The sequence below is a fragment of the Actinoplanes sp. TFC3 genome (assembly GCF_001553785.1).
Classification (GTDB): domain Bacteria; phylum Actinomycetota; class Actinomycetes; order Mycobacteriales; family Micromonosporaceae; genus Actinoplanes.
This window is the reverse complement of sequence record NZ_LOJP01000001.1, coordinates 2,040,698-2,141,460: the sequence shown is the minus strand read 5'-3', so window position 1 is coordinate 2,141,460 and position 100,763 is coordinate 2,040,698. Positions and strand designations below refer to the sequence as shown.

Here is a 100,763-nt window from a genome sequence, read left to right as displayed (position 1 = left end):
GTGCGGGGCTGAGGGTTCGGGCGCGGGCTTGGGGGTGTCAGGGCGCGGCGGCGCGTGACAGTCCAGACCGGGCCCAGCCCACCCGGGCGGCCCCCTGGCCCCACGAGCCAATGAACGGGGCCGCCGGAAACCCGCAAGCTCCGCGAAATCGAGCTCACAACCGACCAGATCCCAGACTGGCCACAACGCCAGCTCAGCGTCGCTAGAAAGCCGCGCGGAGCCAGCTCACCTCAAGCTGCGAAGCCGGCCCCGTCAAGGCAGCCGGAACCTACTCCCCGCCGCGGCGGCGGCGGATCTTGGCCAGGGCTTCGGCGAGGATGGCTTCGCCGTCGGCGTCTGAGCGGCGTTCCTTCACGTAGGCCAGGTGGGACTTGTACGGCTCGGTGCGCGACTTGCCCGGGGGGTTGGCGCGGTCCAAGCCGGCCGGCTGGCCGCAGCGAATGCAGTCCCAGGTTTCCGGCGGGGCGGCGTCGGCTGCGAAGCGGACTTCCACCTCGTGGCCGGCGGCGCACCAGTATGTCACCTCCCGGCGGGGGGCGGGTTCGCTGCGCTCGTCGGGGCGCATCGGGCTGGAGCCGACGCGGCTGCCGCGGATTGCGCTGCCACTGGACACGGATGTCACTCCTGCCTGTCAGGGGCGTCGTCGCCGGGGGCACCGGCGGTGTCGTGCGATGCGGAAAACAACCGCGCGGCCCGGGTGGACCGGACCGCGCGGGGAAGTCTACGACTCGCGGAGCAAGTCAGGAAAGAGCTTATGGCGAGAAGACTCAGGAGGTTTGCGCCAGCTTGAGCCAGAGGCCGAGGCCGACGATGCAGGCGAACCAGACGACGCCCACCAGCACGGTGTAGCGGTCGAGGTTTTTCTCCGCGACCGAGGAGCCGGCCAGGCTGGAGGTGACACCGCCACCGAACATGCTGGACATGCCGCCGCCCTTGCCGCGGTGCAGCAGGATCAGCATGGTCAGCAGGATGCTGGTGATGATCAGCAACACGATCAACGTGTACGCGAACGCGATCGGCATGGTCGGGTCAATCCTCTCGAAGGGCACGGCAGCGAACCCACAATAGCGGGCCTGCGGGGAACCGGCCGCCCCAGGGCGGCCGGTTCCTCATCACGGTCTCAACGCTGAACGTGCTCGCGGAACCGGACGATCGAGGCGAACTCCTCCGCCTGCAGGCTGGCACCCCCGATGAGGGCACCGTCCACGTCCGGCTTCGCCATGATGGCGGCGATGTTGCTGGCCTTGACCGAGCCGCCGTACTGGATGCGGACCGCCTCGGCCGTTTCGGCGTCATACTTCTTGGCCAGCGCGGCTCGCAGGGCGCCACAGACTTCCTGGGCGTCCTCGGGCGTGGCGGTCTTGCCGGTGCCGATGGCCCAGACCGGCTCGTAGGCCAGGACGATCTTCTTGACGTCGTCGGCCTTGAGCCCGTCCAGGGCACCGTCGAGCTGGCTGGTGCAGTGCTCCACGTGGTCGCCGGACTCGCGGATGTCCAAGCCCTCGCCCACGCACAGGATCGGCGTGAGCTCGTTGACCAGCGCCGCCTTGACCTTGGCGTTGACCAGCGCGTCGTCCTCGTTGTGGTATTCGCGGCGCTCGGAGTGCCCGATCACCACGTATGAGCAGCCGAGCTTGGTGAGCATGGCACCGGAGATGTCACCGGTGTACGCGCCACCCTTGTGCGGCGACAGGTCCTGCGCGCCGTACTTGATCGCCAGCTTGTCGCCGTCGATGGCGGTCTGCACGCTGCGCAGGTCGGTGAAGGGCGGCAGGACGACCGTCTCCACGTCGGTGAGCTGCTGCTCGGTGAGGCTGGCGGCGAGCTTCTGCACCAGGAGGATGGCCTCGAGGTGGTTGAGGTTCATCTTCCAGTTGCCCGCCATGATCGGGGTGCGGGGGGTGGCCCCGGTCATCGCTCAGCTCTCCAGTGCGGCGAGACCCGGCAGGGTCTTGCCCTCGAGGTATTCCAGCGACGCGCCGCCGCCGGTGGAGATGTGCCCGAAGCCGGACTCATCGATGCCGAGCGTACGCACGGCCGCCGCGGAGTCGCCGCCGCCGACCACGGAGAAGCCGTCGATCTTGGTGATCGCCTCGGCCACGCCCCGGGTGCCGGCCGCGAACGGCGCGAGTTCGAACACGCCCATGGGCCCGTTCCAGAACACCGTCCTGGCCGAGCCGATCGCCTCGGCGAACAGCGCCACCGATTCGGGGCCGATGTCCAGGCCGAGCCGGTCGGCCGGGATCTCCGAGGCCTGAACCACGTCGTGGTCAGCGTCGGCGGCGAACGCCGAGGCGGCCACCACGTCGACCGGCAGCACGATGCGTCCGTCGGCCTCGGCCAGCAACGAAGCACACGTCTCGACCATCTCGTCCTCGAGCAGCGACTTGCCGACCTCGTGACCCTGGGCCTTGAGGAAGGTGAAGCACATGCCGCCGCCCACGAGCAGCTTGTCGACCTTCGGCAGCAGCGCCTTGATCACGGCGAGCTTGTCGGAGACCTTGGAACCGCCGAGCACCACCACGTACGGCTTCTCGGGGCTCTCGGTCACCTTCTTGAGCACCTCGACCTCGCGCCCGACCAGGCCGCCGGCATAGTGCGGGAGGCGGGCCGGCACGTCGTAGACCGAGGCGTGCTTGCGGTGCACCGCGCCGAACGCGTCGTCGACGTAGGAGTCGGCGAACGCGGCCAACTGGTCGGCGAACGCGCCGCGCTCGGCGTCGTCCTTCGACGTCTCGCCGGCGTTGAAGCGCAGGTTTTCCAGCAGCAGCACCTGACCGTCGAGCAGCGCCTGGGCCGCGGCCGTGGCCGACTCGCCCACGGTGTCCTCGCCGAACACGACCGGCGCGCTGAGCAGTTCACCGAGGCGCGTGGCGACCGGGGCCAGCGTGTACTTGGGGTCCGGAGCACCCTTGGGGCGCCCGAGGTGGGAGCAGACGATCACCTTCGCGCCGGCGTCGCGCAGCGCGACGATTGTCGGCAGCACCGCGCGGATGCGGCCGTCGTCGCTGATGATCGAGGGGTCGCTCTTGTCGAACGGGACGTTCAGGTCGGCGCGCACGAGCACGCGCCGACCCGAGACACCCTCGCCGAGCAGGTCGTCGAGAGTCTTCACGTCTGCTCAGCCAACCAGCTTGACCAGGTCGACGAGGCGGTTGGAGTAGCCCCACTCGTTGTCGTACCAGCCGACGACCTTCACCTGGTTGCCGATGACCTTGGTCAGGCCGGCGTCGAAGATGCAGGAAGCCGGGTCGGTGACGATGTCCGACGAGACGATCTGGTCCTCGGTGTAGGTGAGGATGCCCCTGAGCGCGCCGTCGGCGGCGGCCTTGATGCCGGCGTTGACCTCGTCGACCGAGGTCTCCTTGGCGGCCTGGAAGGTCAGGTCGGTGGCCGAGCCGGTCGGGATCGGCACGCGCATCGCGAAGCCGTCGAGCTTGCCCTTGAGCTCCGGCAGCACCAGGCTGACGGCCTTGGCGGCACCGGTGGAGGTCGGCACCACGTTGAGGGCGGCGGCGCGGGCGCGGCGCAGGTCCTTGTGCGGGCCGTCCTGCAGGTTCTGGTCCTGGGTGTAGGCGTGGATCGTGGTCATCAGGCCACGCTCGATGCCGATCGTGTCGTTGAGCACCTTGGCCATCGGCGCGAGGCAGTTGGTCGTGCAGGACGCGTTCGAGATGACCGTGTGCTGCGCGGCGTCGTACTTGTCATCGTTGACGCCGATGACGATGGTGATGTCCTCGTTCTTGGCCGGGGCCGAGATGATGACCTTCTTGGCGCCGTTGTCGACGTGCGCCTTGGCCTTGGTGGCGTCGGTGAAGAAGCCGGTCGACTCGATCACGACGTCCGCGCCCAGGTCACCCCAGTGCAGGTTGGCCGGGTCGCGCTCGGCGAACGCCTTGAAGGTCTTGCCCGCCACGGTGATCTCGTCGGCGGTGGCCTTCACCTCGTGCGGCAGACGGCCCAGGATGCTGTCGTACTTCAGCAGGTGGGCGAGCGTCTGGTTGTCCGTCAGGTCGTTGACACCGACGATCTCGATGTCGGCGCCGGACGCCTGGACCGCACGGAAGAAGTTGCGGCCGATGCGGCCGAAGCCGTTGATGCCAACCCGGATGGTCACAGGTGGATCTCCTCATTTCGGTCCGCCGGGATTGGGACCGGCGGAGGTCTTCTTGCCGACCCCGTACAAATCCGCGTCGGCCGTCGTGTTCGGCAGCGTCGCCGTCACCAAGACCCTAGCCGAGATGCCTGTGCCACCCGTTCCCGGGGCCGCGACCTTATCGTTACCTCAGGGTCTTTACGTCAAATTCGTTTTCCGGTACGTCCATACGGTTTTGATCCGCACCGCCGGGGCTCTCCAGCAGCGACTCGAGCAGAGCCAGCGATCCTTCGATGTCCACGCCCGGGTCGAGCAGCCACTGCGTCTGCAGACCGTCGGAGGCCGCGATGATCAGGGCAGCCGCCGCCTCGGGCGAGATGTCGGAGCGGATGCGCCCGCCGCGTTGCTCTTGTCGTACCCGTTCGCCTAAAAGATCGCGCAGACTGGCGAACCGTTCGGAAAAGAAGGTGCGTTCAGTGGTGTGCCCGTTTTCCAGCGCGCCGGCTACCAGCGTCGAATAGAGCTGCACCAGCCCCGGCACGCCATGGTTGCGCCGCGCGGCGTGGGTCATCAGGCCGACCACGGAGGTCTCCCCCGGCGGCGGATCGTCGGCCATCGAGCGCTCCTCGGCCGCCCGGTAGACCTCGACGAGCAGTTCCTCGCGCGAGTCGAAGTAGTGCTTGAGCGCCGCGTGCGACACGCCGATGGCCTCGCCGATCGCCCGCAGCGAGGTGCCCTGCGCGCCACGCTCGGCGAAGACCTCGATGGCCCGGTCCAGAATCTCCTGCCGGCGCCGGACTCCCTTCTCATACATCGGCACATCCTAGGATCGGGAGAAACTTCCGAGTGGAGGTTTTCAATGTTACCGTCGGGACATGGCCGCACTCGACATCCCCGCCCTGCTGGGTTCACTGACTCTGGAGGAGAAGGCGGCACTGCTCGACGGCGCGGACTTCTGGCGCACCCAAGCGATCGAACGCCTCGGCATCCCCTCGGTGATGGTCACCGACGGCCCGCACGGGCTGCGCAAACAGGCCGGCGAGGCGGACCACGCCGGGTTGCACGAGAGCGTCCCGGCCACCTGTTTCCCGCCCGCCGCCGGGCTGGCCTCGACGTGGAACCCGCAGTTGCTCGAGCGCATCGGCGCCGCGCTGGGCCGCGAGTGCCGCGCGGAGGAGGTCGCGGTGCTGCTCGGGCCGGGCATCAACATGAAGCGCTGGCCGCTGTGCGGCCGCAACTTCGAGTACTTCTCCGAGGACCCGTACCTGGCCGGTGAGCTGGGTGCCGCGCTGGTTCGGGGGATTCAGGGCGAGGGTGTGGGCACGTCGCTCAAGCACTTCGCCGCCAACAATCAGGAAACCGACCGGATGACGGTGTCGGCCGACATCGACGAGCGGACGCTGCGCGAGATCTACCTGCCAGCCTTCGAGCGCGTGGTCACCGGGGCTCAGCCGTGGACCGTGATGTGCTCGTACAACCGGATCAACGGCACGTACGCCAGTGAGGACCGCTGGCTGCTCACCGAGGTGCTGCGCGACGAGTGGGGTTTCCAGGGCCTGGTGGTCTCGGACTGGGGTGCGGTGAACCGGCGCGACGCGGCGGTGGCGGCCGGGCTGGACCTGGAGATGCCGTCGTCCGGGGGCAGCGGCACGCAGATCGTGCTCGACGCCGTCCGGGGCGGCACGCTGGCCGAGAAGGACGTCGACCTCGCTGTCACCCGGGTGCTGGAGCTGCTCAACCGGGCTCTGCCGGCCCTCGCCCCGGGGCAGAGCTTCGACGCCGACGCGCATCACGCACTTGCGCGCGAGGCGGCTGCGGCCAGTGCCGTGCTGCTCAAGAACGAGGGTGACATCCTGCCGCTGGCGGCCGGGGGGTCGGTGGCGGTGATCGGGGAGTTTGCTCGTACACCTCGGTTCCAAGGGGCCGGATCTTCGCAGGTCAACCCGACCAAGGTGGACACCGCGCTGGACGGGCTGCGGGAAGCAATGACGGTTACGTTCGCGCCGGGCTTCGACATCGAGAGCACGCAGGGGGACGCGGCGCTGGTCAAGGAGGCAGTGGCGGCAGCGCGCCAGGCCGACGTTGCGGTGCTGTTCCTGGGTCTGCCCCCGTCGTACGAGTCGGAGGGCTACGACCGCGACCACATGGACCTGCCGCAGCACCAGGTCGACCTGCTGCACGCGGTGGCCGACGTCAACGCCAACGTGGTGGTTGTGCTCTCCAACGGCTCGGTCGTCACGGTGGCACCGTGGCAGCAGCGGGCCAAGGCGATCCTGGAGGGCTGGCTGCTCGGCCAGGCCGGTGGTGCCGCGACGGCCGACCTGCTGCTGGGCCGCACCAACCCGGCCGGCAAGCTCGCCGAGACGATCCCGGTGCGCTACGAGGACAACCCGGCGATCGGCAACTTCCCCGGCGAGCACGGGCACGTCCGGTACGGCGAGGGCCTGCTGATCGGCTACCGCTGGTACGACGCGCACCGCCTCGACGTGGCGTACCCGTTCGGGCACGGGCTGTCGTACACCTCCTTCTCGTACGCCGATCTCGAGGTGGCCGCCGGTGAGCAGAGCGCGACCGTCTCTCTCACCGTGACCAACACCGGCAGCCGCAGCGGCACCGAGGTCGTGCAGGTCTACGTCAGCGACCCGCACGCCATCGTGTTCCGCCCGGAGCAGGAGCTGCGCGGATTCGCCACCGTCAGCCTCGAACCCGGCGGGAGCACCCGGGTGAGCATCGAGCTGAACCGTCGTGCCTTCGCGTTCTGGCACCCGGCGCTGCGCCGCTGGAGCGTCGAGGGCGGCGAGTTCGCCATCCGCGCCGGAGCGTCCTCGCGCGACATCCGCCTGCAGGAAACGATCACGCTCGCCGGGGATGACCTCGTTGTCCCGCTGACCGCCGACTCCACCGCCGAAGCCTGGCTGGCCCATCCGGCGGCCGGCGCCTGGCTCAAGGACCAGTTGAAAGGCCCGTTCCACGACATGCTGTTCGACCCGCGCAACGGCCAGATGATGCGGGCGATCCCGCTCGTGCGGCTTTCCCGCTTCCCCGGTTTCCCCGTTGGCGAGTCCCAGGTCGCCGACGCCGTCGCCCGCTACGCCGCGTGACGACGGCGACCGCCGAGCCGACGCTCGCTGTCCGCCGCGCCCGCGCGGCAGTGGGCGCGGTTTTCCTCACCAACGGTGCCCTGTTCGCCAACGTCGTACCCCGCTATCCGGAGGTCAAGGAGCACCTCGACCTCAGCAACGCGCTGCTGGGCACGGCGCTGGCGGCGGGCCCGCTGGGCGCGCTGACCGGTGGGCTGTTCGCCTCGGTGGCGCTGAGGCTGCTCGGCTCGGCCCGTACGGCATCCTTCGGCATTCCCCTGATCGGCGCCGGTTTCCTGCTCGTCGCGGTGTCGCCGGGCTGGTGGGCGCTGGCCGCCACCCTGTTCGCCGCCGGGGCCGCTGACGCCATTGTGGACGTCGCCCAGAACGCACACGGGTTGCGGGTTCAGCGCCTGTACGGCCGCTCGATCGTCAACTCGTTCCACGGCGTGTGGAGCATCGGCGCGGTGCTGGGCGGGCTCATGGGCTCGGCGGCGGCCGGGCTGCACGTGCCGTTGCTGCTGCATTTGAGCATCTCGGCGGTGCTGTTCAGCGCCGTGGCCCTGGTGGCGTACCGCTTCTTGTTGCGCGGTACCGACGATGCCGAGCGGGAAGCCCCGACGGAGAAAGCGCGGCCACGAGCGACGGCAGCGGTGTGGATGCTTGCCGCCCTCGGCCTGCTCGCCCTGTTCGGGGCGCTGGTGGAGGATGCCGGGGCGTCCTGGGGTGCGCTGTTCCTGACCGAGGACATCGGTGCGGCTGCGGCGACCGCGGGGCTGGCGTTCGTGGCGTTGCAGGTGGCGATGACCGCCGGGCGGCTGCTCGGTGACCGCATGGTGGATCGGTTCGGCCAGCGCACGGTGACCCGGGTCGGTGGTGCGGTGGCCGCGGCGGGGATGGGCTTCGCGCTGGCGTTCCCGTCGGTGGGTTCGGCGCTGACCGGGTTCGCCCTGGCCGGGCTGGGCACCGCGACGCTGGTCCCGGCGGCCATGCACACCGCCGACGAGCTGCCGGGGTTGCCCGCCGGGCTGGGTCTGACCGTGGTCAGCTGGGTGCTGCGCATCGGCTTCCTGGCCTCGCCGCCGCTGGTGGGGCTGGTTGCCGACCACAGCAGCCTGCGGGTGGGCCTGCTCAGCGTGGTCATCGCCGGCGTCGGCACGCTGCTGCTCGGCCGCGTGCTGCTGAACAGGCCACCCGCGCACGACAGCTAACTCAGGGCCGTGGCCAGCTGGTCGTTGAGCCGTTTGAGCACCTCGTCGAGCTGCTTCTCGAGCTGCTCGGCGTGGTAGCTGTCCACCGCCGTGATGCCGTAGTCGAGCACCCGGACCCGCAGCGCGGGCGCCTGCAGCCCGGCGAACATCAGACAGCCGACCAGGTCGTCCTTGGTGACCGGCGCGAAGCCGGGCGCCACCGGCCCGGTCAGCCCGTGCCGGCCGCGCTGGTCGGCGATGTCGGACCACGCCTGGGTGACGTGGCGGCGGGCGGCGGCCGCCGCTTCCTCGTTGGCGGCCTGCAGTTTCTGGCCCGCCGTGGTGATCGCACCGATCTCGCGCCGGGCCTTTATCTCCAGTTTCGCCAGCCGGTCGCGGGCCTGGCGCAACTGCTTGCTGGCCTCGGCCGAGCGGTCGGCGAACGGGTTGTGCGCGACCGCCTTGAACGTGATGGCCGACACCGTCAGGAGCAGCAGCAACGCCACCAGCGGCCACCGCATCGACGGGTCGAACATCGAACGCCCGCGCAGCCAGGCCCACACGCCCAGCACCGCAAGCACCAGCGCGACGAACGCCACCGGGAACGGCCAGCTCGGCCACGGCAGGTCCTGGTCCGCGCGCTGATCGGCGTTGCGCCGCCACACCAGGAACGTACGGCTGAGCACCACCCGCCAGTCGAGGCGCCCGCGCAACCGGCGGCGTTCGGCTCGCGCCCGATGCCGGAACAGCGGGACAGCCAGCATGCTGCCGGACAGGATCAGCGCCATGGCGATGCCGAAGCCGGGGATGTACGAGATCGCCTTCTCCCAGAGCGGGGCGTCATCGCGCAGGTCGATGGCGTTCTGGAAAATCGTTGCGAAGAACACCGTGTCGTAGATCGCGCTGACCATGATCAGCGTCCACACCAGCGGCGCCCGCAACCAGAACGGCCGGTGCCGGCGGTCCTCCGGCCCGTCGCCGGCGTGCCGGTCGCGTACCCGCCGGCAGGCCCGGCCGGCCTCGCGCAGCGCCTGCTCGGCCTCGAACTCGGCGAGCCGCTGCAGCGCCGCGGCCGCCCGGTGCCACGCCTGGGCCAGCCGGTCGGCGGCGTCCTGGATCCGCGGGTGCGCCTCGGCCAGGCTTTCGTCGGCGGCCAGCCCGGCCCGGGTGAGCAGCGCCGCCTCGGCGTACGACAGCTCGGTCCGGTCGTACTTCTCCGGCAGCGCAACCACGTCAATGATCGGCAGGTCACTTCCCCGCGGGCACGGCACGCTCGAATAGCGCCGGCCACCGGGCACGATGTCGGTCATCGCTCAGTCCACCTTCACCTTGAGCACGATCTTGCGGTCCCGGCTCAGGCACGGCTCGTTCCACGTACCGTCCGGCAGTTTTTGCTGCGAGCACTGGGCGTCGCGCTCGCCCACCCCACCGGCGCTGACCATGGCGAAGCCCGCCCGGTGCAGCACGTCGGCAACGTTGTCCGCGCGGTCCCGCGAAAGCGTCAGGTTGTGCGCGGCAGTGTCGCGGGCGTCGGCATGCCCGACGACTTCGATCTGCACGGCCGCGGGCAGCTCCTTGACGCGCCGCTCAATCAGCGCCGCGCCCTTCTCGTCGATCACGGCCGAGCCCGTGGCGAACAGGCTGTCAACCGGGAACACCAGCTCCAGCGGGGCCGGCGGCGGCGCGGTGCCACCATCGGCCACGAACGTCACCGCCGGATCTTTGGTGGCAGCGCGGGCGCCTTGAGAAAAGGCCAGAGGGTCGCTGGAGATCTCGCAGCTGGCCGCCTTGGCCACCACGCAGACGCTCTCCCAGAGCCGGCGCAGGAACTCGACGCCGCCGGTGGGCGGCACGCCGTCGGCAGGGTGCCCGATACCCAGCATCACCAGGTCGGTGCCGCCCAGCGCAACCGGCCAGTCCGACTGCCCCGGGCACCTGGCCACGATGGTGTCTATCCAGCGCAGCTTGCCGGCCGGACCGTCGGCCAGGTTGACGCAGCCGGTGGTGCTGAGCCCGTCGGTGGCCAGCACCACGGTCCGGCGGGTGGCCGCCTTCCCCGCTCCGGCGCGGACCTGCAGGGCACCCTCCACATCGGTGTTGTCCGTGGCCGGTGCGGTCGCCGCAGCCCGGTCCACGGCGTCACCCAGGCACGTCACGAATTGCTCGGTCTGGATGCCCTGGTTGACCGAGCGGCCAGCGGTCAGCGCGGCGAACTTGTCCTGCGCGGTCCAGCGCACCGACGCCGCGGACCCGTCGAACGAGCCGATGTTCACCACATCACCGCGGCCGATCGCGCCCACCACGTGTTCCTTGAGCGCCGCGCGGTAATCCGGCGCCTGGCTCGCCCCGCGCACCGACGCGCTGACGTCGACCAGCATCGTCGTCACCCCGGCGGCGGACCGCGCGTCGTCGATGCGGTCCAGCGGCGCGCAGGCCCGCGTGGCCGGCGGCTTCTCCTCTGACGAGCAGCTACCGGCAAAGGCGAGCAGCACTGCGCCGATCACCAGCGCCCTCATCGCGACGGCTCGCGCATCGGTGGGTCCATCATCTGCTCGACCAGCTCGCTCTCCTCGATGTCGAGCTGACGCTGCAACGCCACGATCGCGTTGGCGTACATCTCGGCGAACTCGAAGAGCCCGACCTGCTCGTGATCCTTCACCGAGCGGTCCAGCACCTCGACCAGCTCCAGCACGGACTGCCGGCGACGGTCGGCGAGCCGGCCGACGACCGTGGCGAACCCGGGGTCGCTGAGCTGGGCCGCGTGCACGGTGACCACGCCGGCGCGCAGGTCGAGCAGCACCCGCCGCCAGCGTTCCACCATTTCCTGGACGCTGCCGGCCCGCTGCAAGCTGAGGATCCGCTCGCTGTCCAGATCGATGGACCTGAGGGCGTACGGGGTCAAGTGCTCCTGAACCCGAGGATCCGGCCACACCCGTACGGTCGGAGTGCACTTGATCGTCCCGTAATCGGTCTCGTAGCACCAGCTACCCAGCGACCGCCGGATCGCATCCTCGGCCGCCGCCGCCTCATGCGGGCGATGCCGGCGAGCCTCCCGCCACACCCGCCGGCGCAGATCCTCGGCAACCGTGGCCGACCGCTCCCCGGCCTGGCGCACCAACTGGTCGTAGCTCATCGCCCGCGTCGACCACTCGATGTCCGCGTAGACCCGGAACTCGTAGACATCGCCGCAGGCCAGCGCGATCACCGGCTGGTCCGGGGCGGGCGTCTGATGCCGGGCCTCCTCGGTCGTGGAGCCGGTTGAGATCGGTTGGGGGCGGCCGGTGAAGAATTTCTTGACGCTCTGCCAGAAGCTCATCGCTCGTCTCCTCGTTGCCAGGGGGTGCTCAGCAGCCGGTCGGCGGTGGCGCAGTCGCGGGCCCAGCGCCGGATGGTGAACCGCCCGGCCCGGGCCAGCCGTTCGTCGCCGAGGACCCGCGCAGCCAGCCGCACCACCAGGTCCTGCAGCTCGGGGTCGGTGTCGGCGTACTGCAGCCAGGTGTGCAGGGCGGCCCAGGCCCGGAACTGGGTGGTCGGCCCGCCGAGCGCCGAACGCCACAACCGGACCAGCGACATCGGGTCGCCGGCGGCCAGGTCGGCCAGCAGCCGGGGCCACTGCTCGCGCGGCGCCCCCGCGGGCAGGTCGGCGAGCAGGATCAAGGAACGTGACGCGTGCACCCGCACCCGGGGTTTGTCGTCACCGCTCCACTGGATCAGCGCTTCCCGGGTCTCCTCGGGGAACCGGGGGTAGAGCAGCCGCATCGCCATGGCCACCGAGGCGCTGCCGGTGAGGTCGTCACGGGCGGCCAGCCTGCCCAGGTCGGCCAGGGCGTCGCCGAGGAACGCGGTGCCGTACCGGGTGCCGCAGGTGCGGGCCGCGGTGTCGTGAAGGTACGGGTTGGTGCTGCGAACCCAGTCGCGTACCCGCCCCCGCAGCCGGCCCAGCGACCGGTTGTCGGCCAGCGCGATGATGTCGATCGCCCACGCCGCAGCCTGCCGCTCGGCACCGTTCGCCGAGCGGGCCCACGGACCGATCAGCTTGCGCCACACCTCTTCGAAGTCCAAGGTGGCCAGCCAGCCGGCGATCTGGGCCGCCCGCACCCGGATGCCCAGCCGGTTGCCGGTGACAAGCTGGTCGAGCCAGAACTGCAGCGGCGTGCGGACCCCGTCGAAGTCGTTCCACACCACGTCGAGCACCTGCAGGGTCATCCGCGGATCGGTGAAGCGGACCCGGCGCGGATACTCGTCCGGGTCGCTCTGCACGACCGCCTCGCCGTCCGGCACGCTCAGCATCCGCTCGATCCCGGCGTCGAACACGATGCGCGAGGTCGCCTCGCCGCCGTTCTCCTCGATCCACAGGATCTGCAGCAGCAGCGACCCGACCTCGAAGACATCGGCCAGCGCGAACCCGTCGAACGCCGCGTAGGCGATCTGCACGGCCTGGCGCCGGGGTGCGGCCTGCGGGTCGTTGGCGTCGGCCTCCGATCCGGCCCGCACCAGACTGGCGGCGATCTGCCGCAACCGGATCCGGGCCCCGCCCAGCGCCCGGTCGAGGTCCTCCTCCGTGCGGTTCCAGCCGGCCAGCTGCCGGGCCAGGTCGGCCACCGAGGCGGGCAGCGGGTCGGCGTCGAGCTGCCGGATCACCTTCTCCTGGCGCAGGCAATCGTCGACGAACGTGCGCCAGCAGGACCGATCGCACGTCTCACAACCGTCCTTGCAAAGCTGACGCCGGTCGAGCTCGGCCATGAGATGACGCCGCAGCACGGCGGTGGGTCGCGGTGGATCAACCACTATCTCGTACGGCCGCAGCTCCGGATCCGCCGCCGGAGCCCGATCGCCGAGGATCACCAGGTGCGTCCGCGCCCGTTCGGCCAGACTGCGGAACGTGGCCAGCAGTGCCCCGCTCACCGTCCCGGGCGTGCTCAGCTCGAGGATCACGCCGTGCCCGGCCCGCAGCAGCCCCGGCTCGTTGACCAGCGCCGCCAGCGTCACATCGGGCTGCGGCACCTCCACCCCGGCCACCCGGTTGTCCCCGGCCACGCTCGCCAGCAGCATCTCGGCGAGCCGCTTGCGCCCAGTTCCCCGACCGCCGCGCAGAAAGAGCAAGGAACAGGCCGCAAGCGTTTCCCGGTACGCCCAAAACTCCGCCGGCTTGACAAACGTCTCCCGCGCTTCCTTGATCCATCGGGCATCCCGCTCGTACTTGAGCGCGATGACCTGCTTGCCGCCGGGCAGGTTGATCTGGATGGCGATGGCGTTCTCCCCGATCGCCGCGCTGCCCCCGCCGACCCAGGTCCGGTGCGTCTGCTCGGTCACCGGGTTGTCCCGCGAGTTCCAGCTCTCATCCTCCCCGGCCGCCGCCTCGCCGCCGCGTCCACCGCGGAAGTCCCTCAGCCCGCCGGCCAGATCCTTGTCATCGGCCGCCTCCTCGGCGGACTGCTCCCGCGCGCGGGCCTCCCGGCCGTTGCCCGCAGGCTCCTGCCGCTCCCCTTGCGGGCGCCCCTCCCCGGCCGGCTCCTGTTCTCCTGCGGCCTTCTCTTGTGCTGCCGGCCCTTGTGCTGCCGGCTCGGGCTGCTCGGGTGCGGCCGCGGTTGCGGGCCCGGTGTCCGGGCGGTCCGGCTCGACCGGCTCGGGGGCGGTCATGACGGCTCACTCCCCCAGCTCACCGCGGTGGGCCGGTCCCCGACGGCGTTCGTGCCGCCCTCGATCTCGGTGTGGTACTTCGCCCCCTCGCTCGGCTTCTTCTTGGCCGGTTTCTTCTTCACCGGTTCAGCCTTCGCCGGTTCCGGGGCCGGCTTCTGCGCGGCCGGGGCGTTGGGTTCGGCGCCGGTGACCACCGGAGGTTCGTGATGGGGTACGTGCAGCCAGCCGGTCGCCGGCCTGCCCTCGATGCGTGTGCGCACCCGGCGGAACCGGCGGCTCTCCAGGCCCATCGCGTGGTGGGGCACCGCTCGCTCGTACGCGGCGTCCGAAATCATCGCCACGACCTGCGCCGCCGGAACCGCGTCGAAGGCCTCGTACGCCGCATTGTCGTCGCGCAGCCGGGCGGCCATCACCAGCGCGTCACCGCCGCGGGGCATACCGTTGTCCACCAGCACGTCGCCGAAGGCCACCCCGACGCGCAGCAGCAGCCGGTGCTCGACGCTCTTGTTCGCGTTGTAGCCGACCAGCGCCGCGTGCAGTTCAGGCAGGAACCGGGCCAGAATCCAGGCCCCGGGTATGCCGGACAGCGCGACTGTCACCTCACCGTCACCGCGATTGCTGCGCACCCACTGACCCGGATAGGGCGACGCCTCGATGATGGCGGTCACCGCGTTCTCGGTGGCCGACAGGAGCTCGTTGTGCCGCGTGTAGCCGCCGGCGCTGGAGCCGACGATGTCGTACGAGATGGCTGTGGCAGGGTTGGGAAGCAGCTCGGTCATGACCTTCCACCTTGATCGCTGGGAGACCGGATTCCACTGTGGGGACGTGCCGGTTATCGATGCGAATTGATCTACGTCAGGTGATGCAAAGTTGTGCGCCCGGCCACCTCGGCCAGCGCGTCGAGGTCGCGGATCACCACGGCCCGGTGCCCGGTGGTGATGCAGTCGCGCCCGGCCAGCTTGCGCAGCGCCCGGTGCACCGAGACGGTCGCGGCGCCGATCATCTGACCCAGTTCGCGCTGGGTGCAGCGCACCACCACCGGGCCGGGCCGGCGTTCCCGTTCCGTCAGGGCCATCGAGAACAGCGCCGCCGCGAGCCGGGCTTCGACGTCGAGCGCCGACTCCATCTGCCGGGCGTCCGCGGCGCGCAGCCGTTCACTGAGCAGCCGGGCCACGTGCCAGAGCACGCCCGGGTGGTTGTCGAGGAACCGGCTGAACGCGTCGCGCGGCAGCCGCAGCCCGCTGACCAGGCCCACCGCCACGACCGAGGCCGAGCGCAAACGGTTGTCCAGGAAGCCGAGCTCGCCGAGCAGCTCACCGCTGGCCCGCACCGCGATGCGCTGGGCCGGCCGGTCGGCGCCGGCCATGACGATGCGCACCCGGCCGGTCAGCAGCACCAGGACGTCGCGGCTTTCGTCGCCCTGGCGCAGCAGGAAGCTGCCGTCGCGGAACTCCTCACGCCGGCCGAGCTGGAACAGCCCGGTGCGCTCCGGCTTGGACAGACGCCCGAGGAACGTGCCGGGCGCCCATTGATCGGTGGTCATCGGGGCCTCCTTCGGGTAGCCGCCAGCGCGGCCCGGCGAACGGTGCCGCCGGGCCGGCGGGGCGTGTGATCAGCGGTGAGTTAGAGCGAGGCCGCCATCATCAGGACGACGGCGAGCGGGGCGAAGATGGCGCCGAGCTTGGCGTAGCGGTACTTGAGCACGGCGATGCGGCTGAGCCAGCACAGTTCGGTGACCATGCCGGGCATCGCGTCCTGGGCGGCCTGCTCCACGAGCTCGCGGACCCGGTCCGGGTCGCCAATCCGGCTGACGTGGCCGAAGTAGGCGACATGACGAAGATCGCCACTTCCGGACGTACGGGGGAAAAGAACCAGGACCAAGGCGACCACCGCGACCACCGCAGCGGTTGTGCCGAAGCTCGCCGTCCAGGCGGGCAGCGCACCGCCCTGCCACGGCGTCGAACCGCGCGCGGCCCAGGAGGCCAGCATCGCGGTCATCGCCGCACCCAGCGCGGCCAGCCACTGCGCGGCCTTGGCATCGGCGCGGCGCAACTCGTCGCGGGTGTCGGTGACCAGCCGCTCGATCAGCCACAGCGGTCCCCGGGTGATGTCGGCGGGAAGAACTGACGGGATCATCTCGGCCTCCGGGTGTAGCAGCGGTGTACTTCCGATGGTGGGCGTCAGCGTCGGAGCTATCGACGTCACTCGTTACGGAGGATCTGTCGACAACGACACAGAAGCGGCCAGCGACCGCAGCAGATCGGGCTGGCGCACCACGATCTGGCGGCGCCGGGTGATGACGATGGCGCGCGAGCGCAGCAGCCGCATCGACCGGGCCACCACCTCGCGCGAGACCCCCACCGCCGCGGCCAGATCCTGCTGGGACAGCGGCAGCCCGATCAGCACCCCCTCATCGGTGGGCCGGCCATGGCGTTCGCAGAGTTCGTGGAGTATGGCGAAGAGCCGGCTGTCGCCGTTGCTGCCGCCGAACTGGATCCGGCGCTCATCGGATTCGCGCAGGTTGGCGGTCAGGTGCCGCAGCAGCGCCTCGGCCAGCGACCAGTCGGCGCGCAGGCAGGCCTTGAACCGCTCGTCGGCGATCAGCACAGCGGTCACCGGGGTGAGCGTGGTGACAGTGCCCAGCCGGGGCCGGGCGTCCAGCGCGGACAGCTCGCCGAGGATGTCACCGGCGCCGCGGATGGCGAGTACGGCTTCCCAGCCGCGCCGGGTCGTCGCGGTGACCTTCACCCAGCCGGATTCCAGCACCACGACGTGCCGCGACGGATCACCCTGATGCACCAGGGTCGCGCCGCTGCGGTAGCGGCGTTCGTCGCCACTGGACCGCAGTGCCGCGTAGGTCGGCGCGCTCAGGTGCGCCGCGAAGCTCCCGGGCTCCGGCTCGAATTCACTGCCAGCCATACCCGGGTCTGACGGACAGCTACGCTCAGCAGGCCATCATCTCCGGGGTCACGGCCGCCTCGGTGTCGGGGATGCCCAGGTCACGGGCCCGCTTGTCGGCCAGGGCGAGCAGCCGGCGGATGCGCCCGGCGATCGCGTCCTTGGTCAGCGGCGGGTCGGCCAGCGCGCCCAGCTCCTCCAGGCTGGCCTGCCGGTGCTCCAGGCGCAGCCGACCGGCCGAGGTCAGATGGTTGGGCGCCTCAGTCTCCAGAATTTCCAGCGCACGGGTGACCCGGGCGGCCGCGGCCACCGCGGCGCGGGCCGAGCGGCGCAGGTTGGCGTCGTCGAAGTTGGCGAGCCGGTTGGCGGTGGCGCGCACCTCGCGGCGGACCCGGCGCTCCTCCCAGGCCAGCACGCTGGAGTGCGCGCCGATGCGGGTCAGCAGCGCGGCGATCGCGTCACCGTCCTTGATCACCACCCGGTCGACCCCGCGTACCTCGCGCTCCTTGGCGGTGATGCCGATACGCCGGGCGGCACCGCGCAAGGCCAGCGCCGCCTCCGGGCCGGGGCAGGTGATCTCCAGGGCGCTCGACCGGCCCGGCTCGGTGAGCGAACCGTGCGCCATGAACGCGCCACGCCAGGCCGCAACCGCGCAACAGACGTTGGCCGAAACCACGTGCGGCGGCAGGCCCCGGACCGGACGGCCGCGGACGTCGAGCAGGCCGGTCTGACGGGCCAGCGCCTCGCCGTCCTTGACGATGCGCACGATGTAGTGGCTGCCCTTGCGCAGACCCCCCGAGGCGAGCACGTGCACCTCGCTGGGGTAGCCGTACACGTCGTGGATCTCGCGGCGCAGCCGACGGGCGACGGCCCCGGTGTCGAGTTCGGCCTCGACGACCACCCGGCCCGAGACGATGTGCAGGCCTCCCGCGAAACGCAAAAGGGCGGCCATCTCCGCACGGCGGCAGCACGGCTTGGGCACGTCGACCCGGCTCAGCTCGTCCTTGACCGCTGCCGTCATCGCCATCTCGAAGTCACCTCATGCTTGTTTCACGGTCTGGTTACGCTTTTTCTGGCCGCTTACGCTTTCGTGCCGGCCGCGACACGCCAGTTGCTTAACGATCGACGCCGAGGACCGGCACCAACGCTGTACCCAACGACTCAGGATCATGCCGGGGACTGCCGTCATCGCGGGCCAGCGGCGCGAGCACCAGCCGAGCCCCGAGCGCCTCGGCGGCCCGGTGCACCGGCTCCGGCTCCCCCACCCAGGCAGGGTCGGCGAGCACGGTGTCCACGCGCAGCTCGGCAAGGTACCAGTGCAGCGCAGCCAGATGGTCGGCCACGGACAGCCCCGCGGTTTCGTTGTCGGCGGCAAGGTTCAAGGTCACCAGCCGCCGCGCCGGGCTCGCCACGATGGCCGCGGCCAGCTCCGGCACCAGAAGATGCGGAAGAACGCTCGTGTACCAGCTCCCCGGCCCGAAGATCAGCCAGTCCGCCTCCGCGATGGCGGTCAGCGCCCGCGGGCACGCCGGTGGAGACTCAGGCACGATCCGTAACGCCTCGACATGACCGTTGGTGACGGCCACAGCGTGCTGACCGCGGACCGTGACGACATCCTGGGGACGCGCGGGATCTCCGCCGCGCACCTCGGCTTCGATCCCCACGGCGTGCGAGGCCATCGGGAGAACCCGGCCTTTGGCGCCGACCATCCAGGCGGCATGCTCCAGGGCTGCGACGGGGTCGCCGGTCAGCTCCATGAGGCCGAGGAGAAGAAGGTTGCCGACCGCGTGCCCGGCCAGCGGGTCGTAGCCGTCGAGGCGCCGCCCGTTCAGCTCGCCCGCCCCGGCTGCGGCGGCTGCCGTGGTGGCTGTCGCAATCGGGGCCGTGGTCCGGCGGTCGGGGTTGTTGACCGGGGCGAACCGGTGCTGCAGCAGCCGTACCGTCGTCTGATGGCCCGGCTCCTCATCGGCCAGCGCCGCCAGCGCCATCCGCAGATCGCCGGGCGGCAGCAGCGCATCCCGCTCGGCCCGCAGCCGCCCACTGGAGCCGCCGTTGTCACCCACGGTCACAACGGCGGTGATGTCGACGTCCAGCTTGGCCGAGCTCTTGCGCAGCGCCCGCAGCGACGCGGCCAGCCCGTGCCCCCCGCCGAACGCCACGACCTTGAGCTGCCTCCCTGCCGCCTCGGGCCGCTGGCGCGCCTCGTCCAGGGGGCGGCTCACTCGCGCCCCAGGTCCCGATGCGACGAGTGGGCGGAGAGCCGGATGTCGCGCAGGCGGGTGGTCAACTCCTCGGCGATAGCGACGCTTCGGTGCTTACCGCCGGTGCAGCCCACGGCCACGGTCAGGTAGCGCTTGCCCTCCCGCTCGAACCCCGGCGCGGTGGCAGCGATCAGGTCGGCGTAGGTGCCCACGAACGTACCGGCGCCCTCCTGCCCGAGGACGTAGTTGCTGACGCCCTCTTCCAGGCCGGTGTGGTCGCGCAGCTCCGGCACCCAGAACGGGTTGGGCAGGAACCGGGCGTCGAGCACGTAGTCGGCGTCCGGCGGCAGACCGTACTTGAAGCCGAAGGAAAGCACAGTGATCCGCAGCCGGCGCGCGTCCTCCCCGCCGAACAGCTCCTCGACCCGGCGGCGCAACTGGTTGACGTTGAGGTGACTGGTGTCAATGATCACGTCGGCCTGCTCGCGCGCCTCCTCGAGCAGCTTGCGCTCGGCCGCGATCCCGTCGGCCAGCCGCCCATCACCCTGCAGGGGATGCGAGCGCCGCACGGACTCGAACCGCCGGATGAGCACCTCGTCATCGGCGTCAACGAACACCACCCGCGGAGAAAACCCACGATCCTTGAGCGCCCGTACGGCCCCTGCCAGGTCGGTCGAGAAAGCGCGGCTGCGCACATCCAGCACCATGGCCGTCCGCCGCGCCGCACCGCCTGCCGCGAACGCGAGCTGAGCCATGTCCAGCATCAACGCCTGCGGCAGATTGTCGACGACGTAGAAGCCGACGTTTTCCAGGGCCCGGGCGACCGTACTGCGGCCACCACCGGACACCCCGGTCACCACCACGAGGTCGGTACTCTCCTCGTCCAGCGACGGCTCCGGAGCGAACTCCGGCATCGACTCGGTCACGCACTCCTCCTGCACCGCACCACGATTACTGACCTTGCCCCTCCACCCCGCCCAGCGCAGCTTTTCGCTGGCCGGAGCACCCCCACCCGCTGCCCGGACAGAGCCCGTTGCGCTGGGTGAAGCTCCCCCACCCGTGGCCCGGGCAACGGCCCGTTGCGCTGGGGTGAAGCTGCCCCGCCCGGCGCCCGCGGCCGGTAGGGACACTGCATCCTAGGCCGACTCAGCTACCCACGACCGCCGGACATGACGTCCGCTTCCCGATCACGCGTGCAGCAGCGCGGAGTTCACCCGCCCGTACGCGCCAACCGCACGACCGGGCATATCCCCCACCGCCGCAACGGCCAGCCGCCCCGCCCTATTCCAGCCCGTGCCCCACGCCATCAGCTGCGCGCCGGCTCCTCAGCCCTCGGCTCATCCACGCCCCAGCATCCGCCGACCAGCAGAAACGCCCCATCACCTGGCAGGGCGTCACCAACCAGCCCTCAGCCGCTTAGCGCTCTGCCACGTCTACGACCTCGACCAAAGCCGCCTCTTCCTGCAGCCCCTGAGCAGCGCTGCCGATCTCGCCAGCATTCGGCTCGGCAAAACGCGCCTCTCCTGATCCCGGCTCCGCAGCACCATCCGGCGCCTCCGCCACAGCCCGCCGCACCCGGTTCCGGTTGGCCCCAGCCTTCGTCCGCCCAGCCCCGCCCCCAGCCGAACCAGCAGCCGGCTCAGAGCCCCCAGCCGAATCCGAGCCACCACCAGGTTCGGAGCCGGCAAGCGCAGCCAGCACAGCCTCCGCCGTCCGCCGCCCCACCCCCGGCACCTCGGTGATCTCCTCCGGCGTGGCCTGCCCGAGCTTCTTGAGCGACCCGAAGTGCCGCAGCAGCGCCTTGCGCCGGGTCTCGCCCAGCCCCGGGATGTTGTCCAGTGCCGAGGCGGTCATCCGCTTGGAACGCCGTTGCCGGTGGAAGGTGATGGCGAACCGGTGGGCCTCGTCACGGAGGCGCTGCAGGAGGTAGAGGGCTTCGGACGTACGGGGAAGAATGACGGGGAAGTCCTCACCCGGCAGCCAGACCTCCTCCAGGCGTTTGGCCAGGCCGCAGAGTGCCACGTCCGTGATGCCCAGGTCGGACAGCACCGCGGCCACCGCGTTGACCTGCGGCTGGCCACCGTCCACGACCACCAGTTGGGGCGGGTACGCGAACCGGCGCGGCTTGCCGGTCAGCAGGTCGATGCCCGGCAGGTCGTTGGTGGCCACGTCGTCGCCATCGAGTTCGCCGGAAACCGGCACTGGCGGCGGGCCCGAGGACGGCTGCGCCTTGTAGCGAGCGAACCGGCGCCGCATCACCTCCGACATGGCCGCCAGGTCATCGGTGCCGCTGCCGTCCGGGTTACCCCGCACCGCGAAGCGACGATACTCACTTTTCCGGGCGAGCCCGTCCTCGAAGACCACCATGCTGGCAACCACGTCGGTGCCCTGGATCTGCGACACGTCGAAGCATTCGATGCGCAGCGGCGCGGAGTCGAGCCCGAGGGCCTCGGCGATCTCGTCGAGGGCCTTGCTGCGGGTGGTCAGGTCGCCGGCGCGGCGTAGCTTGTGGCGTTGCAGCGATTCGCCGGCGTTGCGGGCCACGGTTTCCAGCAGCGAACGCTTGTCACCGCGCTGTGGCACGCGCAACGACACCCGGCTGCCACGGTGCTCGGACAGCCAGTTCTCCAGGGCCGCGGAGTCCGGGGGGAGTTCCGGGACCAGCAGTTCTTTGGGTACGTCCCCCTCGCCGTGTTCGTCACCGTAGACCTGGCTGCAGAAGTGATGCACCAGGTCGCCGGTGGTCAGATCCTCCACTTTCTCCACGACCCAGCCACGCTGGCCACGCACCCGGCCGTCGCGGACGTGGAAGACCTGCACCGCGGCTTCGAGCGGATCCTCGGCGAAGGCCACCACGTCGGCGTCGGTGCCGTCGCCCAGCACCACTGTCTGCTTCTCCATCGCCTTGCGCAGCGCCGCGATGTCGTCGCGCAGCCGCGCCGCCTTCTCGAATTCGAGCTGCTCGGAGGCGTCGAGCATGTCGCGTTCGAGGCGCTTGACGAAGGCGTCGGTGCGCCCGGCCATGAAGTCGCAGAAGTCGTCGACGATCTCGCGGTGCTCGGCCGCGCTGACCCTTTCCACGCAGGGTGCTGAACATTTGCCGATGTAGCCGAGCAGGCAGGGACGCCCGATCTGCCCGGAGCGCTTGAACACCCCGGCGGAGCAGGTGCGCGCCGGGAACACCCGCAGCAGCAGGTCAAGGGTCTCGCGGATGGCCCAGGCATGACTGTAGGGCCCGAAGTAGCGCACTCCCTTGCGCTTCGCCCCGCGCATGACCTGCAGCCGGGGGAATTCCTCATTCAAGGTCACGGCGAGGAAGGGGTACGACTTGTCGTCGCGATATTTGACGTTGAAGCGCGGATCGAATTCCTTGATCCAGGAGAACTCCAGCTGCAAAGCCTCAACTTCGCTGCTGACGGTGACCCAGTCGACAGCCGCCGCGGTCGTCACCATCTGCTGGGTGCGCGCGTGCAGGGTCCACGTGTCGGCGAAGTAGGAATTCAGCCGGTTGCGCAGGCTCTTGGCCTTGCCCACGTAGATGACGCGGCCGGTGGGATCACGAAAACGGTAGACGCCGGGAGCGTCCGGGATGGTCCCCGGCGCCGGGCGGTAGCTGGACGGGTCAGGCACCACTCAACACTAGTTCCACCCTCTGACATGATTTCCGCAACCGGAGGCCCGTTGCCGCCGCCACGGCGTCGGGCCTCCGGCCTTGATCAGCTGCCCGCCAGGGCCTCCGTCGGGGGCAGGCCGGCCGCGCGCATCGATGGATAGACGCCTGCCACCACGCCGACCAGCAGCGCACCGCCCAGCCCGGCCATCGTCGCGGACAGGGGCAGCACCAGCGGCCAGTGATGGTAGGCGGCGTACCCGATCGTGGCGCAGCCGCCGAGGAAGGTGCCGGTGATCCCACCCAGAACGGCCAGCGCCACCGACTCGGTCAGGAACTGGCTGCGGATCTGACCCCGCGTGGCCCCCAGCGCCCGGCGCAGACCGATTTCGGTACGGCGTTCCAGCACCGAGACCACCATGGTGTTCGCCACCCCGATGCCGCCGACCAGCAACGCCACCGCGGCCAGGGCGAGCAGCAGCGACGAGTACGTGCTCTCGGTGGCCCGTTTCGCGGCAAGGGCCTCCGAGGGCCGGCTGACCCGCACGTCGGCGGGCTGGGCCGGATTCACCGTCGCGGGCAGCACCGCGCGCACCTGCTCCACAGCCGCTTCGTCGGAGCGCACGTACAGCGTGGTCGGACGGCCGTCGAAGCCGAGCTCGGTCTGGGCTGCGGGCCAGCCCACCAGCACCGACCGGTCGATCTCGGGGAACAGCGGGACGGCGGACAGGATCCCCACGACGGTGAACCACCGGTCGCCGATCATGACCTGCTGACCGGGTCCTTCACCACCGTCCACGCCGGTCACGCCGAGCCGGGTGGCGGCCACCGAGCCGAGGACCACCGCCGGGAAGCGGGCGGTCACCGGGGTGAGCCACTGTCCCTGGTGCAGGTGGGCGCCGACCGCGGGCAGCAGGTCGAGCCGGCTGGCCAGCACGGTCAGCCCGGAGCCGTCCTCGGGGTCCGTACGATCCGAGCGCCGCACCAGCGTATGGGTGTTCGCCACAGCGCCGACCCGGGTCACCGGCCCGATCCGCTGCACCATGCCGGCCGCCTGTTCGGGTAGCTGAGCCGGCGGCTGCTGATCCGGTGCCGCCGTCACTTGCAGCAGGTCGGTGCCCAGCCCGGACAACTCGCGCATGAGCTGGGCCTGGCTGGAGGCGGGAATGCCGGTGACCACGACGATCGTGGCGATGCCGATGGCGATGCCCAGCGCGGACAGGGCGGCCCGGACCTTGCGGGTACGGATTCCGAGCAGCCCCAGGCCCAGCAGGTCGAGCACGGCCAGCCGGACCGGGCGCGCGGCGGCCAGCGCGGCGCGGGAGGGTGCCGTCACCGGGTCATCACCGGACCGGAGTCGGCGACCAGCCGCCCGTCGAGCATCTCGACCCGGCGCGGCATCCGGGCGGCTATGGCGAACATGCCGGTTTCCACGGCGACAAGCCGGTTGCCCTCGGCCAATTGGACGGCGTACCCGCCTTCGCTGAGGGCGACCAGCGCGCCGACCGGCACGGCGAGCACGTCGCGGTGGGTCTCCCCGGCCAGGTCGACCTGCACGGCGGCCGCGTCGAGGCCGCTGAGACCGCGGTTGCCGGTGACCGTGACGGTGATCGCGCGCTGCGGCGTACCGGATGAGCCTTCCTCCTCGACCGTCGTGGCGATGGCGGTGACCTTGCCGGGCACCGAGGTGTCGCCGGGCAGCACGACGGTGACCGGATCGCCCTGCTCGATGGCGGCCGCGACGGCGGTGCCGGCCTTGGCGGTGATCACCTTCGCGGTCGGGGTGACGGTCAGCAGCGGCGCGGCCGCGGCATCGCCTCGCTGAGCGGTGAGCGAGTCGACCCGCACGGCCGCGGCTAGCACGACGACGTCGCCGATGCCGATGCGGCCGGTCACCGGAAGCCGGAGGTCGCGCTGCCAGCGCCGCAACGCCGCGATGAGCGACCTCGTCAGCACCCCGTCACCCTTGTGGACCTCGGTCCACGTCGTCACCGGTTGGGGCGTCGGGGACGCGGCCGGCGACGGGACCGGCGAGGGAGCCGGCGACGGGGTGGTCATCGGTACCCGCGAGCCGGCGGCGGGCTGGCGGCCGATGGAATAGCCCAGCGCTTGGAGGTTCGCGGCGAGCACGCGCACGTCGCGGCCCACCGTGCCGGGCCGGGCGAGCTCGCGGTAGAGCGGCAGGCTGCCGTAGAACAGCGGTACGGGCTGGTCGTCGACCCGGTAGAGCTGCTCACCGCGGGCGATGGGCGTGCCGGAGCGGGGCAGCCAGGTGATGATGCCGTCGCGGGCGCCCTTCACCGGCTGGGCCTGGCCGTAACCGAGGGCGCCGGTCAGCGAGGTGGTGACCGACAGGTCGGTTCTGACGATGACGGCGGACTGCACCGCGACCGGCGCCCCGGCGGTGACCTTCGGGGTGCTGCGCCGGCTGTTCCAGACGACGCCCGCCGCCACGGCCAGCAGCACCACGAGCAGCCCGGCCGTCCCGGCGATCCGGCGGCGTCTGCGGCGCGGTGCCGGTGGGTCAGTTGTCATGCTGGGAGATCATGCTGAGCGGTTGTCAGAAAGCGATCAGATCGATGGATCTTGACAGGATGCTGACACCGGTCGGTGATCGTGGTCGGCATGTCTCGAACCACTGCACGCCGTCCCACCATTGTGGCGCTCGCCGTCGCCTGCCTGCTCGGTGGCTGCTCCAGCCCGGACAACGACACCACCAGCGGCAGCCCGCAGATCGCCACCCTGCAGAGCACGCCCCCAAGGCCCAGCCCTCCGGTGACGGCGAGGACCGGCGCCCGCTGATCCGCCTCGACGCCAGCGACGAGGAACGGGACGCCCTGGTGGCGGCCTGGGACAAGTGCGTGACCGAAAAGGGCGGACCCGGTTACGAGCAGGCGAAGGTCGTCTACCTCAAGATCAAGCAGGGCGACAAGAAGGCCAAGGAGGTGCAGGCGGCCTGCCATCCCGTTGAGCCGGAGACGTACGAGGACCGGCAGCTACGCACCGATCTGCCGGCCTTCAAGGACAACCAGCGCGAGTTCTACAAGTGCGCCCAGCGGGCCGGCTACAAGCTCACCGCGCCCGACCCGGAGACCGGTCAGTTCGGTCTGACCGAGGTGGGCCCGCTGGGCGACTGGGGATCGGACAAGATGCAGGAGTGCCGCCGCGAGTCCTTCAAGGAGTGACCGGCAGGCGCAGCGTCATCGTGGTGCCCTCGCCCGGCCGGCTCAGCGCGGTCAGCGTGCCGCCGTGCGCCTCGGCAAGCTGGCGGGCGATGGGCAGTCCCAGACCGCTGCCCCCGGTGGCCCGGGCCCGGGAGGTGTCCGCGCGCCAGAACCGGTCGAAGATGCGCGGCAGGTCCTGCTCGGCGATGCCGATGCCGGAGTCCTGCACGGCGACGAGAAGCTCGGCACCGGCCACCGTGGCGCTCAGCGTCACGGCGCCGCCGGCGGGGGTGTAACGGATCGCGTTGGACACCAGGTTGCCGAGAAGCTGACGTAGCCGTACCGGATCCGCAGTGATCTCAGGGTCGCCCGCCACCTGTGCGGTCAGCGTGATCCGGCCGTCGGCCGCGGCGGTGAGGTGCGAATCGCGCACCTGGGTCACCAGGTCACGCAGACACACGCGTTCGGGGTGCACGCGCAGGTTGCCGGCGTCGGCGGCGGCCAGATCGCCGAGGTCGTCGATGATGTGGTGCAGCAACAGCGACTCGTCGTGCAGCAGTTCCAGCAGGGCCGGCCCGGACGGGACCACGCCGTCGCGGGCGGCCTCCAGCCAGCCGCGGATGTTGGTCAGCGGCGTGCGCAGTTCGTGGGCGACGTCGCTGACCATGAGCCGGCGCTGCGTCTCGGCTTGGTCGCGCCGCTCGGTGAGGTCGTTGAGGGCTCGGGCCAGGTAGCCGATCTCGTCGTCGCGGGCGACCGGCATGGGGGCCCGGTGCTCGTCGAGCGGGCGCATGGCCGCCTCGGTCAGTGCCCGCAACGGGCGGACCAGCCGGCGCCCGGTCAGCACGGTGAGCACGAGGGTGGCGAGCAGGACCGCGCCGGTGACCCAGGCGATGCGCAGCACGTTGGCGCGCGACAGGCTGAACACCGGCTCGTCCGCCGCAGCGGCCGGGCCGGTCACGAACAGCAGCGCGGGCGGCGGCACGTACGGACGCAGTTGCTGCACCCGGGCCTCGGCCAGGCAGGACTTGACCTTCGGCATCCCCCGGGCCCGGACCACGTCCGAAGCCTTGAACGAGTAGTCCGGGAAATGACCATCTCTTCCCTGCCGTTGAGACCGAGGCATCGCTGGGTCAGCCCGGCGAGAGCCCGCAGAGCGCGCTCCTCGGTGGGCGTCACGATCCGGCTCTGCCCGGTGCACTGAGCGGCGACCCCACCCGGGGACGGGGTCAGCACCTGCACCACGGGACGGCCGGCCGAGGTGTCCACCAGTTGGCCCTCGCCGCCGGTCCCGGTCAGGCACTGCAAGTCCTTCTCCGCGGCCAGGCGCAGCTTGGCGTGTTCTGCTTCCGGCAGCCGGTACGGCCCAGCGACGCGCGCATCGATGCGCTCGGCCCCGCCGGTGAGCCCCTGGTCGAGGTGCAGCGGGTCGACGGTCGCAGAGGCTCGCGCAGCGGTCGGCGGCTCGCCCTTCGCGGAATCGGCGATGACCTCGCGGTCATCGGTGAGCAGGGTGATCCGCCGGTCGATCTTGGCCGCCCGGGCGTCGATCAGTGGCTGCACGCCGGTCCAGTCGCGGTGCGTGGCGGCGTAGCCGATCAGCATGTCGTAGACGCTCTTGTCGTCGGCGAGCGAGCGGCCCTGCTCTTGCCGGATGGCCCGGCTGGTGGACTGCACGGCGAGCCAGGCTGTGGCGGCGATGGCGGCCAGCGCGATCAGCACCGAGGTGGCCAGCAGCCGGACCACCAGGCTGCGGCGCAGCGGGACCCGGGTCAATCGGAGCCGCCGGCCAGCTTGTAACCCACGCCGTAGACAGTCACCAGCCGGGCCGGTCGGCGCGGGTCAGGCTCGATCTTGCGGCGCAGGTTCATCACGTGCATGTCGATGGTGCGCACCGTGGAGTTGCGGTCGATGCCGCGGGTGTGATCGAGCAGTTGGGCGCGGGTGAAGACGCGGTCCGGCGCGCCGGCCATGGCGGCGAGGATGGCGAACTCCCCCGGTGTGCACTCCACCGGTTCCCCGGCGCAGGCGATGCGGTGCCGGGCCGGGTCGATGGTCAGCGGCCCGACCGTCAGCACCCCGTCCTGCGGCTGCGGGGCCGCTCGGCGCCGCCGCAGCAGGGTACGGACCCGCGCCGCCAGTTCCCGGGGGCTGTACGGTTTGGTCAGGTAGTCGTCGGCTCCCAGGTCCAGGCCGAGCAGCAGATCCTCCTCGCCCGAGCGGGCGGTGAGCATCAGCACCAGCACATCGCTGTCACGGCGCAGCGCCCGGCACACCTCGAGTCCGCTGAGCCCGGGCATCATGACATCCAGGATCAGCAGGTCCGGAGGCTGCAGGCGGGCCGTGCTGAGCGCCGAGTGACCGTCGTGCACCACGACCACCTCGTGGCCCTCGGCCCGCAGGTACTGGCGCAGCAGCTCGGCCTGCCGGCGATCATCTTCGGCAACGAGGACATGGGCGCACACGACGGCGACTATAGGTCGGTCGCGGGCTGCGGCGGAGTTCTACGGCAAAGCTGACAAGATCTTGAAGGTTGGCGACGGGCAAGGACCGGCCCCGCGCCCGGCAGGGTCAGCGAAGGGCCGGTCCCCAGCCCTCATGCGGAAACGACGTTGTCGCCGTCCACCTTGACCTTGGTCTCGGCCAGCGCCTTGGTCGCCGGGCCGCCGGTGGGCGAGCCGTCCTCGATGGAGAACGTACTGGCGTGGCACGGGCACTTGATCTGGCCGTTCTCGACCTTGTTGACCGGGCAGCCCTGATGCGTGCAGATCTTGCTGAACGCCTTGTACGTGCCGGCCTCGGGCTGGGTGATGACGTAGTCACCCTTGATCACGCCGCCGCCCTCGGGAACGTCGGCAACCGCGACAAGCGTTGCTCCGCCGCCGGAGGAGTCGCCGCCGCCCTTGGGGCCCGCGGTGGAGCTGCCAGCCGGGGCCGGGTCGTTGCTGAAGTCGCCGCCGTTGGCCCCGGTCGTGCTGGAGCTGGTGGAGGAGTCCGTACCGCAGGCGGCCAGAAGGCAGCCGGCGCCGAGCGCTCCGGCGCCCACGAGCACGACGCGCCGGGAGGTAGCCGCGGCGTTGCCGGCCGGCTGCTCGCCGGTGCCCGTGAGGTCGGTGTCGGGCCTCGTCTGCACGTCAGTCATCTGTTGCCAAACCCTTCGAAGTACCCGCTGTTCCGCGTGATGAGGTCACACGGCGTTGCTTGTATGTACGCGCGGCCACCCGGTGTGGTTCATGGCCGCAGCCGAAATTATCAGCCGTAACCCCTGGTTTCCGGCGCGTTCCGGTCCCACCGCAACCACGCGCGCCCCGTTTCCGCAGGTGGCGGGCGGGGCGCGCGTCGTCGCTGTGAGTTACCTGTGGCCTTAAAGTATTAGCCTCGAGGGGCGACCTCAGGCGGTGACCTTGGCCCGCGAGCGGGGGGCACGCGGCTTGGCCGTCTTCTTCGCCGGGGCGGGCGAGCCGTTCGCCTTGGCCGCCCGGGCCGTGGCATCGGCGTTGCCGCCCGGCTCGCCCTCGAGGCCGAGCATCGGGCGCAGGTAGCGCCCGGTGTGGCTCTCGGACACCTCGGCCAGCTCCTCGGGCGTGCCGGTGGCCAGCACCTGACCGCCCTTGTTGCCGCCCTCGGGACCCATGTCGATGAGCCAGTCGGCGTTTTTGATCACGTCGAGGTTGTGCTCGATGGTGATCACCGTGTTGCCCTTGTCGACCAGGCCGTTGAGCACCAGCAGCAGTTTGCGGATGTCCTCGAAGTGCAGCCCGGTGGTCGGCTCGTCGAGCACGTAGACCGTGCGCCCGGTGGAGCGCTTCTGCAGCTCAGAAGCGAGCTTGACGCGCTGCGCCTCACCACCGGACAGCGTGGGCGCGGGCTGGCCCAGCCGTACGTAGCCCAGGCCGACCTCGACCAGCGTCTTGAGGTGGCGGTGGATGCTCGTGATCGCCTGGAAGAAGTCCGCAGCCTCCTCGATCGGCATGTTGAGCACCTCGGAGATGGTCTTGCCCTTGTAGTGCACCTCGAGGGTCTCGCGGTTGTACCGGGCGCCCTTGCACACCTCGCAGGGCACGTACACGTCGGGCAGGAAGTTCATCTCGATCTTGATGGTGCCGTCGCCGGAGCAGTTCTCGCAGCGCCCGCCCTTGACGTTGAACGAGAACCGGCCGGGGCCGTAGCCGCGCACCTTGGCCTCGGGGGTCTCGGCGAACAGCTTGCGGATGTTGTCGAACACCCCGGTGTAGGTGGCCGGGTTGGAGCGCGGCGTGCGCCCGATCGGCGACTGGTCCACGCCGACAACCTTGTCGACGTTGTCGAGCCCGGTGATGCGGGTGTGCCGGCCCGGCACCATCCGCGCGCCGTTGATCTGGTTGGCCAGCACCGTGTAGAGGATGTCGTTGACCAGCGTCGACTTGCCCGAGCCGCTGACCCCGGTGACCGCGATGAACTGCCCCAGCGGGAACGGCACGGTGACGTTGCGCAGGTTGTGCTCGCGCGCACCCTGCACGACCAGTTCCCGGCCGGTCGTCTGCGGGCGGCGGATCGGCGGGGTCGGGATCTGCTTGCGACCCGACAGGTAGGCCCCGGTGGGTGACTGCTTGTTGGCCAGCAGCCCCTTCACCGAGCCGCTGTGCACGATGTTGCCGCCGTGCTCGCCGGCGCCGGGGCCGATGTCGACGATCCAGTCGGCGGTGCGGATCGTGTCCTCGTCGTGCTCGACCACGATGAGCGTGTTGCCCAGGTTCTTCAGGCGCACCAGCGTCTCGATGAGCCGGTGGTTGTCGCGCTGGTGCAGGCCGATCGACGGCTCGTCCAGCACGTAGAGCACGCCGACCAGCCCGGAGCCGATCTGGGTGGCGAGCCGGATGCGCTGTGCCTCGCCGCCGGACAGGGTGCCGGCGCCGCGGTCGAGCGACAGGTAGTCCAGCCCGACGTCGACCAGGAACTGCAGCCGGGCGTTGATCTCCTTGAGCACCCGCTCGGCGATCATCTTCTGCCGGTCGGTGAGCTCCATGCCGGCCAGCAGCTCGGCGCACTCGCCGATGGACAGGTTGCACACCTCGGCGATGCTCTTGCCGGCGATGGTCACGGCCAGCACCTCGGGCTTGAGCCGGGTGCCGCCGCAGGTCGGGCACGGGATGTCGCGCATGTAGCCCTCGTACTTGTCGCGCGACCAGTCGCTCTCGGTGTCGTTGTGCCGGCGTTCGATCCACTGGATCACGCCTTCGAAACCGGTGTAGTACGAGCGTTCGCGGCCGTACTTGTTGCGGTAGCGGACGTGGACCTGGTCCTCGGAGCCGTACAGGATCGTCTTCTGCGCGCGGCTGGGCAGCGCCCGCCACGGAGTGTCCAGACTGAAGCCCTCGGCCTTGCCCAGCGCCTCGAGCAGCCGCAGGAAGTATTCCAGCGTCGAGCCACCGGACCAGGGCTGGATCGCGCCCTCGCGCAGGCTGCGCTCCTCGTCCGGGATGATCAGCTCGGGGTCGACCTCCTTCTTGGTGCCCAGGCCGGTGCACTCCGGGCAGGCGCCGTAGGGCGCGTTGAAGGAGAAGACCCGCGGCTCGAGGTCCTCGATCGCCAGCGGGTGCTCGTTGGGGCAGGCCAGGTGCTCGGAGAACAGCCGCTCGCGGTTGGGGTCGTCCTCGCTCAGGTCGACGAAGTCGAGCAGCAGGATGCCCGCGGCCAGCCCGAGCGCGGACTCCACCGAGTCGGTCAGGCGCTGCTTGCTGGAGGCCTTGACGCTGAGCCGGTCGACCACCACCTCGATGGTGTGCTTCTCCTGCTTCTTCAGCTTCGGCGGGTCGGACAGCGGGTGCACGACGCCGTCGACGCGGGCGCGGGCGTACCCCTTGGCCTGCAGTTCGGCGAACAGGTCGACGTATTCGCCCTTGCGGCCGCGGATCACCGGGGCGAGCACCATGAACTTGGTGCCCTCCTTCATGGCGAGCACGCGGTCGACGATCTGCTGAGGGCTCTGCTTGCTGATCCGCTCGCCGCAGACCGGGCAGTGCGGGATGCCGGTGCGCGCGAACAGCAGGCGCAGGTAGTCGTACACCTCGGTGATGGTGCCGACAGTCGACCGCGGGTTGCGGGACGTCGACTTCTGGTCGATCGACACCGCCGGGGACAGGCCCTCGATGAAGTCGACGTCGGGCTTGTCCATCTGCCCGAGGAACTGCCGCGCGTACGAGGACAGCGACTCCACATAGCGCCGCTGTCCCTCGGCGAAGATGGTGTCGAACGCGAGGCTGGACTTGCCCGAGCCACTGAGCCCGGTGAACACGATCATCGCGTCGCGAGGCAGGTCAAGACTGACGTCACGCAAGTTGTGCTCGCGTGCGCCACGAATGATCAATCGGTCGGCCACAGCCAGCCACTCCGTAACGTCAAGACAATAGGCGCCAGCACCCTAGCGCCGGGGTACGACATGTTTTCGCCGTCGGAGTACAGCACCCAAACCTACCCGCCCATTCCCGTCACCCGGCGGGATGAATCAGCCCCTTGACGTCCCACAACTCAACGCCACCAACCTGTTGCGGAGCGCTGCCGATCAGGTACGTGAGGATGGTTCTGAGCAGATCATGGTTAGCGGTGGCCGGGTCGAGCACCACCACCGCGGCCCGCCAGTAGGTCAGGTCGGCCAGCGCGGCCCGCCGGTCGATCTCCGACAGCTCCGGCATCCGACCGTACGCCCCCGCGATGCGCAGCAGGTCGGCGGTGGCCCGGGGCGCCGCGTTCCACGATCCGGTGCGGTTGACCGGTGGGTTCGCCGGCCCCATGAAGTATCCCCGCGGCACGGCGAAGCCGAGACCCGACAGGGCGAACCACCGCATTCCGGTACGACCGGAAGTGACCTCCGGCACCGGCACGCTCACCAGCGTCCGGTCGTCGGGCACATACTGCTCCCACATCCGCTGGGCGATGAACGGCGGCAGCGGCGGCGCATCGACCACCGGCAGCGGCTTGGGCAGCACCGGCACCAGCGCCACCACCATGCCGGCCCAGAACGCGACCCGGCGCCGGTGCGGCAGCTCAGGTGCCCGGTCCCAGGCCAGCGCCAGCAGCACCCCGATGATCGTCGAGGGTACCATCGCGAACCGGGTCACGCTGACCAGGTCGATGATCGGCACGTGCTGGACCAGCGCGAACGGCATCGGGAAGCCGGTGTCGTGCCCGGCCACCCGCAACCGCGGGCCCAGCGAGGCCACCAGCAGCACCACCCCGGCAATGACCGCTGCGCGGGCCGCGATGGTGCGCCACAGCATGACGGCCGCCACCACGAGCATCACCAGCAGCGGCAGACCCCAGAACGAGTCGTCCTCGGTCGGGCTGACGCTCAGCGCCCGTGCGACCACCCCGTTGCCGGCCAGCGACTGCCGCGCGTACGCCCCGACGGCCAGCAGATCGGTAACGAACTTGCCCGGCTCGAACGGCTGCCCGGTGTAGCTCTGCGGACCGGCGAACTGCCACCACAGCGGGTACGCCAGCAGCACCAGCGCGGTGCCGGCGGCCACCCCCAGCCCCAGCACGAACCGGCGCCACGCCGCTTTGACGACCTCGCGGGCGAAAGCGCCGTAGGCCACGATGAACACGAGCAGCGTCAGGGCCGTGAACAGCAGCACTTCCTCGTTGAGAAAGACCTGCATCACGATCAGCAGCCCGAGGATCACCCCGCCGCGCACGATCCGTCCGGGCTCGCGCAGCCGCAAGACCTGCCAGACGATGAACGGCACCACGAACTGGGCGACGAAGTTCACATGGCCGTTGGCGTGCGAGACCATCGCCGGGGCGAACCCGCACCACAGGCCACCGATCCAGGCGGCGCGCTGGGTTCGTACCAGAAACTGCCGGAGAACCCACCACCAGGCCGCCGCGGTCCCGGCCAGACTGAGCGTGAGCAACAGCACGAGCGTGAGGCCCGGCCCGAAGAAGTGGGTGATCGGGGCGAACGGCACGCTCAGGGCCAGCACCGAGGTGTTGGCCATCAGGTTCACCCCGTCGGGCACGTTCATCCGGCCGGTGAAGAACGGGTTGTCGCCGTGGAAGACCACCCGCTCGCCGTGCGCCAGAACGAACAGGAAGAAGCCGTGGTCGTTGTCGTTGGCGGCCAGCACGCGCCCCGACGGGCTGATCCACAACTGGATCATCACAACCACGGCCAGCGCGAGATAGCTGAGCAGGCCCCACAGACTGCGCCGGGCGTAGAAGGGCCGCGAGGCGTCCGTCAGCGGCTCGGGACGCTTCGCGATGACCTCTTGCTCGACCGTGGGCACCGGTGCATTTTGCCAGAGGGGCGGGTCACCGCCGACTCGCCTGGGCGGCCGGCGCCGGGTCCCGCCCGGCGGTCAGGTCCAGCACGGCACCACCCCCGGCAAGCGGGATCAGACTTCCCGGTACGGTCGGAGCGCCAGCCCCCACCAACACGCTGACCAGCGCCGACTTGCCCGCGCCGGGGCGCCCCAGCAGGGCCAGCGTGCGGCCCGGTGGCACCAGGTCCCGCAGGTCGTCCAGGCCGGCCCGGGTCCGGGTGCTGGTGAGCTGGGTTCGTACCCCCGGAGCGGTTTCCCGGAGTTTTCGCAGGATGAGCTGGGGATCGCGAGCCAGGTCACATTTGGTGAGCACGATCACCGGCTGTGCCCCCGATTGCCGGGCCAGCGTGAGCAACCGCCCGATCAGCGCCTCATCTGGTCGCGGGTGCAGGGGCTCCACCACCGCGACCGTGTCCACATTGGCCGCGAGCGGCTGGTTCTCGGTCAGCGCGGTGCGCCGGGGCAGCACCAGCTCCACGGTCGTGCGGCGATCCGGCCAGCGCCGCACCACCACCCAGTCCCCCGCGCAGGGTAGGTCGGCGGGGTAACCGGCCGTGCTGAGCAGCAGGTTGCCGGCCAGACTGGCCCGGTCCACGCCGCCGGGGGTCAGCACGGTGCAGACGCCACGCTCGGCGCGCAGCACCCGGCCCGGACAGGTATCCGGGCGATCGAAGCAACGATAGGCGGACGCGACAGCCGCGTCCCAGCCCAGGGCGGGCAGGTCGGACATCAGACTCTCATTTTCTCAACGGGAACAGTTCGGGGGACGCGTCGGCACCGACGGTACGGTCGCGGTGACGCCGGGCGAAACCGATTTCCCGATAGGGTCGTGGTCGTGACGATGGATCCACTGGTCCTCCTGACCGATGTCGATCAGGCAACCGAGCGGCTGCTCAGCACCGCTGCGCAGCTCGACCCGACGGCGCCCTCGCGGCTGCCCGGCTGGACGGTGGGTCACGTGCTGACCCATGTGGCGCGCAACGCTGACTCGTTCACCACCCTGCTGACCGGGGCTCGCACCGGCGAGGACGTGCCGCAATATCCGTCGTCCACCGCGCGCGACGAGGACATCGAAGCCGGCCACACCCGCCCGCTGACCGAGCAGATCGCCGACCTGCGCGAGTCCCACGACCGCTTCGCCGACGCGGCCGCCGCGATGACGGCCGAGGCGTGGGCCTTCGTGCTGTCCGCGAACGGCCGGTCCGCGGCGTTCCTGCCGTGGGCGCGGCTGCGCGAGGTGGAGGTGCACCACGTCGACCTCGGCGGCGGCTACACCCCGGAGGACTGGTCGGATGCCTTCGCGGTGCGCCTGATCCGCGAGATCACCGGCGGGCACAACCTGGAGGCGGCTCCGCTGATCCTGCGCCCGCACGGCCTGGACCAAGCCATCACCATCGGCGTGCCCACCGAGTCGGCGCCTGCTGTCGGCGGCCCCACCCGCGAGATCGCCGCGTGGCTGGCCGGCCGCTCGGACGGCGCCGGGCTGACCGTGGCCCCCGACGGAGAACTGCCCGTACCCCCGAGATGGAAGTGACGCGATGACCTACACCGGAGATGTGAGCCGGGGCTCGGCTCCCGCCGTCCGCGAGCTCAACGGCCTGACCGTCACCAAGGTCTCGGTCGGCGAGACGGACAACAACGCCTATCTGCTGCGCTGCACCTCCGACGGCAGCCAGCTGCTGATCGACGCCGCGAACGACGCCCGGACCCTGCTGGACCTGATCGGGGACGCCGGCCTGAGCACCGTCGTGACCACCCACCGGCACTGGGACCACCACGGCGCCCTGGCCGAGATCGTGAAGGCCACCGGCGCCCGGTCCATCGCCGGCGCCGACGACGCAGCCGAAATCCCGGTCGTCACCGAAACCGTCACCGACGGCGACACCATCACGGTGGGCGACTGCACCCTCGAAGTGATCCACGTGGTCGGCCACACCCCGGGCTCGATCGTGCTGCTCTACCGCGAGCCCGACGGCATCGCCCACCTGTGGACCGGCGACAGCCTCTTCCCGGGCGGCGTCGGAAACACCCGCGGCGACAAGAAGAACTTCGCATCGCTGATCAACGACGTGCAGACAAAGCTGTTCGACCGCCTGCCCGACGACACCTGGTTCTACCCGGGCCACGGCAAGGACTCAACCCTGGGCACCGAACGCCCCAGCCTCCCCGAATGGCACGCCCGCGGCTGGTAGGACCCGAACGCACCGCGGCCAGATGACCATTGATCTTGCTGCGCGGGAGTCCTTCACGGCTAAGCCGTGGGCTTAATGGCTTCCGGAGCGACGGGGTCGTGACCGTAGAGTCGGACCATTGGAGGTACCGATGCATCTGCGCCACGACCCCATGCGCTGGCAACCGGCCCAGCCCTCCCCGGACTTCTGGCCGCATGCCAGCCCCGCCGCCGCTCCCGGCCCGAGCCTTCCCGGCTGGCTTGAGGAACGCCTTTTCGACCAGCGCATCGTCATGGTGCGAGGACCTCTGACGAGCCAATCCGCATCCGGTACGGCCGCAGCGCTGCTCACCCTCGACGCCGCAGGCCCCGATCCGGTGCAGCTCCACGTCGCCAGCAGCAACGGTGACCTGAACGCGGCGCACGCGGTCATCGACGTGATCGACGCCATGACCGCCCCGGTGCACGCCGTGGTGACCTCGGAAGCCGGCGGTGCCGTGCTCGCGATCCTGGCCGCGGCCCAGAAGCGCTCGGCCTACCGCCACGCCCGCTTCCGCCTGGCCGAACCCCGCGCCGCCGGAGTCATGGGCACCGCGGATGAGGTAGCCGCCGCGGCCGGGCAGCACCTACGCGAGCTCGAAGAGGTCATCCTGCGCCTGGTGGAGGTAACCGGCCAGACCCGCAGCCGCATCGAGGACGACCTGTCCGCCGGTCGCAGCCTGTCCGCCGAGGAAGCCCGCGACTACGGCCTCATCGACGAGATCGTCGGCAAGGGCGGCGTCCCCGAGGCCTGAGAGCCGCACCCGCCCTACCGGCGCCCGTCCCTGCCAAAGGCCCTTACCCGACGCCCGCCCTCACCCGACGGCCGCCCTTGCATACGCCAACGGCGCGGCTCCCGCTCGGGGAACCGCGCCGTTGGTCGAGTCTTGGTTACTCGGCTACCTTGACGCCCATCGAGCGCGCGGTGCCGGCCACGACCTTGATCGCGGCGTCCAGGTCGTTGGCGTTGAGGTCGGGGAGCTTACGCTCCGCGATCGCCTTGATCTGGTCGTTGCTCAGCGTGCCCACCGTCTGGGTCAGCGGGTTTGACGCACCCGACTGGATGCCCAGCGCCTTGCGGATCAGGAAGCTGGTCGGCGGCGTCTTGTAGGCGAGCTGGTGGCTGCGGTCCTCGAAGACGCTGACGATGACGGGGATGATCTCGCCACGGTTCTTCGAGGTCGCCTCGTCGTACTCCACCTTGACGGCGCGCATGTTGGCGCCGGTCGGGCCGAGCATCTTACCGAGGTCCACCATCGCGGCGTTACCCGCCTCAAGCGCGAGGGTTACCTCATGGGTCTTCTTCTTGGGCGGCATTACGCAAAAGCTCCTTAGTGTGTGCTGCACGGGCCAAAGTCAGGAGCTCGCCAGCATCATCAACGCACGACAACCCCGAGACTTTACTACCGCGCTCGTTCATGGGTCAAAACGCCATGGGGATGCCACGCGTTATGGCAGAACTGATGCGGCGGTATACCAGTCTCGGGTTCCCCCGCCAGCATAGCTCGCCTCCCACCACCCCGCCGACCCGCCCCGCACCCGGCCAACCGGCCCGGCCCAGGCCCGCAAGGCGTCAGTATTTGTCGCAGTAACAGGAGGACATCAGCGAACGGACAACGCCGACGTACTCGGGGTTGGGCAGCCGCTTGGTCGCGTACCCCTCATCGACCGGGCCGCGACCCACGTTGTAGCCGGCGATGACCATGTTGAGCAGGCACATGCTGCTCTGGGTCCTGCACTTCTCCGGGCTCAGATCGTATTTGTGACCGAAGTAGGCATCGCCGAACGCCCGGGTGAGCCAGGCGATGTAGTTCGCGCCCAGACTGGCGTTCTGCCGGTAGTCGCTGGCGTCGTAGGTCTGCTCGAAGCGCTGGTTGAGGAACGACTCGGTGTCCGGCATCACCTGCATCAGGCCCCGGCCGCCGTCGCAGTTCACGATGTTGGACTGCCAGCCGCTCTCGTGCCAGGCCGTGACCAGCACCAACCGGTTCGGCACCCTGAGCTGCGGGGCCGACCCCGGCCAGTACGTCCTGCCCGCCGCCGCCTGCAGAGCCGCCTTCGCCTTGCTCTTCGAGACGAGCTTGCCCTCGCGGTGCGCGCAGGCCGGCAACTGGAAGTTGTTCGGGTCCGCAGCCGGGCTCGCCGAGGTCTTCGACGGCTTCGGCTTGGGCTTGGCCTTGGTCCTGGATGGCGCCGGTGCGGAAGGCGGCAAGGAGGGCAACGTCGGCAGCGCTTCGACCGTACCGGTGAAGGGCTCTTCGGAAGTCGCCGGTGGCGCCGCCGCAATCGCCGGGGAGGCCGGGTCCGCGTCATGCCCGCCCAGACCGCATCCGGTCAGCATCATCGCGCCGATCAACCCGCCGATGAACCACCTCAGCCTGCGCCCCATCGACACTTCCTCCCCCCGAGCGGCCAACTGTCGAACGCTAACAGCGCCGACGTTCGCGTGGCGCCCGGCAAACTGGGCGAAAAGGACGGGCTTCGCAACCGGTTCCGGGGATTGACCCCGGAGCGGCAACGGCAACCAACACCGGGGACAATGGGTGTATGCAGACCCGCACCGACCTACGCAACGTCGCCATCATCGCCCACGTCGACCATGGCAAAACAACCCTGGTCGACGCCATGCTGCGCCAGGGGAGCCAGTCCCACGCGCGGGGCGAGATGGCCGACCGCGTCATGGACTCCATGGACCTGGAGCGGGAAAAGGGCATCACCATTCTCGCCAAGAACACGGCGATCAGCTACCAGCCCGCCGACGGCAAGCCCGTCACCATCAACATCATCGACACCCCCGGCCACGCCGACTTCGGCGGTGAGGTCGAGCGCGGCCTGACCATGGTCGACGGCGTCGCCCTGCTGGTCGACGCGTCCGAGGGGCCGCTGCCGCAGACCCGCTTCGTGCTGCGCAAGGCGCTGGCCGCCAAGCTGCCGATCATCCTGATCATCAACAAGGTGGACCGGCCGGACGCGCGGATCAAGGAGGTCGTCGACGAGACGTACGAGCTCTTCCTCGACCTCGACGCCGACGAGCACCAGATCGAGTTCCCCATTGTCTACGCGTGCGCGCGCGATGGCATCGCCTCGCTGACCCAGCCCAAGGACGGCACCGTCCCCGAGGACAGCACCGACCTCGAGGTGCTGTTCAGCACCATCCTCGACACCATCCCGGCGCCCACCTACAACGAGGACGCCCCGCTGCAGGCGCACGTGGTCAACCTCGACGCCTCGCCGTTCCTGGGCCGCCTCGCGCTGTGCCGCGTGCACGAGGGCACGATCCGCAAGGGCCAGACCGTGGCCTGGTGCAAGACCGACGGCACGGTCAGCAACGTCCGCATCTCCGAGCTGCTGATCACCGACGGGCTGGACCGCAAGCCCGCCGAAAGCGCCGGGCCGGGCGACATCATGGCCGTGGCCGGCATCCCGGACATCATGATCGGTGAGACCCTGGCCGACGCCGAGAACCCGATCCCGCTGCCGCTGATCAGCGTCGACGAGCCGGCCATCTCGATGGTCCTGGGCACCAACACCTCGCCGCTGGTCGGCAAGGTCAAGGGGGCCAAGGTCACGGCCCGCATGGTCAAGGACCGCCTCGACAAGGAGCTCATCGGCAACGTGTCGCTGCGTGTGCTGCCGACCGAGCGCCCGGACGCCTGGGAGGTGCAGGGCCGAGGGGAGCTGGCGCTGGCGATCCTGGTCGAGCAGATGCGCCGCGAGTCCTACGAGCTGACCGTCGGCAAGCCCCAGGTGGTCACCAAGACCATCGACGGCAAGGTGCACGAGCCGGTCGAGCGGCTGACCATCGACGCGCCCGACGAGTACATGGGCGCCATCACCACGCTGCTCTCCACCCGCAAGGGCCGCATGGAGGAGCTCATCAACCACGGCACCGGCTGGCTGCGCATGGAGTGGCTCGTCCCGGCCCGCGGCCTGATCGGTTTCCGCACCGAGTTCCTCACCGAGACCCGCGGCACCGGCATCATGCACCACCTCTTCGAGGCTTACGAGCCGTGGTTCGGCGAGCTGCGCACCCGCCAGAACGGCTCCCTGGTCGCCGACCGCGCCGGGGTGGTCACCCCGTTCGCGATGATCAACCTGCAGGAGCGCGGGCAGCTCTTCGTCGAGCCGACCACCGAGGTCTACGAAGGCATGATCGTCGGCGAGAACTCTCGCGAGGACGACATGGACGTCAACATCACCAAGGAGAAGAAGCTCACCAACATGCGTGCCGCGAGCGCGGACAACACCGAAAAGGTGATCCCGCCGCGCAAGCTGTCGCTGGAGCAGTGCCTCGAGTTCTGCCGCGAGGACGAGTGCGTCGAGGTCACCCCGGCCGCCGTACGCATCCGCAAGGTCGTGCTCGACCAGCAGACCCGTGGCCGGGCCGCTGCCCGCCGCAAGCACCAGGGCTGAGAAACGCAAAGCTCCCCGGGCCTGGCGCCCGGGGAGCTTTTTCATGCCCGTCAGACGGAGCTGTCGACGAGCTCTTTCTTGCGGTCCCGCGACGTTTTGATCAGGCTGGCCGCTGTCGCAATGCCCAGGGTGCCGATGATGACCAGCAGCGAGAGCCAGATCGGGATCTCCGGCGCCCAGTGCAGACCGTGGCCACCGTTGATGAAGCTCAGCGAATTGGTGTGCAGCGCCTCCAGGAACAGCTTGACGCCGATGAACGCGAGCACGAACGACAACCCGATGTTCAGGTAGACCAGGCGTTCGAGCAGCCCACCGAGCAGGAAGTACAGCTGGCGCAGACCCATCAGGGCGAAGACGTTGGCGGTGAAGACGAGGTACGGCTCCTTGGTGATGCCGAAGATCGCCGGGATCGAGTCGAGCGCGAAGATCAGATCGGTCGTGCCGATCGCAATCATCACGATGAGCATCGGCGTGAACAGCCGCCGCCCGGCCTCGGTGACGATCGTCATGTGCCCGCTGTCGAACGAGCTGGAAACCGGGAACACGCGCTTGGCCCAGCGGATGAGGATGTTCTCCTTGAACTCCTCTTCCTCGTCGTTCTTCAGCAACGTGATGGCGGTGTACACCAGGAAAGCGCCGAAAATGTAGAACACCCACGAGAATTGCTCAATCAACGCGGCGCCGGCGGCAATGAAAGCCCCCCGCATGATCAGCGCGAGCACAATCCCGATCAGCAGCACCTTCTGCTGGAACTGCCGCGGCACGCTGAACCGCCCCATGATGATCATGAAGACGAAAAGGTTGTCGACGCTCAGCGAATACTCGGTGAGCCACCCGGTGTAGAACTCACCGGCCGGCGACCACCCGGCGGTGACCCCGATGCCGAGCCCGAACAGCAGGGCCAGGCCGACGTAGAAGGCAACCCATCCCCCGGCTTCGCGCATCGAGGGTTCATGAGGCCGTCGCCCGACGATCAGCAGATCGATGGTGAGCATGACGACAAGGGCACCGAGGGTAGCGAACCAAACCCAGGCATGGACGTTCAATGAGGACCTCCGGCAGGCACGGGGCACCGCCACGCGGGATCCGGGATCCAGCGCAGCGATGTGCGACTGTCGGAGGTCTCTTCCGCTCCAGGCTTGGCTGACGCCAGGTCAGGAACCACCGGCCCCGGGCGCATCCTCTCGAATGCAAACCGTGCTGACGAAACCGGTGCGAGGGAATACTCCCCTCCTACGCGAGCCATTGTGTCCCATCGCGGCTCGAAGTGACACATGACCCCAGCCAACAGTGTCGGGGCTAACTTCGCCAGTCATTCCCAATCCCGACAGACCCAATCAAGCAGCCAGATAGCACATTGCAACCCAGCACCTTGCCATACCTCCCAACCTCACAAGCGCTAGATCATCCTAGGAACCTAGGCGCTGTGAACCGTTCGGTATCGCGCCCGTCGCCGACGGCAGCCCGCTATCGGCGGCGAAGCGCGGCCGGACAGCACGCCACCTCATCGAGGCACCGAACGGCTCGGCCGGCCACTTCACATCCGCTGGAGACGTCGCGCGCGCCGGCTTAGTGATCCAGTCCTACCCGTCCGAGGGCTTCGCGCACGTGCTCCCGCAGCCACCGCGAGGCCGGATCATTGTGGACCCGGCGGTGCCAGCGCAGCTCAACGTCGGCAGTGGGCAGCTCGAACGGCACCTCGTGGTATCGCAGCGGAACGCCCCGCTCAATCAGGTGGGTGGCCGTCACCTGCGGCACGAGACAGATGAGGTCATCCTCCATAGCCATCAGCGCGCCCACCGCGTACGACGGAACCACCGCCGCCACGTGCCGCGACCGTCCGAGCCGCTCCAGCGCATCATCGAGCGGTCCCCGAGCCAACCCGCGCCGCGACGCGGAGATGTGCGGATGGCGGCACAGGTCGTCCAGGTTCAACTCCGGCGCCCGCCCCAGCTCCGAGCCGGCCGCGACCACCGCCACGAACCGGTCGGTGAACAGCAACGACGTGTGGATGTCGGGCGGCGGCGGGTCCGCCACCCCCACGTCGAGGTCGAGCGAACCGTCCCGCAGCGCCTCCGGCTCCTTGGCCTCCTGCCGCATGAACCGCAGCCGCACGCCCGGGGCCTCACCGGCGATGCGGCGGGTGAGCCGGGACGCGAGCACCGGCGTCAGGGCATCATTGACGCGGATCGAAAAGCTCCGCTGCCAGGACGATGGGTCGCTGCCGGCGGATTCGGCGCGCAGTCCGTCCGCGGCCTCCAAGAGCGCTCTCACGGTACGCACAGAGCGCTGCGCGAACGGCGTAGGAACCAGCCCTCGACCGGCTCGCACCAGGATCGGATCGTTCATCGCGCGCCGCAACCGGCTCAACGCCCGGCTGGTCGCCGGCGCGGACAAGTGCAGCCGCACCGCAGCCTCCGCCACGCTACCGGTGTCCAGCAGCGCGTCGAACACCCGCAGCAGGTTGAGATCCAGACTGTCCGCCATGCCGTTTTCCTATTCGTGCGTCCGCCGCAGGTAGTCCTTACCAACATTGCACTGGGCATCATGCCTGATCGGATCAACAATGAAGTCATGTCCCGAATCGTGCGTCCCACCACTTACGGCACCCCCGAGGTGCTGGCCCTGACCGAAGCACCCGTCCCGAGCGCCGCTGCCGACGGCGTCGTAGTCGAAGTCCGGGCCGCCGGGGTCAACCCGATCGACTGGAAGCTCTACAGCGGCGCCTTCCACGCCGTCGACGAAGATCACAAGGACGCCGCCGGCATCGCCGCCTCCATGCCCTCGCTGGGCCTGGAATGCGCAGGCGTCGTCACCGAGATCGGCGCCGACGTGACATCCGTGCAGGTAGGCGACGAAGTTATCGTCTACCCCGTCACAGCCGCTTACGCCGACTACGTAACCGCCCCCGCCACCGCGGTCCTCGCCAAGCCCGCCACCCTGGGCTGGGCCGAAGCCGGCTCGCTGATGCTCTGCGGCACCACGGCAGCCCACGCCCTGCACGCCACCGGTGCAGGGGCCGGCGACACAGTTCTGATCCACGGCGGCTCCGGCGGCGTAGGCCTCATGGCCATCCAACTAGCCACCGCCGCAGGAGCCACAGTCATCGCCACCGCAGCCGAGCGCAACCACGCCCTGCTCCGCGAACTAGGCGCCATCCCCGTCGCCTACGGCCCCGGCCTAGCGGACCGGGTACGCACCGCCGCACCCCAAGGCGTCACCGCCGCCATCGACTGCGCCGGCACCGGCGAAGCCCTCGACGTCTCGCTGGAGCTGGCCGCAGACCGTACCCGAATCGCCTCCATTACCGGCTCCCCCCGCCGAGCCGAAGCAGGCATCAAACTCCTCGGTTACGGCCCAGGCCAGGACGCCGGCACCGATATCCGCAACGCGGCCCGCCCCACCCTGGTCGAGCATGCGGCCGCGAAGACCCTGCGTGTGGTCATCGCCAAGTCCTTCCCGCTGGCCGAGGCGGCCGCAGCCCACACCTTCGGCCAGGCGTCCCACACCCCCGGCAAGCTGGTCCTCATCCCCTGACGCCGGCCGCCGTCGTGGTGCCCCTCGCTGAAGCGCGGGCGTCACGATTCGTGCCGGATCTTTGGCTGAGGAAGTCCATGGGCGCGTGCTCGACGATCTGGATGGCTTGCCGCACCCGGAGAAGATCACCGAACCCCGGCGACGTCCATCCCCCGCAGCTCCTTCTTGAGCTCGGACATCTCGTCGCGGATCCGAGCAGCCAACTCGAACTGCAGCTCCCGGGCAGCCCCCAGCATCTGATCGTTGAGGTCCTGGATCAACTGCGCCAGCTCGGCGCGGGCCATGCCTTCCCGCGCCGGAGCCGAGGTGGCACGAGCCTTGGACCGGGTCTCCGGCACCGGCGCCTTGCCCCGGGAGATCTGGCGGCCGGCGCCTCCGACCACTGCTCCACCGAGCGCGGTGTCGGTGTCCTCGGCTTCGCGGTAGATGTCGTCGAGGATGTCGTGGATCTTTTTGCGCAGCGGTTCGGGCTTGATGCCGTTGGCTTCGTTGTGGGCGATCTGCTTGGCGCGGCGGCGGTCGGTTTCGTCGATGGCGTCGCGCATGGAGGGGGTGATTTTGTCGGCGTACATGTGGACCTGGCCGGAGACGTTGCGGGCGGCTCGGCCGATGGTCTGGATCAGCGAGCGGCCGCTGCGCAGGAAACCTTCCTTGTCGGCGTCGAGGATGGCGACCAGGGAGACTTCGGGCAGGTCGAGACCTTCGCGGAGCAGGTTGATGCCGACCAGCACGTCGTAGTCGCCCTTGCGCAGCTCCTTCAACAGCTCGACGCGGCGCAGGGTGTCGACCTCGGAGTGCAGGTAGCGCACGCGGATGCCGTTTTCCAGCAGGTAGTCGGTGAGGTCCTCAGCCATCTTCTTGGTCAGGGTGGTGACCAGCACGCGTTCGTCGCGCTCGGTGCGAAGCTGGATCTCGTGCATCAGGTCGTCGATCTGGCCCTTTGTCGGCTTGATCACGACCTCGGGGTCGACCAGGCCGGTGGGGCGGATGACCTGTTCGACATATTCGCCCTGGGCCTGCTGCATCTCCCAGGGGCCCGGGGTGGCGGACAGGAAGACCATCTGGCCGACGCGTTCGAGGAACTCGTCGAAGCGCAGCGGGCGGTTGTCGGCGGCGCTGGGCAGGCGGAAGCCGTGTTCGATGAGGATGCGCTTGCGGGACGCGTCGCCCTCGTACATGCCGCCGATCTGCGGGATGGTCACGTGGGACTCGTCGATGACGGTGACGAAGTCGTCGGGGAAGTAGTCGAGCAGGGTGTAGGCGGGATCGCCGTACGTGCGGCCGTCCATGTGCATCGAGTAGTTCTCGATGCCGTTGCAGAAGCCGACCTGGCGCATCATCTCGATGTCGTAGGTGGTGCGCATCCGCAGCCGCTGGGCCTCAAGCAGCTTGCCCTGGCGTTCCAGCTCGGCCAGCCGCTCGGCCAGCTCGGCCTCGATGTCGCGGATGGCGCGTTCCATGCGTTCGGGGCCGGCCGCGTAGTGCGTGGCCGGGAAGATGGTCAGCTGGTCCACCTCGCGCACGATCTCGCCGGTCAGCGGGTGCAGGTAGTACAGCTTCTCGATCTCGTCGCCGAACAACTCGATGCGCACGGCCAGTTCTTCGTACGCCGGAATGATCTCCAGCGTGTCCCCGCGCACGCGGAACGTGCCCCGCTGGAAGGCCACGTCGTTGCGGGCGTATTGGATGTCGACCAGGCGGCGCAGCAGCTTGTCGCGGTCGAGCTCCTGGCCGACCTTCACGCTGACGGCGCGCTCGAGGTATTCCTGCGGGGTGCCCAGGCCATAGATCGCCGAGACGGTGGCCACCACGATCACGTCACGCCGGGTGAGCAGCGACATCGTGGCCGAGTGCCGCAGCCGCTCGACTTCCTCGTTTACCGACGAGTCCTTCTCGATGTAGGTGTCGGTCTGGGCGATGTAAGCCTCGGGCTGGTAGTAGTCGTAGTAGCTGACGAAGTATTCGACGGCGTTGTTGGGCAGCAGCTCGCGGAACTCCTTGGCGAGCTGCGCGCACAGCGTCTTGTTGGGTGCCAGCACGAGCGCGGGCCGCTGCAGCTTCTCGATGAGCCACGCGGTCGTCGCGCTCTTGCCGGTGCCGGTGGCGCCGAGCAGCACCGTGTTGCGATCGCCACGACGCACCCGGCGCTCCAGCTCCGCGATGGCCGTTGGCTGGTCACCGGCCGGCTGGTATTCGCTGACGACCTTGAAGGTGCCGTCGAGTCGGGGGATGTTGAGCGCCATGGGAACTACCGTACGTCGGGGGTACGACAAGTTTCGGCGACCGGCGTGCGGTGGGTGCGCATTCGCCCGTGGCACCAGCCGTTGCCGGGGTTGCGCGGCAAACCTACGCTGATTCGGTAGGTCGCTCGCGGCGGCCGCCCGCCGTTCCGGTGCCACCACGCGGCGCCACGACGGGACCAGGACAGCTGCCCCGGCACCACGCCGGTGAGCGCGTCCCGAGAGGTTGCGCCACATCGCGCCGACCGGCCGCCGCGGGCACCCTGCCCTCCCCCGGCACGCACCCGTAGCGAGAGCGCCGTCTGCAAGAAGCCCTCAGGGAGATCGCGCCGCCGACAAAGTCCGGCAAGAGCCCCGCCAGCAGCGCACAAGGCCTCAGACCGGATGAGCACCGGCCCACTCGTCGAACCACGGCTCCTTGGCCTGCGCGTACCCGGCCACGTCGGCATGCTCAGCCGCCCACCCCCGCTTGGCCGCCGCATACGCCTCCCGAGCCGCGTCATCGGCGCGCAACTGGTCACGCATGTGCAGCGCGAAGCGCCAACCGGGCGAGCCCTTCACCCGCACGTGCAGGTTGACCGGCCGCCCCGGATCAGCACTGCCGTGCAACCGCTTGGTCCACATTTTCCCCACCTGCCCGCGCGCGTTGTCGAACCGATCGCCATCTTTCGGGGGGAAGCCGGCTCCGGCCAAGGCGTCAGCGAGCTGGTCGGCTTCGTTCAACGACGCGACGGTCAGCATGAGGTCGATCACGTCCTTCGCGATCAGCCCCGGCACCGCGGTCGAGCCGATGTGCGAGACATCGGCCGTACCCCCGAGCGCGTGCCGGATCCGCGCCGCCAGCCGCTCAGCCTGCCCCGGCCACCTCGGATCCGGGCCGGCCAGCCGCAACACGCCATCCGTGCCGGCAACACGTCGCAAACGCACATTTTCCTCGTACGGCCACAGCCGCCGTTCCCACAAAGCGTCAACAGCCGCGTGCAGACCGGCCAGCGACCCCGTGTTGTCGAGCACCACGTCGGCCGCGGCTTGGCGTTGCTCGTCGCTGGCCTGCGCGGCGATCCGGGCGGCCGCCTGCTCCTCGGTCATCCCCCGGGTCCGCACGAGCCGCTCGATGCGGACCGGCTCGGCGGCCGACACCACCAGGACCAGGTGGTAGGACGGTGCTTGGCCGGTCTCGACGAGCAGCGGCACGTCGTTGACCACGATCGCGGCGGGCGGGGCTGCGGCGACGAGTTCGCGGGAGCGGGACCGTACCCGGGGATGAATGATCTCCTCGAGCCGGCGGCGGGCCTGCTCGTCTTGGAAAACGATGGCGCCCAGGGCGGGCCGGTTGAGGTGCCCGTCGGCGCCCAGGACCTGCGGCCCGAACGTCTCCACGACCGCGGCCAGGCCCTCGGTCCCGGCGGCAACGACCTCGCGCGCCAGCACGTCGGAGTCGATGATCACCGCCCCGAGTTGCCGCAACCGCCGGGCGACCGCGCTCTTCCCGGCCCCGATGCCGCCCGTCAACCCCACCATCAGCACGGCCCCAGTATTCCCCGCGTCGATCTCCGCCCCGCAGCCACCGCCACCAAACCGGCCCCGCGCCAAACCGGTCGCCCTAGGTCAGCGCGGCGAGAATGATTTCTTGCGCGGACCGGGCGGTGCCGGTGAAGGCGCCCGGATCCCGGCCGATGCGTTCGGCGCCCGCGCGCATGATCCCCGACAGCAGCTCCACCGTGAGGGGCACGTCGCCGACATCGCGGAGCTCTCCGCGCTCGATGCCCTCGCGTACCACGTTCTCCACCTCGACCACGATCTCGTGGAACGGGCTGTCCGAGCCCTTGGGCGCCGCGACGGAATCAGGGCGGAACATGAGCTGCAGCGTCTGGTCGGTGAACGCGGTCAGCACCACGTCGATGATCTCGCGCAGCCGCTCGGCCGCCGGGTCGTGCGAGCGGGCGGCGATCGCTGCCACCCGCTCGACAGTGGGCCGGCCGGCTCGCTGGGTCAGCGCCAGGACCAGGGCGTTCTTGTCCCGGGCGTAGTTGTACAGGGTGTTGCGGGCCAGCCCGGCCCGAGCCGCGATGTGGCCCATGGTGATCGCGTCGTAGTCGCGTTCCCGCAGCAGGTGCCCGATCGCCTCGGCCAGGCCGGTCCACACCATCTCGTGGTGTTCCCCGATGCTGTCTCCCCGGATCCGCGGCACCCGATCATCCTCCCCCAGCCGCTACTCGGCCTGCGCCGCGGCCAGGGCAACCCCCGAGAGGTGCGGATTCTCCTGGTACGACATCGTGAGCTTGACCCGGCTCAGGCGCCACCCGCTCGGGGTGCGCACCGCCTCGTTGTCGTAGAAGCCCACCACCAGCCACCGGTTGGGCCCGCCCTTGGCGATCTCGTCGGGAACCCAGTGCTCGGCTCGTACGTGGGCGTGGATGGTCGCGCTGTCGCCGTCAATGGTGACGACGTGGCCGGTGATGACGTGATGGGTGGCCGCATACGGCGCGAAGGTGCCGCGCAGGATCTCGATGTAGTCCGGCAGCGGGGTGCTCATCGGCGGGATGCCGGCCACCGAGCTGAAGTCCAGCGTGAGCGGGTCGGTGAAGACCCGAGTGGGCAGCTCAGTGAACTCCTTGAGGTCCGCGATGTCGGCGTAGCGGCCGAACAGTTCGATGAGCTCGGCGCGATCGGCAAACATGTCCATCAATTCCCCTCATTTTAGCGACGACCTGTCGTAAACATTACGACAGAGTGTCGCTAAAAGCCAGCAAAAAAGAACGCCCCGCTCGATGGTCGAGCGGGGCGTTCCTCAGCAGTGCTGGCTAGCTAGCTGGTCAGCTCTTGCCGCCGGCGAGCTTCTCGCGCAGAGCGGCGAGCGCCTCGTCGGTGGCCAGGGTGCCGGCCGGCTCCTCCGCCGAGCGCGCCGGGGCAGACGAGCTCGTGGTGGTGGTGGAGGAAGAGGTCGACGACGAGGTGGTCACGCCGCCGGCCGGAGCCGGGTTGAGCGCAGCCTCGGCGTCGGCGTCGCGCGACGCCTGGACCTGCTTGGTGTGGGCCTCCCAGCGCTCGCGGGCGTCGGCGTACTGCTTCTCCCACGTCTCGCGCTGCTTCTCGAAGCCCTCGAGCCACTCGCCCGTCTCCGGGTCGAAGCCCTCCGGGTAGATGTAGTTGCCCTCGTTGTCGTACGTGGCAGCCATGCCGTAGAGGGTCGGGTCGAAGTGCTCCTCGCCCTCGACGAAGCCCTCGTTGGCCTGCTTGAGCGACAGCGAGATCCGGCGCCGTTCGAGGTCGATGTCGATGACCTTGACCAGCACGTCCGAGCCCACCTGGACGACCTGCTCGGGCAGCTCGACGTGACGCTCGGCCAGCTCGGAGATGTGCACCAGGCCCTCGATGCCGTCGTCCACGCGGACGAACGCACCGAACGGAACCAGCTTGGTGACCTTGCCCGGCACGATCTGGTTGATCGCGTGGGTCCGGGCGAACTGGCGCCACGGGTCTTCCTGGGTCGCCTTCAGCGACAGCGAGACGCGCTCGCGGTCCAGGTCGACATCGAGCACCTCGACCTCGACCTCCTGGCCGACCTCGACAACCTCGGACGGGTGGTCGATGTGCTTCCAGGAGAGCTCGGAGACGTGCACGAGGCCGTCCACGCCACCCAGGTCCACGAAGGCACCGAAGTTGACGATGGAGGACACGACGCCCTTGCGGACCTGGCCCTTCTGCAGCTTGTTGAGGAACTCGGTGCGAACCTCGGACTGCGTCTGCTCGAGCCAGGCACGGCGGGACAGGACCACGTTGTTGCGGTTCTTGTCCAGCTCGATGATCTTCGCCTCGAGCTCGCGGCCCACGTAGGGCTGCAGGTCACGGACGCGACGCATCTCGACCAGGGAGGCGGGCAGGAAGCCACGGAGACCGATGTCGAGGATGAGACCACCCTTGACGACCTCGATGACGGAGCCGCGAACGACGCCGTCGTCCTCCTTGATCTTCTCGATGGTGCCCCACGCGCGCTCGTACTGCGCACGCTTCTTCGAGAGGATCAGGCGGCCTTCCTTGTCCTCCTTGGTGAGGACGAGGGCTTCGATGTGGTCACCGACCGACACCACTTCCGCGGGGTCCACGTCATGCTTGATCGACAACTCACGCGAGGGGATCACGCCCTCGGTCTTGTAGCCGATGTCGAGCAGGACCTCGTCCCGATCGACCTTGACGACGGTGCCTTCGACAATGTCGCCGTCGTTGAAGTACTTGATGGTCTCGTCGATGGCCGCGAGGAATGCTTCCTCCGAGCCGAGATCGTCGACGGTGACCTTGTTGGCGCTCGAGGTGGCCTCGATGCTGCTCGTCATGTGGACTGTTGCTCCGAACGGATGGTTTCGTGGTGTCTCTTGCGCCCCGCGGAACTGCCGGCGGGCACAGCACGAACATCCGTGATCACGTGGTGCGTCGCACGGGTGGGCGACTGATGATCGAGCGAGCAGGATCATGCTGGGACCGACGACTTGCGGAACCTGCTCCCTGCCGAGGCACACGATCCGCGAGTGCATCGACTAGCTTACCGTGCGCATTACCACAGGTTGCAAGCCCTCCTGCCGACCGAGGCACATTGATCCCGCAAAACCCGCCATCATGGCCGTTTGGTGCACATTTGGGCAGTCGGCGCGCTGTGGCCGTACCCGATGATCTCAGTAGTTTGTCGGGGTGACCGAAGAACAAGCCGCCTCGCGCCGCCGGACCGTGACAGACGCCGAGAGCCGCGTCGCGAGCCGGTACTGGTGGGACCTGGATGCCGACGACTACCAGGATGAGCATGGAGCCTTCCTGGGAGACGTCGACTTCGTCTGGTGCCCGGAAGGGGTTCGCGAAGCCGACGCACGCCTGCTGGGAGAGGTGCGCGGCAAGCGGATCCTGGAGCTGGGGTGCGGAGCTGCCGCGGCGGCCCGCTGGCTGGAAGGACAGGGCGCTGACGTGGTCGCGATGGACCTGAGTGCGGGCATGTTGCGGCAGGCGCGAGAGGCAGAAGAGCGTTCAGGGGTACGGGTACCGCTCGTCCAAGCCGACGCCCTCGCGCTGCCGTTCGCCTCCGGGGCTTTCGACATTGTCTGTACGGCTTTCGGGGCGATCCCTTTCGTGGCTGATTCCGGCGCGCTGATGCAAGAGGTAGCTCGCGTCCTTCGGCCCGGCGGCGCGTGGGTCTTCTCCATTACTCACCCGATGAGGTGGATTTTCCTCGACGAGCCCGGCCCGGAGGGGTTGGTCGCGGTGCACCCGTATTTCGACCGGCGGCCTTATGTCGAGGAGGACGCTGCGGGCGTACCTACGTATGTGGAGCAGCACCGAACCTTGGGTGACCGGATCCGGGAGGTTGTGGCGGCTGGGTTCGTGCTTACTGACGTTGTGGAGCCCGAGTGGCCGGCCGGGCATGAGCAGATCTGGGGGCAGTGGAGTCCGCTTCGTGGCCGCCTCTTTCCGGGGACGGCTATCTTCGTCTGTTACCTGGCCTGACCTGCGGGTATCACCGTGGCATGAGCTTGAAAAAGGGCGACAACGTCAGCTGGAAGAGCCACGGCCAGACGGTCGAGGGCACGGTGGAGAAGAAGATCACGTCCCGCACCGAAGAAGCCGGGCGCACGGTCGACGCGTCGAAGGACGAGCCGCAGTACAAGGTCAAGAGCGACAAGACCGGGCGCGAGGCGGTGCACAAGGAGGAGGCGCTGAACGATGGCAAGTGACACGTACGCCGACTTCAAGGACGCGGTCAACATGTCAGCCTCCGAGCTGGAGAAGTGGCTCAAGACCGACGAGTCGCGCGAGGTCGGGCAGAAGTCATCATCGAGTGCGGAGTCCGTCGGGCATGACAGCGGGCGGAAGATCATCGAGATCCTGCATACGAAGAAAGGTGATCTGAGCGAGGCGGATGAGGCCCACATGCGCAAGGTGGTGGGGTACGTGCACCGGCATCTGGCGCAGCGCCCGTCCGGGGACGTGAAGGAGACGAAGTGGCGGTACTCCCTGATGAACTGGGGACACGATCCACTGAAGAAATGATCGGTGCTTTGTGCGGTGGGCTTCTCCGGTTGTGAGGTCGGCCCACCGCACACTCGTAGTGCAGGTAGTGGCAATTGTCGAGCGACTCTGCATCGCCCAGCAGGTACCTTTGGGAAACAGATCGAGCCTTTAGATGGCCAATTTCCTGCGTTGGAATTGAAGGAATGTTAAAAGCTATCATTCGCGCGCTTCATGCCAAATTTTTTGAAACTCTGCCAGAGACGTACCGAATGCATTGAGATTTGGCTGTGAGTTATTTCTTCGACCGCGATCGGAATTCCACTGAGGCCAGCCATGTCAGTCTCTTGAGATTCATCTGCCCACTCGAGACGGCCATCGCGATAGCACTGCACGCGACTAACCTCCCACCCGTCTTCGTTCACTTCCGAGAAGTACTCCACCGGCTCACCGGGAAAGTCGTGATGCCACACAACTCGCAAATACCACATCAGTTCTTTCCCCAACCCAAGATCCGCCCAATCAGATCTAGTGTCGCGTGTCTGAGTTCTTTTGACGGTTGGCTTTGGTGAGGATCTGGTCGGCGGTCTTGGTCCAGCGGAACGGTTCGCAGCGCTGGTTGTAGGCGTCGATGAAGGCGCGGATCGCGCCGATGAGGTCGGTGACGCTGGTGAAAGTGCCGCGGCGGGTGGGCTGTGGCGACCTGCTTGAGGAAGGCCAGGAACTCGCCGTTGCGGTGCCGCTGATAGCAGGCGTCCGCGGTGATCTTCCCGGTGGCGACTTCAAGGGCGGCGAACAGGGTCGTGGTGCCGTGGCGCCGGTAGTCGTGGGTGCGTTTCTCCGCGTCGCCGAATCGTATCGGCAGCAGCGGCGCCGTCCGGTCCAAGGCTTGGATCTGCGATTTCTCGTCCACGCACACCACGACCGCGTTCGCCGGTGGGTCCAGGTAGAGGCCCACGACGTCACGGATCTTGGCTTCCAGTTGCGGATCGGTGGAGAACGTGAACGTCTGCGCCCGGTGCGGCTGCAGCCCCCAGTCCCGCCAGATCCGGGCGACCCCGGCGAAGCTGACCGGCATCCCGCCTTGGGTCAGGTGATCCGACAGCAGCCGTGCTGACCAGTGCGTCACCCCGAGCAGGTCCGGCGGCGGGTTCAACGTGCAGGTGATCACCGCCGACTCCTCGATGACCGGCGGCCGGCCCGAACGAGGCAGATCCGCGAGAGCGTCGATCCCGCCGGTCTCGTATCGAGCCCGCCAGGCGATCACCGTCTGCCGGGTCATCCCGACCTGCCGTCCGATCTCGGCGTTCGGCAAGCCTTCCGCAGCCAGCAACACCATCCGCGCCCGCTGCACATGACCAGCCGGTGCCGTCGACGAGCGCGTCAACTCCCGCAGACGCGCACCATCACCAGGACGCAGAACCAACGGCGCAGCAACCGACATGCCTCATTGTCCCGCACCAACACCGTCAAAACACATCAGACACGCGACACTAGAGGCCACACGGCATTCACCAAGAATCCCGCCGTCTCTAAGAGGAAGGTGGGATGGAAGTCACCCGTAACGCTAATGGGCGCATATCATCATTTGAGGGCTCTGCCACGCACTTCGCAAGTTGCAGAATCTGGATGATTGCGTCACGCATTACTTCGGATATTGCACCTGATTGAATTATTGAGGGATCATCGAAGCGACCGTCGCTTACACTTTGCGCGGCAACTTCGGTCAAAGCCGGGTCAGCGTGCCACGTGACGAACACTCCGCCAGCTGCGTCATCTCCAAAATCAATTTCCACCTCTGCCCCAACACTGCTCAACTCTCCATCCACTTGAACCGAGAGACCAGCTTGTTGAATAATATTGCGAGTGAACGTGGCAATATTTAATAAAGCGCTTCGGATTTCACTACTAACTACGCCATAATCGAATTCCACTAAAGATTTCCAATCCACCTATGACTTACCTTTTAGATCAGACCGACTCTCGCTGCTATCCGGTACCGGTCTTGCAAAGCTACCCTTATCCGGCGGCAGAAATCATTCTTTTCAAGAGATCGTTTGATGCACCCTTGATGGCTGGGTTGCTTCCCCAGGGCACAGACCAGGTGATCGGCGTTCCAGGCGCTAGCGCTTCTTTCAACAGTCCGCCACAATTCTCGCAGGGTTGCCGATCGCTATAAAGTGCTCTAATGCGGCTGGGATCGATTCCTTTTTTGGCGAGTTGGTCAAGGATATGTTCCTCCGAATGATAACCTTCACCTTTACTGAAACCAATCACGGGCGAATCAAGGCCTTCAACGTCGGCCGCTGCAACGTTTCGTCCCGGTGATACACCCGACTTGACACGAGCATTATGCGCAGCTCTCCCCAGCGACGTGCTGTTGTACGCTACTTCTCCGCAATTATGAACAAGAACCGACGTCGGTCCTGCGATTACATAATAGGAGTGAATCTCGTCAACGGTGAGGTCGCGCATCACTGCGTGACCGATCCAGTTCTTCACCGCCGTCACGACCACCACGCCGCCGTCGAGGGCGTGCAGCTTCTCCCCCGGCTTCAACGCCGCCGCGTCAGTCCACCGCCCGGTGCTCTCGCTCCAGAACGGGTGGTGCTGGGTCGTGTGCAGCACGACCTGCTTGCCCGTCTCGGCATCGCGCACCGTGACGTCGGCCAGATCCTTGTCCAGGTTGCGGTGCAGCTCGACTACCGGCCGCGACTCCGTCTGCCCGGTCTGCGGGTCCGTCGCCAGAACCGCGTCGCCGACCTTCACGTCCTTGATCGGCACCGCCGCGCCGCTGGCCATGACAACCCGCGTCGCCGGGTCGAAGCTGTGGCAAGCTTTACCGGCACTGCTGGCCGGCTTGGTCGCAGACTTGGCCGCCTGCTCCTCGACAGCCTCAACCACCTCGCCCGCGGCCTGCCGCTCCGCAGATCGAGCCGCTCCCCCAGCCGCCTGCCGAGTGATCAGACTTCGCACGCCACTCGATAGGGCGCTTCCCGCAGCCGGTAGCAGCCCAGCGGTCACACCACCGATGAGCCCGCCGACTATGGCGTTGCCGGCCATGTCGGACACGCTGTGCCCGCCCTCGACCAGGTCGTGGGTGATCGAGCCGGCAGCTCCGGCCAGCACCCCACATCCGACCGCGCCAACGCCGGTCCAGCCGACCGCCGCCTCACAGCCAACCCCGACGACTACACCAACGGCGATACCGGCGATGTCGGCCTTGTGGTCGCTGACCCAGCCCTTGGACTTGCACCACCAGTTGCACTTCTTCTGCTGGTGGTCGCCTGACTTGTGCTTGCCGCCACCGCTGTTGCTGGCGCTGTGGCCATTACCCGAACCGCTCTTGGGTTGCGCTGGCGTTGATCCCCGCTTGGTGAGGTCACCGCCCGTACCGTTCTTGTCGCCGTCTTCGAGTACGTCACCGTTACGGGGGTTGATTCGTTTGCCGTTGCCGTTACCCCAGCCAGTGTCGACCGACTCGCCGGTTGGGTCGCTGGAGTTGACCGGGGAGTTGTTGGCGTACGCATAGCCGAGCATCTGCTGCGGGTCGGTGAGGTCCATCAGCGGGTCGACCGAGATGAACCGGCCCAGACCGGCGTCGTACTCGCGGGCACCGATGTGGACCAGGCCGGTCTTGTCGACCGTCATGCCCAGGAAGCCCTTGTCGTTGACCCACGTGTCGCCGCCGTCACGATTTTCGCCGTACGCGGTCTGGTGCCGGACCGACACCTGCTGCGTCGTGGCGTCGACGCTCATCGTGGCGGTGTTCTGCAGATCGCTGACCAGCCACGTCAAGCCTTTGCTCGTACGCTGGGCTGCGGTTTTGCTGGCGTACGAGTAATAGCGGACGCAGGAGTCGACCACGCCAGTCGGGTTGGCGTGGATCTCCTGACCGGGCAGATACAGCGTCTTTCCCTGGACGTCGGTGGTGATGAGCCGGTTGCCGTCGGCGTCGTACAGGTAGCGGCTGGCGCCGGCGGAGTCCTGGACCGAAGCCAGTTGGCCTTCGCTGTTCCAGGTGAGGGCCTGCTGGCCGTTCTTGCCGGGACGCGAGGTGGTGTTGCCCGCCGCATCCGACTCGTACACGGCGGCCGTGGTCGCGGCACTCGTCGTTGTGGTGGTGCCGGTGACGAAGTGCGGGTGCGCGGCGTTGGCGGCCGGGTAGGTGTAGCTGGTGCTGCGCTCCCCCGCCGGGGTCTTGTGCTCGACCTGGGTCTTGCGGTCACCGCCGTCGGTGAAGGTCCACGACGTCCAGTACGGAGCGGGCGCGCTCGTGCTGTCGGCCAGCGCGGTGAGGGACGGTCCGGCGTCGCAGTTGCCGTCCTTCGGCGTCCACGCGTCGGTCAGGCGCTGCAGGTAGTCCTCGCGCCAGCACTGCACCTCGGCACCGGCTGCGGGAGCCTTCTCCTCGGTGCGGTAGATCTCGCCGGCGTCGTTGTACTTGTACTCCTTCCACGACACCACAGCGGGGCTGAGCTCGCGGAACACCTCGGATGCGACCGGCCGGCGCGTTGCGGGGTCGTAGTCGTTGACGACCTGCAGGGTCTTGCTCTCGGTGGTGGCGAAGTAGGCGGTCGCCAGTTCGCCGTGCTCGGTGAAGGAGACCGCCGGGACGAACGAGCCGCTGATGGTGGCGCTCATGGTCGTCGGCATGCCGAGGTCGTTGAACGACGTGCTGACCCGCTCGGAGGCCAGCGCATAGGCAGTCCCGGTGCCGATTGCCGGCATCGTGTTCGATGACGGGGTGCCGTCGGGGGCGTATCCCATCCGGTACGTGTAGGTGCCGGCCAGCCCCTGCTCGTTCGCAGGGATGGTGATCGTGGAAGCTGTCGGCCTGCCGGACTTGGTGTCGAGGGTGGTGGTGGCCGTCTTGTACTCGTTGCCGTCGACGAACCGGCTGCTGGAGGCCAGCACGCCGAGTCCGCCGGCCAGGGAGTCGTACGTCCAACCGGCCAGCTGGGTGCCGGTCGCCGAATCCTGGAACAGGCCCGTCTTGCGGCCCAGGTCGTCGTACTTGAAGGCGAGGACCTGGTTGCGGGCGTCCTTTGTCGTCTCGATCTGGCCCAGGCGGTTGAACTTGATCCAGCTTTCGCCCTTGTCGGGGTCCTTGCTGTAGTTCTGCCGGCCCTGGACGTCGTAGCCGTAATCCCAGTACGTGCCGGCGGGGTCGGTGACCTTCGCGAGCTGGCCCTTGGCGTTGTAGGCGTACTTGATCCGGTCGAAGGCGCCGCTGAAGTCCCGGGTGCGGTACTGGCGGATCTCCGTGGTGCGGCCGAGCGGATCGACGTACTTGCTCTCCAGCGTGCCGCCACTGGGCGGCGTGGTGTCGACGTGGTCACCGTGGTAGGTCGTGGACGCGCGCCACTTCTCGTTCAGCTTGGAGAAGAGGATCTTGTTGGTCTCGCGGCCGGCGCCGTCGTACAGGGTCCGGGACCAGGACAGTACGTTGTCACGGCCGGCCTGCGCGCTGTCCTTGTCCTTGGTCGGGATGTAGCGGGTGGCCGACGGTGCGATTTTGTCCCGCCAGTAGTCGTCGTACGTCGTGGACACGCGTCCGGCGGAGTCGTAGAAGACGTCGCTGACGAGCATGCCCACGGTGGCCGCCGGAGTCTGCGTCTGCACCGGACGCAGCAACGAGTCGTAGAACGAGTACGTCGTCGTGACCTTGCCGGCTGCGTTGAGCGTGTCGGCCTTCACCACACTCGCTGCGTTGTTGCGTAGCGTGTAGGTGTAATTGACGTCCGGGATGTCCGTGCCGGGCACACGACCCGGCTTCCAGGCACTGAGCAAGCGGCCGAGAGCATCGTACTTGAAGTTGGTCTCACGGCCGTTGACGTCGTGCGCCAGCGTCGTGGCGCCGGTTGCCGGGTCGACGACGTTGTACGCGTTCCACCCGAGCGGGTTCTTCACGTCGCTGCGGGTAATCTGGCCTGCGGCGTTAGTCGTGTACGTCGTGGTTGTCGTCTTGCCTTGCGCGTCGGTAGTGGTCTCCGGGCGCCCGTACGTCTTGTCGTACGAGATCGAGCTGGTGGTGAAGTAGACCGGCGCGTTGTTCTTCCAGTCCTCGAACGACTCGTTGCGGGTGATGTGGCCCTTGCTGGGGGCGGCACCGAAGGCGCCGTCGTCGTAGCTGGTGCGGGTCGCGCCGATGACCTCGTCCGCAGCGATGACCCGGCCGCTCTTGTTGACCTCCGTGCAGGGCAATGCGAACGTGCGCACCTGCGAGGGGAACGCGATCATCCAAGCCGAGCCGGTGTCGCGTACGTAGTCGGTCTGCACGCACTTCTCGTCGCCGGGCTTGGCGGTGTCGCCGAACTCGGTGACTTCGGTCGGCATGCCGTACGCGTCGAATTCGGTGGTGTTGTGGGTCCACGTGTCGCCGCGGTTGTTGTCCAGGGCGGTCCAGTTCCAGACGCCGGACGTGTCGATGTAGCGGGCGTTCACCGAGGGGGTGTCAGTGGTGACCTTGTGGGTGGCGGTGATCGTGCCCAGCCACGGGTCGGAGATCGTGCCGCTGATAGGGCTGCCGTCCGGGCCGTTGTAGACGATCGTCTCGCGGACGAAGCCGGACAGATCGTCATGATCGGTAATGGTGGCTTTGCCCTTGGAGTCGGTGAGCGTCACCTTGCGGACGGCGCTCTTGTCGCTCGCGCTGGAGCGGTCCCCGTCCATGCCTTGGAAGTAGACGGTGTCGGTACGGGTCCGGTCGCCGTCCTCACCTTTGGTCGCGGTGACGTTGCGGAAACCGCGCCACTGCGACCAGGTGCGGTATTTGTCCTGGGTCAGTCCGTCGTCGTCGGCGTAGCGCCAGGCCGGGTTGGCGTACTTGTACGTCGTCAGCGTGGTGAGCGGGAAGCCCTCACCCTCGCTGGTCAGGTCGTTCTCGCGGATCGACTCGACGACGTACTTGTGGAACCAGTCGGTGATCTCCTTGCCCGGCTTACCACCAAGGTCCGGCGGTGCCCAGCGCACGGGGAAGCACAGTTTGGTGTTGGTCTCGGGGGTCGGCTTGGATGCCGCCGTACATTCGGCTTTCTTGTACGTGACGTCGATCTGGCCGCCGGTCTCGGTGGTGATGGTCTTCAACCGGTGCCACCGCATCGGCCTGAGACCGTTGCTCAGCGCGGTGTCGACCCGGTTGTCCATCGGTACGCCGGTGAGTGTCACGTTCGGCACCGTCATGGCGACATTGCTCGCGTCCCACGCGGTGTGCCCGATCGTCGACAGCCACATGCCCCGCCGGGTGCCGTCGGTAGTGTCCGGGTAGCTGTGGGTCAGCGTCCACCGGTCGACGAGCCGGCCGTCTTCCTTGCCGTCCTTGGCGATGCGCGTGGTGACCGTCGCGAGGCGGCGCTTCGTCCAGAACGTCGGGCCGAACTGGGTGCACGTGGTGCCGGTGCACTCCTGGTCCAGCGGGGTGTCCGTCCAGTTCGACTTGGTGGTGCAGGCGGTCAAGCAGCGGTCGCCCGTCGTGAACGCCACGCTCATCGGGGCGACGCCGTACGCGGTGCCGGAGCGCTGGCCGTACTTCATGGTCGTGACATTGCCGCCGCGGACGTAGCTCACCACGTCGGTGGTGGTGGCGTACCGGGCGTACTTGTTGGTCTCGGGGCTGTACCAGTACGACATGGCGTTACCGTCGGGATCGACGACCCAGTCGAGGTTCCAGCGCCAGGCCTGGTTGCAGAACGAGTCCTTGAATGCGGTCTTGTTGCAGGGCTCGCCGCTTTGGTTGCCAGCGACCGGCACGGTGTAGACCGACTTGGTTTCGGTCGCGCTGCTCGTCCAGCCGGGCAGACGGTTGAGACCGAAGTAGTACTTCGTACCGTCGGTGGCCGTGACGACCCAGTGCTCACCGGGGCCACCGGCGTCCTGACTTCCCGCCGGGCCCTCGTCACCGTTGGCCGCGTTGAAGAGCCGCTCGACGCGGATGCCGTCGTCGCTGCGGGTGTGCCAGCGTTTCTCGGAAGCGTTGTAGATCAGCTCACCGCCGCCGACGCCGTTGAGTGACAGCGTGGCGTTGTCGGTGCCCCAGCATTCGTCGCCGGAGTCGTTGGTGTTGTTGCCTTTGCGCTTGTCGTCATCGTTGTCGTCGGCGCAGCTGGCGTATCGGCGTTCGATGAAGCCGGGCTCGAAGCCGAAGCCTTCACCGACCCAGGTGGGCTGGTTGTTCGTTGCCGCGGTGCGTCCGTCGACCGCTTGCGATGAGTAGCCCAAGGAAATTGTGGGCGCCGGTCCGCCCAGCGACGGCGGCACCTCCATGGGATACGACCAGTTGAAAGCACCGTTGTTACCGCTGTCGCCCCACGTCGCGGATGGCGCGAGCGAGGTGGCCCCGAAGTCACCGGTTCCGCTGGAATCGGCGGCGGCCAAGGCGACGACCGTACCCGCAGCCTTTGCGGTGACCGGCGCGGAGACCGAGGTGCCGTCGTTCGTGGTGGAAAGCTCAGTTTCCTGGCAGTTCGCGGCATCAGGGGTGGTCAGCGCACAATCGGGCAGTTGCACCAGCCGCAGCCGGTCGGACCAGTCGGCGCCATATGCGGTACGGAACCCGCTGTAGTCGAGCGACACGTCGACCGTGCCGGTCTCGTCGGGACGCACCTTCAGCACAACGTCGCGCTTGGCTTTCGCGCTGGCGGCACGGTCCAGGACCTCCACCGACACGTGCTGCCCCTTGCCGTCGGCGGACCGCAGCGCCACCTTTCCGGCGGCATCGACCGTCTTCGCCTTCGCCGCCACGTCGACGGGAGTGGTTCCTGCCTTCGGCCATACCGGTGTCGCCGGCGTGCTCGATGGCATCTGCGGGATGTCGACCGTCTTGGTCTTGGCGCCACGCCCGTCGATGGAGACGCCAGCATGCGGCTTGAGCCGGTCTTCGGCCTTGGGGACGGCAGCGGCAGGCCAGGCGTGCAGAAAGGTGGCGGCCAAGAAGACCGAGCTGGCTACCGCGAGCCGCCGGCGGAACACGCGCTTCACAGATTGCCGTCCTCGGTGTGGTAGAGGCGAGAGACCATGTCGGGAGTGAGGGCTCCGGCGTAGACCCGGACGTCGTCGATGCCGCCGTCGAGATAGTCGACGTCCGCGCTGGTGCCGTTGGCGGGGGCGTAGCGGCCACGGCCGATGGCCAGCGATCCGGTGGCGTTCCACCGGCTGGCTCGGCTCACCGTCTTGACCGCGACACCGTTCACGTACAGCGTCTGCTGTTGCGTTGCGGCGTCAAAAACCCCGACGAGGTGCGTGAATTCGCCGATGGGATCGTCGGCGATCGCCACGCCGGCGTTGGCGTGGGTGAAAGCGACGTCGGTGGTGGAGTCGGCGTTCTCCATGGCGAAGGACCATTGAGGTACGCCGCTGTACAGCCTGGTGCCCAAGAAGAAGGTGGACTGGTGGGCGCCGTCCTGCGACACCGCGGTGAAGTTTCCGGTCGTCGGAATGGTGTTCAGCTTCACCCAGGCCGACACCGAGAACGATTCGGCGGTGTTCAGCACAGGGCCGGCGGTGGTCAGCGCAGCCAGGTCGTGCAGCTGGGCTGAGGACGTACCTTCAATGTCTTTATGACCAACATCGGCCCAGAGGTCATCAGGCGGATTGACCGCCGAGACGTCATGTTTGACGGAATGCGTCGAGCTGTCCGTGCCGTCGAACAGGTCGAAGGTCCAGTTGCCGGCCTCGATCACCGAGGCGGCGCCGACTTCCTGAGGCGCAAGCAAGCGTTTCCACACCTTGACGTCGTCGATCACGCCGTCAAGGCCCTTACCCACCGCGGTGCTACCACCAGTGCCGGACGCACTACCCGTGTAAGTGGTTATGGTCGTGCTTGCCGTCCGCTCACCGTCGAGGTAAACGGCCACTTCGCGGCGCATGACGTCGAACGATCCCGCCACACGAAGCCAGGCACCCGTCCGGATCGTCTTCGCCGAGCATGCCTTCCACTCACCCGTGCCGCTGACCCGCACCCGGTAGCAGATCTTCTTCTGCGTCCCGTCCACATAAAGATCGTCTTGACGGTACGGCGAGCCAAACGCGACGTGCCGTACCACCGTGTACTCCAGCGGATTGAGACCGTTCATGCTGACGCTCGCCGCTGCCGTTCGGTTACCGGCAAGGTCCACCGTCAGCGGGGCCTGAAGAGAACTGGCGAGGTTCAGGGTAAGGCTCTTGCCGCCATCGCCGTGGCCATCCGTGGAGCGCCAGCTACCAGTTGCCGTGAGGGCATCTCCGCCGACGACCGAGTTGCTGAATGTGCTGCTCAGCGCCGGATCTTCGAACTTCCACCAGCTCGCCGGACCAGGCCCGGCCGCAACACCGAACTTGTAGCCGCCCACGGAGTCATCGTCGATGCCTACCGCGAACTCGCCGCTTTCCCGACCGGCCTGGTCGATGCTGACGACGTGCAGGGTTCGTACCCCGGCAAACGTCAACGCCTTGATCGAGGCAGCATTCGACAGCGCCGGCGGAGTAACGCTGACCGTTGCGGAAGCGCCCAGGCTGCCGATGGGAGTGGTGAAAGCGGCACCGCCGTCGAACCAGTACCGGTATTGACGGATGTCGGCTACCGCGTTGGCGCCGAACGTGAACCGACCCGCGACACCGATGCCGCCCTGCGGTTCACAGGCAGTCGGCGTGCAGAGCGGGTAGTCCGGTGAGGTCACCGTCGGCGGGCGGGCTGGGCCGGTGCTGTCGATGGTGAACGTGCAGTACACCGACTTCTCGGAAGAGTCCAAGCCATCGAAGACGCGCGCGTGCATGTCGTACTTCTGGTTCTCGACCAAGCCAAAGGACTTGGGAATCGCCACCGTGGCGGTCGCATTGTCGGTGGTCGACCTGGTCATCGTGGGCGTCGCCGGCGAGTTGGTGCCGGCCTTGGTCACGTAGAACTGCATCGTGAGCCCACGCTCGGTGCCGTCCGGGTCGTCGGCCTTCGCCTGCGCCGACGGGTAACCGGCTGCCTTCGATACGTACGCTGCCGGGTCGCCGCTACCGCACTTCTTGCCACCGATGGTCAGGTTCGCCGGCGGATTCGGCTTGGTGTTGTAGGTGATGGATACGTAGGGGTCGTGCGAAGCCTCGGTCGAGTCGAACTTTTTCCACGCGTGCGTATCCGGGTCGGCCTCAGCCGCCGCAGTGGACCGCAACCCGGTGGTCAGGGTCTGCCAGCCACCGGCGGCGGCCACCTTGAACAGCGGTGCCACATCTGCGGTGACGTAGCCGGTGCCGCAATCCCCGTAGCCCTTGGTCATCGTGGACTTGGCGATGGGATAGTCGCTGCGCCACTTGGGCTGGTTGCTCCAGCGGGTCGAGGTGCCCACCGCAGCGGTGATCCACACCTGCCATTCCTGCGCCTTGCAGCTCCACGAATGGGTGTTCCACAGATACATCGTCGCGGCAGTGACCTGCTTGTGGGCCAGCGCGGCCGTCGGGAACCGAAGAAACGACCGGGCCCGGTACGTCGAGCCCTCGGTGACCGAGCCGAGCTTCAGCTCCTTCGACGTCGACAGGTCCGAGGAGATGTTGTTCTGCACCAGTGTGTCGAACCCCGGCTTGAGCGTCGCCGACGGGTCGATCGTCACGGGGTACTGCGTCGCCGGATCGTTGAGGAACTCCTGCGACGGGGTCAGGGTGAGCGTGCGGTTGTCCGCTGCCACCGTCATGTCAACGGCTGCGATCCGCAGCGGCTCTCCCGTCTTCTCGCCCATGGTCGCGTCCCACATCACCGGGGCGGGCATGTGCCCGAGGTAAGCGCCCGCAGCGTCGGTCAGCCGAAGACCGCCATCGCCGCTGACCGTGGTCTTCACGCCGGATGCCTGCCATGGCAGGGAGACCTTCTTGACCTGCGCCGCCGCTTCTTTGCTCTGCACCACCAAGAACTGCTCGAAGCCGGTACGGGTGGCATCGACGACCAGATCGACGCCGGGCCGGACGTCGGAGTAGGTGGCGGTGGTGCCGTCGAGCTTGGGCTCCGGCAGCGTTCCGGTCCAGCCCACCGTCATGTTCGCCCCGCCGGACGTCAGCCGGGCCAGATCGTGGGTGCCGCTGCCTGCTGCGCCCGACAGGACCAGCCCGCGCGGGTGCCCCTGAGGCGCGATCGTGCCGTCCGAGCGCCGGGTCAGAGTCAGGTCAACCGGCTTCCAGGAACCGTCCGAAGCGCGGTAGCGCACCGGGCCGGAGTGCACCTCGGCGGTGTAAGTGCCGTCCGGGTTGGCGATGACTTCGGTCGTCTCGTCCAGCATCGACGACACCTGAACCGGCTGGCCGGTCTCCCGGGCCTGTTTGGAAGCTTGCTGCTCAGGAGTCAGATCGGGTACGGCCAACCGCTCGACCGCCAGGGCGGGAGCGGCAGGGACGGCCACGACCGTCGACATGAGACCAAACGTCATCAGGGCAGCCGTCATCGACGCCCGTCGGGCAAGCAACAAGATCTTCCCCCCGCGCACATGACCAGGCATCGACGCAACAGACTTCGATGTCCGGCGATGCGTTCAGCACGCTATCGCGTGGTTAACCTTGCGTACAAGGTCCGTTACCAACGCGAGGGATGGCGTCGATCACACTCTGTTCTGGATCACCGCAGCTTGCGCGACCCGTAAACAGGCCGGGTGGGATTTGCGAGCGATAGGGCGGGTGTGCCCGGCGGTAGAGCGTCAGGGCGCGCCGGACGGCCGGGCTTTCCGCGTCAGCGTCGCTGGAAAGTCCCTCCTCGACCCCTAACAGCCCAGCTCGCCAAAGTTCATCACGAGCTATTGCAGCTATCTCCAGCCGTAAGCTACGGATCTCGTTGTCGACCTCATCGAACTTCCCCATGCCCTTATCTTGCAGCTCAATCGGAAAGCAGTATGAAGGGCTCGGATCCGAGCCCTCGCAACGCGCGCCGCGAGAGGAAGTCCGCCTGACGCGTTGCCTCGGGAATGCGGTAGCGCGGGGACAGCGCCATCGTGAGCTCGTACGCCTCGTCCAGCCCGACCCGGTACCCCGCCGACACATACACCGGCTTGACCCCGGCCTGCGTCCGCACCGCCCGCCCCAGCACCTCACCGCCCTCGCTCAGCGGCGACCACGAACCTCGATCGACGCCGAGCTCCCCCGACGCGGCGACGAACGAGTTCTTTGCGACGCCGAACGTGGGGCGCCCGGTCAAAACCCCGATGTGGCAGGCGAGGCCGAACCGACGCGGGTGCGCCACCCCGTACCCGTCGCAGATCAGGACTTCCGGTTCGGTCCGGAGCTGGGTCAGGGCCTGCATGAGGACCGGCACTTCGCGGAAGGCGAGCAGGCCGGGGATGTACGGGAATGCTGCCTCGCCGAAGGCCGTCACGGTTTCTGTCACCGCGAGGGTGGTGAGGTCGATTCTTACGGCTGCTGCGCAGACGCGGGGTGAGTTCTTGTCGTACGAGACGTCCAGGCCCACGACCGAGGTGGGGCGCGACGGTAGCCCGGTGGTGAGGTCGACCTGGTCGCGCAGGTGGCGTTGCAGCGACTCGGCTTCGGCGACGTCGGACGGCGTTGCGGGCAGAGTGGCGGGGAACCAGGGGGCGTTCACCGCACCGATGATGTCAGACGGCGGCGGCGGTCTTGGTGATGTCGAGCAGGCCGCCGAGCAGCGCCAGCGCGGCCGGGACCAGGCGGTAGTAGACCCAGGTGCCGCGGCGGTCGCTGTCGACCAGGCCGGCTTCGCGCAGGACCTTGAGGTGGTGGGAGATGGTGGGGCCGGTCAGGGCGAAGGAGCCGGTGAGGTCGCAGACGCAGACCTCGCCGCCGCCGGCTGAGGCGATCATGGAGAGCAGGCGGAGCCGGACCGGGTCGCCGAGGGCCTTGAACATGGGGGCGAACGCGCTTGCCTGGTCGGCTTCGAGGGGCTTGCGGACCACCGGGGCCCACGCACCGGACAGCCCCGACGGTCCCGACATCGGTGTCATCGCGAGGGATGTGCTTGGCATGGGCCCACCCTTGCAGAGCCAGGCAAGTCGTCCGAACAGGAATCTGACAATTCACTGCGGTGCGCGAGCCAGCCGCTGCGCAGCGCCAGAATGCATCGTCGACATGTCTCGGCCCAGGGTGCCTTTCACCGGCTCCGAGGCGGCAAAACGGCAGGTGAACGCGGGGTGGCAGGGTTGCGGCGGAAGGCTGCCCGAAAGTGCCACGCATCACAAAGGCGTACGCAGTGGTCAGCTTGGCGACATATCGGGGTCCAGCCGCAGCGTGGTGGCCACCGCCCCGGGCGACACCATCGGGTCGAGCGACGCCGGGCCGTAGCGCGCGTACTTGCCGCGGTAGGCGTCGTCGACCCCGGCCGCCGCCGCACCCACGTCGTGCACCAGCACGTCGGCGTCGACGCCGGGGACCCGGATGCGGGCGCGGCCCGAGCTGACGGCGTCACCGAACCAGCCGGTGTCGCGCCGGTGCCAGGTGCGCACATAGACCTGGCCAGCGGCGCACACCACCCAGATGGGCGTCCAGCGGCGCAGCGTCGCGTCGGCGCGCTTGACGGCGATCTCCAGCTCGTCGGCCGCGTCGAGGCGCTCAAGCTGTTCGGCGGTCCAGGTGGCGTCCATGGCGCCCAGTCAGCCGCAGGCCGGGGCCCGCGGGCAGGGACGTGGGCGTGGTGCGGCTAGTGGTCGGCGCCGTTCCAGTCGCGGCCCAGGCCCACCGACACCTCCAGGGGCACCGACAGCGGGTAGGCCGCGCCCATCTCGCGGCGCACCAGGGCTTCCAGAGCTTCGCGTTCACCGGGGGCCACGTCGAAGACGAGTTCGTCATGCACCTGCAGCAGCATGCGGCTGGTCAGCCCGGCCTCGCGCAGGGCCTGGTCGACGCGGAGCATGGCGACCTTGATGATGTCGGCGGCCGAGCCCTGGATGGGGGCGTTGAGGGCCATGCGTTCGGCCATCTCGCGGCGCTGGCGGTTGTCGCTGCTCAAGTCGGGCAGGTAGCGGCGCCGGCCCAGGATGGTGGCGGTGTAGCCGTCCTGCACGGCCCGGCGCACCACGGCTTGCAGGTAGTCGCGCACCCCGCCGAAGCGCTCGAAGTATTCGGTCATCAGCCCCCGGGCTTCCTCGGTGGTGATGGAGAGCTGATTGGACAGACCGAAGGCGCTCAGGCCGTACGCCAGACCGTAGTTCATGGCTTTGATCTTGCGCCGCTGGTCGGGGATGACCTCCTCGACCGGGACGTGGAACACCGAGGAGGCGGTGGCGGCGTGGAAGTCGGCGCCGGAGTTGAACGCCGCGATCAGGGCTTCGTCGCCGGACAGGTGCGCCATGATGCGCATCTCGATCTGGCTGTAGTCGGCGGTCAACAGCGACTCGAAGCCCTCGCCTACCACGAACGCGCGGCGGATGCGCCGGCCTTCCTCGGTGCGGATCGGGATGTTCTGCAGGTTGGGGTCGGTCGATGACAGCCGGCCGGTGGCCGCGACGGTCTGGTTGAACGTGGTGTGGATGCGCCCGTCGTCGGACACCGACTTGAGCAGCCCGTCCACCGTGGACTTGAGCTTGGCCACGTCGCGGTGGCGCAGCAGGTGGGCCAGCAGCGGGTCGCCGGTCTGCTCGTGCAGGTTTTGCAGCGCGTCGGCGTCGGTGGTGTAGCCGGACTTGATGCGCTTGGTCTTGGGCAGGTTGCGCTCGACGAACAGGATCTCCTGCAGCTGCTTGGGCGAGCCGAGGTTGAACTCGCGCCCGACCACCTCGTGCGCGCCCTGCTGGGCCAGCTTCACCTCGGCGGCGAAGTGCGACTCGAGCTCGTGCAGGTAGTCCAGGTCGGCGGCGATGCCCACGTGCTCCATCTCGCCGAGCACGATCTCCAGGGGCTGCTCGACCTCGGCCAGCAGCCGCTGGGAGGCGCCGTCGTCGCGCGACAGCTCCTCGGTGAGGGTGTCGGCCAGGTCGAGGGTCGCGCGGGCGCGCAGCATCACGTTCTGCTCGGCGGTGCCGTCGTCGCCGCCGAGGCCGTCGAGGGTGAGCTGGCCGTTGTCGGGGGCGTCGACGCGCAGCTCACGCTTGAGGTAGCGCAGCGCGAGGTCGTTGAGGTCGTACGCCCGCTGGTCGGGTTTGGCCAGGTAGGCGGCCAGCGCGGTGTCGACGCGCACCCCGCCCAGGCCCCAGCCGTGCGCGCGCAACGCCAGCATGACCGGCTTGGCATCGTGGATGATCTTCGGGCGTTCGGGGTCGGCGAGCCACGCGGCGACCGCCCCCTCGTCGCTCTCGTCCAGCGCGGTGGGGTCGAACCAGGCTGCCGGGCCGTCGCCGGTGGCCACCGCGACGCCGGTCAACGAGCCGGTGCCCCGCCCGAACGTGCCGGTCACCGCAACACCGACCGGCGCGGCACCGGCGTGCTCGGCGAGCCAGCCGGCCACCTCGCCGGTGCGCAGCATACTGCCGGACAGATCGAACCCGGCTTCGGCCTCGGGCTCGACGGCCTCGAGGTAGGAATACAGCCGCTCGCGCAGCACCCGGAACTCCAGGGCGTCGAACACCTGGTGCACAGCCTCGCGGTCCCAGCCCTGCCACTTGACGTCCTGCGGGCCCAGCGGCAGCTCGAGGTCGCAGACCAGCGCGTTGAGGTCGTAGTTGCGCATGACGTCGGCCAGGTGCGCGCGCAGGCTGTCGCCGACCTTGCCCTTGATCTGGTCGACGTGGGCGATGATGCCGTCCAGCCCGCCGTACTGGTTGATCCACTTGGCGGCGGTCTTGTCGCCCACGCCGGGCACGCCGGGCAGGTTGTCGCTGGCCTCGCCGACCAGCGCCGCCTTGTCGCGGTAGCGGTGCGGGGGCACGCCGTACTTGGTCTCGATGGCCTCGGGGGTCATCCGCCACACGTCGGAGACGCCACGCACCGGGTAGAGGATGGTCACCTTGTCCCCGGCGAGTTGGAACGCGTCGCGGTCGCCGGTGGAGATGACCACCTCGAAGCCCTGCTCGCGGGCCTGGGTGGCCAGGGTGCCGATGACGTCGTCGGCCTCGTAGCCGGGCTTCTCCACCACCGGGATGCGCAGCGCCTCGAGCACCTCCTTGACCAGGCTGACCTGGCCCTGGAACGGCTGCGGGGTCTCCGAGCGCCCGGCCTTGTATTCCGCATACTTCTCGGTGCGAAACGACACGCGGGACACGTCGAAGGCGACCACGATGTGCGTCGGCTTCTCGTCGCGCAGCATGTTGATCAGCATCGAGGTGAAGCCGAACACCGCGTTCGTCGGCTGCCCGGTCTGGGTGGAGAAATTCTCCACGGGCAGCGCGAAGAAGGCCCGGTAGGCCAGCGAGTGGCCGTCAAGCAGCAGCAGACGGGGGGTCTGGACGTCGTCGCTCACGTCGGTGAACTCTAGTCGTGGGGTACGACAAGACGACCGACCGCCCCGCCTGCTGTTCGCACCTTTTACAGCACTTTGCTCAGGAATGCCCTGGTTCGCTGGTGCTGCGGGTTCGCGAGGATCTCGGCCGGCGCGCCCTTTTCGACAACGACGCCACCGTCCATGAAGATCACCGAGTCGCCCACCTCACGCGCGAACCCGATCTCGTGGGTCACCACGATCATCGTCATGCCGTCGCGGGCGAGATCCTTCATCACGTCGAGCACCTCGCCGACCAGCTCCGGGTCCAGCGCGCTGGTGGGCTCGTCGAACAGCATCAGCTTCGGGCGCATGGCCAGGGCCCGCGCGATGGCGACCCGCTGCTGCTGGCCGCCGGAGAGCTGACCGGGATAGCTGTCCACTTTGGCCCCGAGACCGACGCGCTCCAGCAAAGCGGCCGCTCTGTCGCGTACCTCTGCCTTGTTCTCCTTCTTGACCCGGGCCGGCGCTTCCATGACGTTCTGCAGCACCGTCATGTGCGGGAAAAGGTTGAAGCGCTGGAAAACCATGCCGATCGCGCGGCGCTGGGCCGCGACGTCCTTTTCCCCCAGCTCGTGCAGTTTGCCGCCGCGTTCGCGGTAGCCGATCAGATCGCCGTCCACCAGAATGCGCCCGGCATCGATTTTCTCCAGGTGGTTGATGCAACGCAGAAACGTCGATTTACCCGACCCCGACGGTCCCAGCACGCAACAGACCTCGCCGCTTTTGACGACCAGATCAACACCTTTGAGAACCTCAAGCGAACCAAACGATTTGTGTACGTCCTCAGCCCGCACCATTTCGTCGCTCACAGCTTGCCCCCCTGCTCAGCCGCAATCCCCCGCAGCCGCATCTTCGCCTTACCGGAGGCGCCGTAGCCCCGTCCGAAATGCCGCTCGACGAAGAACTGCACGATCATCAGCACGCTGCAGATGATCAGGTACCACAGGCACGCGGCGATGAGCACCGGCAACACGATGAACGTCCGCGAGCTGATCGCCTGCAACTGGAAGAACAGCTCGAAGGTCACCGGCACGAACGCCACCAGCGAGGTGTCCTTGACCATCGCGATGGTCTCGTTGCCGGTGGGCGGCACGATCACCCGCATTGCCTGCGGCAGCACGATGCGGCGCAGCACCTGACCGCGCGACATGCCCAGCGCCGACGCGGCCTCGGCTTGCCCGGGGTCCACCGACTGGATGCCCGCGCGCACGATCTCGGCCATGTACGCCGCTTCCGAGAGCGCCAGCGCCAGCACCCCAGCGACGAAGCCGGAGAGCAGGTCGGTGGCCTTGATGCTGAAGAACTGCGCGTTCAGGTCGTGCACGCCGAACAGGTTGCCGATCTGGCTGTCGAAGGGCAGCCCGAAACCGATGCGGTCCCACAGGATGCCCAGGTTGCCGAACAGGATCGCCAGCACCAGCCGTGGCACCGCCCGGAACACCCAGGTGTAGAGCCAGGCCACCGACGACAGCACCGGGTTCGGCGACAACCGCATGATCGCGATCACCACGCCCAGCACGACGCCGATGACCATGCTCAGCACGGTCAGCAACAGCGTGCCGCGCAGGCCCTCGAGCACCGGGCCGGTGAACAGGACCCCACGCTTGCCGCCGCCGATGCTGACGAAGATGAAGTGCCAGTTGAACCGGTCGTTCGTGAAGATCAGGTGCAGGAACATGGCGGCGAGCACGGCCAGGACCGCGATCGCCACCCAACGCCCGGGGTGCCGGACGGGCACGGCCTTGATGGCCTCGGGCCGGGCCCGTCCGGTCTGCGTGTCGGTTGTCATGCCCGCGAGGTCAGGAGACCTGCGGGTTGACGGCCGGGTCGGTGATACCGCCGGCGTCGACGCCCCACTTGGTGAGGATCGTCTTGTACGTACCGTCGGAGATCAGGGCCTCGAGCGCACCCTCGATCGCCGCACCGAAGTCGGCCTGGTCCTTGGGCAGGACGTAGCCGTAGGGCGCCGAGTCGTAGATGTCGCCGACCAGGGCCAGCTGGCCATTGGTCTGCTTCACCGCGTACGCGCACACCGGCGAGTCGGCCAGCATGGCCTCGTCCTTGCCGGAGACGACCGCGTTGGTGGCGTCCGCCTGCGACTGGTACTGGTCGATGGTGATGGCCGGCTTGGAAGCGCCGGTGCACTTCTTCGAGCGCGCCTTAATGTCATCGAGCTGCACCGTGCCGACCTGCACCGCGATCTTCTTGCCGCAGGCGTCCTCGGCGTTGATCGTGGCGCCGGACTTGGCCGCCCACTGGGTGCCGGCCGAGAAGTACGACACCATCGTCGCCTCCTTGAGCCGGTCGGCGTTGACGGTGAACGACGAGACGCCCACGTTGTACTTCTTCGAACTGACCGCCGGGATGATCGAGTCGAACTTGGCCGACTGCCACTCGGTCTTCAGGCCCAGCTTCTGGGCGACCGCGTTGAACAGGTCGACGTCGAAGCCCACCACCGTCTTGCCGTCGGTGTCGAGGAACTCGCTCGGGGCGTACGTCGAATCCGTCCCGATGATGATCTTCCCAGCCGACTTGATCTCGGCCGGGACCTTGTCCGCCAGCGCGGTGTCGGCCGAGGCGGCCGGCGCCGGGGCGGTCGATCCGGTGTCGTCGCCGGACTCCTCGCCGCAGGCGGCCAGCGACACGGTCATCGCCGCCGCAACGGCCAGGCCGAGGATCGCCCGGCGGCCCGATGTGATGCGGAACATCAGCAACTCCTGAATTGTGAGGTGAACCTAGGCAACGCCGAGGTAGGCGTCCTTCACCGAAGGGTCGTGCAGCAACTCGGCACCGGTGCCGGACTTCACGATGCGGCCGGTTTCCAGCACGTACGCGCGGTGCGCGCGCGACAGTGCCTGCTGGGCATTCTGCTCCACCAGCAGCACCGTGGTGCCCTGCTGGTTGATCTCCACCACGATGTCGAAGATCTGCTGGATCAGCATCGGCGCCAGACCCATCGACGGCTCGTCGAGCAGCAGCAGCTTGGGCCGGCTCATCAGCGCCCGGCCCACCGCCAGCATCTGCTGCTCACCGCCGGACATCGTGCCGCCGACCTGCTTCTCGCGCTCCTTGAGCCGCGGGAACAGCGTGAACGCCCGATCGAGGTCCTCGTTGATCTCGGTCCGGTTGCGCCGCGTGTACGCCCCCATCTCGAGGTTCTCGCGCACCGTCATGCCCGGGAAGATGCCCCGGCCCTCGGGTGACTGCGAGACACCGCGCACCACCCGCACGTCGGCGCGCATCTTGGTGATGTCCTCGCCGTCGAACGTGATCTTGCCCTGGGCCACCGGGCGCAACCCCGAGATCGCGCGCATGGTGGTCGACTTACCCGCGCCGTTCGCGCCGATCAGGGCGACGATCTCCCCCTGTTCGACGGTCAGGCTGATGCCGTGCAGGGCCTGGATGCGGCCGTACAGCAGCGTCACGTCCTGCAACTCAAGCAGCATCGGTCGGGACCCCCAGGTACGCCGCGATCACCTTCGGGTTGTCCCGCACCTCGGCGGGCGTACCCTCAGCGATCTTCTTGCCGAACTCCAGCACCACGATCCGGTCCGTGACGCCCATGACCAGGCGCATGTCGTGCTCGATGAGCAGCACGGTCACCCCGGTGTCGCGGATCTTGCGGATCAGCGCGAGCAGTTCTTCCTTCTCGGCCGGGTTGAACCCCGCGGCCGGTTCGTCCAGGCACAGCAGCGTCGGGTTGGTGGCCAGCGCCCGTGCGATCTCCAGGCGGCGCTGCTCGCCATAGGACAGGTTGCGTGACACCTCCCCGGCCCGGTGCACGATGCCCACGAAGCGCAGCAACTCCAGGGCCTTCTCCCGGCCCGAGCGCTCCTCCTGCCAGTGCCGCGGCAGCCGGAACAACGCCCCGACCACGCTCGTCTTGTGGTGCGCGTCGGCGCCCACCATGACGTTCTCCAGCGCGGTCATCTCCGGGAACAGGCGCACGTTCTGGAACGTACGGGCAATGCCCCCGCGGGTGATCTCGTGCTTCTTCTTCCCGACGATGGACTCACCGTTGAAGCTGATGGTGCCGCTGGTCGGGCGGTACACCCCGGTCATCGCGTTGAAGCAGGTCGTCTTGCCGGCGCCGTTCGGGCCGATCAGGCCGAAGATCTCACCCTTGCGCAGACTGAAACTGACGTCGTTGAGCGCCACCACACCACCGAAGCGCAGCGTGACGTGATCCACCTCCAGCAGCACGTCGCTGCTGCGTTCCGCCGGGCCCGGCGCGCTCGTGCCGCCGGCTACGTCGGAGCGGTGGGCGTTCGCCTCGTCCGCCTGCTGCGGGGTCTCCACATGAGGTTCACTCACTGCGGAGCCACCTCCTTCTCACGGTCCTTGAGCTCCATCGCGCGCCGGCGGCTCGGAATCAGGCCCTGCGGCCGGAAAATCATGATCAGAATGATGATCGCGCCGAAGATCGCGAACCGGAAACCGAACAGGTCGGTGTGGAAGATCGGGTCCTCGATGCCCCGCAACCGGTCCGGGATGTACGAGATCAGCGCACCACCCAGGATCGCGCCGAAGATGTTGCCCGAACCACCCATGACGACACCGGCGAGCACCAGGATCGAGAACTGCAGGATGAAGGTCTGCGAGTTCATGAAGCCCTGCTGACCGGCGAACATCACGCCGCCCAGACCACCGATGAACGCGCCGATCGCGAACGCCCACAGCTTGTACTTGATCGTGCGCACGCCCATGATCTCGGCGGCTTCCTCGTCCTCGCGGATCGCCAGCCACGACCGCCCGACCCGGCTGCGGTCCAGGTTGCGCACCCCGAGAATCACCAGAATGATCACCGACAGGCCCAGCCAGTAGTACGGCGTCGCGTCGGCCACCCCGAAGATCGGCTTGCCGTCGCTGTACGAGCCCGGCGGATGCGGGATGTCGGCGAACCCGCGGTCACCGCGCAGCGTCTCCGAGCTCGTCGCGAAGATGCGGATGATCTCGGCGAAGCCCAGCGTCACGATGGCCAGGTAGTCACCGCGCAACCGCAGCGTCGGCCAGCCCAGGATCAGACCCGACACCATCGCCACGGCCAGAGCCACCGGCACCGCCGCCAGCCAGCCCCACTCGGTCTTGAGAATGCTGTCCGGCGAGGTCAGCAACGCCACGGTGTAGGCACCCACCGCGAAGAAGCCGACATACCCCAGGTCCAGCAGACCGGCGAAACCGACGACCACGTTCAAGCCAAGAGCCAGCAGAACGTAGTACGACATGTTGAACAGCGCGCTGGGCCAGTCGATGCCCTCGGTGATGATCTGCGGGCCCAGCACCGGGATGTCCCCGGCGTACGGCAGCAGATAGGCCAGCACCGCGAACACGATGATCAGCACCGTTCGTACGGCCCAGTGCTGCCGTCCGAACCAGCCGCGCACGCCACCGCTGCTGCGCCAGTTCTTCTTGTCCGCCGGCACGGCCGCCGGCTTGTCCACCTTCACGTCGCTCATGCTCGAGCCCTTCCGAGAGACTCACCCAGAAGACCCGTCGGACGGACCAGCAGGATGAGGACCAGCAGCACGAACGAAGCGGCGTGCAGCCACTGCGTGCCGAACAGGCTCGCCGCGTAGTTCTGCAGCACACCCAGCAGCAGGCCGCCGAGCAGCGCCCCCCGCAGGTTGCCGATCCCACCGAGCACCGCGGCCGTGAACGCCTCGATTCCCAGCAGGAAGCCCGCGTCGAAGCGGGTCACCCCGATCTTCAGGTCGTACATGACGGCCGCGATGCCGGCCATGAGACCACCGAGCAGGAACACCAGCGCGATGACCCGGCTCTTGTTGACGCCCATCAGCGCCGCGCTGTCGGGGTTCTGCGCCACCGCCCGGATACCGCGGCCCAGCCGCGAGCGGTTGATGAAACGGTCCAGCACGAACATCATCACGAGCGCCAGCACGATGATCAGAATCTGCAGGTTCGTCACATGCATGTTGCCGATCACGAAGACGTCGGCCGGGCGGATCAGCGGCGGGACGGCCTTGATGTTGCGTTTGGTGATCACGCCGACGGTCTCGGAGATGAACAGCGAGGCACCGATCGCGGTGATCAGGAAGGCCAGCGGCGGGGCGTTACGCCGGCGCAGCGGGCGGTAGGCGACCAGCTCCACACCGAGCGCGGTCAGACCGGAGATCACGATCGCCGCCATCAGACCCAGCAGCAACAGGCCGATGACGGAGAACACATTGGGGGTGGCCGAGTTCTGGTCCAGCCCGAAAAAGCCCCACACGATGAGACACGCGTAGGACCCGAGCAGGAAGACCTCGGAATGCGCAAAGTTGATCAGGCGCAGGACGCCGTAGACCAGGGTGTAACCCAGAGCGAACAGCGCGATGATCGCGCCCTGCGCCAGACCCGTGATCGTGAGCGGTCCGAAGTCCTGGATCAGACCGGAGAAATTCACAAGGGGCTCCTGAAACGAGAAGGTCGGTGCGGCCGGAGATCATCCGGCCGCACCGGCCCTACACAGCGAGGTTCCGAACGAATCAGGCGGCCGGGATCTCGGCGTCCGCGACCTGGTTGCCCGTGGCGTCGAACTTGAACGCCCACACCTTGATCAGGCTGGGGTCCAGCTCACCGGTCGAGGTGAACTTGTAGGTGTTCGCGATGCCCTTGTAATTGGCCGTGGAGAGGTAGGTGTTCATCTTCTCCGGCGTGGTGTTGCCCGCGTCGATACCCGCCAGGAGCAGGTTCGCAGCGTCGAACGCGACGTCGCTGTACGTACCGGCGTCGACGTTCCACTTGGCCTTGTAGTCGGCCACGAAGGTGCCACCCGACTTCTCCGGCGGCGAGCAGGGGCAGGTCACGATCGTGCCCACCGCGGCAGCGTTGCCGGAAGCCTTGGCCAGACCGGCGTCCTTCATGCCGTCGCCGCCGACCAGCGTGCCCTTCCAGTTGGCAGCGGTGAGCTGCTTACGGATCAGGCCGGCGTTCTGGTAGTAACCGCCGTAGAACAGCACCGTGGCGCCGCTGGAGACGACCTTCTGCACAACGGCAGAGAAGTCGGTCTGCTTGCCGTCGGCCTCGGTCTTGTCCGTGCCGGCAACCGCCGAGCCCAGCTTCTGCTTCACGATGTCGGCCAGGCCGGCACCGTACGCGGACTGGTCATCAGCCACGAAGACCTTCTGCGCCTTCAGCGTGTCCTTGATGTACGTGGCCGCCGCCGGACCCTGCGCATCGTCGTTCGCCACGGCTCGGTGGAAGGTCTTCCAGCCGTTCGCCGCGAGCGACACCCGGGTCGCCGACGGGGTGATCGTCGGGATGCCGGCTTCCTCGAAGATCGGGTCGGCAGCCTCGGACTCGCCGGAGAACGGCGGACCGACGATGCCGAGGATCTTCTTGTCGGCAACCAGGTTACGAGCCACACCGGGCGCGACAGCCGGCTCGCCCTGCGAGTCGAACTTCGCGACCTCGATGCAGGTCGAGCCCTTCTTGTCGTTGTACTGGTTGATGGCCAGCTCGAAGCCCTGCTCGATGTTCACACCGAGGTTTGCCGAAGAACCGGTCAGGGCGCCGAAGTAAGCGAGCTTGTAGCCGCAGTTACCGCTGGCCGAGTCGTCAGAGCTGCTGCTGCTGTTGCATGCAGCGGCACCGGCAACGAGGCCGATCACGGCCAGGCCGCCGATGGCTCGTGCGAGAACCTGCCTCAAGGTTGGAACCCTCCTCCATACCGAACCCACCGAGCCACCGCAGGCCGATTGGCACTTGCGCACCGCACAGCACAACTGCGCCCGTCATGGGCCGGGACGCTATCCCACCGGCGCAGCCAGGGGTAAGGGGCAACTCGGGCATTCACCGAACCGTTACGTGCGGTGATGCCGCCGCGAGGATGGTGTAACAAGCAGGCAAGCTCCAGCAGGTCACTCGCTGGGTGCCGGGGACTCCTCACCCTCGGCCAGGATCCGGTCCGCGACCTCACGCATCGTCATCCGGTGGTCCATCGCGGTGCGCTGGATCCACTTGAACGCCTGCGGCTCGGTCATCGAATACTTCGTCATCAATTCGCCCTTGGCCCGCTCGACGCTCTTGCGCGTCTCCAACCGGTCGGTCAGCCCGGCCACCTCGGTCTCCAAGGCGGAGATCTCGGCATACCGGGAGAGCGCGATCTCAATGGCCGGCACCAGGTCAGACTTCTGGAAAGGCTTCACCAGGTACGCCATGGCGCCGGCAGCCCGCGCCCGCTCGACAAGATCCCGCTGGCTGAACGCGGTCAGAATGACCACCGGAGCGATCCGCCCACCGGCAATCCGCTCGGCCGCCGCCAGCCCATCCATGATCGGCATCTTGATGTCGAGAATCACCAGGTCCGGGCGAAGGTCCTCGGCCAGTCGCACCGCGGTCTCGCCGTCACCGGCCTCTCCGACGACGTCATACCCCTCTTCGACCAGCATCTCCGCCAGGTCGAGCCGGATCAGAGCCTCGTCCTCGGCGATCAAAACCCGCCTGCGCTCGGCACTCGCCTGCGTGTCGGCCACGAAACCCCTACCCCCAACACTCAAGAAGTCGCGACACCCGGGTATCCGGGTACCACCCCTGACAGCGTAGTAGGTACTCTGTGTCTTGCTCGTATCGGACATGACCTTGGTCTTGTCCGCGCGAGCATGCCGGGGTGGCGGAATGGCAGACGCTGATGACTCAAACTCATCTGTCCGAAAGGGCGTGCGGGTTCGAATCCCGCCCTCGGTACCAAGCATTGTGTCGTACCTCTGTTCGAAGCTGAGCTGGTGCACCCACCTCAGCTTCGTCAACGAGTCCCGCGAACTCCACGCTGCCGGCGTGGAGTTTTGCTTCATCTGCAGCGAGCGCTGCCATTGGCTCCAGGGCGAGCGCGCCCGCCGCGCTGGTGCCCGCGACGCCGTGGCCCCGCGAGCACGAGCGCGTCATCGCCTTCGAGGGCTGGCAGCAGCTCCTCATTGACGGGCATCCGGACCACTTCCTGCGCGGCTCTTCCCCTCCGGCGACTGCCGCTCGATGAGCAGGTGGGTCCGAGGGGTCAGCTTGGCGAACAAAGCTCGGGTTTTTCCGCCAAAGGCCGGTTTACGGGGGGCCGCCGATGTTGTCATGGCAGTACCCGCATCGGCAGGAGGCTCCATGTTGTGGTCCGGCTCGTCGCCCATGACCGTCGTGCGCGACGGGATGTGGGGGTTCCTTCTGGTCTCGGGCGTGGCCTGGCTGGCTGTCTCCTGGAGTGTGCTGCGCCTGGAGCCGGCCGACATGACCCGGGTGGCCGGCCCGGTGGTGCTGTTCGCGGCGGTCACGGAACTGGTGCGGGCGCTGGCCGGCTCGCGTACCTGGTGGTTGAACGCCGGGATGACCGTGCTGTTCGCGGCCACCGGGGCGCTGCTGCTGGCCGACGGGACCGGTTCGTGGACGTCGCCGGCGGCGCTGATCGGGTGGTACCTGATGGTGCGCGGGGCGGCGGACCTGGCGGTCGCCATGCTGACGCGCGAAACGGACCGGGTGTGGGGTCTGCTCACGGTGATGGGCGTGGCGGAGGCTGCGCTGGGGTTCTTCGCGGCGAGTTCTTTTGTCCGTACGGCCGAGGCAGTCGTCATTGTCCTGGGCGCAGCGGCGCTCCTGCGGGGTGTGGCTGACCTGGTGGCGGCACTGAGGCTGCGTGAGGCTACGGCGTTGGCGCGCGCGCAGCGGTTGCTGGAGTTGCCGCCGGAGCGCGCGATCGGGGTGGCCGGCTACGCGGCGGGTCTGACGGACTTCGATCAGGCCCCGCAGCAGGCGCAGGGCCCGAGGCATGCCGCAGCCACGCCGCTCCGATCGTCTGCCGCGGGCATGGCGGACCTGTCCATGCCTGCACGCCTTCCGGGTACGCCCACAGCTCCCGCTTCCGCCGCGCCCGCTGTGGCTGGGGCCAGTGGCGCGTTCGGTGCCGGCACGTTCTCCGCCGGGGCGATTGCGGGCGGGTTCGGCGCCGGGAATGGGTTCGGGGCTGGTGAGCCGGGGGGCGGCCCGATGCTGGGTGGTGGCTCGATGCCCGGTAGTGGCTCGATGCTGGGCGGTACCGCGGCGATCGGGAGTGCTGACACTGGGGATGGTCGAGGCGCGCTTGATGCTGCGGCCGGCGTTTCGGGAACGGGCGCTTTCACGGGCGCGGTGGGTGGCGGCGTGTTCGGCTCGGCGAATGCGCTGGGCTCCGCCGCCGGGAACGCGGGTGCGTCCGGCATGCCCGGCCCGGATGGTAACGCCGGGTCGTGGGGTGCGGGCGGCGGCACCGGTAACGCAGGTCCGTGGATGACCGGGGCGGTCGGCCCGGCGGCGCAGACGGGCCCGGATCCGATGGGCCGTGGGGGCAGCTTCCACGATGAGGTGCTGCGGACGACCGCCGACCTCGACGCGATGCTGGCCATGGCTGGCGTAACGGGTACGGGCGCTCCTCGACCTTACGAAGAGGCCGCTGCCGAGGTAGCCGGCCGGGTCACGATCCCGGACACGGCCGAGGGCGCTGAGTTGCCGGACCCGCAGCAGCTTGCCGCGGCGGCCGCGGCGGCTCAGGCGGCTGCGCTGGCGGAAGCGAACGCGGCGATGGCCGGCGAGCACCAGGCGGGCAACGACGCCTCGCTGCCGCTGCTCGACCCGGCGGCGCGGGCCGGCGAGAAGGCCATCCCGGGCATGGACGACACCTCGATCATCATGCGGGGCCGCCCCCTGCAGTAAGACAGCGCAGCGGCGCAAGCACGAGGATCACCCCCCGATCTTGCGGAGCAGCCCCTCCTGCACAGCGCTGGCGATGTGAACCCCGTCGCGCGTGAACATCGCCCCGCGCGCCAACCCGCGGCTTCCCGAAGCTGACGGGCTCGTGCAGTCGTACAGGAACCATTCGTCGGCGCGGAACGGGCGGTGCAGCCACAGCGCGTGGTCCAGGCTGGCCCCGATCACGCCGCCGGGCCCCCACACCTCGCCGTGCCTGGAGAGCACAGAATCCAGCAGAGAAAGATCCGACGCGTACGTCAAAGCGCACGCGTGCAGCAGCGGGTCATCGGGCAGCGTGCCGTTGATGCGCATCCAGACCCGTTGCTGCTGGGCGGCCGCCCTGTCCCCCGGGGGCACCCAGCCGGGCGTGCCCACGTAGCGCACGTCGATCGCTTGCGGACCGGCCTTGAAGGCTGCTTCGCGTTCGGGGTAGCGGGCCAGCCAGTCGCTCATGGTGGGCGTGTCCTCGGGGGCGGGGATGTCCCCGGGCGCCGGGAGGTGGTGGTCGAGGCCCTGCTCGGTTACCTGGAAGGACGCCGACATGAAGAAGATCGTCTGGCCGTGTTGTTCCGCGGTGGAGCGGCGGACCGAGAAGCTGCGGCCGTCGCGGATCGTCTCCACCGTGAAGGTGATCGGGACGCGGGGGTCGCCGGGGCGCACGAAGTAGCCGTGCAGGCTGTGCACCGAGCGGGCCGGGTCGACGGTGCGACCGGCGGCCACCAGGGCTTGGCCGGCGACCTGGCCGCCGAAGACACGTTGCGCTCCCACCTGCGGGCTTTCACCCTGGAAGCGGTCGTGGTCCAGCTGCTTGAGGTCGAAAACCTCAAGCAGCTGGTCGACGGCGGCCTGGCCGGACGGCGGCAGGGTCACACCGTGCTCGGGTCGACGAGCGAGCCTAGTTGGTGGACCCGCAGGGTGTTGGTGGAGCCGGGGGCGTTGGGCGGGCTGCCGGCCACGACGACCACGTACTCGCCGGGCTTGGCCAGGCCGAGGCCCAGCATCGCCTGGTCGACCTGGCGGAACATGTCGTCGGTGTGCTGCACGAAATCGGTCAGGAACGTCTCCACGCCCCAGGACAGCGCGAGCTGGTCGCGGACCTCGGGAACCGGGGTGAACGCGAGCAGCGGAAGCTCGCAGTGCAGCCGGCTGAGGCGGCGCACGGTGTCGCCGGTCTGGGAGAAGGCGACCAGGGCCTTGGCGCCGATGTTGCGGGCGATGCGCGAGGCGGCCACGGTCAGGGCACCGCTGTGGGTGCGCGGGTCGTGCTGCAGCACCGGTACGCCGAAGTCGCCGCCCTCGGTGGTGGCCACGATCTTGGCCATGGTGCTGACGGTGAGCACCGGGTATTTGCCGACCGAGGTCTCGCCGGAGAGCATGACCGCGTCGGCGCCGTCGAGGACCGCGTTGGCGACGTCGGAGGCCTCGGCGCGGGTGGGGCGGGAGTTCTCGATCATCGAGTCGAGCATCTGGGTGGCCACGATGACCGGCTTGGCGTTCTCGCGGCACAACTGCACGGCGCGCTTCTGCACCAGCGGGACCTGGTCGAGGGGAAGCTCGACGCCGAGGTCGCCGCGGGCCACCATGACGCCGTCGAAGGCCAGCACGATGGCTTCGAGGTGGTCGACCGCCTCGGGCTTCTCGACCTTGGCGATGACCGGGACGGTGCGTCCCTCCTCGGCCATGATCTGCTGGACGAGCTTCATGTCGTCGGGCGAGCGGACGAACGAGAGGGCGATCAGGTCGACGCCGAGCCCGAGCGCGAAGCGCAGGTCTTCCTCGTCCTTGTCGCTCATCGCGGGCACGCTGACCGCGACGTTGGGCAGCGAGACGCCCTTGTTGTTGGAGACCGGGCCGCCCTCGGTGACCAGGCAGCGGATGTCGTTGCCCTCGACCGCTGTGACCTCGACGGCGACCTTGCCGTCGTCGATCAGCAGGCGGTCGCCGACCTTGACCTCCTGCGGCAGCTTCTTGTAGGTGCAGGAGACCCGGTCGGGGGTGCCGGGCAGGTCGTCGCTGGTGATGGTCACGACGTCGCCGGTGTTCCACACGTGCGGGCCGTTGGCGAAGCGGCCGAGGCGGATCTTCGGGCCCTGCAGGTCCGCGAGGACGGCGACGGCGCGGCCGGTCTGCTTGGCGGCAGAGCGGACCAGGTCGTAGACCTTCTGGTGGTCCTCGTGGCTGCCGTGGCTGAAGTTCATGCGGGCAACGTCCATGCCGGCCTCGACCAGACCGAGCATGCGCTCGGGGGAGGCGGTGGCGGGACCCATGGTGCAAACAATCTTTGCGCGGCGTGTCACGGCCATCAGGCTAGTCTCTCTCTCGGATCGGCCCGCCGGCCGACCCCCGTCGAGGTGGTGAGGTGCGGGGTGACGTGCGGGCGTCAGCGACCGCGATACGTCTGCAGCTTATCGGGCGCCGACCTTCACCCGGCGCAGACCATCAACCCCCGGCGGAGCGACAGTGCAAAGGTAGCGATCACTGACCAGGATTCCGGTCAGCAGCCGGGAGGAGGTCGTCCTGGACCAGGCAATCGCCCGGATCGCCCTGTCGCAGATGCAGTTGCGGGGCCGGGTGAAGAGATGCGATCAACTGCCGTTGGGTGCCGGCAAGATCCCGCTGATGGAGTTGCGTTCCGGGGAGACGGTGGCAGTTATCGGGCCGGTGGACTCGCCCGAGTCGTTCACGCTGCTCGCCCGCAACGAGGACGACCCCGCGACGGCCATCGAGCACTTCCTGCAGTTCACCGGCGTCCCGGCGGACAAGGTCGAACCCCGTGCGGGACGGCCGTAGCGGCCGCCCCGCACGGGGGTCAGCGGATCGCTGCCAGCGGCTGCGAGGTCGGGCGTACGGGGGCGGGCAGCTCGCCGTACGCGCCGAGGTAGGTGTGGATGGCGGCGGCAGCGGCGCGGCCCTCGGCGATCGCCCATACGATCAGCGAGGCGCCGCGGTGCATGTCGCCTGCCACGAACACCCCGGGGGCCGAGGTCTGCCAGGTCTGGTCGGCGTCGATGGCTCCGCGCGGGTTACGGGTGACCCCGAACTGCTCGAGGAGCGGCTGCTTTTCCGTACCCTCGAATCCGATGGCCAGAAGGACCAGGTCGGCGCGCAGGTCGCGCTCCGAACCGGGGGTGATCGTGACCGTGCGGACGCCGTTGATCCGTTCGACGACGACCTCGGCGATGCGCACGGCGACCACGTTGCCGGCGCCGTCGTCGACGAATTCCTGCACGGCGACGCCGAAGACGCGCTCCCCGCCCTCCTCGTGGGCCGGGTAGTTGCGCAGGATGACCGGCCAGGTGGGCCACGGGTGCAGCCCGGCGATGCGGGTGTCCGAGGGCAGCGGGTACTGGTCGAGCTGGATGACGTTGGCCGCGCCCTGGCGGTGGGCCACGCCGAGGCAGTCCGCGCCGGTGTCGCCACCGCCGATGATCACCACGTGCTTGCCGGCCGCGTCGATTTCGGGGGCCGGTTGCAGCCCGGCGGCCACGCGGTTGGCCGGAACCAGGTGGTCCATGGCCAGGTGCACGCCGTTGAGCGCACGCCCGGGGGTGCCGGTGGTGTCACGCCCGGCCAGGGCGCCGCAGGTCAGCAGCACCGCGTCGTACTGCGCGCGCAACTGCTCGGCGCTGATGTCGACGCCGACGTTCACGCCGGTGCGGAACTCCACGCCCTCGGCCGCCATCTGGGCCATGCGCGCGTCGATGCGCTCCTTCTCCAGCTTGAAGTCCGGGATGCCGTAGCGCAGCAGCCCGCCGATGCGGTCGTCGCGTTCGAAGACCGTCACGGTGTGCCCGGCGCGGGCCAACTGCTGGGCCGCCGCCATCCCGGCGGGGCCGGAGCCGACCACGGCCACCGACTTGCCGGACCTGGTGGCCGGCGGCTGCGCCTTGACGTAGCCGAGGTCGAACGCGTGGTTGGCGATCTCCACCTCGACCTGTTTGATGGTGACCGCGTCGTCGGCGATGCCGAGCACGCAGGCCGCCTCGCAGGGCGCGGGGCACAACCGGCCGGTGAACTCCGGGAAGTTGTTGGTCGCGTGCAGGCTTTCCGCGGCTGCCTCCCACGCCCCGGTGCGCACCAGGTCGTTCCAGTCGGGGATGCGGTTGCCCAGCGGGCAGCCCTCGTGACAGAACGGGATGCCGCAGTCCATGCACCGGGTGGCCTGGTCGCGGATGAGTTCCTCGCCGGCCGGCGGGTACACCTCCTGCCAGTCGCGGATGCGCACCGGCACCGGACGGCGCTTGGGAAGCTGCCGCTCGTAGCGCAGGAAACCGTTCGGATCAGGCACGGGTGACCCCCATAACCGCCTCGTCGACGTCGCGACCGGCAGCCTCGGCGGTCTTTATCAGTTCCATCACGCGCTTGTAGTCGCGCGGTACGACGGCGGTGAACTCCGCCACCGCCACCGGCCACTCGTTGAGCACCCGCTCGGCGACCGCCGAGCCGGTTTCCTCGAGATGGCTGGTCACCAGCCGGTGCAGCACCTGCTGCTCCTCGGTGGTCAGCGGGGCCAGGTCCACCAGCTCCGGGTTGACCTTGGCGGGGTCGAGGTTGAGCACGAACGCGGTGCCGCCGCTCATGCCCGCGGCGAGGTTGCGCCCAACCGGGCCGAGCACCACCACGACGCCACCGGTCATGTACTCCAGGCCGTGGTCGCCGACGCCCTCGACGACCGCCGAGGCGCCGGAGTTGCGCACCGCGAACCGCTCACCGGCGCGCCCGCGCAGGTAGAGCTCGCCGGCCGTGGCCCCGTACAGGATGGTGTTGCCCGCAATGATGTTTTCCTCGGCCACGAACGGGGCGTCCTCGTCCGGGCGGATCGCCACGCGCCCACCGGACAGACCCTTGGCGACGTAGTCGTTGGTGTCGCCGATCAGGCGCAGCGTGACCCCGCGCGGCAGGAAGGCGCCGAACGACTGGCCACCGGTGCCGCGCAGGGTGAACGCGATGGTGTCGTCGGGCAGGCCGTTGCCGCCGTAGCGCCTGGTGACCTCGCCGCCGAGCATCGCGCCCACGCTGCGGTGGTCGTTACGCACCGCCACCTCCGCGCGGACCTGGTGACCATCGGTGAGCGCGGGCTGGGCCAGCGCGATCAGCTCGTTGTCCAGCGCCTTGTCCAGGCCGTGGTCCTGCGCAACGATGCCGCGCCGGGCCGCGCCCGCGGGCAGCTCGGGGACGAACAGCACCGGGCCCAGGTCGAGCCCCTTGGCCTTCCAGTGCTTGACCGCGGGCACCACGTCGAGCACCTCGGCGTGCCCGATCGCCTCGTCGATGCTGCGGAAGCCCAGCTCGGCCAGGTAGCCGCGGACCTCCTCGGCCAGGAACCGGAAGAAGTTCTCGACGAACTCGGGCTTGCCGGTGTAGCGCTCGCGCAGCACCGGGTTCTGGGTGGCGATGCCCACCGGGCAGGTGTCCAGGTGGCAGACGCGCATCATGATGCAGCCCGAGACGATCAGCGGCGCGGTGGCAAAGCCGAACTCCTCGGCGCCCAGCAACGCCGCGATGATCACATCGCGGCCGGTCTTGAGCTGACCGTCGACCTGCACGGTGACCCGGTCGCGCAGCTTGTTGAGCAGCAGCGTCTGCTGAGCCTCGGCCAGGCCGAGCTCCCACGGCGAGCCGGCGTGCTTGAGCGAGTTCAGCGGCGAGGCGCCGGTCCCGCCGTCGTGCCCGGAGATCAGGATCACGTCGGCCTTGAGCTTGGCCACGCCCGCGGCGACGGTGCCGACGCCGATTTCGGAGACCAGTTTGACGTGTACGCGCGCAGCGGGGTTGACGTTCTTCAGGTCGTGGACCAGCTGGGCCAGGTCCTCGATGGAGTAGATGTCGTGGTGCGGCGGCGGTGAGATGAGCCCCACGCCGGGGGTGGCGTGGCGGGTCTTGGCGATCCACGGCCACACCTTGTTGCCCGGTAGCTGCCCGCCCTCGCCCGGCTTCGCGCCCTGCGCCATCTTGATCTGCAGGTCATCGGCGTTGACCAGGTATTCGGCGGTCACCCCGAAGCGTCCCGAGGCGATCTGCTTGACGCTGGAGCGCCGCGCGGGGTCGTACAGCCGCTCGACGTCCTCGCCGCCCTCGCCGGTGTTGGACTTGCCGCCGAGGCGGTTCATCGCGATGGCCAGGGTCTCGTGCGACTCCGCCGAGATCGACCCGTACGACATCGCGCCGGTGGCGAAGCGCTTGACGATCTCCGAGGCCGGCTCCACCTCCTCCAGCGGCACCGCGGTGCGCCCGGACTTGAAGCGGAACAGCCCGCGCAGCGAGCCGGCCTCCTCGGCGAGCCCGTCGACCTTGGCCGTGTACTGCTGGAACACGTCGTACTGCTTGCTGCGGGTGGCGTGCTGCAGCAGGAACACCGTCTCGGGGTTGAACAGGTGCACCTCGCCCTCGCGGCGCCACTGGTACTCGCCGCCGACCTCGAGGCGGCGGTGGCTGCGCTCGGCCGGGTTGGACGGGTACGCCTTGGCGTGGCGCGCGGCGACCTCGGCGTGGATCTCGGCCAGCCCGGAGCCGCCGATGCGCCCGGAGGTGCCGGCGAAGTAGCGCTGCAGCAGCTTGTTGTCCAGGCCGACCGCCTCGAACACCTGCGCGCCGCAGTACGACGACACCGTCGAGATGCCCATCTTGGACATGATCTTCAGCACGCCCTTGCCGAGCGCCTTGACGTAGTTGCGGACCGCCTTCTGCGACTCCATCCCGGCCAGCGGGCCGGTCGCGATCAGGTCGTCGACGCTTTCGAAGGCCAGGTACGGGTTGACCGCCGCGGCGCCGTACCCGATCAGCACTGCCGCGTGGTGCACCTCCCGGCAGTCGCCGCTCTCCACCACGAGCGCCACCTGCGTGCGGGTCTGCTCCCGCACCAGGTGCTGGTGCACCGCGGCGGTGAGCAGCAGCGACGGGATCGGGGCGAGGTCGGCGGTGGAGTCGCGGTCGGAGAGCACCAGGATGCGCACACCGTCCTCGATGGCCTCCGACACGTGCCGGCAGATCTGGGTCAGGCGCGCCTTGATGCCCTGGGCGCCCTCGCGCAGCGGGTAGAGCCCGGAGACCCGCACCGCCTTGAAGCCGGGCAGGTCGCCGTCCTCGTCGATGCTGAGCAGCTTGGCCAGCTCGTCGTTGTCCAGGATCGGGTTGGACAGCACGATCTGCCGGCAGCTGGCCGGGCCGGGGGCCAGCAGGTTGCCCTCGGGCCCGATGGTCATCGCCAGGCTGGTCACCAGCTCCTCGCGGATGGCGTCCAGCGGCGGGTTGGTGACCTGGGCGAACAGCTGGTGGAAGTAGTCGAACAGCAGCCGCGGGCGGGTCGACAGCGGCGAGATCGGCGTGTCGGTGCCCATCGAGCCCAGCGGCTCCGCGCCGGCCCGCGCCATCGGCGCGACCAGGATCTTCAGCTCCTCCTCGGTGTAGCCGAAGATCTGCTGACGGCGCATGACCGAGTCGTGGGTGTAGATGATGTGCTCGCGCGGCGGCAAGTCCTCGAGCTTCATGAGCCCCGCGTGCAGCCACTCTTCGTAGGGCTCGGCGGCGGCCAGCTCGGCCTTGATCTCGTCGTCGTGCACGATGCGCCCGGCCTCGGTGTCGACCAGGAACATCCGGCCCGGCTGCAGCCGGCCCTTGGCCACCACGGCGGCCGGGTCGAGGTCGAGCACGCCGGCCTCGGAGCCCAGCACGACCAGGCCGTCGCTGGTGTGCCACCAGCGGCCCGGGCGCAGGCCGTTGCGGTCCAGGACCGCGCCGATGATGGTGCCGTCGGTGAACGCCACCGAGGCGGGGCCGTCCCACGGCTCCATCAGGCTGGCGTGGAAGCGGTAGAACGCGCGCCGCGCCGGATCCATGCCCGGGTCGTTCTCCCACGCCTCGGGGATCATCATCAGCACCGCGTGCGGCAGGCTGCGCCCGGCCAGGTGCAGCAGTTCCAGCACGGCGTCGAAGTTCGCCGAGTCACTCGCCTCGGGCGTGCAGATCGGGAACAGCCGCTTGAGGGAGCCCGGCACCTGCGGCGAGGCCAGCAGCGCCTCGCGGGCGGCCATCCAGTTCTTGTTACCGCGGATGGTGTTGATCTCACCGTTGTGGGCAATGAACCGGTACGGGTGGGCCAGCGGCCACGACGGGAACGTGTTCGTGGAGAACCGCGAGTGCACCAGGGCGATCGCGCTGTCGATGCGCTCGTCGCTCAGGTCGGGGAAGAACTCGGGTAGCTGGTCGGGGGTGAGCATGCCCTTGTAGGTGATGGTGCGCGAGGACAGCGACGGGAAGTAGGCCCCGATGCCGCGCTGCGAGGACTCCCGCTCGGCCTGCTTGCGCACGCAGAACGCGACCACGTCGAGTTCCTGGCCGCTGAGCGGTGCGCCGGCCGGGCCGGTGGGAGTGCCGGTGAGCCGGTGCGCGGCGAGGAAGACCTGCTTGATGGCCGGGCGGGCAGCCTCGGCGGTCTCGCCCAGCCCGGACGGGTCGACCGGTACGTCGCGCCAGCCCAGGATCTCCGCGCCCTCCACGAGCGCGTACTTCTCGAACACCGCGATCGCGCGGGCGGCGTCAGAGGCGTCGGTCGGCAGGAACACCAGGCCGGTCGCGTACGAGCCCACCGCGGGCAGCTCGAAATCGGTCACCGCGCGCAGGAACGCGTCCGGCACCTGGATCATGATGCCGGCGCCGTCACCGGTGTTGAACTCGGCGCCCCGGGCACCGCGGTGGTCCAGCCGGATCAGGGCCGACAGGCCCTGGGCGACCACGTTATGCGAGCGGCGACCGTGCAGATCAGCGACGAACGCGACGCCGCATGCGTCGCGCTCGGTGGTCGGGTCGTAAAGCCCCTGGGGGTGCGGAAAAGCCACCGGGCCTCCGATCGTCACTCGTGTTTCCGTTTCAGGTCGGGACGACGTCGGCCCTGCAAAGTCACTCGATACTACGTTAGCCGTCGCCGATCTCCGCCAGGTGCGGATAGATCACACTGTGGCGGCCCGGGTTCGGTAGTCTCGCGCGGTGGCGCTAGAGGGTACCGACATCTTCCCCCGGCTGGAGCGTTTCTACGATGCCGTGCCCCGTGACGCCGCGGTAGCGGAGGATATCGGGGAGTTCGTGCTGTTTGTCCGGCAGGGAGCTGGGTGGCCCTACTACGCACGGCCCAAGCTGGGTGGGCAGACGCCGTCCGCCGCTGATGTTACTGCCGTCCGGGCCCGGCAACGAGAGGCCGAGGCGCCCGAAGAGTTCGAGTGGGTTCACGAGACGACTCCCGACCTGCTCGCCGTGGCCCGCTCGGCCGGGCTTGACGTGCTGCTCGCGCCGCTGCTGGTGCTGGACCGGGCTGCGCTCGTACCGGATCTGCCGGTGCCGGGCGCCACGATCCGCTTCCTGGATCCCGCGGCAGATCGGTTCGCTGCGGATGTGGCCGCGTCCCGGGCTGTGGGACGGCTGGGGTTCGGCGCGCCCGCAACCACGCCGGCCACGTCCACCGCGGGCACTCTGATCCTGGAACCGGCGGGACCGGCTCAGCGTGACGCCGTGCCCACCCCCGGCGAGCAACTTGTCGCCGATCAGCGCCGCCGGCACGCGTCGGGCCGGATGATCAGCGCGGTGGTGGAGTCGGCGGCCGAGGGCATTGTGGCCTGCGGGTCGGTGCAGCGTGTCGACGGCGTGGCCGAGGTGGTGGGGGTGGCCACGCTGCCCTCCGCGCGGCGCCGGGGATATGCGTCACAGTTGACCGCCAACCTCGCCCGGCGGTCCCTGCAGGAGGGTGATGACCTGGTGTTCCTGTCCGCCGGGGACGACGACGTGGCCCGGCTCTACTCCAAGGTCGGATTCCGCCGGCTCGGCACCGCCTGCATCGGCTCCCCCGCCTCCTCCGCAGCGCTCGGGTAAACCGCGCTCAGGTAGTGCGCGAAGACCGGGCCGAGCCAGGCCACCAGCGTGTCGTCGCTCATCTCGATCAGCGGTGGCACGCCGATGACGTGCCGCGCCACGGCGATGCCGATCAGGTGCGAGCCGATCAGCGCGGCCCGCTCCCGGGGCCGGTCGACAGCCACCGCCGCCAGCGCGGGCGTGACCCGGTCGGTGAAGATCTCGATCAGGGCGTCGGCGGCCAGGCGGTTGGACGCGGCCGCCCGCAGCAGCGGTAGCAGCGGCCCGTCGGGGCCCCACAGCTTCACGAACGCCGGGACCAGGATGCCCGCCACCTCCCCCGGGGCGACGTTGCTGGAACGCCGGGCGCAGATCAACCCGTCCAGCCGGGCGTTCGCCACCATGGCCCGCACCCTGGAGGTGCTGGACAGCCGGGGGCTGGCCGAGGATCTGCTCGCGCAGGCCGCCACCACGGCGGAGGTGACCCTGTTCGGCGGGGCGCGCCTGGACCTGACCGGGCTGCACTCGCGCTACCCGTTCGCGATGATCACCCCGCAGACCAACGTCGACCAGGCACTCGGGCGCTACGCCGAGCAGCACGGCGCCACGATCCGCCGCGGCGTGCAGGCCGTCGCCGTGGACCAGGACGCCGACACAGTCACCGTCACCACCGGCACCGGGAACCTGATCCGGGCTCGTTTCGTGGTGGCGGCGGACGGCGCGCACAGCACCGTGCGCCACCTGCTGGGCGTCGAGTTCCCCGGCCGGACCGTGCTGTCCTCGGTGGTGCTGGCCGACGTCAAGCTCACCCGCGGACCGGCCGGCAACGGGCTGACCCTGGGCAACACGGCGGACAGCTTCGGCTTCCTGGTCCCCTATGGCTGCCACGACAGCGACGGCAGCTGGTTCCGCTCGATGACCTGGGACCGCCACCACCAGGTCGGCGATCGTGAACCGGTCGAGGCCGACGAGGTCGAGGCGGTGCTGACCCGATCGATGGGGCGTGATTTGGGGATCACCGGCCTGAGCTGGCATTCGCGGTTCCACTGCGACGAGCGGCAGGTGCGCGACTACCGGGCCGGACGGGTGTTCTTCGCCGGCGATGCCGCGCACGTACACTCCCCGGTGGGCGGGCAGGGCTTGAACACCGGCATCCAGGACGCGGCCAACCTGGCCTGGAAGATCGACGCGGTGCTCGGCGGGGCCGATGACGCGGTGCTGGATTCGTACCAGAAAGAACGTCATCCGATCGGTCAGCGGGTGCTGCGGCAATCAGGTTTGCTGCTACGGGGTGTGACCTTGCGCCCGGCGGCAGGGCGCTGGCTGCGCGACCGGATCACCCCGCGCGTGCTGTCCAGGCCACGGATCCGGGACCTGGTGGCGGGCAGCTTCGCCGGGACCACCCTGCGGTATCGCAGACGGCCCGGGGATCACGAGCTGGTCGGCACGCGCGCCACCGAGGTGCCGCTGACCGGGCCCCGGCTCACCGTGCTGCAGCGCGAGGCCGGGTTCGTCCTGGTCCGCCTGCGCGGTGCCGCCCCCATAGGCACCCTGCCGCAAGCCGAAAGAACCGATCAAGGTCCCCTGCTGCTGGTACGACCAGACGGCTACATCGCGTGGGCCGGACCAGCAGACGGCGACTGGCAGGCGGCGCTGCGCACCTGGCTCAGTCCGGCGGCTGCCAATCGGTGACCGGCCCGTGCGCGTGTCCCAGGATACGCGGACGCAGGGACCCCAGCGCCGCGTTGCGCGCCCGCAGCGCCAACCGGCCGCGCGCCTGCACAACGGCCGACATCCGGCGGGTCTGGCGCACCACCGAGGCTGTCCGGGGCCGGCGCGCCCGGTCGTACTCCTGCACCGCCTGACCCAGCGCCGGGCCGGGCTCGGCCGTGGCCACCAGCGAGCGCAGCGTGGCCGCGTCCTCGAACGCCAGGCACGCCCCCTGCCCCAGGTGGTGCGGCATGGCATGGGCGGCATCGCCGAGCAGCACCACGCCGCCGGTGCCGCAGCGGAAACCGTACGCGCGGGGCAACGGCCGCAGCTCGCGAACCTCTTGCGGAACCAGGTCCTCCGCGCGTGTCGCGGCTAGCAGTTCCCCCACCGGCTCGTGCCAGTCCGCGAACCACCGGCGCAACAGGGCCAACTGGGTTGCCGGGGACTCCGGGCGCGGCGCGCCGGCCGCGGTGGCCACCCAGTAGACGCCGCCACGGCTGGCCGCCCGCTCCCCGAGGGGCATGGACACGAAGCGGTAACCGGCGCCCAGCGTCTCGCCGCCGGTCTCCAGCTGCGGAGCGCGGTGGCCGGGGATGACCGCCTGCCACGCGGCGAACCCCGAACCCACCGCGGCCGCCTCGGGGGCGAAGGCGTGCCGGACCGCGCTGTCGATGCCGTCCGCCGCCACGACCAGGTCGGCGTCGAGGTAGCCGGTGCCGTCGCCGACCGCTAGCTGACCGCGGTGCACGCGCACCCCGCTCACCTCGATGCCGGTGCGGATCTCGACGTGCTCGCCGAGACCGGCGACCAGGGCGTCGTACAGGTCCTGCAGGTGCACCACGGCCGGTGCCCGGCCGGCCCCCGGGCGGGTGTGCGGCGACACCAGGAACTGCCCGTCGGGGCGGCGCACCCCGCCGTCGGGCAGCGGGGCCGCGATGGACGGCCAGCCGCCGCCGGGATCCAGCGCCTCCAGGGCCCGGCGGCCGTTGGGCCACAGCACCAGCGCGGTCGGCGGGGCGGTGATCGCCGCGCCGCGCTCCAGCAGCGTCACCCGCCAGCCGTCGCGGGCCAGCGCCCCGGCGGTGGCCAGCCCCGCCATGCCGGCGCCCACCACGACGGCGGTGCGCATGCCGTTCTACCGCTCCTCGGTGGAAGAAGCCGGCGTTGCTGGCTCCTCCGGCTCCGGCTGGCCACTTTCGGGCTCCTCCGGTTCCAGCACACCCGTGCGCCGGTACGCCTCGAAGCGTTGCTCGCTGACGACTTGATAGGCCTCCGGGGCCCGCACCGGCTCGGCTGGGGTGGCGGCCACGTCGACCTGGCTGACATCGCTGCCGGCGGCGGGCTCGGTGGCGCTCTCCGGGGCGTCCAGCGGCACCACGTATTCCCGGGGGCCCTTGACCAGCACGAAGTAGGCCAGCGCGCCCAGGAACACCACGATCGCGGTGAACACGTTGAGCCGGATGCCGAAGAAGTGGTTGGCGTCGTCGATGCGCAGCATCTCGATCCAGCACCGGCCCAGCGTGTACGCCATCACGTACAGCGCGAACGCCCGGCCCCGGCCGAACTTGAACCTGCGGTCCAGCAGCCACACCAGCACGGCCACGCCGACGTCCCACAGGGCTTCGTACAGGAACGTGGGGTGGTACAGGTCGGGCAGGGTGACCGCCTTGCCGTCGATGACGGTGGCGTGCCCGGGGTTGGAGCGGTCCATGTCGTGCACGCGCAGACCCCACGGCAAGGTGGTGACGCTGCCGTACAGCTCGTTGTTGAACCAGTTGCCGAAACGACCGATGGCCTGGGCGACGGGCAGGCCCGGGGCGAGTGCGTCGGCGAACACGGCCAGCGGCAGGCCCAGCTGGCGGGCGGCGAGCCAGGCGCCCAGCGCGCCGGCGGCCACCGCACCCCAGATGCCCAGGCCACCCTCCCAGATCTGGAAGATGCGCAGCGGGTCGCCCCCGTCGCCGAAGTACTCCCCCGGCGAGGTGATGACGTGGTAGATCCGGGCCCCCACGATGCCGAACGGCACGGCCCAGACCGCCATGTCCAGCGACGCCCACGGTGCCACCCCGCGGCGACGCAGGCGGTATTCCATGATCAGGACGGCGACGACGATGCCGGCGACGATGCACAGTGCGTATGCCCGGACAGGAATGCCCAGGAGGTGCCACACCGACACGGCCGGGCTCGGGATAGCGGCGTAGTTCACGCGCGCACCCTACCGCCGGTGAGCCGGTAAGCCATCACAAGGGCTTGCCCGCGCGTACGCCTTCTGCCAACTCGGCACTCAGCGAACGCAGCCGCTGGTGGCCCGTGGCGAGGTCCGGAGCCTCCAGCACACACCTGATCAGCGCGCTACCGACGATCACTCCATCGGCGAAGGAGGCCACCTCGGCGGCCTGCGCACCGGTGCCGACACCCAGCCCCACGCCCACCGGCATGGCGGGATCGGCGGCGCGGATTCGTCCGACCAGGTCGGGGGCCTGCGACGACACGCTGGTGCGAGCGCCGGTCACCCCCATCAACGCGGTGGCGTACACGAAGCCGCGGCACTGCCCCACGGTCATCGCGATGCGCTCGTCGGTCGAGGACGGCGAGACCAGAAAGGTCCGATCAATGCGGTACGTGTCCGCGGCGGCGATCCACTCGCCGGCCTCATCGGGGATCAGGTCCGGGGTGATCATGCCCGTGGCGCCGGCCGCGGCCAGGTCCCGGGCGAAGGCGTCCACACCGTAGCGTTCGATGGGATTCCAGTACGTCATCAGCACGACCGTCGCGCCGGTGCCCGCAACCGCCTCGATGATCCTCAGCGTGTCCCGGGTGCGCACCCCGGCGGCCAGCGCGATGTCGCTGGCCTTCTGGATGACCGGGCCGTCCATGACCGGGTCGGAATAGGGCAGCTCGACCTCGATGACGTCGCAGCCCGCCTCGGCCATCGCCACCATCGACGTGATCGAGTCGTCCACCGTGGGGAACCCGGCAGGCATGCACCCGACAAGAACCGAGCGCCCCTCAGCCTTGGCCTTCCCGAAAGTCTCAGCGATGCTCAATTGTTCTCCCCGGGCACGATGACCTCGTTCTGGTCGAGGATCCCGAAGTAGGCGCCCGCGGTGTGCACGTCCTTGTCGCCGCGGCCGGACAGGTTGATCACGATCGTCGGGGTGCGGCCCAGCTCGGCGGCAAGCTGCGGGGCGATGCGGGCGGCCCCGGCCAGCGCATGCGCGCTCTCGATCGCCGGGATGATGCCCTCGGTGCGGCACAGCAACTGGAACGCGGTCATCGCCTCGGCGTCGGTGACCGGCTCGTAGCGGGCGCGCCCGGTGTCGTGCAGCCACGCGTGCTCCGGGCCCACACCCGGGTAGTCGAGCCCGGCCGAGATGGAATGCGACTCCATTGTCTGGCCGTCCTCGTCCTGCAGCAGGTAGGTGCGGTTGCCGTGCAGCACGCCGACCGAGCCACCGGTGATCGACGCCGCGTGCCGGCCGGTCTCCACGCCCTCGCCGCCGGCCTCGAAGCCGTAGAGCCGGACCGCCTTATCCGGCACGAACGCGTGGAAGATGCCGATCGCGTTGGACCCGCCACCCACACATGCCGCCACCGCGTCGGGCAGCCGGCCGAGCTGGGTCAGGCACTGCTCGCGGGCCTCGGTGCCGATGCCGCCCACGAAGTCGCGCACGATCTCCGGGAACGGGTGCGGGCCGGCGGCCGTGCCGAGCAGGTAGTGCGTGGTGTCGACGCTGGCCACCCAGTCGCGCAGCGCCTCGTTGAGCGCGTCCTTGAGCGTGCGCGAGCCGTTGGTAACCGGTACGACAGTGGCACCTAGCATGCGCATGCGCGCCACGTTCAGCGCCTGCCGCTCGGTGTCGGTCTGGCCCATGTAGACCACGCACTCGAGGTCGAGCAGCGCGGCTGCGGTGGCGCTGGCCACGCCGTGCTGGCCGGCGCCGGTCTCCGCGATCACCCGCGGCTTGCCCATCCGCTTGGCCAGCAGCGCCTGGCCCAGCACGTTGCGGACCTTGTGGGCGCCGGTGTGGTTGAGGTCCTCGCGCTTGAGCAGCACCTCGGCCCCGATCGCCTCGGACAGCCGTTCCGCGCGGTAGAGCAGCGACGGCGTGCCCGCGTAGTCGCGCAGCAGGCCGGCGAATCGCTCCTGGAAGACCGGGTCGGTCTTGGCCGAGCGGTACGCCGCCTCGAGTTCGTCCAGCGCCCGGACCAGAGCCTCGGGCACGAACCGGCCGCCGAAGCGCCCGAAGTGCCCGGCCAGGTCGGGCAGCGCGTCCAGGCTCATCGCACCGGCCTCGGCGTCGCCGGGTGGTTACCCGCGTTCACCAGCTCGGCGACCGCGTCGCGGGGGCTCTTCTGGGTGACCAGGCCCTCGCCGACCAGCACCGCGTCGGCGCCTGCCGACGCATAGCGGATCAGGTCGTGCGGGCCCCGTACCCCCGATTCGGCGATCTTGACGACGTTGCCGGGCAGGCCGGGGGCGATCCGCTCGAAGACCGAGCGATCCACTTCGAGCGTGCGCAGATCCCGGGCGTTCACCCCGATGACCTGAGCGCCCGCGTCCAGTGCCCGGTCGGCCTCTTCCTCGTTGTGCACCTCGACGAGCGCGGTCATGCCCAGCGACTCGATCCGCTCGAGCAGGCCGACCAGAACGTTCTGCTCGAGCGCCGCCACGATGAGCAGCACGAGGTCGGCGCCGTGAGCGCGAGCCTCATGCACCTGGTAGCTGGAGACGACGAAGTCCTTGCGAAGCACCGGCACGCCCACCGCGGCGCGAACCGCGGCCAAGTCGGCCAGGGAGCCGCCGAACCAGCGGCCCTCGGTCAGCACGCTGATGCAGCGCGCCCCACCGGCGGCATACTCGCCCGCCAGATCGGCCGGGTCGGGGATGTCGGCCAGCGCGCCCTTCGACGGCGATGACCGCTTCACCTCGGCGATCACGGCCACGCCGGGCTTGCGCAAAGCCGCGTACGCGTCAATCGGCGGCGGGGCTGCCGCCGCGAGCTCGCGCACCTGGTCAAGGGAGACCTTCTCCTGCCGGGCCGCAACATCCTCGCGTACCCCCGCGAGGATCTCCTCAAGCACATTCTGCGGACCCGCACCGTGCTGATCGGATGTCACCTAACGACTCCCCTCTCCGGGTGTCCTCGGCCCGATGCTAGGTGGCGGCCGTCCTGTCCAGCCCTCCGGGGTATGGCGATCCTCACGAGATGGACTGCGGCATAATGCGCTGCCGGGTCACAGTTGTCACATCCGTCACACCCGTTTCCCGCGTGTCGCTGCGCAGACCAGCGGCACCTCGGATGATCGGACGACCCCGGTCGGCTGTGACGGTCGCGTCACCCATCGGAAATACGACTGCGGCACCCTGGGGTGCGGGCACAATGGTTCCGTCAATCCGCCACAGATCCCCGGAGTATCTGACATGGCTGCAGCAACTGACACGACTGCCGTATCTGACATGGTTGCCGAAGAGCGCGGTTTCGCCGCCACCTCCCGCACCGTCGTCGCCTACGCCGCCGAGCTGTTCGCTACAGTCGAACGCGCCGTCGTCGGCGAGCACAACGTGCGCACCGCGCACGGCAACGCGTACGCGGCCACGCTGGCCGACCGCGACCGGGCCCAGGCTCGCGCGGACATGGACGCACTGGTCGCGGCGCTGGCTGCCCGCCCGCGTCCGCGCAACAACCGCCGCCCGGCGACCGTCGCGAACTAGGACTTCTCCGTCGGGTCGTCGCCGCGGTCCAGGGCATCCCAGGCGGCCCGCGAGTCAACCGGCCCGGCCTCGGTGACGGCCGGCGCCGCGGTGACCTTGCGTTCGTAGCGGGCCCCCATGCCCGGCCATTCGTGACCGTAGCGCAGCGCCAGCCAGCCGCCGGCCAGCACGAGCAGCCCGCCGGCCCCGCACAGCACCGCCCACGCCGTGGCGGCCCCGGTCGCGCCGAGGTCCAGCCCGGAGCGCCCGGCCACCGTACTGATCACGATGCCGGCCCCGGCCAGCAGCAACAACGCCCCGAGGACCCGGCGCGCGAGGCCCTTGGTGGCCAGCAGTGCTCCCGCCCCGGCCAACCCGACCAGGGCCAGCCCGAGCACCAGCGGCGCCGATTCGGAGCCGCTCGACTCGTGACGCAGCTCGGGCAGGCCGCTGCGTACCGTCACCACCACCGCCCAGGTCCGCGTGATGCCCCACAGCGCCAGCCCCGCACCGGCCGCGCAGAGCAGCACGGTGAGGGCCAACCGGCGAGCCGGGCTCATCAGCGGGCCGCGCGCAACGTCTCGGCGGCGGCAATCGCGGCCAGCACCGCGGCGGCCTTGTTGCGCGTCTCCTGCTCCTCCGCGGCCGGATCGGAGTCGGCGACGATGCCCGCGCCGGCCCCGACATAGGCCGTGCCGGCGCGCATCAAGGCGGTGCGGATCGCGATCGCCATGTCCATGTCGCCGCCGAAGCCGAAGTAGCCAACAGTGCCGCCGTACAGCCCGCGCCGGGTCGGTTCGAGGCTCTCGATGATCTCCATGGCCCGCACCTTCGGCGCGCCGGACAGGGTGCCGGCCGGGAAGGTGGCGGCCAGCGCGTCGAACGCCGTCCGGTCCTCGCGCAGCTCCCCCACCACGGTCGACACGATGTGCATGACGTGGCTGTAGCGTTCGATGCGGGCGAAGTCGGGCACCTCCACCGACCCCGGGCGGCACACCCGGCCCAGGTCGTTGCGGCCCAGGTCAACCAGCATGACGTGCTCGGCGCGCTCCTTCGGGTCGGCCAGCAGCTCGGCGGCCAGCGCGTTGTCCTGCTCCGGGGTGGCGCCACGCCAGCGGGTGCCCGCGATGGGATGCAGCAGGGCCCGCCGTACCCCGTCTTCCTCGGCCGTGACCTTGAGATGTGCCTCGGGTGAGGATCCGACGATGTCGAAGTCATCGAAACGCAGCAGGTACATGTAGGGGCTGGGGTTGGTGGCGCGCAGCACGCGGTAGACGTCGAGCGGGTCGGCGCTGGTGGCCCGCTCGAAACGCTGGGCAACGACGATCTGGAAGCACTCGCCCGCGCGGATCGCCTCTTTCGCGGTTTCCACTGCCTTCTGGTAGTCGCCCGGAGCGGTCCGGCTGAGCACCTCGCCGGGCGACGTGCGCTCCACGGTGGAGATCATCGGCGGAGTCGGCCGCGACAAAGCAGTGGTCATCGCATCAAGACGACCAACCGCTTGATGGTACGCCGCCAGCGCCGCGGCTTCGCCGGCATCCTCGGCCAGCACAGCATTGGCAACCAGGATCGCCGACCCATCATAGTGATCCAAAACGACCAGATCGGTGGCCAGCATCATGCCCAGTTCGGGCAGCGGCACATCGTCGGTAGCGGTCTGCGGCAGCCGCTCGAACCGGCGAATGAGGTCATAGGACAGATACCCGACCATCCCGCCGGTCAGCGGCGGAAGATCAATTCCGGCGCCCGGATCCTCAGGAGCAGCAAGGGAAGCGACAGTCTCACGCAGAGCAACAACAGGATCCCCCTCCACCGGTACGCCCGCAGGAGGACTCCCCAGCCAGTGCGCCTGCCCGTCCCGTTCGACCAGGGTGGCCGCGCTGCGCACGCCGATGAACGAGTAGCGCGACCAGGCGGCCGAGCCAGCGCCCTGCTCGGCGGATTCGAGCAGGAAGGTGCCCGGCCCGCCGGCCAGCTTGCGGTAGACACCGATCGGAGTCTCCCCATCGGCAAGCAGTCGCCGGACCACGGGTACGACCCGCCGGCGCGCGGCCTGCGCAACGAACCCTTGTGCGTCGGGGGTGACCGCGCCGCTGGTCATGCTGACTCCCTAGGTTCTTCGTGCTCGACGGTGCTCGCGGTGCTTGCCTTCTCCGCCTGCTCTGCCTCCTCGGCCCCCTCCGCGTTCCCCGCCGGGGGCAGGGCGGTGCTTTCTGCCAGGGGCAGGGCGGTGTGGAAGCAGGTGTGTTCGCCGGTGTGGCAGGCGGCGCCGACTTGGTCGACGGTTACGAGCAGCGCGTCACCGTCGCAATCGAGCGCTACTGACCGTACATGCTGAAAATGTCCTGATGTTGCGCCCTTGACCCAATACTCGTTGCGGCTGCGCGACCAGTAGGTGGCGCGCCCGGTCGTCAGCGTGCGGTGCAGCGCCTCATCGTCCATCCAGGCCAGCATCAGCACGTCCCCGCTGGCATCCTCGCGCACAATCGCGGCGATGAGCCCCCCGCTGCTGCGCTTGAGCTTCGCGGCGATCGCCGGGTCGAGCGAAGAGGGCCGGGCAGGCTGGTTGTCGAATTCGGTGACTGGCACAGTACGCAATTCTCCCGCATGCTCCCCGGGCGTCCGCGGGGCCTGTCTTCTAGCCCACGATCCGGTCACTGACCCGGACAGGGGGTGTGACCCACCGCGCAGGAACGGTACCGTCGTCCTGCGCCGCGCCTGTCCGGTGCCGCGCCCACGTGCCGTTACCTGGACGGGAGTCACGATCATGGAGCCGACGGCCAGCCCCGACGACGGGCGCGAGCCCGACGCTCCCTCCCCTCCTGCCAACAAGCTCGGCTTCGGCCAGTGGGCGTTCGGCGCACGCCCCGACGCAGGCCAGTCCCCCCAGCCCCCCGGGTCGGCGCGCTCCTACCCGCCGGG

The 100,763-nt window shown here is 69.1% G+C and carries 81 protein-coding genes, 1 tRNA gene and 3 pseudogenes; 18 read left to right on the top strand and 67 right to left on the bottom strand.

Features of this window, described 5'->3' with window-relative positions; genetic code table 11:
• Positions 1-268: 268 nt before the first annotated feature.
• The 6 genes from TFC3_RS09800 to TFC3_RS09775 form a co-directional block, all read right to left on the bottom strand.
• Positions 269-613: an RNA polymerase-binding protein RbpA gene (locus tag TFC3_RS09800; RefSeq protein WP_067498432.1), complete on the bottom strand. Its 345-nt coding sequence runs from the start codon at positions 611-613 to the stop codon at positions 269-271.
• Positions 614-767: 154 nt separating this feature from the next.
• Positions 768-1,022 carry a preprotein translocase subunit SecG gene (secG, locus tag TFC3_RS09795; RefSeq protein WP_067498431.1) on the bottom strand — a complete coding sequence of 85 codons (255 nt, stop codon included), beginning with the start codon at positions 1,020-1,022 and terminating at the stop codon, positions 768-770.
• Between the two features lie 98 nt (positions 1,023-1,120).
• Complete coding sequence (gene tpiA, locus TFC3_RS09790; RefSeq protein ID WP_067498429.1) at positions 1,121-1,915, bottom strand: triose-phosphate isomerase; 795 nt, start codon at positions 1,913-1,915, stop codon at positions 1,121-1,123.
• 3 nt (positions 1,916-1,918) lie between these two features.
• The gene (pgk, locus tag TFC3_RS09785; RefSeq protein WP_067498427.1) at positions 1,919-3,115 is read right to left on the bottom strand and encodes a phosphoglycerate kinase; all 1,197 of its coding nucleotides are present in this window, start codon (positions 3,113-3,115) and stop codon (positions 1,919-1,921) included.
• A gap of 6 nt (positions 3,116-3,121) precedes the next feature.
• The gene (gap, locus tag TFC3_RS09780) at positions 3,122-4,117 is read right to left on the bottom strand and encodes a type I glyceraldehyde-3-phosphate dehydrogenase (RefSeq protein WP_067498425.1); all 996 of its coding nucleotides are present in this window, start codon (positions 4,115-4,117) and stop codon (positions 3,122-3,124) included.
• 163 nt (positions 4,118-4,280) lie between these two features.
• The gene (locus tag TFC3_RS09775; protein ID WP_067498423.1) at positions 4,281-4,910 is read right to left on the bottom strand and encodes a TetR/AcrR family transcriptional regulator; all 630 of its coding nucleotides are present in this window, start codon (positions 4,908-4,910) and stop codon (positions 4,281-4,283) included.
• A gap of 61 nt (positions 4,911-4,971) precedes the next feature.
• On the opposite strand from TFC3_RS09775, the gene TFC3_RS09770 reads away from it, so the two are divergent.
• Entirely contained in the window at positions 4,972-7,197 is a 2,226-nt protein-coding gene (locus TFC3_RS09770) for a glycoside hydrolase family 3 C-terminal domain-containing protein (RefSeq protein WP_067498421.1), read from the top strand.
• Positions 7,194-8,387 carry an MFS transporter gene (locus TFC3_RS09765; protein WP_067498419.1) on the top strand — a complete coding sequence of 398 codons (1,194 nt, stop codon included), beginning with the start codon at positions 7,194-7,196 and terminating at the stop codon, positions 8,385-8,387. The genes TFC3_RS09770 and TFC3_RS09765 overlap by 4 nt, the downstream gene beginning before the upstream one ends.
• Here the strand turns inward: TFC3_RS09765 and TFC3_RS09760 are convergent.
• From TFC3_RS09760 to TFC3_RS36885, 14 genes and pseudogenes are all read right to left on the bottom strand, one after another.
• Positions 8,384-9,676, bottom strand: coding sequence for a hypothetical protein (locus TFC3_RS09760; protein ID WP_067498415.1), 1,293 nt, complete (start codon positions 9,674-9,676; stop codon positions 8,384-8,386). The two genes, TFC3_RS09765 and TFC3_RS09760, sit on opposite strands and share 4 nt — an antisense overlap.
• 3 nt (positions 9,677-9,679) lie before the next feature.
• On the bottom strand, positions 9,680-10,882 hold the full coding sequence (locus TFC3_RS09755; protein WP_067498413.1) for an OmpA family protein: 1,203 nt from the start codon (positions 10,880-10,882) through the stop codon (positions 9,680-9,682).
• A complete protein-coding gene (locus TFC3_RS09750; RefSeq protein ID WP_067498411.1) occupies positions 10,879-11,682 on the bottom strand; it encodes a hypothetical protein in 804 nt (267 codons plus the stop codon). The genes TFC3_RS09755 and TFC3_RS09750 overlap by 4 nt, the downstream gene beginning before the upstream one ends.
• A complete protein-coding gene (locus tag TFC3_RS09745) occupies positions 11,679-14,006 on the bottom strand; it encodes a hypothetical protein (protein WP_067498401.1) in 2,328 nt (775 codons plus the stop codon). Before TFC3_RS09745 ends, TFC3_RS09750 begins: the two co-directional genes overlap by 4 nt.
• Entirely contained in the window at positions 14,003-14,785 is a 783-nt protein-coding gene (locus TFC3_RS09740) for a hypothetical protein (protein ID WP_067498399.1), read from the bottom strand. Before TFC3_RS09740 ends, TFC3_RS09745 begins: the two co-directional genes overlap by 4 nt.
• A 71-nt stretch (positions 14,786-14,856) precedes the next feature.
• Positions 14,857-15,549, bottom strand: a complete 693-nt coding sequence (locus tag TFC3_RS09735; protein ID WP_067498396.1) for a Crp/Fnr family transcriptional regulator — start codon at positions 15,547-15,549, stop codon at positions 14,857-14,859.
• A gap of 80 nt (positions 15,550-15,629) precedes the next feature.
• On the bottom strand, positions 15,630-16,142 hold the full coding sequence (locus TFC3_RS09730) for a Pycsar system effector family protein (protein WP_067498392.1): 513 nt from the start codon (positions 16,140-16,142) through the stop codon (positions 15,630-15,632).
• Between the two features lie 72 nt (positions 16,143-16,214).
• On the bottom strand, positions 16,215-16,925 hold the full coding sequence (locus TFC3_RS09725; protein WP_067498389.1) for a Crp/Fnr family transcriptional regulator: 711 nt from the start codon (positions 16,923-16,925) through the stop codon (positions 16,215-16,217).
• A gap of 25 nt (positions 16,926-16,950) precedes the next feature.
• Positions 16,951-17,931: a DNA-binding protein WhiA gene (whiA, locus tag TFC3_RS09720; protein ID WP_067498387.1), complete on the bottom strand. Its 981-nt coding sequence runs from the start codon at positions 17,929-17,931 to the stop codon at positions 16,951-16,953.
• Positions 17,932-18,019: 88 nt separating this feature from the next.
• Positions 18,020-19,126 (bottom strand): 2-phospho-L-lactate transferase CofD family protein, encoded by a 1,107-nt coding sequence (locus tag TFC3_RS09715; RefSeq protein ID WP_236718051.1) that lies wholly within the window; start codon positions 19,124-19,126, stop codon positions 18,020-18,022.
• Entirely contained in the window at positions 19,123-20,019 is an 897-nt protein-coding gene (gene rapZ / locus TFC3_RS09710; RefSeq protein WP_067506330.1) for an RNase adapter RapZ, read from the bottom strand. Before rapZ ends, TFC3_RS09715 begins: the two co-directional genes overlap by 4 nt.
• Before the next feature lie 763 nt (positions 20,020-20,782).
• Positions 20,783-22,735, bottom strand: a pseudogene (uvrC, locus tag TFC3_RS09705) (excinuclease ABC subunit UvrC); the annotation flags it as partial.
• Between the two features lie 86 nt (positions 22,736-22,821).
• A complete protein-coding gene (locus tag TFC3_RS09700; protein WP_236718050.1) occupies positions 22,822-24,051 on the bottom strand; it encodes an ABC transporter permease in 1,230 nt (409 codons plus the stop codon).
• Positions 24,048-25,250, bottom strand: a complete 1,203-nt coding sequence (locus TFC3_RS36885; protein WP_153040162.1) for an HlyD family efflux transporter periplasmic adaptor subunit — start codon at positions 25,248-25,250, stop codon at positions 24,048-24,050. Before TFC3_RS36885 ends, TFC3_RS09700 begins: the two co-directional genes overlap by 4 nt.
• Before the next feature lie 90 nt (positions 25,251-25,340).
• Here TFC3_RS36885 and TFC3_RS37885 point away from each other — a divergent pair, with 90 nt between their 5' ends.
• Positions 25,341-25,517, top strand: a complete 177-nt coding sequence (locus TFC3_RS37885; RefSeq protein ID WP_161952559.1) for a hypothetical protein — start codon at positions 25,341-25,343, stop codon at positions 25,515-25,517.
• A 59-nt stretch (positions 25,518-25,576) separates the two neighbouring features.
• On the top strand, positions 25,577-25,900 hold the full coding sequence (locus tag TFC3_RS09690) for a hypothetical protein (protein ID WP_153040161.1): 324 nt from the start codon (positions 25,577-25,579) through the stop codon (positions 25,898-25,900).
• Here the strand turns inward: TFC3_RS09690 and TFC3_RS39175 are convergent.
• The 7 genes from TFC3_RS39175 to rsgA form a co-directional block, all read right to left on the bottom strand.
• Positions 25,890-26,939 carry a cell wall metabolism sensor histidine kinase WalK gene (locus tag TFC3_RS39175; RefSeq protein ID WP_236718049.1) on the bottom strand — a complete coding sequence of 350 codons (1,050 nt, stop codon included), beginning with the start codon at positions 26,937-26,939 and terminating at the stop codon, positions 25,890-25,892. The genes TFC3_RS09690 and TFC3_RS39175 overlap by 11 nt on opposite strands.
• Positions 26,837-27,655, bottom strand: coding sequence for a hypothetical protein (locus TFC3_RS39170; RefSeq protein WP_236718048.1), 819 nt, complete (start codon positions 27,653-27,655; stop codon positions 26,837-26,839). The genes TFC3_RS39175 and TFC3_RS39170 overlap by 103 nt, the downstream gene beginning before the upstream one ends.
• On the bottom strand, positions 27,652-28,344 hold the full coding sequence (locus tag TFC3_RS09680) for a response regulator transcription factor (protein WP_067498381.1): 693 nt from the start codon (positions 28,342-28,344) through the stop codon (positions 27,652-27,654). The genes TFC3_RS39170 and TFC3_RS09680 overlap by 4 nt, the downstream gene beginning before the upstream one ends.
• Before the next feature lie 131 nt (positions 28,345-28,475).
• Positions 28,476-29,021 (bottom strand): Rieske (2Fe-2S) protein, encoded by a 546-nt coding sequence (locus TFC3_RS09675; RefSeq protein WP_067498378.1) that lies wholly within the window; start codon positions 29,019-29,021, stop codon positions 28,476-28,478.
• A gap of 249 nt (positions 29,022-29,270) precedes the next feature.
• Positions 29,271-32,237 (bottom strand): excinuclease ABC subunit UvrA, encoded by a 2,967-nt coding sequence (gene uvrA / locus TFC3_RS09670; protein WP_067498375.1) that lies wholly within the window; start codon positions 32,235-32,237, stop codon positions 29,271-29,273.
• 109 nt (positions 32,238-32,346) lie between these two features.
• A complete protein-coding gene (locus TFC3_RS09665) occupies positions 32,347-34,143 on the bottom strand; it encodes a glycosyltransferase 87 family protein (RefSeq protein ID WP_082771948.1) in 1,797 nt (598 codons plus the stop codon).
• 25 nt (positions 34,144-34,168) lie between these two features.
• On the bottom strand, positions 34,169-34,909 hold the full coding sequence (gene rsgA, locus TFC3_RS09660; RefSeq protein WP_082771947.1) for a GTPase RsgA: 741 nt from the start codon (positions 34,907-34,909) through the stop codon (positions 34,169-34,171).
• 105 nt (positions 34,910-35,014) lie between these two features.
• On the opposite strand from rsgA, the gene TFC3_RS09655 reads away from it, so the two are divergent.
• The 3 genes from TFC3_RS09655 (at position 35,015) to TFC3_RS09645 (ending at position 37,143) form a co-directional block, all read left to right on the top strand.
• Entirely contained in the window at positions 35,015-35,713 is a 699-nt protein-coding gene (locus tag TFC3_RS09655; RefSeq protein ID WP_067506314.1) for a maleylpyruvate isomerase family mycothiol-dependent enzyme, read from the top strand.
• Positions 35,714-35,717: 4 nt separating this feature from the next.
• Positions 35,718-36,371 (top strand): MBL fold metallo-hydrolase, encoded by a 654-nt coding sequence (locus TFC3_RS09650; RefSeq protein ID WP_067498367.1) that lies wholly within the window; start codon positions 35,718-35,720, stop codon positions 36,369-36,371.
• A 118-nt stretch (positions 36,372-36,489) separates the two neighbouring features.
• Positions 36,490-37,143: an ATP-dependent Clp protease proteolytic subunit gene (locus TFC3_RS09645; RefSeq protein ID WP_236718047.1), complete on the top strand. Its 654-nt coding sequence runs from the start codon at positions 36,490-36,492 to the stop codon at positions 37,141-37,143.
• A 136-nt stretch (positions 37,144-37,279) separates the two neighbouring features.
• Here the strand turns inward: TFC3_RS09645 and TFC3_RS09640 are convergent, their stop codons facing one another.
• Positions 37,280-37,705, bottom strand: a complete 426-nt coding sequence (locus TFC3_RS09640; RefSeq protein ID WP_067498364.1) for an uL11 family ribosomal protein — start codon at positions 37,703-37,705, stop codon at positions 37,280-37,282.
• 256 nt (positions 37,706-37,961) lie between these two features.
• Positions 37,962-38,777 (bottom strand): lytic transglycosylase domain-containing protein, encoded by an 816-nt coding sequence (locus TFC3_RS09635; protein WP_067498362.1) that lies wholly within the window; start codon positions 38,775-38,777, stop codon positions 37,962-37,964.
• Between the two features lie 158 nt (positions 38,778-38,935).
• Between TFC3_RS09635 and typA the strand changes: the two genes are divergently transcribed.
• The gene (typA, locus tag TFC3_RS09630) at positions 38,936-40,801 is read left to right on the top strand and encodes a translational GTPase TypA (RefSeq protein ID WP_067498360.1); all 1,866 of its coding nucleotides are present in this window, start codon (positions 38,936-38,938) and stop codon (positions 40,799-40,801) included.
• 50 nt (positions 40,802-40,851) lie between these two features.
• Here the strand turns inward: typA and TFC3_RS09625 are convergent, their stop codons facing one another.
• Entirely contained in the window at positions 40,852-41,847 is a 996-nt protein-coding gene (locus TFC3_RS09625) for a TerC family protein (RefSeq protein WP_067498357.1), read from the bottom strand.
• Positions 41,848-42,370: 523 nt separating this feature from the next.
• Positions 42,371-43,288, bottom strand: coding sequence for a LysR family transcriptional regulator (locus TFC3_RS09620; RefSeq protein WP_067498354.1), 918 nt, complete (start codon positions 43,286-43,288; stop codon positions 42,371-42,373).
• A gap of 87 nt (positions 43,289-43,375) precedes the next feature.
• On the opposite strand from TFC3_RS09620, the gene TFC3_RS09615 reads away from it, so the two are divergent.
• A complete protein-coding gene (locus tag TFC3_RS09615; RefSeq protein ID WP_067498352.1) occupies positions 43,376-44,338 on the top strand; it encodes an NADP-dependent oxidoreductase in 963 nt (320 codons plus the stop codon).
• Positions 44,339-44,463: 125 nt separating this feature from the next.
• Here the strand turns inward: TFC3_RS09615 and uvrB are convergent, their stop codons facing one another.
• The 5 genes from uvrB to rpsA form a co-directional block, all read right to left on the bottom strand.
• Positions 44,464-46,581, bottom strand: coding sequence for an excinuclease ABC subunit UvrB (gene uvrB, locus TFC3_RS09610; RefSeq protein WP_067498350.1), 2,118 nt, complete (start codon positions 46,579-46,581; stop codon positions 44,464-44,466).
• A 372-nt stretch (positions 46,582-46,953) separates the two neighbouring features.
• The gene (gene coaE / locus TFC3_RS09605) at positions 46,954-48,105 is read right to left on the bottom strand and encodes a dephospho-CoA kinase (RefSeq protein WP_067498348.1); all 1,152 of its coding nucleotides are present in this window, start codon (positions 48,103-48,105) and stop codon (positions 46,954-46,956) included.
• Positions 48,106-48,181: 76 nt separating this feature from the next.
• The gene (locus tag TFC3_RS09600) at positions 48,182-48,769 is read right to left on the bottom strand and encodes a TetR/AcrR family transcriptional regulator (protein WP_067498345.1); all 588 of its coding nucleotides are present in this window, start codon (positions 48,767-48,769) and stop codon (positions 48,182-48,184) included.
• A gap of 21 nt (positions 48,770-48,790) precedes the next feature.
• Positions 48,791-49,264 (bottom strand): nuclear transport factor 2 family protein, encoded by a 474-nt coding sequence (locus TFC3_RS09595; protein ID WP_067498342.1) that lies wholly within the window; start codon positions 49,262-49,264, stop codon positions 48,791-48,793.
• Positions 49,265-49,394: 130 nt separating this feature from the next.
• Positions 49,395-50,912 carry a 30S ribosomal protein S1 gene (rpsA, locus tag TFC3_RS09590; protein ID WP_067498339.1) on the bottom strand — a complete coding sequence of 506 codons (1,518 nt, stop codon included), beginning with the start codon at positions 50,910-50,912 and terminating at the stop codon, positions 49,395-49,397.
• 352 nt (positions 50,913-51,264) lie between these two features.
• Between rpsA and TFC3_RS09585 the strand changes: the two genes are divergently transcribed.
• Genes TFC3_RS09585 through TFC3_RS09575 form a run of 3 tightly spaced genes read left to right on the top strand, consistent with a single transcriptional unit; the run spans position 51,265 to position 52,611 of the window.
• Positions 51,265-52,068 (top strand): class I SAM-dependent methyltransferase, encoded by an 804-nt coding sequence (locus TFC3_RS09585; protein WP_067498336.1) that lies wholly within the window; start codon positions 51,265-51,267, stop codon positions 52,066-52,068.
• Between the two features lie 20 nt (positions 52,069-52,088).
• On the top strand, positions 52,089-52,295 hold the full coding sequence (locus TFC3_RS09580; RefSeq protein ID WP_067498333.1) for a DUF2945 domain-containing protein: 207 nt from the start codon (positions 52,089-52,091) through the stop codon (positions 52,293-52,295).
• Positions 52,285-52,611, top strand: a complete 327-nt coding sequence (locus TFC3_RS09575; RefSeq protein ID WP_067498330.1) for a DUF3140 domain-containing protein — start codon at positions 52,285-52,287, stop codon at positions 52,609-52,611. The genes TFC3_RS09580 and TFC3_RS09575 overlap by 11 nt, the downstream gene beginning before the upstream one ends.
• Positions 52,612-52,778: 167 nt before the next feature.
• Here TFC3_RS09575 and TFC3_RS40430 read toward each other — a convergent pair whose 3' ends face one another.
• The 18 genes and pseudogenes from TFC3_RS40430 to TFC3_RS09495 all read right to left on the bottom strand — a co-directional run bounded on the left by TFC3_RS40430 (position 52,779) and on the right by TFC3_RS09495 (position 78,366).
• Positions 52,779-53,060 (bottom strand): hypothetical protein, encoded by a 282-nt coding sequence (locus TFC3_RS40430; protein WP_369819670.1) that lies wholly within the window; start codon positions 53,058-53,060, stop codon positions 52,779-52,781.
• Positions 53,061-53,097: 37 nt separating this feature from the next.
• Positions 53,098-54,013, bottom strand: a pseudogene (locus tag TFC3_RS09570) (IS630 family transposase).
• Between the two features lie 88 nt (positions 54,014-54,101).
• Positions 54,102-54,521: a hypothetical protein gene (locus TFC3_RS36880; RefSeq protein WP_153040160.1), complete on the bottom strand. Its 420-nt coding sequence runs from the start codon at positions 54,519-54,521 to the stop codon at positions 54,102-54,104.
• A gap of 67 nt (positions 54,522-54,588) precedes the next feature.
• Positions 54,589-61,548, bottom strand: a complete 6,960-nt coding sequence (locus tag TFC3_RS09565) for a polymorphic toxin-type HINT domain-containing protein (RefSeq protein WP_067498327.1) — start codon at positions 61,546-61,548, stop codon at positions 54,589-54,591.
• Complete coding sequence (locus TFC3_RS09560; protein ID WP_161952558.1) at positions 61,545-64,934, bottom strand: LamG-like jellyroll fold domain-containing protein; 3,390 nt, start codon at positions 64,932-64,934, stop codon at positions 61,545-61,547. Before TFC3_RS09560 ends, TFC3_RS09565 begins: the two co-directional genes overlap by 4 nt.
• A gap of 455 nt (positions 64,935-65,389) precedes the next feature.
• A complete protein-coding gene (locus tag TFC3_RS09555) occupies positions 65,390-66,031 on the bottom strand; it encodes an endonuclease V (RefSeq protein ID WP_082772408.1) in 642 nt (213 codons plus the stop codon).
• Between the two features lie 91 nt (positions 66,032-66,122).
• Positions 66,123-66,476 (bottom strand): metalloregulator ArsR/SmtB family transcription factor, encoded by a 354-nt coding sequence (locus TFC3_RS09550; protein ID WP_067498321.1) that lies wholly within the window; start codon positions 66,474-66,476, stop codon positions 66,123-66,125.
• Between the two features lie 258 nt (positions 66,477-66,734).
• Positions 66,735-67,121 (bottom strand): DUF2255 family protein, encoded by a 387-nt coding sequence (locus tag TFC3_RS09545; protein ID WP_067498317.1) that lies wholly within the window; start codon positions 67,119-67,121, stop codon positions 66,735-66,737.
• Positions 67,122-67,177: 56 nt separating this feature from the next.
• A complete protein-coding gene (gene polA / locus TFC3_RS09540; protein WP_067498315.1) occupies positions 67,178-69,871 on the bottom strand; it encodes a DNA polymerase I in 2,694 nt (897 codons plus the stop codon).
• A gap of 65 nt (positions 69,872-69,936) precedes the next feature.
• The gene (locus TFC3_RS09535; RefSeq protein WP_067506309.1) at positions 69,937-70,689 is read right to left on the bottom strand and encodes an amino acid ABC transporter ATP-binding protein; all 753 of its coding nucleotides are present in this window, start codon (positions 70,687-70,689) and stop codon (positions 69,937-69,939) included.
• 8 nt (positions 70,690-70,697) lie between these two features.
• Positions 70,698-71,681 (bottom strand): amino acid ABC transporter permease, encoded by a 984-nt coding sequence (locus TFC3_RS09530; RefSeq protein WP_067498312.1) that lies wholly within the window; start codon positions 71,679-71,681, stop codon positions 70,698-70,700.
• Between the two features lie 10 nt (positions 71,682-71,691).
• A complete protein-coding gene (locus TFC3_RS09525) occupies positions 71,692-72,600 on the bottom strand; it encodes an ABC transporter substrate-binding protein (RefSeq protein ID WP_067498310.1) in 909 nt (302 codons plus the stop codon).
• 27 nt (positions 72,601-72,627) lie between these two features.
• Positions 72,628-73,338, bottom strand: a complete 711-nt coding sequence (locus TFC3_RS09520; RefSeq protein WP_067498308.1) for an ABC transporter ATP-binding protein — start codon at positions 73,336-73,338, stop codon at positions 72,628-72,630.
• Complete coding sequence (locus TFC3_RS09515; RefSeq protein WP_067506305.1) at positions 73,328-74,095, bottom strand: ABC transporter ATP-binding protein; 768 nt, start codon at positions 74,093-74,095, stop codon at positions 73,328-73,330. The genes TFC3_RS09520 and TFC3_RS09515 overlap by 11 nt, the downstream gene beginning before the upstream one ends.
• A 107-nt stretch (positions 74,096-74,202) precedes the next feature.
• Positions 74,203-75,348, bottom strand: coding sequence for a branched-chain amino acid ABC transporter permease (locus TFC3_RS09510; protein WP_067498306.1), 1,146 nt, complete (start codon positions 75,346-75,348; stop codon positions 74,203-74,205).
• Positions 75,345-76,295 (bottom strand): branched-chain amino acid ABC transporter permease, encoded by a 951-nt coding sequence (locus TFC3_RS09505; RefSeq protein WP_067498304.1) that lies wholly within the window; start codon positions 76,293-76,295, stop codon positions 75,345-75,347. The genes TFC3_RS09510 and TFC3_RS09505 overlap by 4 nt, the downstream gene beginning before the upstream one ends.
• Before the next feature lie 82 nt (positions 76,296-76,377).
• A complete protein-coding gene (locus tag TFC3_RS09500; RefSeq protein ID WP_067498301.1) occupies positions 76,378-77,541 on the bottom strand; it encodes a branched-chain amino acid ABC transporter substrate-binding protein in 1,164 nt (387 codons plus the stop codon).
• Positions 77,542-77,751: 210 nt separating this feature from the next.
• Positions 77,752-78,366, bottom strand: a complete 615-nt coding sequence (locus TFC3_RS09495) for an ANTAR domain-containing response regulator (RefSeq protein ID WP_067498298.1) — start codon at positions 78,364-78,366, stop codon at positions 77,752-77,754.
• Positions 78,367-78,494: 128 nt separating this feature from the next.
• Here TFC3_RS09495 and TFC3_RS09490 point away from each other — a divergent pair.
• Together TFC3_RS09490 and TFC3_RS40155 are read left to right on the top strand one after the other, a co-directional pair.
• A tRNA-Leu gene (locus TFC3_RS09490) sits at positions 78,495-78,580 on the top strand.
• Positions 78,581-78,982: 402 nt separating this feature from the next.
• Positions 78,983-80,560, top strand: coding sequence for a hypothetical protein (locus TFC3_RS40155; protein WP_153040159.1), 1,578 nt, complete (start codon positions 78,983-78,985; stop codon positions 80,558-80,560).
• Positions 80,561-80,587: 27 nt separating this feature from the next.
• Here the strand turns inward: TFC3_RS40155 and TFC3_RS09480 are convergent, their stop codons facing one another.
• A complete protein-coding gene (locus tag TFC3_RS09480; RefSeq protein ID WP_067498293.1) occupies positions 80,588-81,466 on the bottom strand; it encodes an acyl-CoA thioesterase II in 879 nt (292 codons plus the stop codon).
• Entirely contained in the window at positions 81,463-82,899 is a 1,437-nt protein-coding gene (pyk, locus tag TFC3_RS09475; protein WP_067498291.1) for a pyruvate kinase, read from the bottom strand. Before pyk ends, TFC3_RS09480 begins: the two co-directional genes overlap by 4 nt.
• A 316-nt stretch (positions 82,900-83,215) precedes the next feature.
• On the opposite strand from pyk, the gene TFC3_RS37880 reads away from it, so the two are divergent.
• Positions 83,216-83,386 carry a hypothetical protein gene (locus TFC3_RS37880; RefSeq protein WP_161952557.1) on the top strand — a complete coding sequence of 57 codons (171 nt, stop codon included), beginning with the start codon at positions 83,216-83,218 and terminating at the stop codon, positions 83,384-83,386.
• A 19-nt stretch (positions 83,387-83,405) separates the two neighbouring features.
• On the opposite strand, the gene TFC3_RS09465 is transcribed toward TFC3_RS37880, so the two are convergent.
• Both TFC3_RS09465 and gltB read right to left on the bottom strand, forming a co-directional pair.
• A complete protein-coding gene (locus TFC3_RS09465) occupies positions 83,406-84,884 on the bottom strand; it encodes a glutamate synthase subunit beta (RefSeq protein ID WP_067498285.1) in 1,479 nt (492 codons plus the stop codon).
• Positions 84,877-89,448: a glutamate synthase large subunit gene (gltB, locus tag TFC3_RS09460; protein WP_067498282.1), complete on the bottom strand. Its 4,572-nt coding sequence runs from the start codon at positions 89,446-89,448 to the stop codon at positions 84,877-84,879. Before gltB ends, TFC3_RS09465 begins: the two co-directional genes overlap by 8 nt.
• A gap of 130 nt (positions 89,449-89,578) precedes the next feature.
• Between gltB and TFC3_RS09455 the strand changes: the two genes are divergently transcribed.
• Positions 89,579-90,454 (top strand): GNAT family N-acetyltransferase, encoded by an 876-nt coding sequence (locus TFC3_RS09455; RefSeq protein WP_067498280.1) that lies wholly within the window; start codon positions 89,579-89,581, stop codon positions 90,452-90,454.
• Here the strand turns inward: TFC3_RS09455 and TFC3_RS09450 are convergent.
• Positions 90,379-90,837, bottom strand: a complete 459-nt coding sequence (locus TFC3_RS09450; RefSeq protein ID WP_161952556.1) for a hypothetical protein — start codon at positions 90,835-90,837, stop codon at positions 90,379-90,381. The genes TFC3_RS09455 and TFC3_RS09450 overlap by 76 nt on opposite strands.
• Between TFC3_RS09450 and TFC3_RS09445 the strand changes: the two genes are divergently transcribed.
• Positions 90,836-92,125, top strand: a complete 1,290-nt coding sequence (locus TFC3_RS09445; protein ID WP_236718044.1) for an FAD-dependent oxidoreductase — start codon at positions 90,836-90,838, stop codon at positions 92,123-92,125. The two genes, TFC3_RS09450 and TFC3_RS09445, sit on opposite strands and share 2 nt — an antisense overlap.
• On the opposite strand, the gene TFC3_RS09440 is transcribed toward TFC3_RS09445, so the two are convergent.
• From TFC3_RS09440 to trpC, 5 genes are read right to left on the bottom strand one after another with little or no spacing between them, the layout of a single operon-like run.
• The gene (locus tag TFC3_RS09440; RefSeq protein WP_067498270.1) at positions 92,100-93,275 is read right to left on the bottom strand and encodes an NAD(P)/FAD-dependent oxidoreductase; all 1,176 of its coding nucleotides are present in this window, start codon (positions 93,273-93,275) and stop codon (positions 92,100-92,102) included. The two genes, TFC3_RS09445 and TFC3_RS09440, sit on opposite strands and share 26 nt — an antisense overlap.
• Positions 93,276-93,281: 6 nt before the next feature.
• Positions 93,282-94,352, bottom strand: coding sequence for a prolipoprotein diacylglyceryl transferase (lgt, locus tag TFC3_RS09435; RefSeq protein WP_067498267.1), 1,071 nt, complete (start codon positions 94,350-94,352; stop codon positions 93,282-93,284).
• Between the two features lie 34 nt (positions 94,353-94,386).
• Positions 94,387-95,193: a tryptophan synthase subunit alpha gene (gene trpA, locus TFC3_RS09430; RefSeq protein ID WP_067498264.1), complete on the bottom strand. Its 807-nt coding sequence runs from the start codon at positions 95,191-95,193 to the stop codon at positions 94,387-94,389.
• Positions 95,190-96,431 carry a tryptophan synthase subunit beta gene (gene trpB / locus TFC3_RS09425; protein WP_067498261.1) on the bottom strand — a complete coding sequence of 414 codons (1,242 nt, stop codon included), beginning with the start codon at positions 96,429-96,431 and terminating at the stop codon, positions 95,190-95,192. The genes trpA and trpB overlap by 4 nt, the downstream gene beginning before the upstream one ends.
• Complete coding sequence (gene trpC, locus TFC3_RS09420) at positions 96,428-97,231, bottom strand: indole-3-glycerol phosphate synthase TrpC (RefSeq protein WP_067506302.1); 804 nt, start codon at positions 97,229-97,231, stop codon at positions 96,428-96,430. The genes trpB and trpC overlap by 4 nt, the downstream gene beginning before the upstream one ends.
• A gap of 376 nt (positions 97,232-97,607) precedes the next feature.
• Between trpC and TFC3_RS09415 the strand changes: the two genes are divergently transcribed.
• On the top strand, positions 97,608-97,862 hold the full coding sequence (locus TFC3_RS09415) for a hypothetical protein (protein WP_067498258.1): 255 nt from the start codon (positions 97,608-97,610) through the stop codon (positions 97,860-97,862).
• Here TFC3_RS09415 and TFC3_RS09410 read toward each other — a convergent pair.
• From TFC3_RS09410 to hisI, 3 genes and pseudogenes are all read right to left on the bottom strand, one after another.
• A complete protein-coding gene (locus tag TFC3_RS09410) occupies positions 97,859-98,401 on the bottom strand; it encodes a Trp biosynthesis-associated membrane protein (RefSeq protein ID WP_067498255.1) in 543 nt (180 codons plus the stop codon). The genes TFC3_RS09415 and TFC3_RS09410 overlap by 4 nt on opposite strands.
• Positions 98,401-99,942, bottom strand: a complete 1,542-nt coding sequence (locus tag TFC3_RS09405; RefSeq protein WP_067498251.1) for an anthranilate synthase component I — start codon at positions 99,940-99,942, stop codon at positions 98,401-98,403. Before TFC3_RS09405 ends, TFC3_RS09410 begins: the two co-directional genes overlap by 1 nt.
• 116 nt (positions 99,943-100,058) lie before the next feature.
• A pseudogene (gene hisI / locus TFC3_RS35495) lies at positions 100,059-100,439 on the bottom strand (phosphoribosyl-AMP cyclohydrolase); the annotation flags it as partial.
• Positions 100,440-100,763: the final 324 nt, after the last annotated feature.

What these genes read in the sequence shown, in the direction of transcription:
- TFC3_RS09675 (WP_067498378.1), bottom strand. Translation starts at nt 29,021, where the DNA reads ATGACTGACGTGCAGACGAGGCCCGACACCGACCTCACGGGCACCGGC.
- uvrB (WP_067498350.1), bottom strand. Translation starts at nt 46,581, where the DNA reads ATGGCGCTCAACATCCCCCGACTCGACGGCACCTTCAAGGTCGTCAGC.
- TFC3_RS09745 (WP_067498401.1), bottom strand. Translation starts at nt 14,006, where the DNA reads ATGACCGCCCCCGAGCCGGTCGAGCCGGACCGCCCGGACACCGGGCCC.
- TFC3_RS09575 (WP_067498330.1), top strand. Translation starts at nt 52,285, where the DNA reads ATGGCAAGTGACACGTACGCCGACTTCAAGGACGCGGTCAACATGTCA.
- TFC3_RS09755 (WP_067498413.1), bottom strand. Translation starts at nt 10,882, where the DNA reads ATGAGGGCGCTGGTGATCGGCGCAGTGCTGCTCGCCTTTGCCGGTAGC.
- TFC3_RS09650 (WP_067498367.1), top strand. Translation starts at nt 35,718, where the DNA reads ATGACCTACACCGGAGATGTGAGCCGGGGCTCGGCTCCCGCCGTCCGC.
- rapZ (WP_067506330.1), bottom strand. Translation starts at nt 20,019, where the DNA reads ATGCCGGAGTTCGCTCCGGAGCCGTCGCTGGACGAGGAGAGTACCGAC.
- rsgA (WP_082771947.1), bottom strand. Translation starts at nt 34,909, where the DNA reads ATGTCCGACCTGCCCGCCCTGGGCTGGGACGCGGCTGTCGCGTCCGCC.
- rpsA (WP_067498339.1), bottom strand. Translation starts at nt 50,912, where the DNA reads ATGACGAGCAGCATCGAGGCCACCTCGAGCGCCAACAAGGTCACCGTC.
- TFC3_RS09545 (WP_067498317.1), bottom strand. Translation starts at nt 67,121, where the DNA reads ATGGACGCCACCTGGACCGCCGAACAGCTTGAGCGCCTCGACGCGGCC.
- TFC3_RS09535 (WP_067506309.1), bottom strand. Translation starts at nt 70,689, where the DNA reads ATGGTGCGGGCTGAGGACGTACACAAATCGTTTGGTTCGCTTGAGGTT.
- pyk (WP_067498291.1), bottom strand. Translation starts at nt 82,899, where the DNA reads ATGGCCGTGACACGCCGCGCAAAGATTGTTTGCACCATGGGTCCCGCC.
- TFC3_RS09640 (WP_067498364.1), bottom strand. Translation starts at nt 37,705, where the DNA reads ATGCCGCCCAAGAAGAAGACCCATGAGGTAACCCTCGCGCTTGAGGCG.
- TFC3_RS40430 (WP_369819670.1), bottom strand. Translation starts at nt 53,060, where the DNA reads ATGTGGTATTTGCGAGTTGTGTGGCATCACGACTTTCCCGGTGAGCCG.
- whiA (WP_067498387.1), bottom strand. Translation starts at nt 17,931, where the DNA reads ATGGCGATGACGGCAGCGGTCAAGGACGAGCTGAGCCGGGTCGACGTG.
- TFC3_RS09520 (WP_067498308.1), bottom strand. Translation starts at nt 73,338, where the DNA reads ATGCTGCTTGAGTTGCAGGACGTGACGCTGCTGTACGGCCGCATCCAG.
- trpB (WP_067498261.1), bottom strand. Translation starts at nt 96,431, where the DNA reads ATGAGCCTGGACGCGCTGCCCGACCTGGCCGGGCACTTCGGGCGCTTC.
- TFC3_RS09410 (WP_067498255.1), bottom strand. Translation starts at nt 98,401, where the DNA reads ATGAGCCCGGCTCGCCGGTTGGCCCTCACCGTGCTGCTCTGCGCGGCC.
- TFC3_RS09445 (WP_236718044.1), top strand. Translation starts at nt 90,836, where the DNA reads ATGGCCCGCACCCTGGAGGTGCTGGACAGCCGGGGGCTGGCCGAGGAT.
- TFC3_RS09510 (WP_067498306.1), bottom strand. Translation starts at nt 75,348, where the DNA reads ATGAGCGACGTGAAGGTGGACAAGCCGGCGGCCGTGCCGGCGGACAAG.
- TFC3_RS40155 (WP_153040159.1), top strand. Translation starts at nt 78,983, where the DNA reads ATGTTGTGGTCCGGCTCGTCGCCCATGACCGTCGTGCGCGACGGGATG.
- tpiA (WP_067498429.1), bottom strand. Translation starts at nt 1,915, where the DNA reads ATGACCGGGGCCACCCCCCGCACCCCGATCATGGCGGGCAACTGGAAG.
- TFC3_RS09580 (WP_067498333.1), top strand. Translation starts at nt 52,089, where the DNA reads ATGAGCTTGAAAAAGGGCGACAACGTCAGCTGGAAGAGCCACGGCCAG.
- TFC3_RS09405 (WP_067498251.1), bottom strand. Translation starts at nt 99,942, where the DNA reads ATGACCAGCGGCGCGGTCACCCCCGACGCACAAGGGTTCGTTGCGCAG.
- TFC3_RS09740 (WP_067498399.1), bottom strand. Translation starts at nt 14,785, where the DNA reads ATGACCGAGCTGCTTCCCAACCCTGCCACAGCCATCTCGTACGACATC.
- TFC3_RS09525 (WP_067498310.1), bottom strand. Translation starts at nt 72,600, where the DNA reads ATGTTCCGCATCACATCGGGCCGCCGGGCGATCCTCGGCCTGGCCGTT.
- TFC3_RS09550 (WP_067498321.1), bottom strand. Translation starts at nt 66,476, where the DNA reads ATGTCGGGACCGTCGGGGCTGTCCGGTGCGTGGGCCCCGGTGGTCCGC.
- typA (WP_067498360.1), top strand. Translation starts at nt 38,936, where the DNA reads ATGCAGACCCGCACCGACCTACGCAACGTCGCCATCATCGCCCACGTC.
- TFC3_RS09615 (WP_067498352.1), top strand. Translation starts at nt 43,376, where the DNA reads ATGTCCCGAATCGTGCGTCCCACCACTTACGGCACCCCCGAGGTGCTG.
- TFC3_RS09620 (WP_067498354.1), bottom strand. Translation starts at nt 43,288, where the DNA reads ATGGCGGACAGTCTGGATCTCAACCTGCTGCGGGTGTTCGACGCGCTG.
- TFC3_RS09775 (WP_067498423.1), bottom strand. Translation starts at nt 4,910, where the DNA reads ATGTATGAGAAGGGAGTCCGGCGCCGGCAGGAGATTCTGGACCGGGCC.
- TFC3_RS09635 (WP_067498362.1), bottom strand. Translation starts at nt 38,777, where the DNA reads ATGGGGCGCAGGCTGAGGTGGTTCATCGGCGGGTTGATCGGCGCGATG.
- secG (WP_067498431.1), bottom strand. Translation starts at nt 1,022, where the DNA reads ATGCCGATCGCGTTCGCGTACACGTTGATCGTGTTGCTGATCATCACC.
- TFC3_RS09440 (WP_067498270.1), bottom strand. Translation starts at nt 93,275, where the DNA reads ATGCGCACCGCCGTCGTGGTGGGCGCCGGCATGGCGGGGCTGGCCACC.
- TFC3_RS09595 (WP_067498342.1), bottom strand. Translation starts at nt 49,264, where the DNA reads ATGGACATGTTTGCCGATCGCGCCGAGCTCATCGAACTGTTCGGCCGC.
- TFC3_RS09450 (WP_161952556.1), bottom strand. Translation starts at nt 90,837, where the DNA reads ATGGTGGCGAACGCCCGGCTGGACGGGTTGATCTGCGCCCGGCGTTCC.
- TFC3_RS09530 (WP_067498312.1), bottom strand. Translation starts at nt 71,681, where the DNA reads ATGACAACCGACACGCAGACCGGACGGGCCCGGCCCGAGGCCATCAAG.
- TFC3_RS09415 (WP_067498258.1), top strand. Translation starts at nt 97,608, where the DNA reads ATGGTTGCCGAAGAGCGCGGTTTCGCCGCCACCTCCCGCACCGTCGTC.
- TFC3_RS09725 (WP_067498389.1), bottom strand. Translation starts at nt 16,925, where the DNA reads ATGGCTGGCAGTGAATTCGAGCCGGAGCCCGGGAGCTTCGCGGCGCAC.
- TFC3_RS09770 (WP_067498421.1), top strand. Translation starts at nt 4,972, where the DNA reads ATGGCCGCACTCGACATCCCCGCCCTGCTGGGTTCACTGACTCTGGAG.
- TFC3_RS09735 (WP_067498396.1), bottom strand. Translation starts at nt 15,549, where the DNA reads ATGACCACCGATCAATGGGCGCCCGGCACGTTCCTCGGGCGTCTGTCC.
- TFC3_RS09760 (WP_067498415.1), bottom strand. Translation starts at nt 9,676, where the DNA reads ATGACCGACATCGTGCCCGGTGGCCGGCGCTATTCGAGCGTGCCGTGC.
- TFC3_RS09750 (WP_067498411.1), bottom strand. Translation starts at nt 11,682, where the DNA reads ATGAGCTTCTGGCAGAGCGTCAAGAAATTCTTCACCGGCCGCCCCCAA.
- TFC3_RS09730 (WP_067498392.1), bottom strand. Translation starts at nt 16,142, where the DNA reads ATGATCCCGTCAGTTCTTCCCGCCGACATCACCCGGGGACCGCTGTGG.
- TFC3_RS37885 (WP_161952559.1), top strand. Translation starts at nt 25,341, where the DNA reads ATGTCTCGAACCACTGCACGCCGTCCCACCATTGTGGCGCTCGCCGTC.
- TFC3_RS36885 (WP_153040162.1), bottom strand. Translation starts at nt 25,250, where the DNA reads ATGACAACTGACCCACCGGCACCGCGCCGCAGACGCCGCCGGATCGCC.
- TFC3_RS09560 (WP_161952558.1), bottom strand. Translation starts at nt 64,934, where the DNA reads ATGTCGACGGTCGTGGCCGTCCCTGCCGCTCCCGCCCTGGCGGTCGAG.
- TFC3_RS37880 (WP_161952557.1), top strand. Translation starts at nt 83,216, where the DNA reads ATGGAGTTGCGTTCCGGGGAGACGGTGGCAGTTATCGGGCCGGTGGAC.